Origin of the sequence: Cupriavidus pampae, from assembly GCF_914271485.1 — a bacterium.
In the GTDB taxonomy this organism is placed as follows: domain Bacteria; phylum Pseudomonadota; class Gammaproteobacteria; order Burkholderiales; family Burkholderiaceae; genus Cupriavidus; species Cupriavidus pampae.
Genome location: NZ_CAJZAG010000001.1, coordinates 112,241 through 226,127, shown reverse-complemented (window position 1 = coordinate 226,127; position 113,887 = coordinate 112,241). Strand labels below are relative to the sequence as shown.

Genomic DNA, 113,887 nt, shown 5'->3' with positions numbered 1-113,887 from the left:
AGCCCCGCCAGAATCTGGAACGCCTCCTGACTGTGCGCCACCTTGCAGTCAACCATCACCGCGCGCAGATCGCGTTTGTATTTGGCCAGCGCGGCGTAGAGCAGCAGCTTGCGCTCGTGCTCGGGCAGGTTCAGCACGTGGCTCAGCATGTCGATATTGCGGACCAGCAACACGCGCTCGCCCTGCAGCCGCCCGGCGATCGATGCCGCGGACGCGTCGAACACCGCGAACATGTCCTTCGCGTGGTGCTTCACGTATTCGTCGAGGTAGTAGAACAACGCGCTTTCGTCGAACGCGCTGTTCCATTGACCATGGCGGTCGAGGAATTCTTCGGGCGTCAGGCGCGACGCGCCCTTCCACGATGGCATGTCGGCGCAGCGCGCGGCCAGGAAGCGCTGGACGCGCAGGACCACGCCGTACGGCCACACCATTTCCTGCGCGCTCACGGTCAGCACGTCGTTGATGTTGCTGCGCAGGTTGAAGCGCGGGCCCAGTGTGCAGACCACGCGCAGCGCGAACTGCGCGCACATCCAGTCGAGCGCGGAACTCGACGCGCTCGTCCCGGGACGGAGCAGCGTGGAGCGATCGTCTTCGGCGAAGCGTGTGAAGTCCATGCCAGTTCCCTTCGCTCGGGGGCGGCCGGCGGACCACAGCGCAGCGCGCCTGCCCGCCCCGGTTACGTTCGCGGTGTTTTCTCGCAGTCTGTTAATCCTAGCGCGCTTTCCAGTTTGCGTGGCATTCGCGAGAACCCGTGCGAGGCGCGTCGCACGGACGTTTGCCGTCTACGGTACGTGGCTGGCCCTGAAGAATCGGCCACGCACGATGCTGTCGGAATGATGTGCCGGGTGCATTGCACAATGTGCAACAAATAAGAATCATTTGCGTTTATACTATCGCGCTGATAACGCCGCCCCAGAGTGGCTCTTCCCCTTGGGATTCCCGTTTTTTACGGAGTGTCTTTTCGAAGCGCCTCTCTGAAGTCTTTTTGGAGCGTTATCATGGAACTGCTGCTTAGCCTGCTGGTTGGTTGTGGCATCTCGCTGATCCTGTTCTATCGCAAGTAACACTGACGCGATGGATACACACGGCACCCCTGTGTTGCCCTTCACATGTTCGATCAACGTTTTCTCAAGATCACCGTTGCTGTTCTGCTATTCCACGCGGGGCTGCTGTATCTGATTCAGAGCGGTCTCGGCCGCAAACTGACAGAAGCGATCATCGCGCCGGAAATCATCGCGCATATCATCCCGATGGAGCCGCCGAAGGCGCCGCCCGCCCCGGAGCCGCCGAAGGCCAAGCCTGAAACGCCGCCGAAGCAGGTGAAGGTGGTGACGCCGCGCCCGACGCCGCAACCGCCAAAGCCGACGCTGGAGCCCGTGCCGTCGCTGCCCCCGTCGCCGAACGCGATCGAGGCACCGCCCGCACCGCCGGCCCCGCCCGCACCCGAGCCCGCCCCTGCGCCCGCGCCGGTCAGCGCCGCCCCGCGCGCGATCGGTATTGGCGAGGTGCAATGCTCGCAGCCGGCACCGACCTATCCGCGTCAGTCGATTCGCCTCAACGAAACCGGCACGACGATGATTCGCCTGACGATCGACGAAGGTGGCCGCATCTCCAAGTCGAACATCACGCAGTCGAGCGGTTCGTCGCGCCTGGACGAAGCGGCTCTCGAAGCGGTGCGGCGCATGCGCTGCCAGCCCTATATGGACAATGGCCGGCCGATCTCGGTCACCGCGGTCCAGCCGATCAATTTCGAATTGAAGTAAGTGTCGGATTGAAGCAAGTGCCCGGCACCCCCTGAACCTCAAACACAGACTTATCAGGATCAACCATGCAGGAAATCGGACTCTCTCACCTCTGGACGCAAGGCGATTTCGTCATGCGTGCAACCGCCCTCATTCTGCTCGTCATGTCCCTCTTGTCCTGGATCGTGATTCTCACGAAGGCGTGGGATCTGTTCCGCCTCAAGAAGATGGCGCACGGCGCCGAGAAGCACTTCTGGCACTCGGACGAATTCGATCACGCGCTGGAAACGCTCGGCTCGAACGACAGCAATCCGTTCCGCATGCTCGCGTTGACCGGCAAGGAAGCCGCGCAACATCACCGCGCCAGCCAGCCGCAGCTGCACGACGCCATGGACATCTCGGACTGGCTGACGCGCTCGCTCAAGAGCTCGATCGACGAGGCCGTGTCACGCATGCAGTCGGGCCTGGCCGTGCTGGCCTCGGTAGGCTCCACCGCACCGTTCGTCGGCCTGTTCGGCACGGTGTGGGGCATCTACCACGCGCTGATCAATATTGGCGCGTCGGGCGTGCCGACCATCGACAAGGTAGCCGGCCCGGTGGGCGAAGCGCTGATCATGACCGCGTTTGGTCTGGCCGTGGCGATTCCCGCCGTGCTCGGCTATAACGCGCTGTCGCGCGGCAACAAGTCGGTGATCTCGAAGCTCAACCGCTTCGCCCACGATCTGCACGCCTACTTCATCACCGGTGCTCGCCTGCGTCTGAACACGCGCGGTGCCACCGCTGACGACGCTGCGGTGCGCCTCGCGGTCAAGAACTGAGCCGCACGGCCAGCTACAAGGAATACATCATGGCATTCGGCACGCTCGACGGGGACGATGACGAAGTGATGAGCGAGATCAACATGACGCCGCTGGTCGACGTCATGCTGGTGCTGCTGATCATCTTCATCATCACGATTCCCGTGATCAACCACGCGGTGAAGATCGACCTCCCGCGCGCGACCAACCAGCCCAACGACACCAAGCCACAGAACATCAACGTGGTGGTCGATGCGGCCGGCAAGGTCTACTGGAACCAGCAGGAGGTGGATCAGCCCACGCTGGAAGCCAACATCGCGCAGGCTGCGCAAATGGAACCGCAGCCGGAACTGCATCTGCGCGCCGACCGCGACGTTCGCTACGAGGCGGTGGCGGAAGTCATGGCCGCCGCGCAGCACGGTGGCCTGGGCAAGATCGGCTTCATCACCGAACCCAAGCGCTGAGCACGCTCAGGCAGGTTTCGCACCCCGAAAAAGGGCATCCACATGGATGCCCTTTTTTGTTTCCTGGTGCGCGATCAAACAATCGTGTAAATGCATGTGAACACGCTTGTAATGATAACGGTTCTCATTTAAGATCCATTCCATCGCGCAACCATTCGCTGTCTGAGGCTTGCGCCCAACGACCCATTTCAATCGATCACTGGATCCATTCGGGGATCAATCTGCGGAGAAGAACATGAGCACTCTCAGCCTGCCAATGCAGCAACCGCGAGAAGTCTCGCGTCGCCGTCTGTCGCTTCGTCGCGTGGAGGTTGCCCCGCAGCAGCCCCGTCGCGAGGCACCGTCGGCCATGGCTTCGGTCCGCTCCGCGGTTGCCGCCCTGCCCGCCCGCCTGGAAGCGCTGATGCGCGCGGAGACCGTGGCCCCCGCCCCGCAAACGACGGCACCGGCCATGGCGCTGGAATCGCTGATGCAAGGCGCGACGACGCTGCCGATCCTGCATAACGGCGACACCTACACGCTGCGCATCACGCGCTATGGGAAGTTGATCCTGACGAAGTAAGGGCTCCGGATCCGAGCGACAACGACCCCGCGGACATTGCGTCCGCGGGGTTTTTCATTTCAGCTCAGACGCCGAGTGCGGCGATGCCGGCGCGCGCGATCTGCGCGTCTTCGGTCGACTTCACGCCCGACACGCCCACGGCACCGACGTACTGGCCATTGACGACGATAGGCACGCCGCCTTCCAGCATGCCTTGCAGGTTCGGCGCGGTCATAAACGAGTAGCGACCGTTGTTGATCATGTCTTCGTAGATCTTGGACTCGCGGCGACCCATTGCGGCCGTGCGTGCCTTCTCGGTGGCGATGTATGCCGAGATCGGTGCCACGCCGTCGAGTCGTTGCAGAGCCAGCGGATGGCCGCCATCGTCCACCACGGCGATCGTGACAGCCCAGCTATGAAGCTTGGCTTCCGCCTCCGCGGCCGCAACAATCTTCTTCACGTCATCAGCTGTCAGTACGGTCTTTTGCTGCATACCCTCTCCTAAGGTGTGTCATCAAGGTCGAGGCCGCAGTATATCGTGCAGTGTGCGGGGTACCCGTGGCAATGCGCCATCGATCGTGCCGCCGCTCGCGAACATCGCACAAAAAAAGCCCGCCAGATGGCGGGCTTTTCCGATCGGGATGAAACCGTGCTCAGGCGCCGTCGGTGAACGAGTCGCGACGATCGGTCACGCGCGAACCGTCGGTGAACGGATCGGCCTGGCCATGAGCGCCATCGGGAACGTAGCCATCGCGATTGCTGATACGAGCGCCGTCGGTGTACGGATCGGGTGCGGAGACACGCCCAGCGGCGGCAAACAGGTTGTCGGCATTCACAGGAGCGGCAAAGGCTGAAGCGGAGGCCGCACCCAGTGCGAGAAGCGCGACGGAAGCAGCTGCGGTAGCGATGCGTTTGATAGTCATTTGGGAATCCTCTTTGTGCTGTCGTTGGTGACACGGCATCGTTGCAGTGCAGCAGCGATGTCACGAAAGCAGTGTAGGTGGAAACCCTGACCGTCTCAGCCAGTGTGATTGATCGGTCTGATCAAATAAATTGAGCGACGAATTTTTCCCGGAACCGACACGCGCAATCTTCATTCATCGAATGTCAGAATTCACTGACGCGGTGCCGTAAGAAACCGTGCGCCCAAAACAAAAGAGCCCCCGCAGGGGCTCTTTGCACGATACCGATTTTTCAATCAGTGATGGTGGTGATGGCCACCGCCGTAACCGCCGTGGCCGCGATAGCCGTAGCCACCGCCATAGCCAGGGCCGTAGTAGTAACGGGGGCCCCGATAGTAGCCCGGGCCGTAGTAGACCGGAGCCGGACGCACCACCACAGGCGGCGGGCCGTAGTAGACGGGAGCAGGCGCCACCACGACCGGCGGAGGCGGGGCGTAGTAGACAGGCGCGGGCGGGTAGTAAGCGGGAGGGCCGCCAACGACGACACCGGGGACGCCGATCGCGAGATCCACGTTCACACGGGCCATTGCAGCGCCAGACGCCAGCGCGGCGGCCACACCAAATGCTGCAAGGAACCAGCGTTTCATGATCGTTGCCTCGTAAAGTGAGCTTTGATGAGGCGTATTTTAGCGCTCGGTAAACTTTCAGGTGCAACCGCACTCGCTACATTGTTACCGCCGGTAACAGCGACGTCACTTGCACGCGATGAACGTCCGGGAACCAGCGCGAGCTTGCAGAGTCGCGGCTAAGCCACCACAATGTCGGGCTTGCCATGCGGCCGTGGAGAAATTGGTAGACTCAGCAGACTTAAAATCTGCCGCTCTTACGGGCTTACGGGTTCGACCCCCGTCGGCCGCACCATCCTCGCACCAGCAACCTCCCTCGCCCCCTCGCCCCCTCGTCTTCAATCACCTGGTTCAGATCACGACGTAGCAAAGCAGCGCACCGCCCACCATCAGAAACAGGAACAGCACGGCAGCCAGGCCCAACGGCTTGCGGCCCGCGCGCAGCAGATCCCCGATACGCGTATGCAGGCCAATCGCGAGCATCGCGCACGCGAGCAGCCAGTTATCGAGCGCGATCAGCGGCGTCTTCCAGTCCTGCGGCACCAGCTGCGCCGAGTTCAGCGCCATTACGGCCACGAAGCCGAGCGCGAACCATGGCACCGCGCGCAGCAGCGCACGCCAGTCGCGTTGCGGTGCCTGCGCCTCGCACTTGCCACCCTCGGTGCCGCCCTCGCTGCGCTGCGGCCACAGCGCCATGATCAGCAGTAGTGGACCCAGTGCGAGCACGCGCACCATCTTGGCCACCACCGCCGCATCGGCGGTCGCATCGCTGACCATCTTGCCCGATGCGATGACCTGCGCCACCTCATGCAGCGTCGCGCCAGTGAAGATGCCAAAGGCACGTTCCGTGATGGCCAGATGCCAGTGTTGTGTCGCCAGTTCATACAACCACGGATACAGCAACATGCCGACCGTGCCGAACAACACCACGGTGGCAACCGCCACCGCCGTCTGACGATCATCGGTCCGCACCACGGACGACACGGCGATGGCCGCCGCCGCACCGCACACCGCGCTGCCCGCGCTCACGAGAATCGCTTCACGCCGCGACAGGCCGAACCACGTCGTCCCGACCCAGGTACCGAGCAGCAGAGTCGCTACCAGCATTGTCAGCGGCACCACGACGCCGGCGGCACCGAGCGCGGCGATGGCACCGAACGTCAGCCGCAGACCATACAGCGCCACACCAAGACGCAGCAGATGATGGCGCGCAAGCTGCATGCCCGGACCCAGCGGCGCCAGCCAATGGCGCGGCATCGTGTTGGCCGCCACCATGCCGGCGCACATGGCCAGCGTGAGCGCGCTCAGACCGTAGCGCGACACCGCCGGATGCTCTGCCAGCGTCATCATCAGCCACGCGATGCCGCCGAGTGGCAACAGCGCGATCAGACGCATCGCCCAGGTCGGCCCGACTGGCGCGGCGGGCGTGGCGGGGGACGTGGATTGGTGTGATGTGGCAGGAGCGGGAATCGGGTTCGAGGACATGGCAGGTGGGGGAAATCTGCATCGTTGCCCGTAAGCGTAGTGTTCGCCTCTCAATCAGTAAAACGGGTAATATCGTTATGTCTTAACTGATTTATCGATAGATCCCATGGAATACCGCCCACTTCGCCTGACGCTCCGCCAACTCTCCGTGTTCGTGGCCGTGGCCCAGCACGGCAGCACGATTGCCGCGGCGGAAGCGCTGTCGATGTCGCAATCGGCGGTCAGCGCCTCGCTCGCCGAACTCGAGCGCGCGCTCTACGGCCCCCTGTTCGATCGCGTGGCGCGGCGCCTCAGCATCAACGAGTCGGGCCGGCAGTTCTTTCCACGCGCACTCTCGCTGCTCGATCAGGCGCACGAACTCGAACGCTTCGCCGCGCAGAGCGGCGTGGCCTTGCGCATCGCCGCCAGCAACACCATCGGCAGCTATCTACTGCCCACGCTGCTGGCAGGCTTCCGCAACGCGCAGTCGGCGCCCTGCACGCTCGACCTGCGCATCGGCAATACACGCGACGTGCTGCAGTCCCTGTTGCAGTTCGAAGCCGATATCGGTCTGATCGAAGGCACAAGCCACGAGCGCGAACTGCGCAGCGTGCATTGGTGTGACGATGAAATGGTGGTGGTGGTGGGCCCATCGCATCCGCTCGCGATGGGTGCGGAGCAGCCGGAGACCCTGCACGACATGCTGCGGGAAGCCGACTGGATCGTGCGCGAACCGGGTTCGGGCACACGCGAGATCATCGAGTCACGACTGGTACCGGTGCTTGGCACCCTGCGTTATGCGCTCGAACTGGGCAATGCGGAAGCCATCAAGCGCGCGGTCATGAGCGGCTTCGGCGTGAGCTGCCTGTCATTGCACGTGGTGCGTGATGAGATCGAACGCGGTCTGCTGATGCCGCTGCGCGAAGGTTTGCCGAAAGTCATTCGGCCGCTGCAGTTGGTGGTCCATCAGGATAAATACCCGACGCAGGGATTGCTGGCGTTCAGCGAGTATCTGCGTGCCGCAGCGCCGGCGATCGGCACCTGAGCGAACACTGCGCAAACCCAGCGCAAACCCAGCGCAAATGTCGAGCGAATACGGAGCACCAATGCAAAACGGCGTCGCTTTCGCGACGCCGATCGGCAAACACTTGGAGGCGGAGGTCGGAATCGAACCGGCGTACACGGCTTTGCAGGCCGCTGCATAACCACTCTGCCACCCCGCCTTGGGGATTTGGAGCGGGAGACGAGGCTCGAACTCGCGACCTCAACCTTGGCAAGGTTGCGCTCTACCAACTGAGCTACTCCCGCATACGACTTGCTAACTACATGCCCGACAGCGTATGCCATCCGTCGAACAACTAAACCTGGAGCGGGAGACGAGGCTCGAACTCGCGACCTCAACCTTGGCAAGGTTGCGCTCTACCAACTGAGCTACTCCCGCAGGGTCCTGCATACTACCGAAAAGCAGACAATCGCGCAATACCTTTTAACTACGCATCATCTTGCTTCATTACGACACTAAAACCAGCTAATCTTGCGCGATTCGCTTTCGTCGTCAGCAGCGAGAACGAGATTATTGCAATATCGAATCGGCTCGTCAACAACTTTTTGCATCGAATTTACTTTTGCGTGCGTGCCCCACTCACGACATTGGCGCGCTCGCGAATCTGCGGCCAGGCGAGCTTCATGTAGTAGATCATCGACCACAGCGTGAGCACCGCGGCAACATAGATCATCCAGGCACCAAGCACCGATGCATCGAAGCCGAACAGCGAGTCATGGAACAGCAGCAGTGGAATCGCGATCATCTGCACCATGGTCTTCAGCTTGCCGAGGAAATTCACGGCCACGCTACGCGATGCGCCGATCTGCGCCATCCACTCGCGCAGCGCGGAGATCGTGATCTCGCGACCGATGATCACCAGCGCGATCAGATCGGCCACGCGGCCCAGCGCCAGCAGCGACAGCAACGCAGCGGTCACCATGAGCTTGTCCGCCACCGGATCGAGAAACGCACCGAATGCCGAAGTCTGATTCCAGCGTCGGGCCAGAAAGCCATCGAGCCAGTCGGTCACCGCCGCGATGATGAAGAACGTTGCCGCCGTGACATTCTTCATTGGCATCGGCATCCACGCCTCCGGCAGGTAATAGACGCCCACGACGAGAGGAATCATGGCCACGCGAAGCCAGGTCAGCAGAATGGGAATGTTCAGTGGCATGGAGCGGAGGGCGACGGCGTGTGCCGGTTCGGTCAAGGTGGAATGCCGCGATTGTCGCCGATTTCCGCCATCGCATGCCAATTCGCAACTTTCGGCACGCGATCTTCACACTTGTTCGCGTGCCGCACGGTAGCGATCAATGCAGCTGTCGATAGATCTCTTCGGCCAATCCGCGCGAAATACCTTCCACGCTCGCCAGCTCATCGATGCTGGCCGCGACCACGCCGCGCAGGCCGCCGAAGCGCGTGAGCAGCTTCTGCCGCCGGCGTGCGCCCACGCCTTCAATTTCCTCCAGCCGCGAGGTGGTGCGCGCCTTGGCGCGCTTGGCCCGCATGCCCGTAATGGCAAAGCGGTGGGCCTCGTCGCGGATCTGCGCCACCAGCATCAGTGCCGCGCTGCCCTGCCCGAGTTCGAGCGACGGCCGCCCGTCCGCGAACACCAGCGTCTCCAGCCCGACCTTGCGCCCCTCGCCCTTGGCCACACCGACCAGCAAGCCAATATCGAGGCCTAGTTCTTCAAACACCTGACGCGCCACCTCGACCTGCCCCTTGCCACCATCGATCAGCACGATGCGCGGCATACGCGAGCTTTTCTGGTCGGCCGCCTCCACCGCGTCCGCCGCGCCATCCCCTTCAGCGACTGCCACCGCAGGCTCGGCGCCCGCGTCCTCCTGCATCTGCTCCACGAGCTTTTGGTAGCGGCGCGTCAGCACCTGACGCATCGCCGCGTAGTCGTCGCCGGGCGTGATGTCATTGATGTTGTAGCGCCGGTACTCGCCGTTCTGCATCGCATGATGGTGAAACACCACGCACGATGCCTGTGTTGCCTCACCGGCGGTATGGCTGATGTCGAAGCATTCGACGCGCAGCGTGGCCAGGTCCTCGAGCTCGAGACCGATGGTCTCGGCAAGCGCACGCGTGCGCGCCTGCTGACTGCCCTGCTCCGCAAGCCGCCGCGATAACGCCAGTGCCGCGCCCTGCTGCGCCATTTCGAGCCACGCGCGCCGCTGGCCCTGCGGCTGACGGACGAGCGCGACCTTGCGGCCGGCCTGCATCGACAGCGCCTCCACCACCGCGCCATCGGCGGGCAGGTGGCTGACCACGACGATCGGCGGCGCGCCTTGATCCAGGTAGTGCTGAATCATGAATGCCGACAGCACGCGCGCGGCGATGCGGTCGACCGATAAGCGCACGCCGGACGCTGCGGCGCTGGCACCTGCCGGCCCAGCTTCGGCCTGACTTTCGACTGGCCCCTCAGCCACCCCTTCACCATCGGCGACGGCAGCGCCCTCGGGCGCGTCGGCAACTGCGAGCTCCAGCGCCTCCTCTCCGTCCTCGCCATCCTCGACGATCACGGCCGCCTCTTCGGCATGCGCGGGGAAGTAAGCCTTGTCTCCCAGATGCCGACCGCCGCGCACCATCGCCAGGTTCACGCATGCGCGTCCGCCTTCGACGGCTACCGCGAGAATATCGATATCGCGCGCCTGCCCCACTTCCTCCACGGCCTGCCGCTTGAGCACCGTCGACAGTGCGCCGATCTGATCGCGCACCGCGGCCGCCTGCTCGAACTCGAGCTGCATCGCATGCGCTTCCATCTTGCCCTGCAGCGCCGCCAGCACCTCGTTCTCGTGCCCTTGCAGAAAGCGCGCGGCATTACTCACATCGCGTGCGTAATCCTCTTCGCTGATCGCGTTCACGCACGGCGCGGTGCAGCGATGGATCTGATGCAGCAGGCACGGCCGCGTGCGGTTGTTGAACACGGTGTCTTCGCAGGTGCGCAGCTGGAACACCTTCTGCAGGATCTGCATGCTCTCGCGCACCGCATACGCGCTCGGAAACGGTCCGAAATACTGATGCTTGCGATCGGTCGCGCCGCGGTAGTACGCCATGCGCGGAAACTTGTGCGAGGTCAGCTTGAGCAGCGGATACGACTTGTCGTCGCGGAACAGGATGTTGTACCGCGGCGCCAGCGCCTTGATCAGGTTGTTCTCGAGCAGCAGCGCTTCAGCTTCCGTGCGCACCACGGTGGTCTCGATGCGCACGATCTTGCCGACCATCAACGCAATCCGCGGCGACAGCTGCGTCTTGTTGAAATAGCTCGAGACGCGCTTCTTCAGGTCACGCGCCTTGCCCACATAGAGCACGTTGCCGCCGGCATCAAAATAGCGATAGACCCCGGGCAAACCGGGCAGGCGCGCGATGATCGGCCGCGCATCGAACACGGCTGCCGGCTCCTCTGCCCCCTCGGCGGCATTGCTACCAGGCGCGGGGGGGTCTTGGATGGCGGCGGGTTCTGCTGGCGTGACGGGATCCTGCTCGGGCATCGGATTCGAATGAAGGTGGGGCTGGGGACGTTCTAGAATCGCAAGTTTAGAGCATTCTCCGCGCACCTCTGTCATGACCATCCGCTCCTGGGACATCTTCTGCACCGTCGTCGACAACTTCGGCGATATCGGCGTCTGCTGGCGCCTCGCGCGCCAGCTTGCGCAGGAACACGGCCACGCGGTGCGGCTCTGGGTCGATGACCTGCACAGCTTTGCGCGGCTGGCGCCCGAGATCAATCCCGCCTCGCCCCTGCAGCAGCTGGCGGGCGTGGAAGTCCGGCCATGGCAGCCGGGCACCGACAAGGACTTCCCGGTCGAAGCCGATTTCGCGCCCCACGACGTCGTGGTCGAAGCGTTCGCCTGCGACCTGCCATTCGCGCTGCTGCAACGCATGGCGGCCGCGCCGCGCAAGCCGGTGTGGCTCAATCTGGAATACCTGAGTGCCGAGGACTGGGTTGGCGAGCATCACCGCATGACGTCGCCGCATCCGCGCCTGCCGCTCGTCAAGCATTTCTTTTTCCCCGGCTTTGCGCACGACACGGGCGGGCTGCTGCGCGAAGCGTTGCTTGGCGCGCAGCGCGACGCGTTCGTCTCGAGCCCCGCCGCGCAGTCCGCGCTCTGGCATCGGCTCGGCGTTCAGCCGGTGGCCGGCGCGCTGCGCGTCAGCCTGTTCGCCTACGCCAATCCGATGCTGCCGGCGCTGCTGGCCCAGTGGCGCGATGGTGCAGAACCGGTGCAGTGCCTGGTGCCGCAGGGGCTGGCCGCGCAGCAGGTCGCGCAGTGGCTGGGCACGAGCATCACGGTTGGTGAGCCCGGGCAGCACGGCAACCTGACCCTGAACGTGATCCCGTTCGTGCGGCAGGAGCGCTTCGACGACCTGCTATGGGCGTGCGATGTCAATTTCGTGCGCGGCGAGGACTCGCTGGTCCGGGCCTTATGGGCCGCGCGGCCTCTGGTGTGGCACATCTACCCTCAGGACGACGAAGCCCATCGCGTGAAGCTCGATGCATGGCTGGCGCGCTTCTCGCGCATCGGCGTGGCGGGCGAGACCGCCGCCGCCATGACCGGGCTATGCCACGCATGGAACGGCTACGAAGACTACCGGGACCCTGCCCGACAGCAGGCGGCATGGGCGGCCTTCCGCGCACAATTGCCGGCGCTGGCTACCGGCGTCGATCACTGGCAGCGGCAACTCCAGCACTTGGGGGATCTGGCCGCCAACATGGTGTCGTTTTGCGAAGCTCAGTCGCGAAATTCGGGTACAATCCTCGGTTGATTTCAGTGGCGAGCCTCCCGAAGCTTTTCCGGGGATGCATCCACCCCCGGACAGACTTTTTCAGGAAATAGTTCAGATGAAGACCGCACAGGAACTCCGCGTCGGCAACGTGTTCATGATTGGCACGGACGCCATGGTCGTGCAGAAGGCCGAGTACAACAAGTCGGGCCGTAACTCCGCCGTCGTGAAGATGAAGTTCAAGAACCTGTTGACCGAGGCACCGGGCGAGTCGGTGTTCAAGGCCGACGACAAGTTCGAAGTGGTCATGCTGGAGCGCCGCGAGTGCACTTACTCGTACTTCGCTGACCCGATGTACGTGTTCATGGACACCGAGTACAACCAGTTCGAAGTCGAGAAGGACAGCATGGGTGACGCGCTGAACTACCTCGAAGACGGCATGCAGGTGGAAGTGGTGTTCTACAACGAGAAGGCCATCTCGGTGGATATGCCGACGACCCTCGTGCGCGAGATCATCTACACCGAACCCGCCGTCAAGGGCGACACGTCGTCGGGCAAGGTGCTCAAGGGCGCCAAGATCAATACCGGTTTCGAACTGCAGGTGCCGCTGTTCTGCAACATCGGCGACAAGATCGAAATCGACACGCGCACTGGCGAATACCGCAGCCGCGCGAACTAAGTTTCGCTTGCACACAAAAAAGGCAGCCTCGGCTGCCTTTTTTGTTGCACTTCGTCGGTGACGAAGCTCGCGTATTACGAGATCAGATCGTGACTCTTGAGCAGGGCCAGCGCCGAGCGGTATTCGGCCTCCTGCTGCAGACGATTCCAGTCGAGCGGCTTGCGGCGGCCAAACAGCTTGCGGATGCGGCGCTGCGAGGCCTTGCCGATGCGGGCATCGAGTTCCGCCAGCAACTGGTCCGCGCGTTCCGGATGATTGCAGATCAGCACCATGTCGCAACCGGCATCGATCGCCGCGCGCGCGGCCTGCGTGACCGTACCGGCCACACTGGCGCCTTCCATGCTCAGATCGTCGCTGAAGATCACGCCCTCGAAGCCGAGCTGCGAGCGCAGGATGTCCTGCAGCCAGAAGCGCGAAAAGCCCGCCGGATTCGCATCGACCGCGGGATAGATCACGTGCGCGGGCATCACCGACGCGAGCGCCGGGCCCATCCAGTCATAGGGCCGCGCATCCTGCTCCAGGATCTCGTCGAGCGGACGCTCGTCGATGGGCACCGCCACATGCGAGTCCGCCGCAACGAAACCATGCCCCGGGAAATGCTTGCCGCAGTTGCTCATGCCGGCCAGCAGCAGGCCATGCGTCAGATGATTGGCGAGCATCGTCACCACGCGCGGATCGGCATGGAACGCGCGATCGCCGATCACGCCGCTACGGCCATAGTCGAGGTCCAGCACCGGCGTGAAGCTGAGGTCGATATCGCACGCGCGCAACTCGGCCGCCAGCACATAACCGCAGGCGATGGCGACCTTGGTCGCGGCCAGCACGTCCTGGTCCCACAACGCGCCCAGCTTCGCCATAGCCGGCAGATGCGTAAAGCCATCGGTCTTGCAGCGCTGCACGCGTCCACCTTCGTGGTCGATGCAGATCAGTACATCCTGTCGCACCTCGCGGATCGCGCGCGTCAGCGCCTCAAGTTGCGCGCGCGATTCGAAGTTGCGCGCGAACAGGATCACACCACCTGTGAGCGGATGCTCGATGCGGCGAATATCGTCGGCATCGAGCTGCTTGCCCACCACGTCGAGCACTACCGGGCCCGGCCGCTTGCCGGAGGTCTTCTTGTTCATAGCGTCTGATTGGATTCGTTGGATGGCACGCCACGCTCGGCGACCGCAAAGGCGACCGCAAAGGCGTGTTCGTCGCTAACACTGACCCGAATGGTCAGGCCGCGTTCCCGTACCCACTCGGCCAGCTCGCCCGAGCAGACCGGCGTGGGCTCGCCGGACGGCAGGTTCACCAGTTCCATCGCGCGCCACGTCATCGGCCAGCGCATGCCCAGGCCGATGGCCTTGGAAAACGCTTCCTTGGCCGCGAAGCGCGTGCACAGGAACGCGAGCCCGCGCTTTTCCGAGCGTGCCTTGCGTGCGTGATAGATCTTGAGTTCGCGTGCGCCGAGAATCTTCTCGGCAAAGCGGCCGCGCGTGCGCTCCATCACGCCGCGCACGCGGTCGATTTCGATGATGTCGGTGCCGATGCCGGCGATCACGCGTTCTTTCCTGCGAACGCGGAGGCGGCGGCTTCCTTGACTGCATAGCGGGTGCCAAGGCGCGCGGCCACCATGATGGCCTTCATTTCGCGCACGGCGTTCTGCCAGCCCACGAACACCGCATGCGCAACCACCGCATGGCCGATATTGAGTTCCTTGATGCCGGGCAGCGCCGCAATCGGCTGCACGTTGGTGTAGTGCAGGCCGTGGCCCGCATTCACGATCAGCCCGTGGTTCTCGCCAACCACCACGCTCGCCGCCACGCGCTCGAGTTCCACCGCCTGCTCGGCCGCATCGTGCGCATCGGCATAGCGGCCGGTGTGCAGCTCGATGACCGGCGCGCCCACCGCTTTGGCCGCCGCAATCTGCTCGGCATCCGGATCGATGAACAGCGAGACGCGAATGCCCGCCGCCGCCAGCTGGCGGCAGGCGGCCTCCACCTGTGCGTAATGCCCCACCACATCGAGGCCGCCCTCGGTGGTGACCTCGGTGCGTTTCTCGGGCACCAGGCAGACATCCTGCGGCTGGATCTCGCAGGCGATGTCCAGCATCTCGGTGGTGATCGCGCATTCGAGGTTCATGCGCGTGGCCAGCTTCGGCCGCAATGCGCGCACATCCGCGTCACGGATATGACGGCGGTCCTCGCGCAGATGCAGCGTGATCAGGTCCGCGCCAGCCTCTTCGGCCTGCAGCGCGGCCTGAATCGGGTCGGGATAGACCGTGCCGCGCGCGTTGCGCAGCGTGGCCACGTGGTCGATATTGATGCCAAGGTCGATGACACCGGGATTCGCGTGGAAAATCATGCTGTCTTCAGGTTCAGGAGAACTGCAGGGATCAAAGATACTGCAGGTCGATCAGGATCTGCCGCGTTTTCAGCGGCGCGCCCTGCAAATGATAATGCAGCAGGAACCGCATCAGGCCACGACTCTGCGCCACAGTCTGCGCGCGCGTGTAATCGTCCTGCGCCATATCGAGCAGGGTCTGCCCCGCGATCACCGGCCAGCTCGACGGATCGCTCACCTGCGCGCGACGCACGCCGCGTTCCGGCTGGTACACGTAGTCGAGCCCCGGCTGCACGCGTTCGTCGGTGCCCGCGCAGCGATCGAACGCCACGGCAAAGCCGGTCTCCTGCAACAGCACGCGCTCGAAGCTGCGCAACACCAGCCCCGCCGCTTCGCCATGCGCCAGCCGCGTGAGCGTGATCATGTAGTGCTTGAACAGTGCCGGATGGGCATCCTCGCGCGGACAGAAGCGCAGCACCAGTTCGTTGAGGTAGAAGCCCGACAGCAGCGCATCGCCGGACATCGGCAGCATGCCGCCGACGTACTCGGCCTTGGTCAGGGTCTTGACCTCGCCGCGACCGCTCCACGACAGGGAGATCGGATGAAAATGCTGCAGCACCGCGCGCAGTGCCGAGTGAGGACGCTTGGCACCCTTCGCGACCATCGCCATGCGGCCATGGTCGCGCGTGAATACGTCGAGGATCAGGCTGGTCTCGCGATACGGATAGGCATGCAGCACAAAGCCCGTCTCGTTGGCGACGCGCAACTCGGTGCGGGCCGGCACGATGCGCATCGCGCGATCCATCATCTCGCGCCCGAGCGCCACGGAGGCACTCATCGATGGCACGCTCTGCGTCGTCTGCGTGGCAAGCAACTCGGCCGCATCCTCGGCAATCGGATCCGCGCGGCGCGCGCTCCCGCCGCCGCGGCGTGCATCAGCCATGCCGCTTACTCGTATCCGTAGGCACGCAGTCCCGCTTCGTTGTCGGCCCAGCCGCTCCTGACCTTGATAAACATCTCCAGGTAGACCTTGCCATCGAACAGTTTCTCCATATCGAGGCGCGCCTCGGTGGAGATCTGCTTGAGCTTGCTGCCCTTGTTGCCGATGATCATCGCCTTGTGCCCATCGCGTTCGACGAGGATCGTCGCAAACACGCGGCGCAGGCGGCCTTCGGTCTCGAACTTGTCGATGAGCACAGTGCTCGTGTACGGCAACTCGTCGCCGGTCCAGCGGAACACCTTTTCGCGGATGATCTCGGAGGCGAGGAAGCGCTCGCTGCGATCGGTCATCGCATCGGCGTCGTACATCGGCTCGCCTTCCGGCAGGTACGGACGAATGATCGCCATCAGCCGATCGATGTGATCGCGCGTCTTGGCCGACATCGGCACCACTTCCCGGAACTGGAACTGATGCCCCATCTTCTCCAGGAACGGCATCATGATCTCGGCGCGCCCTTCGCCGAGGCGATCGAGCTTGTTGGTCACCAGCAGCACCGGCGTGTTCTTCGGCAGCAGCGCCAGCACCTTTTCGTCGTCAGGACCGTAGTGACCGGCCTCGACCACGAACAGCACGATGTCCACCGACGACAGTGTGGAGGTCACCGCGCGGTTCAGCGAACGATTGAGCGCACTCGCGTGACGCGTCTGGAAGCCAGGGGTATCGACGAACACGAACTGCGCGTCGTCGGTGGTCTGAATACCGATGAGGCGATGGCGCGTGGTCTGCGCCTTGCGGGACGTGATGCTGATCTTCTGGCCGACCAATGCATTGATCAGCGTGGACTTGCCGACGTTCGGACGGCCAACGATGGCTACCGTGCCGCAGCGGAACGCCGGGGCATCGGGGTTGCCCGCCGCATTCTGCGACGGAGGCTGTAATTCGGTCATTCCTTCAACCTGAGAGACAACTGGGGATCGGGCGGCACCGGTTGCTTGCGTGTCTTGCCGGTACGCTCGGCGCGGCTGCGTTTGAGCAGCTGCGGCACGAGCTTCTGCACTTCATCGAGCGCAAGCTTGGCCGCTGCCTGTTCAGCCGCACGCCGCGAAGCGCCCGTACCGAACACGCTCACTTCCAGTTTAGGCACGGTGCATTCGACTTCAAACTGCTGACTGTGCGCGGCGCCATGGGTGGCAACGACGTTGTACTGCGGCAGCGCGATCTTGTGACCCTGGAGGTACTCCTGCAACAGCGTCTTGGCATCCTTGCCCAGCGTGCGCGGATCCACCTGCTCGAGGATCGGGATATACAGCTTGCGGATCAGCCCGCGCGCGGCGTCGAAGCCCGCATCGAGGAACACCGCACCCACGATGGCTTCAAGGGCATCGGCAAGAATCGACGGCCGGCGAAAGCCGCCGCTCTTGAGCTCGCCCTCGCCCAGACGCAGTGCTTCGGACAGCTGCAGCATCTGGGCGATCTCGTACAGCGCCTGCTGCTTGACGAGATTGGCGCGCACGCGCGACAGATCGCCTTCGTCGAGCTTGCCGAACATGCCGTAGAGCATGTCCGCCACGGCGCAGTTGAGCACCGAATCGCCCAGGAATTCAAGGCGTTCGTTGTGCTGTGCGCTGTGGCTGCGGTGCGTCAGCGCTTGTTGCAGCAATTCGGGCTTGCTGAATCGGTAGCCGAGTCGTTGCTGCAAGGCGTCGAGGTTCATGTCAGTGCTGCGTTCCCGAATAGGTAATCAATAGACTCACGGCGCCGTAGACGGGAATCTCGGTCCGGTACGAAAAATCGATCGCGCGCACGCGACCGGCTTCATCTTCCTGCACGTCCAGATCTTCGCCCTTGATGGAAGAGATCTGGTCGATCTGGGCCTGCTTGTCGAAGTACCCCGCCACTTCCTTGCGGTTTGCGGCGTGATCCTTCGCAAAGGTCACGGCTCGCCTCACCGAAAAGTACTCGAGCACACTCGGGATCGACTTCACCGCGGGCAAGATGCCGCAGATCAGCACGACGATCACGATAAGCAATGTCCACACCGAAAAGCCTCGTGACTTATACATCACACCACGAGACCGCTTGTTCCTGTTGATATTGACCCATTGACCCATATTGCGCTTCCCTCGTTTTATGTGAGTGTTTTGCGCGACGCGAAAGAACTGCTATTTGAACGTTCCCACGCGTCCGAAATTGCCCAGATTCATCCAGATCACAAATGCCCTGCCCACTACATTCTGATCCGGTACGAACCCCCAATACCGCGAATCGAGGCTGTTGTCACGGTTATCACCCATGACGAAATAATGACCTTGCGGAACCTTGCAAGTCAGCCCCTGCTGATTGTAAGTGCAGTTCTCGTGGAACGGAAAATCCGGATCGGCACCGGCCACGAACGCCGGGCGATCCGCGTCGTTGAGAATGCCGTGCGACGGACCACCGGGCAGCGTCTCGGTGAAATGCTTCGAATACGTCAGGCGCTCTTCGTCGAGGTAATCGGGCAGCGGCTGATACTCGGCCGGCTTGCCATTGATCGTCAGGCGCTTGTTTTCGTACTTGACCACGTCGCCAGGCACGCCGATCACGCGCTTGATGTAGTCGAGCGATTCATCTTTCGGGTAACGGAACACCATCACGTCGCCCCGTTGCGGATCGCCCACGTTCATGATCTTCTTGTTGATCACCGGCAGGCGAATGCCGTAGTCGTACTTGTTGACGAGGATGAAGTCACCGATCAGCAGCGTCGGGATCATCGAGCCCGACGGAATCTTGAAGGGCTCCACCACGAACGAGCGCAGCACGAATACCGCGAGGATCACCGGGAAGAAGCTCGCCGAATATTCGAGCCACCAGGGCTGGCGCATCTTCTCTTCGGCCAGCCGCGCCCGAGACGTATCGAGCTCCGCGCCACCGTGCGTGGTCGCCAGCTGACCGCGGTTCGCATCGAACTCGGCCAGCGCCAGCTGCGCCACGCTGCGGCGTTGCCGCTCGAAAACGAGCTTGTCGGCAACCCAGGCAATGCCCGTAATGACCACCAGCACAAAAAGGATCAAGGCGAAATTCATGACGGCGTTTTGATTTTCGGTTTCTTTGTGTTCTTACTTGTCGTCAACCTGCAGGATGGCAAGGAACGCCTCCTGCGGAATCTCGACCGTACCCACCTGCTTCATACGCTTCTTGCCGGCCTTCTGCTTCTCCAGCAGTTTCTTCTTACGCGAGATATCGCCGCCGTAGCACTTGGCCAGCACGTTCTTGCGCAATGCCTTCACGTTCTCGCGCGCGATGATGTTCGCGCCGATGGCCGCCTGAATGGCCACGTCGTACATCTGGCGCGGGATGATCTCGCGCATTTTCGCCGCCACTTCACGGCCGCGATACTGCGAGTTCGACCGGTGCACGATTACAGACAGCGCATCCACCTTGTCGCTGTTGATCAGGATGTCCACCTTGACGACATCCGACGCCCGATATTCCTTGAACTCGTAGTCCATCGACGCATAGCCGCGCGACACCGACTTCAATCGATCAAAGAAGTCGAGCACGATCTCGGCCATCGGGATTTCGTACGTGAGCTGTACCTGCTTGCCGTGGTAGCTCATGTTGATCTGCGTGCCGCGCTTCTGCGTGCACAGCGTGATCACCGACCCCACGTAGTCCTGCGGCATGTACAGGTTGACCGTGACGATCGGCTCCAGGATCGCCTCGATCCGGCTCGGATCGGGCATCTTGGCCGGGTTTTCCACGGTGACCATGCTGCCGTCACGCATCTGCACCTGATAGACCACGGTCGGCGCGGTCGTGATCAGGTCCATGTCGAATTCGCGCTCGAGCCGCTCCTGCACGATCTCCATATGCAGCAGCCCAAGGAAGCCGCAGCGGAAGCCGAAGCCGAGCGCCTGCGAGACTTCGGGCTCGAACTGCAGCGAGGCATCGTTGAGGCGCAGCTTCTCGAGCGATTCGCGCAACGCCTCGTACTGGTTCGATTCCACCGGATAGAGACCCGCGAACACCTGCGGCTTCACTTCCTTGAAACCCGGCAGTGGCGCCTCGGCCTTGCGTGCCATGGTGGTGATGGTGTCGCCCACCTTCGCGGATTTCAGCTCCTTGATACCCGCGATGACAAAGCCCACTTCGCCAGCCGACAGCGCGTCGCGCGGAATCGACTTCGGCGAGAACACACCGACCTGCTCCACCAGTTGCTGCGCGCCGGTGGCCATCAGCAAAATCTTGTCCTTGGGACGCAGCATGCCGTTGACCACGCGCACGAGCATCACCACGCCTACGTAGTTGTCGAACCACGAGTCGATGATCAGCGCCTGCAGCGGCGCGCTCGGATCGCCCTTGGGGGGCGGCACCTTGGCGATCATTGCCTCGATGACGTCTTCCACGCCCTGGCCAGTCTTGGCCGAGCACGGCGTCGCGTCGTGCGCGTCGATGCCGATAACTTCCTCGATCTCCTGGATCGCGTTATCGGGATCGGCCTGCGGCAGATCAATCTTGTTGAGCACGGGCACCACTTCCACGCCGAGTTCGATCGCCGTGTAGCAGTTGGCAACGGTCTGCGCTTCCACGCCCTGCGACGCATCGACCACGAGCAGCGCGCCTTCGCACGCGGACAGCGAGCGGCTGACCTCGTAGCTGAAGTCGACGTGCCCCGGCGTGTCGATCAGGTTCAGGTTGTACACCTTGCCGTCGCGCGCCTTGTAGCTCAGCGCGGCAGTCTGGGCCTTGATGGTGATGCCGCGCTCTTTCTCGATGTCCATCGAGTCCAGCACCTGCGCTTCCATCTCGCGATCGGAAAGGCCCCCGCATAGCTGAATAATCCGGTCGGCCAGGGTGGATTTCCCATGGTCGATGTGGGCAATGATCGAGAAATTACGGATATGGTCCATCTAAACAGTTCAGGGAAGCGTGGCGCGACCTGGCGGCCGGGATGCTGGGGTTTCGAGCGGGATCGCCCCGGGCCGGTGTCGCGCGGGTCCGGGCGGCGCAACCATCGCGCCAAAACGCGATTTTACCGTACTTTCAAAGGGTTCCGTGACATCAAATGGGTTCTGGCCCGCCACGGCGGGCGACGCACACCGCACCTGGCCACTGAAATAAAAAACGTCGCACCAGTCGGCGCGACGTTCTGAACGGGGCTCCAATCGATGTGCGGTCATTCACCCGCATTGCGCGCCATCGCCGGCCATCGCCAGCCATGGCGCCCACGGGTGCGCCCGCACCCGCCCGTACCCGATTTAACGGGCCTGACCGTTCGGGCGCAACGTCAGCACCTGCGTCGCGTCGCCGCGCCGCACGAATACCGCCGCGATTCGATTCTTGTCGAGTGACTTGACCAGATCGTTGAACTGGCGTGCGCCGGTCACATCGGAATCGCCCAGGCGCAGGATCACGTCGCCCGGACGAATCCCGGCACGCAATGCCGGACCATCCGCGGTTTCCACCTCCACACCCGACTTGATCTTCATTTCCTTGAGGCGTGCCTCGGGGATGTCGTTGACGACCAGGCCAAGCGCGTTGGGCTTGGCTGCCTGACCCGCGCCGTCCTCGCCGCCCTTCTTGTCGCCGCCGCGCGAGCGCGCCACCTTGGCGTTGTCGGGCTCGAGCTCGGCCACCGTGATCGAGACGTCGCGCGTCTGGCCCTTGCGCCAGAACTGCAGCGGCACACGCGTGCCGGGCTTGATATCGCCCACCATGCGCGGCAGATCCGACGCCTTCTCGATATCGCGGCCGTTGAACTTCAGGATGATGTCGCCGGCCTCGATACCGGCCTTCTCCGCAGGACCGCCCGGCTCGACGCTGCCGACCAGCGCGCCACGCGCACGGCCCAGCCCCAGCGAGTCGGCCACTTCCTTGGTCACGTCGCCAATCGCCACCGCGATGCGGCCACGCGTCACCTTGCCCGAGGTCTTGAGTTGCTCGACCACGCGCATCGCTTCGTCGATCGGAATCGCGAACGAGATACCCATGTAGCCACCACTGCGGCTGTAGATCTGCGAGTTGATGCCAATGACTTCGCCACGCAGGTTGATCAGCGGACCACCCGAATTACCCGGATTCACTGCCACGTCAGTCTGGATGAACGGCAGATAGTCGCCGGTGTCCCGGCCCTTGGCCGACACGATGCCCGCGGTCACGCTGTTGTCGAGCCCGAACGGCGAGCCAATGGCCAGTACCCACTCGCCCGGACGAATCTTGTCGGAATCGCCAAGATTCAGGCGCGGCAGGCCAGTGGCCTCCACCTTGATCAACGCCACGTCGGTGCGCTTGTCGGAGCCGATCAGCTTGGCCTTGAACTCGCGCTTGTCCGGCAGCGTCACGTAGATGGTTTCCGCATCGGCCACCACGTGGGCATTCGTCATCATGTAGCCATCCTGGCTGATGATAAAGCCCGAGCCAACACCTCGGCTCTGCTCTTCGCCCTGCGGCGGCTGCCCGCGGCGCGGCGTGTTGCCGCCACCGCCCGGCGGCGTCGGCGCGCCAGGCATCGGCACGCCGAAGAACCGGCGGAAGAACTCCGCCATCTCGTCATCGTCGGGCGTACCGCCGTTGCCACGCGCGCGCACGCGCTCGGTGGTGCGGATATTCACGACGGCGGGGCTGGCCTTTTCCACCAGGTCGGTAAAGTCCGGCAGGTTGTAGTTCGATGCCGCGGCCTGTGCATGGCCGGACATGGAAATAGCCGGGCCAAACACGAGCATGGCCACCATGACCATGGTTCGCACCACGGATGGAGATTTCATCATCATCGACAACTCCCGGGGACTCAACGAGAAAAACGCAGCGAGAAGAACGCGAGGGGCGTCGCTGGGACGCCCCAAAAACCGGCTCAGTGTACCGTCTTGGGCGGGCGGAATTCCACGGCCGCCGCGAATTGCTTCACGGTGGCGGCGGGCACCTCGCCGACGACGGTGATCCAGTAATCGTTCACGCGGCGCACGACCACCTGGGTCGCGCCAAGCGACGCCACGCCCTCGCGGCGCACGCGCTGCTCCGAGACCGGCTCGATAAAGATCGACAAACCGGTAAGGCCATCGCTATAGACGACCTGGAGCACCTCGAATACCTGACCGCGATTGCCGTCCTGCGACGGCGCGCGCAATTCGCCGAGTGGGCGACGCACTTCGCGAATCTTCTGGAAACCCTTGAGCGGCGGGTGGATGGTCCAACCTTCGTCAGCCAGATTGGCTGCCTGATAGTTGACCTCGTAGTGGTTCCAGGAACTGGAGTTCTTGATCGCCGTGACGATACGCTGCTTCTCGGAAGGCACACCGATATCGACCTGCGAGAACGCTACCTGCTCGAGCACCTTGCCGCTCTCGCCCAGCGTCTGTGCGCGCATCAGCAACCCCGAATTCTTGTCCGCCCATAAGCGCACCGCATAACGCGCGGTGTCATGAGGCTCAAGCGCAAACACCTCACACTCGACCCCAGCCACACGCTCCGCCGGCAGCTTGCGCATGTCGTACAGATCCAGCACGTCGGTCTTGTTCGTCGCAAGCAGCGCCGGGAAGCGGTCCTTCGCTTCCTGCTTCTCCACGACCACGAGCTTGGCTTCGGGAATCAGACTGTGCACCACGTCGTTCTGACGCAGCACTTCACGCGGCTTGCCGTCGAGCGTTTCCAGGCGCTCGTACTCGTTGTGCACGAGGTCGCTGTAGTGCTGGATGCGCGAGGCATGCATGACGCTGCCACGCTGATAAATCAGCGTGCCAACGTAGTTTTCGCGCTGCGCCGCACGGTGAATCTTGTTGAGCCACGCGGTGGCCTCACGGCGGTTCAGCGTACTGTCGGACGGCTGCGCAGTCGCTGCGGCAGCAGTCAGACACAAGGCCAGAAAAAAGGACCTGCGCAGGCCCTTCATTCCGTAACCGCCTGCTACGTTGGCAGGCGTGTGTCCTTTAAGCATGTCCGGCATTATTCCTGCGAGTTGTCCTGGGTGAAATTGGCGCCGTTCGCCACCGTGCGCATGGTGGGCACGAAGGCATCGGTCGCTACCGAGGTACGGTGCGCGCGCAGATACTCATCGAGACGCGGGTCGCGGATCATCTGCGAGCTGTCGGCCGCAACCGTCACCAGCGCGCCACCGGGGGCAGGCTTGGCAGCCACCGATGCGACCGTCGCAGCCGCCGGGGCGGGTTGCTCCGCACGCGCAATCACGGCATCCGGCGCACCGATATCGGCGGGGCCACGCATCTGCGGCACCACGACCCAGCTGACCGCCGCGACTGCGGCCGCGATCGCCGTTCCCGGCATCACGCGGCGCACCCACGACGGACGCACGAGCATACGCTGACGGCTGGCCGCGGCAACCGCGGGGACCAGCACGTGCGGCTCGGCTTCCAGCGTCGCGGAAAAGCGCGCGAGAAACGCATCGGTGGAACCGACATGCGTGAGTTCTTCGGAGCGCAGCGCGTCGCCGATGAGCTGATAGGTGGTCCAGTCCGCCATGCCACGCTCGCCCTTGGCGAGGTCGAGCACCGCGTTGACTTCATTCGGCGCCAGCTCGCCATCCATCAATACGGAGATTTGCTCCGATGCTTCCACTACATGAACCGACTGCTTATGAGCCTGACCCATTTCCAACCCCAAGAAATTCCATTGAACACCGATAAATCCCGTACTGCTGCTTGTCGTTTATCGATGCAGGAATAGGCTGCAACGCTGGCTGCACGACATTCTTCACTACCACCGCTTGCCCTCTGCCGTTCCCAGCAGCGGCCGCAATTTCTCGGCAATGGCTTCCCGCGCGCGAAAGATCCGCGAGCGCACCGTGCCGATCGGGCACGCCATCGCTTCGGAGATCTCTTCGTAACTCAGACCTTCGATCTCGCGCAGCGTGATGGCGGTACGCAATTCCTCCGGCAACGCCTCCATTGCGCGGTTGACCGTCTCGGCCACCTGCCGCGTATGGAGCATCGACTCCGGCGTATTGATATCCCTTAGTTGTTCACCGTCCGCAAAAGTTTCAGCCTCTTCGGCGTCAATATCGCTGGAGGCCTCCGGGCGGCGTCCCTGGGTCGCCAGATAGTTCTTGGCGGTATTGACCGCAATCCGGTACAGCCACGTGTAGAAAGCGGATTCGCCCCGGAATTGGGGCAAGGCGCGATATGCCTTGATAAAGGCATCCTGCGCCACATCCTCCACTTCGGCGGGGTCCCGTACGAGGCGCGAGATCAGGCGAATGATCTTGCGGTGATATTTCGTCACCAGCAATTCAAATGCCCGTTTGTCGCCCTGCTGGACGCGTTCAACAAGAAGCTGATCGGCTTCGCGTTCGCTCACGAATAGTTCACCTGCAGTGTATCTCTTGGTTTCGTCGTCACGACAAGCGTTGTATTTTACCTACGTTCGCGAAACTGCCGTGTATTGCGCAGTGCATCATGTGACCATCACTGCGCAAGAAACGTTCCTTGCACGTGACGCGCGCGTCGCGCGGGGGAAATGAATGGTGCATGCCGGAGCACGCGGCGCGCCCCCATACGAAGACGGAGGGCGCCGACGTGCACGCGGGAGCGGTGTCAGACGCGCTTGAAGACAAGCGTGCCGTTGGTGCCGCCAAAACCGAAGTTGTTCTTTACGGCAACATCGATCTTCATCTCGCGTGCCGTGTTGGCCACGTAGTCGAGATCGCACTCCGGATCCTGATTGACGAGGTTGATCGTCGGCGGCGAGATCTGGTTGTGGATCGCCAGCACCGTGAACACGGACTCCAGCCCGCCGGCACCGCCCAGCAGATGGCCCGTCATCGACTTGGTCGAATTGACAGCCAGCTTGTAGGCAGCGTCGCCGAACGCGAGCTTCACAGCTTCGGACTCGTTCTTGTCGCCAAGCGGCGTGGACGTGCCGTGCGCGTTCAGGTAATGCACCTCGTCCGGATTGACGCCGGCATCCTTGAGCGCATTGACCATGCAGCGGCGCGGACCGTCCGTGCTCGGGGCAGTCATGTGGAACGCGTCACCGCTCATGCCAAAGCCGGTCAGCTCCGCATAGATACGCGCGCCACGCGCCTTGGCATGCTCGTACTCCTCGAGCATCAGCACGCCTGCGCCCTCACCCAGCACGAAGCCGTCGCGGTCCTTGTCCCACGGACGCGAAGCGCTCGCCGGATCGTCGTTACGCGTTGACAGCGCGCGGGCCGCGGCAAAGCCGCCAATGCCCAGCGGCGATACGGTCGACTCGGCGCCACCCGCGAGCATCGCGTCCGCATCGCCGTACTGGATCAGGCGCGCGGCCAGTCCAATGCTGTGCAGGCCGGTCGTGCAGGCGGTAACGGCCGCGATGTTCGGGCCCTTGACGCCATGAATGATCGACAGGTGGCCCGAGATCATGTTGATGATCGAACCCGGCACGAAGAACGGCGAGATGCGACGCGGGCCACGATTGGCCAGCACCATCTGCGTATCCTCGATCATCGGCAGACCGCCGATGCCGGACCCAACCAGTACACCGATACGCTCGGCGTTGGCTTCCGTCACCTCCAGGCCACTGTCGCGCAGCGCCTGGGTTCCCGCGGCGATGCCGAAATGGATGAAGGTATCCATGTTCCGGGCTTCCTTCGCGGGGATGTAATCCTCCGCATTGAAGCCCTTCACTTCACCGGCAAACTGACAGGCGAACGGGGACGGATCGAATTTGGTAATGGTGGCGATGCCGGACTTGCCAGCAACCACATTGGCCCAGCCTTCGGCGACCGTGTTTCCAACCGGAGACACAAGGCCAAGCCCAGTGACGACGACGCGACGACGGCTCACTATCTTTTCCTACGAGTACGTGAAGCGGAACGGAAATACTGCGCGATCCCCTGCGGAGATCTTTCCGTTTCTGCTTCGTCGAACAGACGAAAGCCACAGAAAGCAGCTTGACGGACCGGACTGGCCGGCCGCCGTGCCTTCTGTGGCTCGAATGAATACCGAGACGGTAGCAGAGACGACAGGCTCAGGCCTTGACGTGTGCGGTAGCGTAATCGATCGCTTGCTGCACAGTCGTGATCTTCTCGGCTTCCTCATCGGGAATTTCCATGCCGAATTCATCTTCCAACGCCATCACGAGTTCAACCGTGTCCAGCGAGTCGGCGCCGAGATCGTTCACGAACGACGATTCGTTCTTGATGTCTGCCTCGGCCACGCCAAGCTGTTCAGCCACGATTTTCTTGACGCGTTGTTCGATATTGTCCATGTAACCCTCCAGGGAAGTTCGACAAAAAGTGGGCGCATTTTAGCAGGTTTGGACCGCAAAAAATTCGCTTGCTGCTCTTCGCAAGTCCTTTGCAAGAATCGCGCCCGTTTGGTTTAAAAAACGACTGCTACGCCCGGCTTCGTTCGGCTTCTCCCTCGAAGCCGCAGAAACCGGGTAATTCAATCAATTCATGTACATGCCGCCGTTCACGTGCAGCGTGGTGCCCGTGATGTACGCGGCCTGCGGACCTGCGAGAAACGCCACCGCCTGCGCGATATCCTCCGGCTGTCCCAGACGGCCAAGCGGAATCTGCGCCTTCAGCGCGGCGTGTTGCTCTTCCGACAGGACCTTGGTCATGTCGGTATCGATGAAGCCCGGTGCCACGCTGTTGACCGTGACATTGCGGCTGCCGATCTCGCGCGCGAGCGCGCGGGTCATGCCCTCCACGCCGGCCTTGGCCGCCGCGTAGTTCATCTGGCCAGGGTTGCCGGTCGAGCCGACCACCGAGGTGATATTGATGATACGACCGCCACGCGCCTTCATCATCGGGCGCAGCACGGCGCGCGACAGGCGGAACACGGCCGTCAGATTGGTGTCGATGACGTTGATCCAGTCCTCGTCCTTCATGCGCATGGCCAGCTGGTCCTGCGTAATGCCGGCGTTGTTGACCAGCACGTTCAGGCCACCATGGGTCTTCACGACCTCTTCGATCAGCGACTCGCAGCGCACGGCGTCGTTGACGTTGAGCACCGCGCCGGTGCCCTTCAGGCCATCGGCGGCCAGGTACGTGCCGATCGCGGCCGCACCCGCTTCGCTGGTGGCGGTACCGATCACGTACGCGCCCTGACGCGCCAGTTCCACCGCGATGGCGCGGCCGATGCCCCGCGAGGCGCCGGTGACCAGCGCAACCTGATTGTCGAGAAGCTTGCTCATCTTGCGTTGCTCGTTTGTTATTTGGCTTATTTCAGCAGGGCCAGCGTGTCCTGCAGCGACGCCGGATCAAAGATCGCGCCGCCGACGAGGTTACCGTCGATACGTTTGGTCATGCCGGCCAGCACCTTGCCGGGGCCGCATTCGATCACGTGCGTCACGCCTTCGGCGGCGATCTTCTGCACGCACTCGACCCAGCGCACAGGCGCCGCGGCCTGGCGTACCAGCGCATCCTTGATCTGCTCGGGATCATTGACGATGGCCACATCGACATTGTTCACCAGCGGGATCTGCGGCGCCGCGAACGTCAGGCTCGCCATGCGCTCCTTGAGACGATCGGACGCCGGCTTCAGCAGCGACGAATGGAACGGCGCGGACACCGGCAGCGACAGCGCGCGCTTGGCGCCCTTGGCCTTGGCGATCTCGCAGGCACGCTCCACGGCACCTTTGTGGCCCGCGATCACGACCTGCAACGGCGCATTGAAGTTGACGGCTTCGACCACGCCGACTGCCGCGGCTTCGGCACAGGCCGCGCGCACATCGTCGTCGGACAGGCCGAGAATCGCGGCCATGCCGCCCTCGCCCACCGGCACGGCTTCCTGCATCGCCTGCGCGCGAAAGCGCACCAGCGGCACGGCATCGGCGAACGGGATCACGCCCGCGGCCACCAGCGCCGAGTACTCGCCCAGGCTGTGGCCGGCGACCAGCGCCGGACGGGCGCCGCCCGCATCGAGCCACGCGCGGTACACCGCCACCGCGGCGGTCAGCATGACCGGCTGCGTGTTGGTGGTCAGGTTCAGTTCTTCGGCGGGACCTTCCGCGATCAGGCGGCCGATGTCCTGCCCGAGCGCGGTGGAAGCTTCTTCCAGCGTCGCGCGCACGACCGCATTGTCGGCAAAGGCATTGAGCATGCCGACCGCCTGCGAGCCCTGGCCGGGAAATACGAATGCGAATGTCATCGGTGATTCTTTCCTTGTGATCTCAGTGATCGGGATCCGTTGGCTGGCGCGCTGGTGCCCGCCCATCGAGGGCGCACAAACCAGCGCGCGGCCCGCATCTTACATGCGCAGCAAGACCGCACCCCACGTGAAGCCACCACCCACGCCTTCCATCAGCACGGTCTGACCCGGGCGAATGCGGCCATCGCGCACCGCGACGTCGAATGCCAGCGGGATCGACGCGGCCGAAGTATTGCCGTGCTCGTGCACCGTGGCAACCATGCGCTCGTTCGAGAGACCCAGCTTTTTCGTCGTGCTCTGCATGATGCGGATGTTGGCCTGATGCGGCACCACCCAGTCGATCTGATCCGCCTGCATCTCGGCTGCGGTGATCGCTTCGCGCGCCACCTTGTCGAGCACCGTCACCGCGAGCTTGAACACGGCCTGGCCATCCATATGCAGGAACGCGTTGCCCGTGATGTTGCCACCGGAGACATTGCCCGGCACGCAGAGGATATCGACGTGGCTGCCATCCGAATGCATCGCCGAGGACAGGATGCCCGGCTCGTCGGAGGCCGTCAGCACCACGGCGCCGGCGCCATCGCCGAACAACACGCACGTCGTGCGGTCATTGAAGTCGAGCAGGCGCGAGAACACTTCGGTACCGATCACCAGCACGTTGCGGTGCGAGCCGCTGCGGATGAATTTGTCCGCCGTGGCCAGCGCATACACGAAGCCCGAGCACACGGCCTGCATGTCGAAGGCCGCGCAGTTGTTGGTGATGCCGAGCTTCTTCTGCACGAGGCAGGCCGTGCTCGGGAACACGAAGTCGGGCGTGGACGTCGCCACCACGATCAGGTCGATGTCCTGACGGTCGATGCCGGCGGCTTCGATCGCGCGCTCGGCGGCCTTGACGGCGAGGTCGCTGCTCGTGACGTCGGGTTCGGCCCAGTGGCGCGCGGAGATGCCGCTACGCGTGACGATCCACTCGTCGCTGGTCTCCACACCTTTTTCCGCGAGCTGGGCAGCCAGTTCCTGATTGGTGACGCGCCGCGGAGGCAGATAGCTCCCCGTACCGATGATTTTTGCGTACTTGGTCATGTAGTGTCGGATCGTGAGGTCCGGGCCGCCGCCTAATGTCGGGACGGCCGCGTGCCTGGCCGGCGTCCGCGAACGTATTCCCTGGCCGGGCGTGCCGGCGCCATGTCGGAGGGCACGTCAGGCGGCATGCTTGCTGGAATGAGGATCGGGCGAGTCTGTCTCCGGGCCGCCGGCAGGGTTGCCAGCAGTGGTACTCGTGGCCCCGGCCTTATTGGCAAAAGCCTTGGCAATACGGTCGATGACGCCATTACTGGCGGCATCATACCCGCGTTTTATCGCCCATTCAAAAGACCGGGCATCGGCCGAGCCATGGCTCTTGATCACAAGACCACGCAGGCCAAGCAGCGATGCACCGTTGTGGCGCGCCGGGTCGAGCCGGCTTGACAGACGCTTGAGCACCGGCATCGCGATGGCGGCCAGCAGCTTGGTGAACCAGGAGCGTGTGAACTCTTCCTTGATCATGCTGCCGATCATCTTTGCCAGGCCCTCGCTGCTCTTGAGCGCGACGTTGCCGACAAAGCCGTCGCAGACGACGATGTCGGTGGTGCCCTTGAAGATGTCGTTGCCCTCGACGTTGCCGTAGAAGTTGAGCTCGGACGCGCGCAGCAGTTCGCCCGCGGCCTTGACCACTTCATTGCCCTTGATCACTTCCTCGCCGATATTGAGCAGGCCGACCGTGGGATGCGCCTTGTGATCGACCACCGCGACCATCGCCTCGGCCATGCGCGCGAACTGCAACAGATGCTGCGGTTCGCAATCGGCATTGGCGCCGAGATCGAGCACGGTAGTACCCCAACCCTGCTCGTTCGGAATAGTGGTGGCGATGGCGGGACGCTCGATGCCTTCGAGCGTCTTCAGCACGTAACGCGAGACGGCCATCAGCGCGCCGGTATTCCCCGCGGAAATGCATGCGCCCGCACGGCCTTCCTTGACCTGCGTCACGGCGACGCGCATCGAGGAATCCTTCTTTTTGCGCAACGCCACTTCCACGGGATCATCCATGGTGATGACCTCGGTCGCGCCCACGACAGTCACGCGCGGGTGATCGAGCGCATGCAGCTTCCTGAGCTGCGCTTCGATGGCGTCGGGCAAGCCGACCAGTACCATCTCGGCATCGTCGTGACGCGATAGAAAACTGATCGCTGCGGGTACGGTCACGGACACGCCGTGGTCGCCGCCCATGCAGTCGATGGCGAGCTTGATCGTCATTGTTTCCTGATAAGGAAAACGCGCCGGCATCCGCCGCACTGTACCACCAGCGGCCGTTGTGCAGCCTGGCGATTTGCGGGGACGCAACCAGCCGGACGCGCGGATACGTTGCGGCAGGGGCGCGCGCGGCGTGAAGCCCGAGCGCCCAACAAAAAAGCGGCAACGAGCTTGCCGCTTTCCTGTTTCATACCTGACAACGTGCGCAAGCGAGACTCAGGGTCACGCCAGACGACTTGGTCAGTCGTTCTTGGTCTTGATGACCTTGCGACCACGGTAGTAGCCGTTCGGGCTCACGTGGTGACGCAGATGCGCTTCGCCGGTGGTCGGCTCGACAGCCAGGGGCGCAGCCGACAGATGGTCGTGCGAACGATGCATGCCGCGCTTGGACGGCGACTTCTTGTTCTGTTGAACAGCCATGATGACTCCTTCGAGAATTTTGCGATATTAACACACGCACCCTGCACAAGGCGTAGCCGGGGCCCGGCCGGGTGCTGCAACTTACTACCCGTTGACTGACTGCAAGATCCCTCGATCAGTGCTTCGTCGTCTTCAGGCCAGCCAGCGCCGCGAAGGGCGATGGCCGCTTTTCCTCTTCCGGTGGCGCCTCAGGCTCCACCTCGCCGTCCGCACCGGTCACGAGCGCCTCGTGCACAGCCGGACAAACGTCATGCTTCGGCGCTACCGGCAACGCCAGCAACACCTCGTCCTCGATCAGTGCCAGCACCGAGAACCGGCGCGAACCGACGATGACATCCACCTCTTCATCTTCGTCGGGCACGGCGTCCGCCTCTTCCTCGCTGGCCATGACCTCAAAACGCATATCGGTGTCGATGGGCTCGGGAAACGCCGCCAGGCAACGCTGGCAGTCCTGCCACACGCGGCCCGTCGTCGTCACGTCGAGATACAGACGCTGGACTGCCGGCGCACCGGGCTCCCCTGCTTCCTCGCTGACGAAACCGTCGACCGTATAGTGGAAGATCTCGTCGGCTGCGGTCGCTGGCGCGTCCTTCGCGGTCTCGGCTAAGATGCGCGGCAAATCGCGCACCGCGATGTCGCCTTCGGCACTGCCACCTTTGCGGCAAAACGCAAAGATGTCGGTCTCGCGCAGATCGAATGCCACAGCAGTAACAGAAGTACTAGTGGGCGGGGTCGGCTGACTCATGATGCTGAATCCCTGTCTACGCGAGCAGCTAAACGCGCGATTATACGACGCTTTCTTCGTCACGGCAAAGTTAACCAACCAGGCGCGTCTACACGCGGACCTCGAATCACATCCGCATGCGACCGGCCTTTTTCTTTTGCTTCAAATAGTTACTGATATGTCACACCCCGCCCGGCCCCCACTTATCCTTGGCTCGAGCTCGCCGTACCGGCGCGAACTGCTGACGCGTCTGCGCATCCCCTTCGACGTGGCCGTTCCGGATATCGACGAAACGCCGCTCGCCGGAGAGTCGCCGGAAGCCACCGCACTGCGGCTGTCGCGCCGCAAGGCCGAAGCGATCGCGGCCCGCCATCCCGATGCGCTCGTCATTGGTTCGGATCAGGTCTGCACGCTCGATGGCGCGCAACTCGGCAAACCCGGCACCCATGAGCGCGCGCTTGCGCAGCTGCAGCACATGCGCGGACGCACGGTCACGTTCCATTCGGCACTGTGCCTGCTCGATGCCCGCACCGGCGCGGCGCAACTGGCCGACGTCCAGACGCTGGTCACGTTCCGCGATCTGCCCGACGCCGAGCTCGAGGCCTACCTGCGGCTGGAAACGCCGTACGACGTGGCCGGCAGCGCCAAGGTCGAGGGCCTGGGCATCGCCCTGCTGGCGCGCGTCGAGTCGGACGATCCCACCGCGCTGATTGGCCTGCCGCTGATCGCGCTGATCGATATGCTGCGCCAGGCGGGCTTTCCGCTGATCGGGAGCGTCGCATGAGCGGTACGTTATTTCTGGTGCCGAACACGCTCGGCAAGCGCGACGAATTCGACCCGCTGACGGCCGTGCTGCCCGCTGGCGTGCAGCAGATCGCCGCGCGCCTCGATTACCTCGTGGCCGAGAATGCCAAGACCGCGCGCGCGTTCCTGAAGAAGCTCGGCGAAACGTCGCCGCTGGCCCAGCCGATCCAGCAGATCGAGATTCGCGAGCTCAACGTCAATACGCCTGCCAAAGCGCTCGGTGCGTTGCTCGACCCGATTGCCGCCGGTCGCGATGGTGGCCTGTTATCGGAGGCCGGCGTGCCGGCCGTGGCCGACCCCGGCGCCGATCTGGTGAGGCTGGCGCACAGCCGCGGCGTAACGGTACGCCCGCTGGTCGGGCCGAGTTCGATCCTGCTCGCGGTGATGGGCTCCGGCCTCAATGGCCAGAGCTTTGCGTTCAATGGCTACCTGCCTGTGGATCCGAGTGATCGCGCGCGCCGCCTGCGCGAGCTGGAAGCGCGCTCGCGCAAGGACCGCCAAACCCAGGTGTGGATCGAAACCCCGTACCGCAACGGGGCGCTGCTGGAGGCGCTGCGCCAGCATTGCGCCGGCACCACGCTGCTATCGGTGGCGGTGGACCTGACGCTGCCGACCGAGTCGATCGTCACGCTGCCGCTCTCGGCGTGGACGCCGGAGCGGCTGGCGCTGCATAAGCGTCCGGCGATCTTCTCGTTACTGGCTGCTTGAGGCGTTAGCGCAGCGCGTCCACGCGGGCGCCGCCAAAGATCATCGCTTTCATCGCCGCGCTGCCCATGGCGGCGCCAAAGCGCTTGGCCACGCGCTCGGCGATGTTCTCCTTGACCGTGTAGTCGACGATGTCCTCGGCCTTGAACAGGTCGCGCGCCACATAGTCGGCGCTACCCACGCCATCGGCCAGGCCCAGTTCCACCGCGCGCTCGCCCGACCAGAAGAGCCCCGAGAACAGCTCGGGGTCGTCCTTGAGGCGATCGCCACGCCCTTCCTTCACCACGTTGATGAACTGCTGGTGAATCTCCTTGAGCATGGTCTCGGCGTACGCCTTCTGGCGCGGCACCTGCGGCGAGAACGGATCGAGCATGCCCTTGTTGGAGCCGGCCGTGTACAGACGCCGCTCGACGCCCAGCTTCTCCATCAGCCCCGTGAAGCCGAATCCGTCCATCAGCACGCCGATCGAACCGACGATGCTGGCCTTGTCCACATAGATCTTGTCAGCCGCGGCGGCCACGTAGTAGCCACCGGAAGCGCAGATCTCTTCCACCACGACGTAGAACGGCTTGCTCGGATAGAGCGTGCGCAGGCGATGGATCTCGTCGTTGATGATGCCGGCCTGCACCGGCGATCCGCCCGGCGAGTTGATCTTGAGGATCACGCCCGCCGCCGTGGAATCGGCGAACGCGGCCTGCAGCGAGGCATTGATCGACTCGGCACTGGCCGGCGTACCCGCCGCGATCTCGCCCTCGAGCGTGACCATCGCGGTGTGGCGGCCCGATGTGCTCAGCGCGCCATCGCCCTTGAAGTCGAACACCGCGAACAGGATCAGGGCCAGGATGCCGAGCCCGAGAAAACGGAAGAAGATGCGCCAGCGCCGGGCCGCGCGCTGCTCGCGCAGCGTGGCCATCAGCACGCGCTCCAGCACGTCGCGTTCCCAGCGCGTGCCGTCGCCACCGACCGGCGCCGTGCCGCCCTTGCCCGCCATACGGGCGCGGCGGGCGTCGGCCTCGCGGCGCGCGGCTTCGTCGCCTGCGCGCAGATCGTTATCAAGCGGATGCGCGGCCTCGGACGCCACGTCCAGCCGCTCCGCGTCGCCGGGCGTCGCGCGTTCAGACGAAGAAGGGGACGTAGACGAGGACGAGCCCGTCGAAAGCGGATCAACCGGCGGTTTTTGCTGTTCTGTCATGCAGTGGACTCGTTGAGTTCAATCTGGGTCGCCCGTCTTTCATTGACCTTCGGGCGGGAAAAAAGGCGGCTCCGGCAGCCAGTAGACAGCGCCGTCACGTTCCTCGATCCGGAGTTTGGCCAGCGCGGCGCCCCGGCAAGGGCCGCCCACGCATTGACCGGTGTCTGGCGCATAAACCGCGCCATGTGTCGCGCACATCAAGTATAGGCCCGCACTATCGAAAAACTGGCCTTCCTGCCAGTCCATCTCCATCGGGACGTGCGCGCATTGATTCAGATAGCCGTGCGCCACGCCGTCGTAGCGCACGACAAAGGCGCCGATCTCGCGTGCCGCCATGGCTACCGTGAAGCGCACACCGGTGCCGCCATCCACGAGGTCGCCTGACGCGCAGACCTGCCGCGCGCTGCTTGGATCAGGCATGGGCCAGCAGCCAGTCGTGCAGGTCCGCGATCGAGGTCGCGCAGTGCACCGGCGTCATCGCGCGCAGCGAATCCTCCGGGTGCGCGCCGTAGCACACGCCAAGGCCATGGGCGCCCGCGTTGGCGGCCATCTGGAGGTCGTGCGTGGTATCGCCGATCATGACCGTCCGCTCGACGTCCTGACCGAGTTCGCGCGTCAGTTCGTGCAGCATGGCCGGGTGCGGCTTGGAGAACGTCTCGTCGGCACAGCGCGTGGCGTCGAACAGCTTGCCGAGCCCGGTGGCCGCAAGCGCGCGCTCGAGCCCGACCCGTGTCTTGCCGGTGGCCACGCCCAGAAAGTAGTGCTCGGCACGCAATGCTTCCAGCATCTCGCGCACACCCTCGAACAGCACCAGGTCCGCGTCGCGCGTCAGAAAGTGATAGCGATAGCGGTCGGCGAGCTTCGGGTAGTCGGCCGGGTCGAGCGACGGCACGGCGTAGGACAGCGCGTCCTTCAGGCCCAGGCCGATCACGTGGCTGGCGGCGCTGTCGTCAGGCACCGGCAGGCCCAGATCGCGGCTGGCCAGTTGAATGCACTTGGCAATGGTGGGCGTGGAATCCATGAGGGTTCCATCCCAGTCGAACACGATCAGGTCGAAGCGCTGCCTGGCCATTGGGGTCCTTGTTCTGGAAGAGGCTGCCCGCGTCGCGGGCGTCAGGCCGCCGCGCCGGGCTCTCGCAATTGTTGCAGAAAATCGCCACACTCCCGCGGCAGTGGCGCGGAAACCGTCAGCGGTTCGCCCGTGACCGGATGCGTGAGCGTCAGCCGGTGCGCATGCAGGAACATGCGCTTGATACCCGGCCGCGCCCCGCTGCGGGCCAGCGCCTTGTTCAGCGCGAAGTCGCCGTACTTGTCGTCGCCGACGATCGGGAAACCGGAGTGAGACAGATGCACGCGAATCTGGTGCGTGCGCCCGGTCTTCAGTTCGGCTTCGAGAAGCGTAAAACCGGGCAGCACCTCCAGCCGGTTGAAGATCGTATGCGACGACAGACCGTCGTCCTGCACCCGCACGCGCCGCTCACCCTCCGCGGTGCTGTATTTGAACAGGGGCAGCTTGACGTGCTGGCGCTGATTATTGAACTCGCCGGCTACGCACGTGAAATAACGCTTATCCATGCCTTCCCCGCGCATCTGCTCGTGCAGATGAACCAGCGCCGAACGCTTCTTGGCCAGCACCAGCACACCGGAGGTTTCGCGGTCGAGCCGGTGTACGAGCTCGAGGAATTTGGCCTCGGGCCGCGCGCGTCGCAACTGCTCGATCACGCCGAAAGCGACGCCCGAACCACCGTGAACGGCGACGCCAGCCGGCTTGTCGAGCACCAGCAGGTGCGTATCCTCGAACAAAATCGGGAATTCGCTCGGCGGCGCTTCGGTCGTGGTGGCACGTTCCGCCACCCGCATTGGCGGGATCCGAATGATATCGCCAATCTTCAATCGATAGGTAGCGTCTATACGCCCCTTGTTCACACGCACCTCGCCCGAACGCAGGATGCGATAGATATGGCTCTTCGGCACCCCGCGTGACACCTTCAGCAGGAAGTTGTCGATACGCTGGCCTTCGCCACTTTCGTCGATCGTTACATACGCCACCTGGAGCGCGTTCGACGTAGAACGCGGTTCCTTTTCAATTTGATGGCGTAACTCATTCATTTTCAATATAATTTCCCCGCTGTTGCCGGCGAGACGCCAGCAACGCAAAAGCCAGTGTGACTTTGCGACATTCCGCATTTTACACTTCGGGTTGCCGCCAGCCCGGCCCGTCCCGCGCAAACTCGCATATATTCGCGCGCCCCGGATAGGTGAATGACGGCATCAGCAGCACGCACGCGCCACGCCGGCGCGCAGGAAGTCGCCCACAGGCGGCTTCGGTGAAGACGGCGGGCACGTGGGAACAGAGCTATCAGGTAGATCAGAATTTGGATGCGGATGCCCGGTGGCATCCGCAAATGGTGAGAGAAGACCGCCTGTATCGGGAATCCGATGCCGGCCGGCAGGTTGACCTGCCACCTGACTTGTCATGCCGGCGTCGCGTCGGCATGACACACTCCTGATGTACGGCGCCCGGTCGCAGAACTAGAAGAAGCAGCCAGCGCGCCCAGAAGGAGACAGAAGGAGGAGTCAGGTAGGCGAGGGTTTCATCTGCCGTGTCCGAAAAACTTGCTCTTTGACGCGTCTGGGCCGCCCGGCCAGCCGCGGTGCGAGGCACGCATGCCGAAGGCATGCAGTGCTGGCCGCGCCGCCGCTGGCATCCGGGAGTTCGCCGGAGTCGCTGCATGAGGAGCAGGACGTTCGGTGCCCCTCCCTGCCAGCGGACGACTGCCTCGACGTCATCGCCTCTCCACTCACCCGTGCCCTGCCGGCGCGCATGTCTTGCGCGTTGGTGCCCTGGCAATTCTCCCACCCTGCTCTCTTTCCTCGCGTGCTCCATGAATCGTTGCGCGTAGGGCCCCTTTTGCTTTTTTGGCCCCGCGCGACACAGGAGTGAGGTATTGCGATGAAACGCATGCTTTTTAACGCGACGCAGCAAGAGGAATTGCGCGTCGCGATCGTCGATGGTCAGAAGCTGATCGACATCGACATCGAAACTGCCGGGCGCGAACAGCGCAAGGGCAACATCTACAAGGGCGTCATCACGCGCATCGAGCCGTCGCTCGAGGCGTGCTTCGTGAACTACGGCGAAGAGCGTCACGGCTTCCTGCCTTTCAAGGAAGTCGCCCGTGCATTTTTCAAGGAAGGCGTGGACGTGCGCAATGCGCGCATTCAGGACGCGCTGCATGAAGGCCAGGAACTGATCGTCCAGGTGGAAAAGGAAGAGCGCGGCAACAAGGGCGCTGCCCTGACCACGTTCATCTCGCTGGCCGGCCGCTACCTCGTGCTGATGCCGAACAACCCGCGTGGCGGTGGCGTGTCGCGCCGCATCGAGGGTGAAGACCGTCAGGAACTGCGCGAAACGATGGGTCAACTGTCCGTACCGGACGGCATGAGCATCATCGCCCGGACCGCTGGCATCGGCCGCGCGGCCGAGGAACTGCAGTGGGACCTGAACTACCTGCTGCAACTGTGGAAGGCCATCGACGGCGCCGCCGGCGACAACAAGGCCCCGCTGCTGATCTATCTGGAATCGAGCCTCGTGATCCGCGCGATCCGTGACTACTTCCAGCCCGATATCGGCGAAATCCTGATCGATACCGACGAGATCTACGAACAGGCGCGCGCTTTCATGAGCGTGGTGATGCCGGACAACATGAGTCGCGTGAAGAAGTACCGCGACGACGTCCCCCTGTTCTCGCGCTTCCAGATCGAACACCAGATCGAATCGGCATACTCCCGCATGGTGATGCTGCCGTCGGGCGGTGCCATCGTGATCGACCACACCGAGGCGCTGGTCTCGGTGGACGTGAACTCGGCCCGCGCTACCAAGGGTGCGGACATCGAGGAAACGGCACTGCGCACGAACCTCGAGGCTGCCGACGAAATCGCCCGCCAGTTGCGTCTGCGCGATCTGGGCGGCCTGATCGTGATCGACTTCATCGACATGGAGTCCGGCAAGGCCCAGAAGGACGTGGAAACGCGCCTGAAGGATGCGCTGCGCCATGACCGCGCACGCGTGCAAATGGGCAAGATCAGCCGTTTCGGCCTGATGGAGCTGTCGCGCCAGCGCCTGCGTCCGTCGCTGTCCGAGGGTTCGCACATCACGTGCCCGCGCTGCAACGGTACCGGCCATATCCGCGATACCGAATCGTCCGCGCTGCAGGTGCTCCGCATCATCCAGGAAGAGGCGATGAAGGAGAACACCGCGGCAATCCACTGCCAGGTGCCGGTGGAAGTGGCGGCCTTCCTGCTCAACGAGAAGCGTCAGGAAATCAACCTGATCGAGCTGCGGTTCAAGGTCAACGTGCTGTTGATCCCGAACAAGCACCTCGAGACCCCGCATTACAAGCTCGAACGCCTGCGTCACGACGACCCGCGCCTCGAGGACGCCACGGCCAGCTATCGCATGGCGGAAGCCGCGGCCAAGGAGCTGGAAGCCGACACGAGCTACAGCAGCCGCAAGAAGGAAGATGCGCGTCCGCGTCAGGAAGCGGCCGTCAAGGGCATCACGCCCGACGCACCGGCGCCCGTCTCGGTGCCCCGCGCCGAACGCGCCCCGCGTCCGGACGCGTCGGCCGCCGCACGTCCGGTGCCGGCCACGCAGCCGGTGGCCAGCGGTGGCTTCATCGCCTGGCTCAAGGGTCTGTTTGGCGCCCGCCCGGCCGCTCCCGCAGCGGAACCGGTGAAGGCCGCCAGCTCGGCGCAGGCACGCGGCGAAGGCCGTGAAGCGCGTGAGGGCCGTGAAGGTCGCGAAGGTCGTGGTGAAGGTCGCCGTGAACGCGGTGAGCGTGGCGAGCGCGGTGAACGTGGCCAGCGCGGCGAAGGCCGTGGCCAGGGTCGTAGCGGCGAAGCCCGTGGTGAACGTGGCGAGCGCGGTGAACGCGGCCAACGTGGCGAGGGCCGTGGCCAGCGTCCCGAGAAGGAGCAACGCGAACCGCGCGAGGCGCGTGGCGAGCAACGAGGCGACCAGCGCGCCGAGCAGGGTGCGGAGAAGCGCGGTGAACGTGGCGAACGCCCGGCCCGTGCGCCGCGCGATGCGCAGGCCACCCCGGCTATCGCGCGTCAGGCAGACGCCGCCCAAGGTACCGACGGCCGTCAGGACGGCAGCCGCCGCGAACGCAATCAGGAACGTCGTGAGCGCCAGCGCGAACGCCAACGCGAGCGTGGCGAGAACACCGAGGAACTGAACGCCGACGTGGCAGCTCCGCAAACCGCGTTCGAGGCCATTCAGTCGGCCCCGACGACGATTGCCCACACTGCGCAGGATGCTGACGCGGCAGAAGCCACCGATGCGCTCGAGCGCGCCGAAGGTGCGGACGGTGTTGCAACGGAAGGTGGCGAGGGCGAAGAGCGCCGCCGCCGCAACCGTCGCGGCCGTAACCGCTATCGTCGCGAGCGTGACGAGTCGCAAGGTGCCGATGGCGAGAATGTCGGCAACCTGGCCGAAGTGGCCGCTGGCGTCACCGAGACCGAGTCCGAGTACTTCGAGACCGCCACCCCCGTGGCGCCGCAACCCGCGGCACAACCGGTGTCGCAGCCAGTGGCACAACCGGTCGTGGCAGCGCAACCTGTGGCAGAGCCGGCACCGGCTACCGCAGTGGCCTTGCCGTCGGCCCCGGTGGCCCCAGTGGCACCGGAACCCGTGTTTGCCCCGGTCACGCCGGAAGTGGAGCCTGTAACCGCTAGCTACTCGGCTCCGGCCGCCGCCCCGGTCGCTGCTCCCGCCGCACCGGTAGAGGCTCCGGCCCCTGCCCCCGTGGCAGCGGTCGTTACGCCGGAACCGGTCGTCGCGTCGCCTGAAGTGACCGCCGCTCCTGTGGCTGCACCGATCGAGGCACCGATCGCTGCTCCGGTTGCGGCTCCGGCCGTTACCCCGGTTGCCACGCCTGTGGCGGCTCCCGCAGCCGCGACTGGCCGCGCAACCGCGGAAACGCTCGAGCCGATGCTGTCCGCAGCCGGCCTGCAGTGGGTGCAGACTGACGACAGCAAGCATCGCGCCGCGCAGGAAGCCGCTGCCCGCGTCGCGCCGGCACCGCGCGCGCCGCGCGAGCGCAAGCCGCTGCCGCCGCTACCCCAGGGTCCGATGGTCATGGTTGAAACCGGCGGCCGTCAGCAGGAATCGACGCAGCAGCAGCAACAACAGCAACAGTAACGCGCCACCGCGGCCGCCCGATTCGCCCCATGCGGGCGGTCGTGCGGCACGGACGAACCGGCAGCGCCGCAAGGCCTGCCGGTTTTTCTTTTGGCGCCGCAACATCTGTACTCCTGATCTGTAACCTCAGGTGTACGCCCGCCCCGGCACGGTAGTTGGACGGTGTCGGCTAGAATGGCACCATAGCTGCGGCCTGTGTCGCGGCAAGCGCCCCCGCCCATGACCGACACCGTCATTCCGATCTTCGACCTGCGCGACCATCGATACCGTTCGATGACGCCTGCCATTCCGGCGCGGCTCACCCCGCCCACCGGGCTGGTGACGGACACGCGTGGCCGCATGCTGCACGACCTGCGCATCTCGGTGACCGATCGCTGCAACTTCCGCTGCGTCTATTGCATGCCGAAGGAGGTGTTCGACAAGGACTACACCTTCCTGCCGCATTCGGCGCTGCTGAGCTTCGAGGAAATCGAGCGCGCCGCGCGGCTGTTCGTCGCGCATGGCGTGGAAAAGATTCGCCTGACCGGCGGCGAGCCGTTGCTGCGCAAGAACATCGAACGGCTGGTGGAGATGCTCGCGCGCATCGAGACCGTGTCCGGCAAGCCGCTCGATCTGACCCTGACAACCAACGCCTCCCTCCTCGCCCGCAAGGCGCGCGCGCTGCGCGACGCGGGTCTGACGCGGGTAAGCGTCAGCCTCGACGCGATCGACGATGCGACCTTCCGGCGCATGAACGATGTCGATTTCGCGGTGCGCGATGTGCTCGACGGCATCGAGACCGCACAGTCGGTGGGCCTCGCGCCGATCAAGGTCAACATGGTCGTCAAGCGTGGCACGAACGACGCCGAGGTGGTGCCCATGGCGCGCCATTTCCGCAATACCGGCATCATCGTGCGGTTTATCGAATTCATGGACGTCGGGGCGAGCAATCATTGGCAGATGGACGAGGTGCTGCCATCGAACGAGGTTGTACGTCGCATCGACGACGCGTTCCCGCTCGAGATGATTACCGCCAACTACACTGGCGAAACCGCGGAACGCTGGCGTTACCGCGACGGCGGCGGCGAGATCGGCGTGATCTCGAGTGTCTCGCATGCATTCTGCGGCGACTGCAGCCGCACCCGCCTGTCCACCGAAGGCAAGCTCTACCAGTGCCTGTTCGCGACCGAGGGCTACGACCTGCGCGCGCTGCTGCGCGGCGGCCATAGCGACCTCGAGATCTCCAACGCGATCGCGCAGATCTGGCGCGACCGTACCGACAACTATTCGGAGCAGCGCGGTGATCCCGCCGTGCGGCTGGCGCGCGCCGAACAGAAGATCGAGATGTCTTATATCGGTGGCTGACTAATGGCCACGTCATGATCGAACGCTCGCACATCACGGGACTGATCCTCGCCGGCGGCCGCGGCAGCCGCATGGGCGGCATCGACAAGGGCCTGCAACCGCTTAACGGCGTACCCATGGCGCTGCATACGCTGCACCGGCTCGCGCCTCAGACCGGTGCCCAGCTCATCAATGCCAATCGCAATCTCGACACGTATGCGGCGTTCGGCGTGCCCGTGGTGAGTGACGACACGGGTGGCGGCGAGGCCGGTACCGAAGTGCGTTTCGATGGCCCACTGGCTGGACTGCTGGCCGGGCTTGCGCGCTGCGAAACCGCATGGCTGGTCATGTCGCCGTGCGACACGCCATTCCTGCCAGTCGATCTTGTCGCGCGACTCGCGCAGGCGGTGGATGCCGCGCAGGCCGAGATCGCCATGCCAGTCACCATCCGCGACGACGGTCGTCGCCAGCCGCAGCCGACGTTCTGCCTGGTGCCCGCCAGCGCGCGCGGTAGTCTGTGCGACTATCTGGATCGCGGTGGCCGCAAGGTCGAGACCTGGATGGCAAGCCATCGGCTCGTCGAGGTGCCGTTCGACGACGCCGCCGCCTTCGCCAACATCAACACACTGGACGAACTGCGCGCGCACGAAGCGCGCTGACACCACACATGCCTTCCCTGCAATCCGTCATCTCTTGCCTGTCCGATTACGATCCCGCCGCGCTGACCGTCGATCAGGTGAGCGCGATCATCGCCGACGTGATCGAGCCGATCCGCGGCGTCGAGCAGGTCGCGATCCGGTCCGCACTCGATCGCGTGCTCGCTGAGGATGTGGTCTCGCCGATCGATGTGCCCGCGCATGACAATTCGGCGATGGACGGCTACGCGTTTGCAGGTGCCGCACTGGCCAGCGCTGGCACGAATGGTGTGATGCTCGAAGTGGTAGGCACGTCGTATGCGGGTGATGCCACCGAGCTGGCGCCGTCCGCCACGCAGGCCGTGCGCATCATGACCGGCGCGGTGATGCCGGCCGGCTGCGATACCGTGATTCCGCAGGAGTTCGTGGAAGTGCTCGGCGACGGCCAGCGCATCCGGTTTGCCGCCGATGTAGTGCGCGCCGGTGACAACCGCCGCTGCCGCGGCGAGGATCTCGCGCGCGGCCAGGCCGCCCTGCAGAACGGCCGCATCCTGCGCCCGGCCGATATCGGCATGCTCGCGTCGCTCGGCATCCCCGAAGTCAAGGTCCGGCGCCGGCTGCGCGTGGCGTTCTTCTCCACGGGCGACGAACTGCGCTCGGTCGGCGAACCGCTCGATCCGGGCTGCGTCTACGATTCCAATCGATACACGCTGCACGGCATGTTGAGCCGCCTGCATGTGGATCTGATCGACATGGGTGTCGTACGCGACGATCCGGCCGCGCTCGAACAGGCGTTTCGCAGCGCGTGCGAGAACGCGGATGCAATCATTACGTCGGGCGGCGTCTCCGTCGGCGAAGCGGACTACACCAAGCAGACCATGGCGCGGCTCGGCGAGGTCACGTTCTGGAAGATCGCGATGCGTCCGGGACGGCCGATGGCGTTCGGCCGTATCACGTCCGATGGTCGCGATGCGCTGCTGTTCGGGCTGCCCGGCAATCCGGTGGCGGTCATGGTCACGTTCTACCATTTCGTGCGCGCGGCACTGCATCGCCAGATGGGTGCCGAGGTGCCGCCGCTGCCGCTGTTTCGCGTGCGCAGCGCGGGGTCGATCCGCAAACGGCCTGGACGCACCGAATATCAGCGCGGTCTCCTTGTGCGCGGCGCCGATGGCGAGTGGGAGGTTCGCATCACCGGACAGCAGGGTTCCGGCGTGCTCCGCTCGATGAGCGAAGCCAATTGCTTTATCGTGCTGGGCCACGATGAGGAGACGATCGCGGCCGGCGGCGCCGTCAACGTGATGCCGTTCGATGGCCTCGTCTGACATGGATCCGTCATATTGATCACCAAAATCGATGATCGATAGCGGCGCACGACAATCTGTCGTTTTTGTGCAGCATTCGCTGGCGGGGTTACGACATCAAACCTTTGAATTACGCATGCCGCCCATTAGCGGGCTATGCGGCCATAATCTCAGTCGCTACACTTGCAGCACGAAAATATGTACTCACCGTACTCCTCTCTTCACCCCCATATCGCCGCTATATCGCCGTCATGAATCAGGAGATTGCATACCTCCACCCCGTGAAGACCGCCCGCGCGCTGGTGCTGGTCTATCTGTGCTTCTCGGTGCCGATCGTGGCGATGGGGCTGTTCGTCGCCTTCATCCGCTATGGCGACCTGCCGGGCATCACCGTATTCACGGCTCTCATCCTCAACGCGCTGATCGGCTTCGGCCTGCTGTGGCTGGGCTGCAAGGCCTACAACTGGGTTGCCGCCCGTTTCGGTGGTATCGAAGTTCACGTGCGTGAACTAACGCGGCAGGATTGATTACTCCGCTGAGGGCGTAGTGGAGGTACTGGGTAACTCCGCAGCGCCCCCTGCGGACTCCATAGCGGGCCCGCCCGCTTCCGGCTGCGTCGTTCCCAGTAGCTGTTCCGCCAATTCTCCGGGCAGCGCCTCGACATTGCGCAGCTTGCGCTCCATCTGCCGCGTGCGCACTTCCGCCTGTTCGATATTGCGCGCCGCGCGCACGAGTGTGTCGCGCGTCTTGGCCAATACCTCGCCAAACTTGCCGAACTCGGTCTTGACCGCACCAAGCACTTCCCAGACTTCGCTCGAACGCTTCTCCAGCGCCAGTGTGCGAAACCCCATCTGCAAGCTGTTGAGCAACGCGGTCAGCGTCGTCGGCCCTGCTACGGTCACGCGATAGTTTCGCTGCAGCAGATCGGTCAACCCCGGCCGTCGCAACACTTCCGCATAAAGCCCCTCGGTCGGCAAGAACAGGATGGCGAAGTCGGTCGTGGCCGGCGGCGACAGATATTTCTCCGCGATCTTTTGCGCCTCGCCGCGTAACGCCACCTCGAGTTCGCGCCCCGCCACCGTCACGCCATCCACATCGCCGCGCTCCTGCGCATCGACCAGTCGCTCGTACTGCTCCTTCGGAAACTTTGCATCGACGGGCAACCACACCGGCTCGCCATGTACGTCCCTGCCGGGCAGACGAATCGCGAATTCAACGCGCGCGCCCGAATTGCGCACGGTCTCGACATTCTTGCCGTACTGCTCGGCCGTCAGCATTTGCTCGAGCAACATCTCCAGCTGCACTTCGCCCCACGTGCCGCGCGTCTTTACGTTGGTCAGCACGCGCTTGAGGTCGCCGACGCCCTGCGCCAGCATCTGCATTTCGCCAAGCCCGCGATGAACCTGTTCGAGCCGATCGGACACCAGCTTGAACGATTCGCCAAGGCGCTGCTCGAGCGTCGCGTGCAGCTTCTCGTCCACCGTGCGCCGCATCTCCTCGAGCTTGGTGGCATTGTTGGTCTCGATATCGCGCAGCTTCTGTTCGATGGTCGCGCGCACCTCGATCAACCGTCGTTCGTTCGATTCGGTCAGTCGACCAAGCTGCTGCGCGAATGTGTCGATCTGGTTGTTCTGCAGCCGCGCGATCTCGGTCAGTTGCGATAGCAACGCCTGCTGCAACCGCATCATCTGCTGGCCGGCTTCGCCCCGACTTGCACGCGCGGTTTCGTCGATCTCGTGGCGCAGCTCGCGCTCCACGCGCTCGAAGCCGCGCGAGGCATCGTCACGCACCTGGCCGCGCAGTTCTGCCAGGTGCGCGGCAAGCAGGCGCGCAAGCTCGGCGTCTGGCGACGAGGCACGCGTGCGTGCCAGCAACACGACGAGCAACGCCACGCCGATCAACGCGACGAAGAACGTCAGGATTTGCAGCCAGTCCATAAATTCCTTGAGCAGCGCTTAGCGGCGACGTGGCAGTACGTCGGGGTTGATGACCGAAGGCGGATGCCCGGCGTTTGGGCCCGCATCGAGCGCGGCGATCAGGTTGTCAGCAGCGAGGTTCGCCATCGCGCGCCGCGTCTTCTCGGAGGCACTCGCGATGTGCGGCGTCAACACGACGTTGGGCACCGTCAGCAGGTCCGGATGCACACTCGGCTCACCCTCGAACACGTCGAGCCCCGCCGCGAAGATCGTGCGCGCGCGCAGCGCACTGGCGAGCGCGGCGTCGTCGACGATGCCACCGCGCGCGAGGTTGATCAGCGTGGCCGTCGGCTTCATCTTCGCCAGCTCCGCCGCGCCGATCGCATGATGGCTCTCGGGGCTGTACGGCAGCACCAGAATCAGATGATCGGCCTGCGCCAGCAGCTCGTCCTTGCCGACGTAACGCGCATTGAGCGCTTGCTCGGTATCTGCCGGCAGACGGCTGCGATTGTGATAGATCACCGGCATGCCGAAACCCGCCGCGCGCCGCGCGATAGCCTGCCCGATCCGGCCCATGCCGAGAATGCCGAGCGTCGCGCCGAAGATATCCATGCCCACCAGCATGTCGTAGCTCCAGCGCTCCCACTTGCCCGCGCGCAGATAGTGCTCGGACTCCGTTACGCGCCGTGCGGTGGACATCAGCAAGGCCCAGCCGAAATCGGCCGTGGTTTCGGTCAGCACGTCGGGCGTATTGGTGGCCACCACACCGGCCGCGGTCAGTGCGGGCACATCGAGGTTGTTGTAGCCGACTGCCATGTTGCATACCGCGCGGAGCTGCGGCAACGCAGCCGCCAGTGCGCCATCGATACGGTCCGCCGCGTTGGCGAGCACGCCCGCCTTCCCGGTCAGCCGGTCATGCAGCGCGGCGGCGTCGAGCACCGCGTCTTCCTGGTTGCTGTCGACATCGAAATACTGCGCCAGGCGATCGATCACATCGGGATAGATCGCGCGCGTCACGAGGATGGATGGCTTCATAGCGCTCACACGTGGAAGAAAAGGAATGTCATCACGAAAAAGATCGGCAGCAGAATTGCCCCGGACCATGCCATGTAGCCGAAGAAACTCGGCATACGCACGCCGCGGCTTTCCGCAATCGCCTTGACCATGAGGTTGGGCGCGTTGCCGATATAGGTGTTGGCGCCCATGAATACCGCACCCGCGGAAATCGCGGCGAGCGTCGACGCATCGCGCGTCATCAGCGTGGCCGGGTCGCCGCCCGCGGTATTGAAGAACACCAGATACGTCGGGGCATTATCCAGGAACGACGACAGGATACCCGTCGCCCAGAAGTACATGCCATCGATTGGCTGCCCATTGGCATCGCTGACCAGGCGAATCACGCCAGCGAACGCGCCGTCGGTGCCGGCCCGCAACATCGCGATGACCGGGATGATCGTCAGGAAGATACCCGCGAACAGCTTGCCGACCTCGAGCATCGGCTCCCAGTTGAATTCGTTGCCGACGCGCGCACTGCGTGGCGTCACCGCAAGCGATACCAGCGTCACCACGATCAGCATGCCATCGCGTATCGCGGCCTGCAGCGGCACCTCGGTCCCCATGAGGTCGAACACGACGCCCGGCTGCCACAGCCCGCTCATCAGCACCAGCCCCACCACCGCCACCAGCAACGCGAAGTTCGCCTTGCCTTCCAGGCGGATGCCGGCCGTGTCAGGCGTCGGATCGCGCGGCAATTGCTCTTCGCGGTTGCGCCAATAATGGCGGTCGACGACGTAGAACAGCGCCAGCAGCACGACCCACAGCAGCAGCGTCTCGGGCAGGATATGGCGCAGCGTCCAGAAGAAATCGACGCCCTTCAGAAAGCCCAGGAACAGCGGCGGATCGCCGAGCGGCGTCAGCGCGCCACCCGCATTGGCCACCAGGAAGATAAAGAACACCACCACGTGCGCGACGTGACGGCGATTGTCGTTGGCACGCAGCAGCGGGCGAATCAGCAGCATCGCCGCGCCCGTGGTGCCCATCACGCTGGCCAGTACGGTGCCGAGCCCGAGCAGGAACGTATTGAGCTTCGGCGAGCCATGCAGATTGCCGCGCACGCAGATGCCACCCGCCACCACATAGAGCGCGGTCAGCAGCACGATGAACGGCAGGTACTCCGCGAACAACGCATGCACGACGTTGGCGACGGCCGCGTGCGCGCCGAATGCAACCGCGAACGGCACGAGGAACAGCGCGCCCCACCCCGCCGCGATCTTGCCGTAGTGGTGGTGCCATACCGATGGCATCACGAGCGGGCACAGCGCAATGGAGAGTAGGATGCCTGCGAACGGGAGTCCCCACAGCGGGGACAGCGTGGCGCCATCGACGTCCGCCGCGAGCGCGAGCGACGGCATTCCGAGCGCGAGCGAAAAAAGAAGCGAGAAAATCAGCCGCATTGGCAGGCCTTCCCTGTGACGTAAGGAAGGCCCAGTGTAAAGCAAACCCCTATGAGACAGGTCTCAAAATGGAGTCGCAATAACTTCAATTCGAGCGTTCAAGTCGAAGACCTACGGCGCGTCACACGTCGTCAACGAGAATCACATGCACGCGGTACGGTCCATGCGCGCCAAGCACCAGCGACTGCTCGATATCAGCGGTACGCGACGGCCCGCTGATGACATTGGTCGCGCGCGGCAGCTGGCCACGCTCGGTACGCATCAGCGTAAATGCCGCCTCGAGATTGGCGACGATGCGCGACACGGGCACCACCGCGATATGCGTCTCCGGCAGCAGTGCCGCGGAGGCATAGGTCTGCGGGCCCGACAACAGCATCAGCGAGCCCGTCTCGGCAATCGCGCAGAAGCAGCCGGTGATGCCGACCAGGTCGCCATGATCGAGATCTCCCTGCGCATCGCGCAGGGGCGGACGCACCTCGACGTCCAGACCGTGCGCCTGCCACGGCAGCTCGCCAAGCGTCTCCCACGCGATCGCCCGGCGCGACAAGCTCAGTCCTTCGAGATAATGCGCGGCCGCGGCGGGCACGTCGGCCAGCGTGGCGACGCGATCGACGGTCGAGGCCATCTTCTGCGCCTGCTCGACGAACACTTGCGTGATGTCATCGCCCAGCGCGGGCTGCGGGCCGCGCGGATGACGCTCGAGGTAATCGGCCACGGCCTCGCGCTCGCCCGGCCCCACCTGGGGCGAACGGCCCTGGGCGGCGCGGATGCGGGCAAGAATTCGGTCGCGGGCGGCAGTGGTGTCCATGGTCGTCGGGAGAAGAGTCGGGCATCAGGAAAAATCGTTCGGCCGATTATAGGCCTGCCCGGCCCATCACAAACGCGCCGCTTGCGCGGTCCGTCGTGAATATTCCTAAGCCGTGCGCTGAACCGCGAACACCTGTCGCAGATAGGCCAGATAGCCAGGGTCGTCGCACATCGTCTTCTCGGGCGTGTCCGACAGCTTGGCCACGGGCTGGCCATTGCAGCGCACCATCTTGATGACGATCTGCAGCGGCGTGTAGCCTAGGTCGTTGGTCAGATTGGTGCCCACGCCGAAGGCGAGCCGGCAGCGGCCGCGAAAGCGGTCGTACAGTTCGATCACCTTCGGAATGTTCAGGCTGTCGCTGAAGATCAGCGTCTTGCCGCGCGGATCGACGCGGTTGTCCGCATAGTGCGCGAGCATGCGTTCGCCCCATTCGAGCGGATCGCCCGAGTCGTGGCGCACGCCATCGAACAGTTTGCAGAAGTACAGATCGAAGTCGCGCAGGAACGCGTCGAAGCCGTACGTATCCGAGAGTGCGATGCCGAGATCGCCGCGATATTCGCGCGCCCAGTTCTCGAGCGCGAACACCTGCGAGTCCCGCAGCCGCGGCCCGAGGGCCTGGCACGCCTGCAGGTATTCATGCGCCATGGTGCCAAGCGGCGTCATGTTGTGCAGCCGCGCGAAATGCACGTTGCTCGTGCCCGCCAGTTGGGCCCCAAGCATATCCCGCGCGGTCAGCAGCACCTCTTCCTGCCAGTCGCCCGAGAAACGCCGGCGCGTGCCGTAGTCCGCGATCACGCAATCCGCATACGGCGCGGCCTGCAGCAGCGTGAGCTTGGCCTCCAGCCGGCGACGACCTTCGGCCAGATCGGGCTCGGGTTGCGTGCGGCGGAAATACACCTCGTTGACGATCGCGAGCAGCGGCACCTCGAACAGAATCGTATGCAGCCACGGGCCGCGGATCGTGATGTCGATCTCGCCATTGCCGGCGGCCGAGGGTTCCACGGTCACGTACTTCTGATTGAGATGGAACAGCGCGAGGAAGTCGACGAAGTCGCTCTTGATAAAGCGCATCCCGCGCAGATACTCGAGCTCTTCCTCCGTGAAGCGCAGCTCGCACAGTTGCGCGAGTTCGTCGCGGATGTCATCGACATACGGCGTCAGATCGACCTTGTTGCGGCACTTGAACCGGTACTCGACCTGCGCTTGCGGGAAGTGGTGCAGCACCACCTGCATCATCGTGAATTTGTACAGGTCGGTGTCGAGCAGCGAGCGAATGATCATAACGAACGGGGCGTGGCGGGAGCAATGCGCGAGGCAGACATCCTAACCGATGTCCCCGCGGAGGACGCCCCTCAGCCGCCATCCAGAAAGCGCTGCGCCGGGCGCGGACCGTGTGGCTGCAGACACCACAACGGTTGCCTGCCCTGCCCCGGGCACGACACCAGAGTGGCCTGCGGACGCGGCACCGCGGTCGGCAGCGGTTCGGCAAAGCGTCCCGACGCGGCCATGATGCGCTCCTCGTACACGAACTCTCCATTGCGCTCGAAGCGCAGCACCTGAATCACGCTGTCCGGGGCGGGCCGCAACTCGGGCCCGCACGGCAGGAAACCCTGCCGCCCGCAGTTGGCCATGCTCTCGCCGGCCGGCGCGCGAATCACGCTGAAGCTATCCCATTCGAACGACGTCAGCGTGGACAGCGCGACGGGCTGATCGCTGCGGGCACGCTGCGCGACCAGACGCGCGACCACACTGTCGTTGGTGTTCGACACGGCCAGCGATTGCCCCGAGGCTGTCGCCACATTCAGGGCGGGCAGGGCAAGCAGCATGGCGGTGGACAGCAGGACCGGCCACCGGTGACGGCGCCCGCAGGCGGAAAACGGCATCGAACTGAACTCCAGAGCGGGGCAAAAGACCCGGGAAATATAAGGGAATAGTAGGCTGGAATCACTCTCCAAATTTCCGGAATGCACGATCTGGCGCGGGTTTCAGGCTCTTTTGGGACACTTTTGCGCTCGGTTCACATAAAGAAATAAGAAAACTGTCTTACCTGGCTATATAGAGTGGCTATCCTTGCCGGATGGCTCAGCTACAATAGCGGTCTTTGAAAGGCCACGGCCGGCGCTCGTCCGGCGATAAGTGGCCATATTGCTTCCCATCGAAGACCGACCCGTTTTTCTGGAACCGAAATGACTCACGTTGTCACCGACTCCTGCATCCGTTGCCGCTACACCGACTGCGTTGATGTGTGTCCGGTCGATTGTTTCCGCGAAGGCCCGAACTTTCTGACCATCGACCCCGACGAATGCATCGATTGCGCAGTGTGCGTGGCCGAATGCCCGGTGAACGCGATTTACGCCGAGGAAGACGTGCCTGGCGATCAACAGCACTTCATCGCCCTGAACGCCGACCTCGCGCGCTTCTGGCCGTCCATCACCAAGACCAAGGCCCCGCTGGCCGAAGCCGAAGAGTGGAAGGACGTCACCGACAAGCTGCAATACCTGCAGCGGTAATTTCTAACACGATAGACGAAAGCCGTCCCCACGCGCTTTCCCGCAATGCCGGGCACTTCGGTGCCCACAACGTATCAGGACGAATATGGACTTGAGCATTCCCAATCCCGTGGCCGACGCGACCCAGCAAGGCAACGGTGGCAACACCGGCGGCCATCCGCTGGAAATCGACGCGCTGATCGTGGGTGCCGGCCCGGTCGGTCTCTTCCAGGTCTTCGAACTCGGCCTGCTCGAGATCAAGGCGCACGTGATCGACTCGCTCAAGGTAGTCGGCGGCCAGTGCGTCGAGCTCTACCCCGACAAGCCGATCTATGACATTCCCGCCGTGCCCATCTGCACAGGCCAGGAACTGACCGACAGCCTGCTCAAGCAGATCGAGCCGTTCGAGCCGACTTTCCACCTCGGCCAGGAAGTCGCGATCGTCGAGCGCCAGGAAGACGGCCGCTTCTTCGTCGAGACCTCGCTCGGCACCCGCTTCCTGACCAAGACCATCTTTATCGCCGCGGGCGTGGGTTCGTTCCAGCCGCGTACGGTCAAGGTTGAAGGCATCGACAAGTTCGACGGCAAGCAACTGTTCTACCGCGTGAAGGAACCGGGTCGCTTCCATGGTCGCAACCTCGTGATCGTCGGCGGTGGGGACTCCGCGCTCGACTGGGCACTGGATCTGCACGGCAAGGCCGAGTCGATCGTGGTGCTGCACCGTCGCGATGGTTTCCGCGCCGCGCCGGCCTCGGTGGCCAAGATGAAGGATCTGTGCGAACAGATGGAGATGCAGTTCCTGGTCGGCCAGATCACCGGCTACGAAGAGAAGGACGGCGTGCTCACCGAGGTCAAGGTGGCCGGCGCCGACGGCGTGACGCGCCGCCTGCCGCTCGACGATCTGCTGGTGTTCTTCGGCCTGTCGCCGAAGCTCGGCCCGATCGCCGAATGGGGCCTGGACCTCGAACGCAAGCAGATCAAGGTGGATACCGAGAAGTTCGAGACGAACATCCCGGGCATCTTCGCTGTGGGCGACATCAACACGTATCCGGGCAAGAAGAAGCTGATCCTGTCGGGCTTCCATGAAGCCGCGCTGGCAGCGTTCGGCGCCGCGCCGTACATCTTCCCCGAGAAGAAGATCCACATGCAGTACACGACGACTTCGCCGAAGCTGCATAAGATCCTCGGCGTCGATTCGCCGGTGTTTGATTGATCCTTCGATCGATCGCAAAAAAAACCGCCTCCGGGCGGTTTTTTTGTCGCACAAATCAAAAAGCGTCGCTATAATGCGGCCTCGCTGTTGAGCAGGACTGGCAGCGAACCAGAGTTTCACCCGCGGCTTCCGACGGAAATCAAAACGTCAAAAAGTTGTTGACGAAACGAAGAGAAGCTGGTTATAATTTCTTTCTCAGCTGTTCCCCGATAGCTCAGTTGGTAGAGCGCCGGACTGTTAATCCGTAGGTCCCTGGTTCGAGCCCAGGTCGGGGAGCCACCCAATACAGAACGAAGGCCGATGCAAGCGCATCGGCCTTTTTTCTTTTCTGCTTTTTCTTTTCTGCCTTGCTCATCGATCCCCACCCCGTCATCAGGGTGCGATGTCGAGAAACACGGCATCGGGCGCACCCCGTACGCCACCCCATCCCACCCCTTGTACGAACACGAGATGCCGCCCTGCCGGCAGATGCGTGGTATCCAGCGTGCCGGATACTTCCGCCGCCGCGCCCCGTCGTTCGATCACACGTAGCGCGATCGGTCGGACGCTGGCGTCATCCGGCATGACGCGCACCGAAGCATGCGCGGTGAGCACGCGCCGCGGCAGATTGCGCGGCACGGCGGGCTGGCCGCGCAAGCCGCGATCGTATCGATAACGATCGCCGTCGAGAGTGGCCGCAATCGTCACGACCTCGCCCTGCCGCACGCGCGCCGCCGAAAGCCGCACACTGGTCACGTCGGGGCCGCGCGCCAGCATGCGGGGCGCGCGCAGCGTCCGGGCGGCATAGCGCAGGGCATCGAGCGCGGGCGGCAGCGTCGTACGTTGGAATTCGTAGCAGGGCTCGTAAAACGACTTCGCGAGCTCCACCACCAGCGCAGGCACGCCGAGCGCGGCGCGAAACATCGCGGTCGACTCGCCCTCCACCGGATAGTGGAGACGCTGCGTTGCACGATAGCGCGTGTGCCACGCCATGCGCTGCGCGAGCGCGGAAACCCCTCCACCGCCATCGGGCCAGAGGATCCATCCGCCAAAACTGTGCAGATCCACGTAGAGCCCGGGGTAGTCGGCCGGCCCGGGGTAGTCGGCCCGCATTACGTTGCTGCCATCTCCATCGTTCCGTTCAGCACGCAGATCGCGAAGGACGCCTCCGTGGTATTCGCCATCGTCGCCGCGAATTCCGGCGATGTATTGGGTAAGCGCCTGCGACTCGGGCTCCGATAGCGGCGCTGGCCCGCGATACGTCTCGTCGCACGGATCGTTTGAAGACGCGTGCGGGCTATTGCCGCCCCATCCGTGCACGAAATTGCGATTGAGATCGACACCCGAGTCGACGGGCGAAGTACTGCAGTGTCCGTCCACGACGTTGAGATTCTTGCGCCAGCCGCCGCCACGCGCCAACACGCCCTGCTCCGCCATTGCACGTCCATCGGGGTTGGCGTGCACGACGAAGTGGAACTCGTTGTGGTCGAGCAGCCAGGTCGCGGTGGCATCCTGACCGTAACCCCGCACCAACCATTCGGCGAACCGCATCGCCGCCTCCGACGACGCGAGTTCGCGCGCGTGCAGTCCCGCGGTGATGACCATGCGCGGCATGGCCCTGCGCCGTAGCGCCATGCGATTGCCGAGCACCAGCGCCACGATGCCATAGCGGCGCCCACGACCGAAGCGATCTGGCAATGCCGCCGCCCAGCGCGCCGGCAGGACCCGCGTCGCGAGATCGCGCAGTGTGGTGGCTTGCCGTTGGCTCCAGGTCTGACCAACGAGCGTGACGCGCGCCAGTTGCGGATAGTGCCGCTCGAGTTCTTCCATGTCCGTCTGGATGCGAGACACGCCGCGGTAACAGGCCGACACGCTATGGAAGGCATTGGGCACCGCGCTGCGCTGGCTGCGCGACGGCGTAGATGGCGACGCATGGGATGGCCCTTGCTGCGCCTGAAAGCGCGCGATGCGCGCGGTCTCCATTTCGTCCACCTCGACCGCGACACCGGCATTGCGCAGCGCCGTCAGCGCATGCGCACCCAGCTCGACCACTGCCACCTCGTGCCGGTCGCCAGATTCTGACCCGGCCGCGAGCCCATAATGGCCCGCCACGCGCGCGAGCATCGCCGCGTCGTGCGCACTGTTCAGCACAACGCGCGCTGACCACGTTGCAGGCACCTCGTGCATGCTGGTGGGCAGGCCCGCCATGGCCACGCCACACAGCGTGCTTCGCATTCCCGATCTACCCATGACTTCCTCGCGCGTCGTCCGTCATGAACTGAAAGCTAGACGTGCCCGCTCCGACCGTCCATCGTCGGCCGCCGAAACATGTGGAATGCGCCGAAGGCAGACTTCGACACTTGTAGCCTGCGGGAAGGCGTTGAAAGGCGCTTTCACTTGACGCTTGACCCGTAAACCTGTAAAAGCTTACCGGCGTATTACTTGCGCAATATCCAAGGAAACAGGTAGGCCGCCAAGTTTTTACCTACGTAGGAAAATTTGGCTCGAACACCCCGATTACTCTCTTGCAGGTCCTCGGGGGGCACCGCGACTTTGTCGCAGCGTGCATACCTCAGTCGCCGATGGCTCCGGAGCCGGACAGCGACGACGTTTCCCCCCGCATGAACCGCCGCTGCTGCGGCATTTCCTGAAGGACTGAGTTGACTAAGATCGTTCTGAAACCGGGTGAGCCCGTTGAAGTTGCAATGCGTCGTTTCCGTCGCGCCATTCTGCAGACTGGCCTGATCGTGGAACTGAAGAGCCGTACGGCCTACGAAAAGCCGACGACCGAGCGCAAGCGCAAGAAGAAGGCTGCTGAATCGCGCCTGCGCAAGCGTCTCCGCATGCAAATGCTGCCGAAGAAGCTGTACTGATTCGCGTCAGCAAAAAGAAAAACCGCCAGGCTTCTGGCGGTTTTTTTTCGCCTCGATTTTCGTGTGATGACGACTAGCTCCTGGCTGCGATCAGCGCACCCGCGCCGATCAGCGTGATGCCGCCCGCGCGCTGCACATTCGACTGCGCGCGGCGTGTGGTCAGTCGCGTGGCCAGCGAACGCGCCAGCAGCGCGTAGACCATGGCATTGGCACTCGCCATCACGACGAACGTCGGGATCAGCACCACCGCCTGCTGCCAGAACCCGAGATGCGGATCGAGAAACTGCGGCACGAACGCCACGAAGAACACGATGCTCTTCGGATTCAGCGCGGTCACGAGCCACGCCTTGGCAAAGCGCTGGCGCCCGCTGCCGGCCTGCGACGACACCTGCATCGCGTGGGCCTTGCCTGCCGTGCGTAGCGCCTGGACGCCGAGATACACGAGATAGGCCGCGCCTGCCCACTTGAGGGCCGTGAACAGCGTTGCGGACGCCGCCAGCACGGCGCCGAGGCCGGCCATGGACAGCGTGAACGCTGTGAGGTCCCCTGCGGCCACGCCCGCCACGGTGGCGAAGGCGCTGCGGCCACGATGGGCCAGCGCATCGCCGATCACGAGCAGGATCGTCGGCCCCGGAATGATCAGGATCACGATGCTCGTGAGCACGAAGGCGAGCCAGTGTTCGAATGACATGCGTCTGCCCCTGTATGGATCGTTGTCGTCGCCACAGCGTAGTACAAAGTCCGGTCGATGTCTGCATGTCCCCTGCCAATGTTATTGGTGCTGCATTGCGTCACGGGACGATCGGCATAATGGCGGGTATTGCATTCCAACGAGGCCAGCCTTGACCGCCATCCTTCAACTGCGCAAGGTGCGCAAACTCTACGGCGACACCGTCGTGGTCGACGACCTTGACCTCGAAGTCCAGCGAGGCCAGTGCTTTGGCCTGCTCGGGCCCAATGGCGCGGGCAAGACCACCACGCTGCGCATGCTGCTGGGGCTCACCACCCCTGCATCCGGCACACTCACGCTATGCGGCGAGCCGATTCCGCAGCGCGCGCCGCAGGCACGCATGCGCGTGGGCGTGGTGCCCCAGTTCGACAATCTCGATCCCGATTTCTCGGTGATCGAGAATCTGCGCATCTTCGGCCGCTATTTCGGGCTGTCGTCCGCGGTGATCGAAGAACGTGTACCGAAGCTCCTCGAGTTCGCGCGGCTCGAGAATCGCGCCAAGGCGCAGGTGCGCGATCTGTCCGGCGGCATGCGCCGGCGCCTGACCGTGGCGCGCGCGCTGATCAACGATCCCGATCTGCTGGTGTTGGACGAACCCACCACGGGCCTCGATCCGCAGGCGCGCCATCTGATCTGGGAGCGCCTGAAGTCATTGATCGCCGCGGGCAAAACCATTCTGCTCACCACGCACTTCATGGAAGAGGCCGAACGGCTGTGCGACCACCTGTGCGTGATCGACAACGGCCGCAAGATTGCCGAAGGCAAGCCGCATGAATTGATCGACAGCGAGATCGGGTGCGATGTCGTGGAGATCTATGGCGATGAGCTCGAGCCGATCCACGAAGTGGTCCGCCCGCTCGGCCAGCGCTGCGAGATGCGAGGCGAGACGCTGTACTGTTACGTGCGCGAGCCCGCGCCGCTGCTGGCCGCCTTGCACGGCCGCGCGGGCATCCGCTACCTGCACCGGCCCGCGAATCTCGAGGACGTGTTCCTCAAGCTGACCGGCCGCGACATGAGAGATTGAGATGAGCGAACAGGATCCCCAAAATACTGGCGTGGCCGCGGTAGCCCGCCCCGCCGCCATCCACACGCACTACCCTCAGCCGCTGCTGCCGCGTAACGCGCGCAACTGGATGATGGTGTGGTATCGCAACTTCATGGTGTGGAAGAAGCTTGCGATTCCGTCGATGATCGGCAATCTTGCCGACCCGATGATCTATCTGTTCGGGCTTGGGCTCGGGCTGGGTCTGCTGGTGGGCCAGGTCAACGGCGTGTCGTATATCGCGTTTCTTGCCGCGGGTACCACGGCCTCCAGCGTGATGATGTCGGCGAGCTTCGAGGCGATGTACTCGGCGTTCTCGCGCATGCATGTCCAGCGCACGTGGGAGGCGATCATGCACGCGCCGCTGACGCTGGGCGACGTCGTGCTGGGCGAGATCGTATGGGCCGCCAGCAAGGCCGTGCTGTCGGGTGCCGCCATCATGCTGGTGGCGAGCGCGCTCGGTTACGCGCAGATGCCGGGCGCGCTGATGGCATTGCCGGTGATCGTGCTGGCCGGCATCACGTTCGCCAGCCTGGCGATGATCGTCACCGCGTTTGCACCGGGCTATGACTTCTTCATGTTCTACCAGACGCTGGTGATTACGCCGATGCTGTTGCTGTCCGGCGTGTTCTTTCCGCTCGAGCAGTTGCCGGAAGGCGTGCGTACGGCCACGGGCTTTCTGCCGCTATCGCATGCGGTGGCGTTGATCCGGCCGCTGATGCTGGGCACGCCGGTGCAGCATGCGGCGTTGCATGTGGGGGTGCTGGTGGCTTATGCGGTGGTGGCGCTGATCGTGGCGCTGGTGATGTTGCGGCGGCGCATGCTGAAGTGAGAAAAGCGAGCCCTCTCTCCCGGCCCCTCTCCCCCAAGAGGGAGAGGGGAGCAAACCCAAGGACTTAGTTACCCAGTCCGCGCAGCAGGTCTGCCTTCAGGTCCTCGATCGACTCCAGGCCCACCGACAGACGGATCAGGCCTTCGCCGATGCCCGCCGCGGCCTTCGCTTCGGGGGCGACGCGCAGGTGGGTGGTGGTGTACGGGTGCGTGATGGTCGTGCGCGTGTCACCGAGGTTGCCGGTGATCGAGCACAGCTTCGTGTTGTCGATCACACGCCAGGCGTTGGCACGCTGCTGCTCGGGCGTGGCGCCCTTGAGCTCGAACGACACGATCGCGCCACCGCCGCTCTGCTGACGCTTCGCGGTCTCGTACTGCGGATGCGACTTCAGCGCCGGGTGGTACACACGCGCCACGGCCGGATGCGATTCGAGGAACTCGGCCAGCGTGAGCGCGTTCGACGAATGACGCTCCATGCGGATCGCCAGCGTTTCCATGCCCTTGAGCATGACCCACGCATTGAACGCCGACAGCGTCGGGCCCGCGGTCCGCACGAACGGGAACACCTTGCCCATGATGAAGTCGCGCGTGCCGACGATCGCGCCGCCAAGTACGCGGCCCTGGCCATCGATATGCTTGGTGGCCGAATGCACCACGACATCCGCGCCGAACTTCAGCGGCTGCTGCAGTGCCGGCGAGCAGAAGCAGTTATCGACCACGAACAACGCGCCCGCGTTGTGCGCGATATCGGCCACCGCGGCGATATCCGCCACTTCGGTCAGCGGGTTCGACGGCGTCTCGAGGAAGAACAGCTTGGTGTTGGGACGCACGGCCGCACGCCATGACGCCAGATCGCCGCCATCGACATAGGTGGTCTCCACGCCGAACTTGCCCAGCACCGTGTTGAACAGCGTCATCGTCGACCCGAAGATCGAGCGCGAGCTCACGATATGGTCGCCGGACTGCAGCGTGGCCAGTGCCACCGACAGAATCGCGCTCATGCCCGAGGCCGTGGCCTGGCACGCCTCCGCGCCCTCGAGCGCGGCCAGCCGTGACTGGAACATCGCCACGGTGGGATTGGTGAAGCGCGAGTACGTGTAGCCTTCTTCCGAGTTGGCAAAGCGCTCGGCGGCTTCCGCCGCGGTCCCGAAGCAGAAGCTGGAGGTCAGGTACATCGCCTCCGAGTGCTCGTGGAATTCGCTGCGCAGCGTGCCGGCGCGCACGCCCAGCGTGTCGATGCCAAGGCCATTGAGGTCGAACGGTTCGCTCATCGTCTTATCGGTATCGATTACTCGTGGGCGCCCGAACGCTGCAGATGCAGCTGCGAACGCTCGGTGTCGCCGCTCGCGTTCGCACCTTCGCGATCCGCTTCGCTGCGCGCGGTTTCGAGGCGCTCGAGGTAGGCTTCATCGATATCGCCGGTGATGTAGCGGCCATCGAAGCACGAGGCATCGAAGTCACGCAGCGCGGGATTGATGTCGCGCACGGCCTGCTTCATCGCTTCCACGTCCTGGTACACGAGCTTGTCGGCGCCGATCATCTGCGCGACTTCTTCGTCGGTACGGCCGTGGGCCACGAGTTCGCTGCGCGTGGGCATGTCGATGCCGTACACGTTCGGGAACTTCACGGGCGGCGCCGCCGACGCGAAGATCACCTTGTTGGCGCCGGCGTCGCGCGCCATCTGCACGATCTCGAACGACGTGGTGCCACGCACGATCGAGTCATCGACGATCAGCACGTTCTTGCCCTTGAACTCCACGCCCATGGCGTTGAGCTTCTGACGCACCGACTTCTTGCGCACCGCCTGGCCCGGCATGATGAAGGTGCGGCCCACGTAGCGGTTCTTGAAGAAGCCTTCGCGATAATCCACGCCGAGGCTGTTGGCCACCTGCATCGCGGCCGGACGGCTCGAGTCGGGAATCGGCATCACCACGTCGATGTCACCGGTCGAGATCTCCTTCCGGATCTTCTCGGCCAGGTAGTCACCCATGCGCAGACGCGCGTCGTACACGGGCACGCCATCCAGGCACGAATCAGGACGCGCGAGGTACACGTATTCGAAGATGCACGGCGTCAGGATCGGATTGTCGGCGCACTGCTTGTTGTACATCTTGCCGTCGAGGTCGATGAAGATCGCCTCGCCAGGCGCCACGTCGCGCTCCATCGTGTAGCCGATGCCTTCAAGCGCCACCGACTCCGATGCGACCATGTATTCCTTGCCGGTCGGCGTATCGACGCTGCCGAGGCACAGCGGACGGATGCCGAACGGATCGCGCACGGCGAGCATGCCGTAGCCCGCGATCTGCGCGGTAATCGCGTACGCGCCCTTGACGCGGCGATGCATGCCGGCCACCGCGCGGAAGATCAGCTCGGGGTCCAGCGAATTGCCGTTGCTCGCGCGCTGCAGTTCGTCGGCCAGCACGTTGAGCAGCACTTCCGAGTCGGAATGCGTGTTGATGTGGCGACGGTCGCGGCGGAACATTTCCTCGCGCAGCTGCCGCCAGTTGGTCAGGTTGCCGTTGTGCGCCAGCATGATGCCGTACGGGGCATTCACGTAGAACGGCTGCGCCTCTTCCTCGCTGGAAGCGGAACCCGCGGTCGGATAACGTACCTGGCCGATACCGGCCGCGCCGGGCAGGCCGCGCATGTTGCGGGTACGGAAGACATCGCGCACGAGACCGTTGGCCTTGTGCATGTGGAAGGTGCTGCCGTTGGCGGTGGCGATGCCAGCTGCATCTTGCCCGCGATGTTGCAACAGCAGCAGGCTGTCATAAATCAATTGGTTGACAGGCGAAGTAGAGACAACGCCGACGATACCGCACATGCCAAGCTCCCAACGGAATGCAAAAAATCGCAAAAATTCAGGGGCGCGGCCCGCCCTGAGAGCGAACCCGCGTTGTTCGGAACCCAACCGTGATGCGGGTTCCGGAAATCGATGATCAGGTCTTCACGTACCTGGCCAGCTCCGGTGGCAGCCACTGCCGCGCGGCCTGCATGGCCTGCGTCACGTAGGGCCGCGACACCGCGTCTCGCCAGAACGGTTCCTCGGGCAGTTTGGTCAGGCTCGCCACCGTGACGATCACCATGATCAATAACGCGCCGCGCGCCAGCCCGAAGATCAGTCCCAGGCCGCGATCGGCGGGCTTGAGCCCGGTCGTTTCGAGCAACTGGCCCAGCACCGTGCCCGCGAGCGCAGCACCGATCCATACCGCGAGAAACACCGCCACATAGCCCAGCGCCGTGCGCGTCAACTGTCCACCCGGCAGCGACTCGGGCATCCAGCCCGCCACCGTCGCACCAAAGTGATACGCGACCACCAGCGCCGCTATCCAGCCCACCAGGGCCAGCAGCTCCCGCACCAGCCCACGCAGGATGCCGATCAATGCCGACGCCACCAGAATGAAGGCCACGCCGTAGTCAAAAAAGGTCAATGCCATGCCTGTCATGCGGACAACCGCGCGTTACTCGAAGATGGGGCCGGTCGGTCGGCTTGCAATGATTGCTGCAACCGGCGCTTACTGTTCCACCAGCTTCGACGTCAGGCCAATGGCCCGCACGCGCTTTTCAGCCGCCTCGGCGGCTTCGCGGTCACTGAACGGTCCCGCGCGCAACAGGTTGCGCTCGCCATCGGCGAGCGTCTTCTTTTCCACATAGGCCGGCACCTTGCTCTCCTTGAGCTTGGCCAGCCAGTTCTTCGCGCGCTCTTCCGAAGCGAACGCGCCAATCAGAATCAGGTATTTGCCACTGCCGCTTGCCTTGTCCGCCGGTTTGGCGGCGGCCTTCACCTCAGCCGGCTTGTCGGCGACCTTCACCTCGGCCGGCTTCGCGTCGGCAGGTTTGGCGGCGCTGCTCGAAGGACTGGCAACGGCGGCATTGACGATTTCTTCCCCGGCATCGAGCGCGGCGTCATTGCGTGCCGCGGCGGGCGCCGGTGGCAGCGGGTCGGCCTTGCGTGGCTCGACCTTCGGCTTCTGGCTCTGCGCCTGGCCGTTGGCCACCTTCACGCCAATGTCTTCCGACACCGGGCGCGGCTTGTGTTCGAAGATGATGGGCAGCACGATGATCGCCACGGCGAGCAGCACCACCGCGCCGATCAGACGCCGGCGCGCGCGTTGCTTCTGCGGGAAATCGGGATCGAGGGTGTCGTCGGCGTACTCACTCGACGCACTCGACGCGCGGCCACGTGAGGCCGTGGAAGAATCGGTGCGCGAACGCCGCCCGCGCTCGGAAGATGCGTCTCTTCCTGTCGAGTTGCCCGTCGACTCTTTGCCCGACTTGCGGGACGAGAACAGCGAAAGCAGGCCCATGGATGCCCAGAGAAATGGTTCGAGGTCGATCAGTTAATTTGCCTGCGTGGCCCGATATGCCAATACGCCTGCAACCGTGTAGAACGATCCGAAGACCAGAATTCTATCATCCTCAGTGGCTCTGCTCAGGGCGTCCCGATACGCGAGTTCCGGACTTGCGAAACACGTGGCCGAATTATCCGGTCCGGTGTGAAAGCCTGTACCCTCGAGCGTCTCGAGCAGCTCAGCCGCACTGGCCGCGCGTTCGGTGGGCAGGTCGCACAGGCACCAGTGGTCGACCTTGTCGCCCAGGTGCTGCAGTACGCCGGCGATGTCCTTGTCGTGCATCGCGCCGAACACCGCATAGGTGTAGCGAAAGAACCCCATGTTCTCGAGGTTCTGGCCCAGCGTGGCCGCCGCATGCGGATTATGCGCCACATCCAGAATTACGGTCGGACGCCCTGCCATGACCTGGAAGCGGCCCGGCAACTCGACGAACGCCAGCCCATTGCGCACTTCCTGCGCGCTGACCGGCAACCGCGGCCGCATGGCCTGCAGCGCCGCCAGCGCGGCCGAGGCATTCAGCAACTGGTTGGCCCCGCGCAGCGCCGGGTAGCCAAGCCCGTTGAGCTTGCGCTCGCGGCTACTCCAGTCCCATTGCTGGCGCTCCTGTCCCTTGGACGCCTGATGCTGGAAATCGCGGCCGACCAGCCACAGGTCGGCACCGATCTCTTCAGCGTGCGCGATCATCGACTGAGGCGGCAGCGGATCGCCGCAGATCGCGGGGACGTGCGGACGGAAGATGCCGGCCTTCTCGAAGCCGATCTTCTCGCGTGTGTCGCCAAGGTACTGTGTGTGATCGATATCGACGCTCGTGATGACCGCGCAGTCGGTGTCGATCACGTTGACGGCATCGAGGCGCCCGCCCAGCCCGACCTCGAGCACCATTGCATCGAGCCCCGCGTGCGCGAACAGATGGATGATCGCGAGCGTGGTGAACTCGAAGTACGTCAGGCTGACCGGATCGGCAAAGCTCGTGCGCGCGCGCTCCACCGCCTCGAAATGCGGCAGCAGTTGCGCGTCGGTGGCGAACTCGCCGTTCACCCGCGCGCGCTCGTTGAACGAGATCAGATGCGGCGAGGTATGGCAGCCCACCTTGTAGCCCGCCTCGAGCAGAATACGCTCGAGCATCGCGCAGGTCGAACCCTTGCCGTTGGTGCCGCCCACCGTGAAGACCACGGCGTCGATGCGCAGGCCGAGGGCTTCCTTGACGCGCGTGATGCGGGTCAGGCCCATGTCGATACCGACCGGGTGCGCGGTTTCCAGATGGGCCAGCCAGTCGGGGAGGTTATGAAAGATGGGCATTTCAGCGGGTCAGCGGACTGCGGAGGATAAGTACAAGCATTGGACCGGCGGAAACGTGTCGAGTGCCGGCGCACGCGGACCCGTATTGTCGCGCCAAATGAAAAACGGCGCGTCAACTGCCCGCGCCATTCCGTATTGCCGGCGGCGGCTGTCAGGCCACCGCGTCTGCCGGCTGCTTCTGCAGCAACGCGAGCAGTTGCGCGATCTCGGCGCGCAGCTTGCGGCGATCGACGATCATGTCGATCGCGCCCTTCTGCAGCAGGAACTCGGCGCGCTGGAAGCCTTCCGGCAGCTTCTCGCGCACGGTCTGCTCGATCACGCGCGGACCGGCAAAGCCGATCAGAGCCTTGGGCTCGGCGATGACGACATCGCCCAGGAACGCGAAGCTCGCCGACACACCGCCCATCGTGGGGTCGGTCAGCACGCTGATAAACGGCAGCTTGGCTTTCGACAACTCGTTCAGCATGGCCGTGGTCTTGGCCATCTGCATCAGCGACAGCAGGCTTTCCTGCATGCGCGCGCCACCGGTGGCGGTAATGCAGATAAACGGCACCTTCTGCTCGAGCGCCGCCTGGGCGCCACGCGCAAAGCGCTCGCCCACCACGGAGCCCATCGAACCGCCCATGAACTCGAACTCGAAGCACGACACGACCACGGGGATCGTATGGATGGCGCCGCCCAGCACGACCATCGCATCGGTCTCGCCAGTCTCGTCCATCGCGGCCTTGATACGGTCCGGATACTTCTTGGTGTCCTTGAACTTCAGCGCATCGACCGGCACGATTTCCTGGCCGATCTCGTAGCGGCCTTCGGCGTCGAGCAGCGCATCGAGGCGCTCGCGCGAACGAATGCGCATGTGGTGATCGCACTTCGGACAAACATGCAGATTGGCCTCGACGTCGGTCCGATACAGAACGGCTTCGCACGCGGGGCACTTGACCCAGAGACCTTCCGGAATGCCCTTGCGGGTGGAGGGGTCGGTCTGTTGAATCTTGGGAGGTAGGAGTTTATCCAACCAGCTCATGAAAGCTCCTTACGGAATTCAGGCCGCGAATTTACCACGGCGGGGGTCCCCCGCCGAAGCGATTCGAAGCTTTTGCGACGCATGAAGCACAATTAGTGGCTTCACGCGTCGTCGTGCCGTCACATACGCTCAGCGATCGAGGGCGACGCGGATGTCGGCGATGAATGCGCGCAACGCTTCGGCAGCTTGCGCGCGCGGGGTATCTTCGAGCAATTGCACCAGGCGGCTGCCGATCACCACCGCATCGGCCATCTCGCCGATCGCGCGCGCGCTCTCCGCGTCGCGAATGCCGAAGCCCACGCCCACCGGCAGGTTCGCATGACGCTTGATCAGCGGAATGCGCTGCGCCACGCTGTCCAGGTCGAGCGCGGCCGAGCCGGTCACGCCACGCAGCGACACGTAGTACAGGTAGCCGCTGGCCACGCGCGCCACGGCCTCGATGCGGGCATCGGTGCTGGTCGGCGCGAGCAGGAAAATCGGGTCGATGCCATTGGCGCGCATCAGCGCGGCAAACGCTTCGCACTCCTCGGGCGGATAGTCGACGATCAGCACGCCGTCGACGCCGGCTGCCTTGGCGGCGGCGGCAAAGGCCTCGATCCCCATGCGCTCGACCGGATTGGCGTAGCCCATCAGCACCACCGGCGTGTCGCCGTCGGTCTTGCGGAACTCGGCCACCCACTCGAGCACATGCGCGAGCGTGACGCCCTGCGCGAGCGCGCGCTCGGAAGCACGCTGGATCACGGGGCCATCGGCCATCGGATCGGAGAACGGCACGCCGAGCTCGATCACATTGGCGCCACCGGCCACGAGCGCGTGCATGAGATCCACGGTCAGCGCCGGGGCGGGATCGCCGGCCGTGATAAACGGTACCAGGCCCTTCTTGTTCTGCGCGGCCAAGGCCGCGAACGTTTTCTGAATGCGGGACATGTCGGTCCTCAGATTAGGGTGCCGCTCGCGGACGCAACGTCGTCGTTGGCCGCGTCGGTAGTATTGGATGCCTCGGCCTGTGCGCCCTCTTCCTTCGCATCAACCGCTGCCTCATCGGCAACCGCGTCATCGGCGACAGGCATCAGCGCGGGCTGCGTCGCGGTCACGCGCTGGCGGGCCACCTCGATGTAGGTCTCGTTGATCTCGAACCCGACAAAGCGCCGGCCGTGGCGCAGACATGCGACGGCCGTGGTGCCGCTGCCCGAGAACGGATCGAGCACGAGGCCACCCGGCGGGCAGCTGGCCAGCACCATGCGCTCGACGATCTCGAGCGGCTTCTGCGTGGGATGGTCGGCGCGCTCGGGGTCCTGGCGATGGATCCGCGGCACGCTCCACAGGTCTTTGGGGTTGTAGCCGACCTCGAGCCACTTCTTGCCCTCGAAACGCGGGCGGCTGCGCGCCTTCTTGGTCTCGGCATCGTACGGAATGCGCACGGGGTCGAGATCAAAGTAGTAGTCGCGCTGGCGTGCGAAGAAGCCGATGTTGTCGTGCACCGAGGAATACTTGCGCGTGGTGCCGCCCATGCTCGGCACGCGGCGATCCCAGATGATCTCGTTGATCATCGTCATGCGCTGCTTGAGCATGACGAACAACTCCGGGGAATACTGCCACGTGCAGAACAGGTACAGCGAACCGCGCGGCGCGATCTTCGGAATCAGCGCGTCCATCCAGCGCACGGACCAGTCGAGGTAGGCCTGCCCGGAAAGCAGGTCCGAATCGTTGCCGTAGTCCTTGCCCAGTCCGTAAGGCGGGTCGGCGACGACGAGATCGATCGAACCGTCCGGAATCCGGGCGAGCCCTTCGATCATGTCTTCCTGGTGCAGGCGCAGGTTGGGCGTGTCGAGCACGTCAACAGTCGGGTCGGCAGCTTGCATCAGAACTGGATTCCAGAGCGTTCGGCCACGGTGTGCATGTCCTTGTCGCCACGGCCCGAGAGGTTCACGAGCAGTAGCTTGTCCTTGGGCAGCGTCTGCGCGAGCTTGCACGCGTAAGCGATAGCATGGCTCGACTCCAGCGCCGGGATGATGCCTTCGATACGGCAGCAGTCGTGGAACGCCTTGAGCGCTTCGTCGTCGGTAACGTTCACGTACTGCGCGCGCTGGCTGTCCTTGAGCCATGCATGCTCGGGACCGACGCCCGGATAGTCGAGGCCCGCCGAGACCGAATGCGTCTCGATGATCTGGCCGTTGGCATCCTGCAGCAGGTACGTGCGGTTGCCGTGCAGTACGCCTGGCACGCCGGCCGTGAGCGACGCCGCATGACGGCCGGTCTCGATACCATCGCCAGCCGGCTCCACGCCGATCAGCTGCACGTCCTTGTGCTCGATGTACGGATAGAAGATGCCCATCGCATTGGAGCCGCCGCCCACGCATGCGATCACCGCGTCGGGCTGACGGCCGGTCAGCTCGGGCATCTGCACCTTGGCTTCCTCGCCGATCACGCACTGGAAGTCGCGCACCATCATCGGATACGGATGCGGACCCGCCACCGTGCCGATGATGTAGAACGTGGACTCGACGTTGGTCACCCAGTCGCGCATCGCTTCATTGAGCGCATCCTTGAGCGTGCGCGAGCCGCTTTCGACGGGCACCACGGTGGCGCCCAGCAGCTTCATGCGATACATGTTGGCGGCCTGACGCTTGACGTCTTCCGCGCCCATGTACACCACGCACTCCATGCCGAAGCGCGCCGCGATGGTGGCCGTGGCCACACCATGCTGGCCCGCGCCGGTCTCGGCAATCACGCGCTTCTTGCCCATGCGGCGCGCAAGCAGCGCCTGCCCAATCACGTTGTTGATCTTGTGCGCACCGGTGTGGTTCAGATCCTCGCGCTTGAGGAAGATCTGCGCGCCGCCGAGCATCTCGCTCCAGCGCTCCGCGTGATAGATCGGCGACGGGCGGCCGACGAAGTGCTTGAGCTCGCGGCGATACTCGGCGTCGAACTCGGGATCTTTCTGGTAATGCGCATAGGCCTGACGCAGTTCGTCGAGCGCATGCATCAGCGTCTCGGAAACAAAAACACCGCCATAGGGGCCGAAGTGGCCGCGGGAATCGGGCAGATCGTACATGTCCAGTCTCTTTAGAGAGGGTCCCGGCGCGGCGCGCGGGGACTTGATGACTTGGGCGGAGGTGTGGGGATGTGAGTGCAGGCCATCGGCCTGATCACCCAGCCTCCGCGGAGCGGACCGCGCGCACGAACGCGGCAATACGGGCGGCATCCTTGACGCCCTTGGCAACTTCCACGCCGCTGCTGACATCGACGGCGTAGGGTCGCACGCGTGCGACCGCCTCAGTGACGTTTTGCGCGTTCAACCCACCACTCAAAACGATGCGAGGAGCGTCGTTTGCGGCCGGGCTGACCGGAGACCCGGTCGGTGCAGGCGGGAGCCATTGGGGGGGAATCAGGGTCCAGTCGAAGACGTGGCCGCCGCCGCCGTACCCTTCCACGAAGGCATCGAGCAACAGACCGGCAGCATCGGCGTATTGATGGCCGAATTCTACCAAATCGAGGCCCGGACGGACACGGGCGGCACGCATGAATGGCAGCCGGCAGCGCCGCGCGATGTCCGTGCATTGCTGTGGCGTCTCGTCCCCATGGAACTGCAGTAGCGTCAGCGGCACACGCTCGGTCACATGCGCCACTTCCTCGGCGTCCGCGTTGACGAACAGACCCACCACCGACACGAACGGGGGCACGCGCTCGGCCAGCGCCGCCGCGCGCGCCACCTCGACGTAGCGCGGGCTGCCCGGATAGAAGACCAGGCCGATGGCATCGGCGCCGGCGTCCACCGCGGCGGCAACGTCCTGCTCGCGCGTGAGCCCGCAGATCTTGATGCGCGTGCGGTAGGGCATCGCCACGGGCGTGGGGGCGTTCGAACTGTCAGACGCCGTCATCGGCAAATACTCCATGGAAGAGGCTGGCGGACGTATCTACCGCCGGAAGCTCGTAAGGCTCAGGATACTTTACGCCGACCAGGTACAGGCCATCGGGCATGAAGGTCGGTGCCGCGCGGCTACGATCGCGCGCGGCCAGCAGTTCAGCCATCCAGCTCGCCGGATAGCGCCCGCGCCCCACCGCAACGAGGCTGCCCATCAGGTTGCGCACCATGTGATGCAGGAACGCGCTGGCGCGGAAGCGCACGAACAGCCAGGCGCCGTCCGCCTCGATGGTCACGTCGTACATCGTTTTGACCGGCGATTTCGCCTGGCACTCGGCCGCACGGAAGGACGAGAAATCGTGCTCGCCGGGCAGACAGGCTGCGGCCTCGCGCATGGCGTCGACGTCGAGCCCCCGACCCGGCGGCAGCATCAGGTAGCCGGCGCGGCCATGCACCAGCGGCACGCGATTGGGCCCCGTGTAGAGCGCGTAGTAATACGTGCGCTCGTATGCCAGAAAACGTGCATGAAAGCCATCGTCTACGGGCAGCGCCCATTGCAGCGCAATGGATGGCGGCAGGAACGCGTTGACGCCGCGCACCCACGAGAAGCGGTCGCGCGACAGTTCGGTATCGAAGTGGATCACCTGCCCGAGCGCATGCACGCCGGCATCGGTGCGGCCGGCCACCGTGGTCGGCAGGCGCACGCCGGCAAAACGCTCGATCGCGTCCTCGAGGTGGTCCTGTACGGTATTGCGATGCGGCTGGGACTGCCAGCCCGAAAAAGCGGCTCCGTCGTAGTGGAGACCGATGGCGATGCGGTTCATGAGGTTCGATCAGGGCGCTAAAAACAAATGCGCCGGAAGGAACGCTTCCGGCGCATCGTTCGCGGACCTCAATGATAACGCAGCGCGTAGTGCGCTCGCGACTCAGGCGCTCAAGACTCTGCGCCCAGCCTTCTGTTGCTTACCTTCAGGCCACGTCGCGCAGCAGCGTGCGAGCTTCGGCCTGCAGCGGATCCTGCGACTGGTCCACGACTTCCTGCAGCAGTTCGCGGGCACCTTCCTTGTCGCCGATCTCGATGTAGGCGCGTGCCAGATCGAGCTTGATCTGCATGTCGCGGCCACCATCCATGCCCACCGACGAGAGCGTACTCGGCGCAACGCCGTTGGTATCCTCGCTGCGGTGTTCGGACGTGACGCGCGACAGGTCGATCGGCTCCACGAGCCTGCCGTCCTGCAGCATCGTCGGCGCGGGCAGCGGAATCGTCGCTTCGTCGAGTTGCGGCACGCGCACCGGTGCGGGCGCGTCCTCGCGGACCGTGTCCTTCGCCAGCGCATCGCCACCCGCGTTCAGGTCGAGCGAAAGGCCCGACATGTCGAACTCGAGCGGACGCGAACGCGTCGGGGTATCCAGCGCGGGCGCGTCGAACGAGGCCGTCAGGCGTTGGCCTGCGTCCGATTCGGGCAGATCGAGGCTCTCATCGAGCATATCGATCGACGCCGGCTGCGGCGTATTCAGCTCGGCGCCGAATTGAGCACCCGAAGCACCACCGAACGCCAGTGCGGCCGACTGCGGCGCCACGATGGGCTCCCCTGCCGCCGGTGCCGGAAAGCCGTCCAGCGGCAGCGCGATATCGCTGAGCGTGGCCACCGGGGGCGGCTGCTGCAGGTTCGACGCGGGGTCCTGCGTGCGCCACTGGTCCGCAGCGGGCGTCCGGGTGTCCTGATCGCCAGCCGTGTCCGGCGCTACCGTCAAATACAACGCATTGCTCGGATCGAGCTTGCGGCCCATCTCCACGGCCTGTTGCCAGTCCGCGCCGTGTCCGCCAGTCTGGGCGAACATTTCTTCTGCGATCACTCGGAAACCTTCCACATCCTGACGAGTGCTGTAAATCTCCATGAGCTTCAGGCGAATGGCCTGGCGCTCAGGATTCTGCTGAAGCGCTTCGCGCAGGATTTCCTCTGCCTGCACGTCGCGCCCGTAGGCGATATAAACCTCGGCCTCGGCGATCGGATCCACCTCGGTCGCATCAGCCGAATTGCTGCCGATGCGGAAGTCCGCACCGAACACGCTGTGCTGCGAGGTGTCCACGCTCTGGCCACCGGCCGCACCGAACAGCGAATGGCCACCGGCCATCACCGTGCTTTCCTGCGACAGGATGCTGTCACCGAAGCCATGCCCTTCCGTGGCCTTCTGCTTCTGGCGGCGGCGATAGATGGCGTAGCCACCCAGCAGCGCGATCAGCAGACCGGCGCCCGGCAGCAGCATCGGATTCTCGAGCAGATCGTCGAGGAACGACTTCTCGGGCGGCAGCGGTTGCGGCGGCCGCACGGCTGGCTTGGGTGCGGCGGTCGCAGCAGGGCTCGACGCGGCAGCCTGCGGCGCCGAAGCCGCGGCGGCCGTCACGGTCGCCACCGTCGCCCCGGGAGCGGCCGCATCGGAAGCGGCGGCTGCCACTGCCGGTGCGACTGCCGGAGCCGCTGGCGCGGCAACACCGGTCGCGGCGCCCGTCGCGGCCACATCGGCCTTCGGCGGTTCCGTCGGCACCACGGTCGGTGCCGGCGCGGGCGTGGCCGCGGCGGTCGCCGTAGCAGCCGCAGTTGCCTTGGCGGCATCCTTGGCCGCGTCGTTCGCCTGCGCGAGCTTCGAAATCTCCGCGTTCTTCAGCTCCATCAGGCGCTGCATGTCGCTGACATTCTTCTCGAGCTGCGCGAGCTTCGATTCGGCGTCCTTGAGCTTGCGGTCGCTGGCGATCTTGGCCTCGGCCTGGGCATTCGCCTTGGCCTGCGCGCCCTGATCGCCCTTGCTGAGCTTGAGCTCGTCGCGCGGGCCAGCGGCGGGCGCGGCCTGCTCCTGCACACGCGCGGTCACCGCGCCGGACTGCTCGCGACCCGTGCCACCTTCCACGGACTTGGCGGCAGCGGCGGCGGCCAGACGCGCACGATAGCTGTCGAAGCCTTGCGTGCGTGCGATCACTTCGCGGCGCGCCTCGCGCGGGCTCACGGACTGCGCCTGTTCAGGCGACGGCACCTTGAGCACCGCACCCGACTTGATGCGATTGATATTGCCGCCGATGAACGCGTTCGGATTATTGCGGTACAGCGCCAGCAGCATCTGCTCCAGCGAGACCGACTCGGCCCCCTGCGTTGCGTCACCGGCGATGGTGTACAGCGTGTCGCCACGCTGGACCGTGTAGCTGCCCGGCGCGGCATTGTCGGCCGGCGCCGCCTGCGGCGCGGGTTGCTGTGCACGACGCTGGGGTTGCGGCCGAGCCGGCTGGCGCGCAGGCGCGGACTCCGCACCGGCGATCGGTGCGGCCGACGGCGTCGGCGTAGCCAGCGGAGCGGGAGCATTCTCGGCCGGCGAGGCGTCCGGCGTCGCCGCCTGCACGACCGTAGTCGGCGCGAACGACTGCGGCGCGGGCTTGCTGCCGGCCGGATCGAGCAGGAATGTGTAGGCGCGCGTCACCTTGCCGCTGGCCCACGTCATGTCGACGAGGATGTCGACAAACGGCTCGCTGATCGGTTGATTCGAGCGCACGAAGGCCACATAGCTGCCATTCGGACGACGCTCGACATTGACGCGCACGCTGCCGACGGACGGCAGGTACGTAAGGCCGGCCCGCGCGTACGCGGCCGGCGATGCCAGCTTGATGACGAGGCTCTCGGCCTCTTCAGGCGCAACGCCACTGATATCGATTTCAGCCTGGAGCGGTTGCCCCAGACTCGACTGGACCCGTAGTTGTCCAAACCCTGCGGCATACGCGGCCGGCTGCGCGAGCAGCAGACCGAGAGCCGTCACGGCCAGCGTTGACCAGCGCTGACGGACAGTAGGCGCATCTTTCCGGCGATGTAGGTTCACACTCACCCCGTGCTCCGTTTGTTTTCTAATGAACAGAATTAACCCGACCCCAAAAAGCCTGGCGCGGTAAGCGACGTAGACCCCCGCTGCCAAGCGAATGCCGGCTGTATTGTGACGCAAGCCTGCGAAAAAAACGCACCGGAACGTAACAACGCCGCGCACGGGCGCGGCGTTGCTCGGAAAGCGGCCGATTCTGTTGCCTGGCCGCAACGAAAGCGGCCCAGGCAGTCAGAAGGTCAGGCTTCGATCAGAATGCGCAGCATACGACGCAGCGGTTCGGCCGCGCCCCACAGCAGTTGATCGCCCACCGTGAAGGCAGACAAGTACTCGCCGCCCATCTGCATCTTGCGCAGGCGACCCACCGGAATCGTCAGCGTGCCAGTGACAGCGGCCGGCGTCAGGTCGGTCATGCTGGCCTCACGCGTATTCGGCACCACCTTCGCCCACTGATTGTTGGCGGCCAACATGCCTTCGATCTCGTCGAGCGGCACATCCTTACGCAGCTTGATAGTGAGCGCTTGCGAATGGCAACGCATTGCGCCGATTCGCACGCACAGACCATCGACGGCGATCGGCGTGGCGCCGGTCGCGCCCAGGAAGCCTTCGCCGCGACCCAGGATCTTGTTGGTCTCGGCGCCGCCCTTCCACTCCTCGCGCGACACGCCGTTGCCCAGGTCCTTGTCGATCCAGGGAATCAGGTTGCCGGCCAGCGGCACGCCAAACTGCTTGGTCTCTTCGCCGGACAGGCCGTGCTGGGTCGCCAGAATCTGGCGGTCGATCTCGAGAATCGCCGAGGCCGGATTGTCGAGCAGCGGCTTGACCGCGGCGTTCAGCGTGCCGAACTGGGTCAGCAGCTCGCGCATGTGCTGGGCACCGCCGCCGGACGCGGCCTGATACGTCATCGAGGTCATCCACTCGATCAGGTCGTGCTGGAACAGACCGCCAAGGCCCATCATCATGCAGCTGACCGTGCAGTTGCCGCCGATGAAGTTCTTGACGCCCTTCTTCAGCGCATCCTTGATCACGCCGAGGTTCACCGGATCGAGCACGATAATCGCGTCGTCCTTCATGCGCAGCGACGAGGCCGCGTCAATCCAGTAGCCGTTCCAACCGGCCGCGCGCAGACGCGGGAACACATCGTTGGTGTAGTCGCCACCCTGGGCGGTCAGCACCACGTCGCACTTCTTCAGCGCTTCGATGTCGTTCGCGTCCTTGAGCGTGGTTTCATTTTTGGCCATGGCCGGGGCCTTGCCACCAGCGTTGGACGTGCTGAAGAAAATGGGCTCGATATGGTCGAAATCGCGCTCTTCCTGCATGCGTTGCATCAGGACGCTACCGACCATTCCTCGCCAACCGACGAGACCTACAATCATGACTAACCTCGGATGTGATTTGAACTTCCCCGCCATTTTCCTCGCCCGGCGTGGCTGCGCGGGGAAGACGGGCAGGCACGACGAACGATCTAGGGGATCGCTTTGGTAATGCTTTTAATCGTCGTTGCGGTAATCGCCGGGCCATGCGACTCCACGCCAGTCGATCCGCGGGTGGCGGAGACAGCGATAGAGAGTGCAGTCGGGGTGGACTGGAAGATGGCCATGCGGGCGAGTCTACACGATATTTTGCGGCGATGCCGCAGGGAAATACTGCGGGGGCGGGCCATTTGACCCACTCCCGCTACAACCCGCGGCGAACTTACAGCGCCGCCAGAACGGCTTCGCCCATCTCGCGCGTACCCACCTGCTTGCAGCCCGGCGTCAGGATATCGGCCGTGCGGAAGCCTTGTGCCAGCACCTTCTTGACCGCGTTTTCGATGCGGTCCGCCTGCTCGGCCTTGTTCAGCGAGTAGCGCAGCATCATGGCCGCCGACAGGATAGTCGCCAGCGGATTGGCGATGCCCTTGCCCGCGATATCCGGCGCGGAGCCGTGCGACGGTTCGTACAAGCCTTTGTTGTTCGCGTCGAGCGACGCCGACGGCAGCATGCCGATCGAGCCGGTCAGCATCGCCGCCTCGTCCGACAGGATGTCGCCGAACATGTTGCCGGTGACGATCACGTCGAAGCTCTTCGGCGCCTTCACCAGTTGCATGGCCGCGTTGTCCACGTACATGTGCGACAGCTCGACGTCCGGATATTCCTTGCTGACATCGATCACGATGTCCTTCCAGAACTGGAACGTCTCCAGCACGTTGGCCTTGTCCACGCTGCACAGCTTCTTGCCGCGCTTGGCCGCGGCCTGGAACGCCACGTGGGCGATGCGGCGGATCTCGGGCTCGCTGTAGCGCATCGTGTCGAACGCCTCGCGCGCACCCTTGAACAGACCGTCCGGCGCCTCGCGCAGACCGCGCGGCTGACCGAAGTAGATGTCGCCATTGAGTTCGCGCACGATCAGGATATCCAGACCGGCGACGAGCTCGGGCTTCAGGCTCGAGGCGCCGGTCAGTTCCGGATAGCAGATCGCCGGGCGGAAGTTCGCGAACAGCTGCAGGTGCTTGCGCAGGCCGAGAATGGCCTGCTCGGGACGCAGCGCGCGCTCGAGCTTGTCGTACTTCCAGTCGCCCACCGCGCCGAACAGGATGGCGTCCGCCTCCTGCGCGAGCTTGAGCGTGTTGTCCGGCAGCGGATGGCCTTCGGCCTCGTAGCCGGCACCGCCCACAGGCGCGGTTTCCAGTTCGAACTTTTCGTCGAGCGCGCCAAGTACCTTGACCGCTTCCGCGACGATTTCGGGGCCGATGCCGTCGCCCGGCAGGACTGCAATCTTCATCTTTCTGATTCCTGTACGTATGCGTTGAGAGGTCAGCCGACCACGCGATTGCCCAGCCACGGCATGCGGGTCAGACGCTCGGCTTCATAGGTCTTGATCTTGTCCGACTGGCGCAGCGTCAGGCCGATATCGTCGAAGCCGTTCAGCATGCAGTACTTGCGGAACGGCGTGATGTCGAACGGGTAGCTCGTGCCATCCGGCGTCATGACCAGTTGCTTGTCGAGATCGATCGTCAGCTTGTAGCCGTTGAACGCGTTGGTCTCGTTGAACAGGTGGTCCACCTGCAGCGCGGTCAGCACCACCGGCAGCAGCCCGTTCTTGTAGCAGTTGTTGAAGAAGATATCGGCAAAGCTCGGCGCGATGATCGCGCGGAAGCCGTATTGCGCCAGCGCCCACGGCGCGTGCTCGCGCGAGCTGCCGCAGCCGAAGTTGTCGCGTGCCAGCAGGACCGACGCGCCCTGGTAGCGCGGCTGGTTCAGCACGAAGTCCGGATTCAGCGGACGGTTGGTGCTGTCCTGGCCGGGCTGGCCGACATCAAGATAGCGCCATTCGTCGAACAGGTTCGGACCAAAGCCCGTGCGCTTGATCGACTTGAGAAACTGCTTCGGGATGATCGCGTCCGTATCGACGTTCTCGCGATCGAGCGGCGCAACCAGGCCGCTGTGAACCGTAAATTTATCCATGATGCGGAATGCCTCGCTTGATGGCTACGCGTTACTTGTTGGCGGCGCGCTCGAGCGCGTGACCAGCAGCCTGGGTGTCCTTGCCGAAACCGGCGACCGTATTGCAGCCTGCCAGCTGCAGGATGCCGACGAATGCCAGCAGCGCGATCAGGATCTTTTTCATCTTCAAGCCTTTCGAAATAACCGTAGACAGTGATGGGATGGGAGCGCCCGGGGTCAGCCGAGCTTACGGATATCGACGAAATGGCCCTCGATCGCCGCGGCAGCGGCCATCGCGGGACTCACCAGATGGGTGCGGCCACCGGCGCCCTGCCGGCCCTCGAAATTGCGGTTCGAGGTGGAGGCGCAGCGCTCGCCCGGTTCCAGACGGTCGGCGTTCATCGCCAGGCACATCGAGCAACCCGGCTCGCGCCATTCGAAACCAGCGGCCTTGAACACCTTGTCCAGCCCTTCGCGCTCGGCCTGCGCCTTGACCAGGCCCGAGCCCGGCACGACCATGGCCAGCTTGACGTTGTTCGCCACGCGGCGGCCGAGCTTCTGCACCACCCACGCGGCGGCGCGCATATCTTCGATGCGGCTGTTGGTGCACGAACCGATAAAGACCTTGTCGATCTTGATCGCGTCCATCGGCACGTTCGGCTCGAGGTTCATGTACTCGAGCGCGCGTTCCATCGCGCCGCGCTTGACCGGATCCTTTTCCTTCTCGGGATCGGGCACGCGGTCCTCGATGCTGACCACCATCTCGGGCGACGTGCCCCATGTGACCTGCGGACGAATGTCCTCGGCACGCAGTTGCACCACCTTGTCGAAATGCGCGCCCGCGTCGGTATGCAGCGTGCTCCAGTAGCGCACCGCCTGATCCCATTCGACGCCCTGCGGCGCGAACGGGCGATTCTTCACGTATTCGAGCGTGACGTCGTCCACCGCGACCAGGCCCGCGCGCGCGCCGGCTTCGATCGCCATGTTGCACACGGTCATGCGGCCTTCCATCGTCAGGTCGCGAATCGCCGAGCCCGCGAATTCCATGGTGTAGCCGGTGCCGCCCGCGGTACCGATCTTGCCGATGATTGCCAGCACGATGTCCTTGGCCGTGCAGCCGCGCGGCAGTTTGCCTTCCACGCTGACCAGCATATTCTTGGCCTTCTTGCCCAGCAGCGTCTGCGTGGCCAGCACGTGCTCCACTTCGGAGGTGCCGATGCCGTGCGCCAGTGCGCCGAACGCACCGTGCGTGCTGGTGTGCGAGTCGCCGCAGACCACGGTCATGCCGGGCAGCGTGGCGCCCTGCTCGGGGCCGATCACGTGCACGATGCCCTGACGGTGGTCGTTCATCTTGAACTGCGTGATGCCGAACGCGTCGCAGTTGGCGTCGAGCGTATCCACCTGCAGGCGCGACACGGGGTCGGCGATGCCTTCGGTGCGATCGGTGGTCGGCACGTTGTGGTCCGACACGGCCAGGTTGGCGCTGATGCGCCAGACCGGACGCGACGCGATCTTCAGTCCCTCGAACGCCTGCGGGCTCGTCACTTCATGCAGCAGGTGTCGGTCGATGTAGAGCAGCGTGGTGCCGTCTTCCTCGACGTGGACGGTGTGGTCATCCCAGAGTTTGTCGTAGAGCGTCTTGGCCATGATGCGGGGGGCGAACCGCCACCGTCCGGGCAAGGGACGGCACCGATCCGCAATGTGGTTTGCAGGGGATTGTTTTTTACGGCGATGTCACCGCGATTGTGCAGCCATTTAGGTGGCAACGGCGATTGCTTGACATCGCAATGGATTATGCCACGTACCGTGAAAAGGCAGCGGCCAGCCGGGGCCCATTGGGCACTCCGGCTGTAATGTGATTGGCGAAAGGGGGATTTCGCGGTTGGCGAAAAGATGGCGCCTGGCCACCCACTCAGCCACCCACTCAGCCACCTAGATAGGCGGCGCGGATGCGGTCGTTGGCCAGCAGATTGGCACCGGTGTCGGCCAGGACCACGCGGCCGGTCTCCAGCACGTAGCCGCGATCGGCCACCTGCAGCGCCTTGTTGGCGTTCTGTTCGACCAGAAAGACTGTGACGCCCTCCGCGCGGATCGTGCGAATGATGTCAAAAATCTGCGCAATGACAAGCGGCGCCAGCCCGAGCGTCGGCTCGTCGAGCAAAAGCAGGCGCGGCCGGCTCATCAGCGCGCGGCCGATCGCCAGCATCTGCTGCTCGCCACCCGACATCGTGCCCGCCCGCTGCCCCGCGCGCTGCTCCAGACGCGGAAACAGCTTGAACACGTGGGCGATGCCCGCCTCGATCTCATGACGATTGGCAAAGAAGCCGCCCATCTTGAGGTTGTCGAGCACGGTCAGGCTCGGAAACACCCGGCGGCCTTCGGGCGAGATCGCCATGCCCAGCCGCATGATGCGATGCGTGTCCAGGCCCGTGATGTCCTGCCCTTCGAACAGCACACGGCCGCTCGACGCGCGCGGCGAGCCGCACACGGTCATCATCAGCGTGGTCTTGCCGGCGCCGTTGCTGCCGATCAGCGTGACGATCTCGCCCTTGTTGACTTCGATCGACACCCCCGACAGCGCCTCCACGGCGCCGTAGTGGGTATGGACTTGTTCCAGCTTCAGCATCAGTCCTCTCCCAGGTAGGCCTTGATCACGCGCGGGTCGTTGCGCACCGCTTCCGGCTTGCCGATCACGATCGGCCGGCCGTGTTCCATTACGAGGATGCGGTCGGACACCCCCATCACGAGGCTCATGTCATGCTCGATCAGCAGCACCGAGATATTGAACTCGTGGCGCAGCGCGTCGATCAGCTGCTGCAGCTCCACCTTCTCCTGCGGATTGAGACCGGCCGCGGGTTCGTCGAGCATTAGCAGGCGTGGCTGCGTGATCATGCAGCGCGCGATCTCGAGCCGGCGCTGATGGCCATATGACAGCGTGCCCGCCTCGCGGTTGGCCACCGCCGTCAGGTTCATGCGTTCGAGCCAGACCGCGGCACGCTCGAGCGCCTCGCGTTCGGCGCGACGATATGCGGGCGTGGCAAACAGGCCGCGCAGAATGCCGGATTTCACCTGCAGGTGTTGCGCCACCAGCAGGTTCTCCACCACCGTCAGCGACTTGAACAACCGGATGTTCTGGAACGTGCGCACCAGTCCGCGCCGCGCCACCTGATGGCTCGACAGGCCCGCGATCGGCGCGCCCTCGAGCGACACGTCGCCGGCCGTGGGCTTGTAGAAGCCGCCGACGCAGTTGAACACCGTGGTCTTGCCCGCGCCATTGGGGCCGATGATCGCGAAGACCTCGTCGCGACGCACATCGAAGTCGATGCCATCCACGGCCAGCAGACCGCCGAAGCGCATCTGCAGACCCGATACTTTCAGCAGTTCGGCGCTCATCGCGGCAACTCCACGTGCGGACGGCTCGCGGGCAGCAGGCCCTGCGGACGCCACATCATCATCAATACCATCACCAGACCGAAGATCAGCATGCGGTATTCGGCAAACCCGCGCGCCATCTCGGGCAGCGCCGTCAGCAGGAGCGCGGCGAGGATCACGCCGAGCTGCGAGCCCATGCCACCGAGCACCACTACGGCCAGGATCAGCGCCGATTCGATAAACGTGAACGACTCCGGATTGACCAGCCCCTGCCGCGCCGCGAAGAACGCGCCCGCCAGGCCGGCAAACGAAGCGCCGAGCGTAAATGCAGACAGCTTGATGCGCGTCGGATTGAGGCCGAGCGAGCGGCACGCGATCTCGTCGTCGCGCAACGCTTCCCATGCGCGGCCCATCGGCATGCGCACGAGGCGGCTGGTCACGAACAGCGTAAAGCCCACCAGCAGCAGTGCCAGCAGGTACAGGAAGATCACCATGTGCTGGCCGCTGTAGTCGAGGCCGATCAGCTCATGAAACGTCCTGGTGCCCTCCACGCTTGCACTGCGCGCCATCTCGATGCCGAACACGCTCGGCTTCGGAATGCCCGACACGCCGTCCGGACCGCCGGTCAGGCTGGTCAGGTTGTTCAGCAGCAGGCGGATGATCTCGCCAAAGCCGAGCGTGACGATGGCCAGGTAGTCGCCACGCAGGCGCAGCACCGGGAATCCGAGCGCGAAGCCGAACGTCGCCGACAGCGCGGCCGCGAGCGGCAGGCACTCCCAGAACGTCAGGCCAAAGTACTGGTTCAGCAGCGCGTAGGTGTACCCGCCCACCGCGTAGAAGCCCACGTAGCCAAGATCGAGCAGGCCCGCATAGCCGACCACGATATTGAGCCCGAGGCCGAGGATCACGTAGATCAGCGCCAGCGTTGCCACATCGACCGCGCCGCGCGAGCCGAAGAACGGAAACACGAGGCCGACCGCGAGCAGCACCCAGATCACCACGCGTTGCTCGCGCGTGCCGAGCTGCATACGCGACGAGAGTGACGAGAGCGCGGGCACCTTGATCGCGCGCCCGGCCCGGGCAAAAAACGGACGGAACAGCTGGAACAGGAAGACCGCGCCTACCGCGAGCCACACCGGCTGCCAGTGCGGCTCGAGCACGACCTTGTAGCCCTCGAGCTTCAACTGCAGGCCGAGGATCGGAATCGTGAGGATGGCCGTCATCACTGCAGCGGTGACGGCATTCTTGAGGGAATGAGTCATCGGATTACACCTTCTCGATATCAGGCTTGCCGAGCAGGCCGGTGGGACGGAACAGCAGCACGAGGATCAGCAGGCCGAACGCGACCACATCCTTGTACTCGGCGGGCATATACCCCGTGGCGAAGGTTTCGGCGAGACCCAGCAGCACGCCACCGAGCATCGCGCCCGGAATGCTGCCGATGCCGCCGAGCACGGCCGCGGTGAACGCCTTGATGCCGGCGATAAAGCCGATATACGGGTTGAGCTTGCCGATGGTCAGGCCGATCAGCACGCCACCCACCGCGGCAAGCATCGCGCCCAGCACGAACGTGAACGAGATCACGCGATTGGTATCGATGCCGAGCAGGTTGGCCATGCGCATATCTTCCGCGCACGCGCGGCAGGCACGGCCCATGCGCGAGCGGCCGATAAACAGCGTCAGCGCGATCATCAGCACCAGCGTCACGCCAACGATCAGCAGGCGCGAATACGGCACCGTGACGACGAAGTCGCCGCCCATCTGAAATTCGATGGCGCCCGAGATCAGCTGCGGCACCGACACGTCGCGCGCGCCCTGCCCGATCTGCACATAGTTCTGCAGGAAGATCGACATGCCGATGGCCGAGATCAGCGGCACCAGCCGTGGTCCGCCGCGTAAGGGGCGGTACGCCACGCGCTCGACCGCAAAGCCGTACAGGCCGGTGACCGCCACCGAGACGATCAGTGCCGCGCCGAGCACGAGAGGCAGCGGGTAGCCCGCCTGCGCGCCAATCGCGGTCAGCGTGACCAGGCCCACATAGGCCCCGATCATGTAGATCTCGCCGTGGGCGAAATTGATCATGCCGATGATGCCGTAGACCATCGTGTAGCCGATGGCGATCAACGCATAGATCGCACCCAGCGTCAGGCCGTTGACCAGCTGCTGGGTGAACTGTGGGAGGAATTCATTCATGGTGCGCGTGTGTCGTGCATCGAAGGATGCATCGCACGCGCGCCCGATGGGGAGCCGGCGATGCGACGACACCCCGCCCGCCCCAGTCGTACAGACGGGCGGATGGGGTGTCTTCCGTGCGAAGGATCAAGCCACGGCGCTTAGTTCGCGGCCGTCTTGGTGGCGTCCTTGTGCCACGTGTACACGACGAACTTGAACGCCTTCAGGTCGCCCTTCTCGTCGTACTCGACCTTGCCGATCGGGGTCTGGAACGCGTTCTTGTGCATATACGCGGCCACCTTCGTCGGGTCGGTGCTCTTGGCCCCGGCGATCGCGTCGCCGATGATCTGCACCGCGGCGTACGACGGCATCTGGAACGCGCCGTTGGCATCGCGCTTCTTGTCGGCAAAGGCCTTGACCAGCGCCGCGTTGGCCGGATCGGCCGAGAAGTCGGCCGGCAGCGTCACGAGCATGCCTTCGGAAGCCGGACCGGCGATCGCGGTCACGTCCTTGTTGCCCACGCCTTCGGGACCCATGAACGTGGCCTTGACGCCCTGCTCGCGCGCCTGGCGCAGCAGCAGACCCATTTCCGGGTGGTAGCCGCCGAAGTACACGAAGTCCACGCCCTGCGACTTCAGCTTGGTGATGACGGCCGAGTAGTCGGAGTCGCCGGCGTTGATGCCTTCGAACACCGCCACCGGAATCTTGGCGGCTTCCAGGTCCTTGCGCACCGAGCTGGCGATGCCCTGACCGTACGACTGCTTGTCGTGCAGGATCGCGACCTTCTTCGGCTTGACCTTGCCGATGATGTACTGCGCGGCGGCCGGGCCTTGCTGGTCATCGCGACCGATCGTGCGAAAGATGAACTTGCGCTTCTTGTTCTCGGTCAGCTGCGGCGCGGTGGCCGACGGCGTCACCATCACGATGCCTTCGTTCTCGTAGATGTCCGAGGCCGGAATCGTCGAGCCCGAGCACACATGGCCGATCACGTAACGGATGTTCTGGCTGACGATCTTGTTGGCAACGGCCACGGCCTGCTTCGGCTCGCAGGCATCGTCCATCAGCACGGCTTCGAGCTTGTTGCCACCGGCGCCGCCAGCCGCGTTGATCTGTTCGATGGCGGTCAGCGCGCCGGCCTTCACCATATCGCCGTACTGGGCGACCGCGCCGCTCATCGGACCGGCGATGGCAATCTTGACGGTTTCCGCGCTGGCCTGGGTCGCAGCGAAAAGGCCGGCCGTCGCCATGGCAGCGGCGACGGAAATGGACGTAAGACGGGAAGTCGTCATCAGGAGCTCCTCTGTTCTGGGTATGTATGGGTCTACCGGGCAGAGTCGGCCTGACTCGCGCAAGCGAACGGAGGGATGCGGGCCAGCGAAGGAATGGAGAGGTGCGGGGCCCGGCATTGCTGACACCCGGGGTGCCCGGGTGTCCTTCATGTCTCTTGCGCAAGCGCGTCGCCTGCCCCGCCTGGCCGGCACGGCGCAACCGGAAGGGTGGCCCGGGTGCCGTCGGCAAAGCAGTCGCCATTATAGGGAGAAGTTGCACCAGCTTGAAGCAAAGATTCCTGATAATGCGGAAATTTGCACAATAAATGCTGAGTTTTGCAACCCTTCAACAGCAGAATAAGGCTCAAATTGGCGTTATCACGATTGTGGTGCGCATTAAATTGCGTTAGCCAACAAACGCAGGAAAACCAACAAGCCAAAAAAAAGCCCCCGACCGAGGTCGGGGGCTTTTGGTACGACAGCGGATGCGATCAGCGCTTGGCCATATCCGGCACGTCGCGGCTCGAGGCGCCGTTGAACAGCTGGCGCGGACGGCCGATCTTGTACTCGGGATCGGTAATCATTTCTTCCCACTGCGAGATCCAGCCTGGCGTACGTGCCAGCGCGAAGATGCAGGTGAACAGCGAAGTCGGGATGCCCAGTGCGCGCTGCACGATACCCGAGTAGAAGTCCACGTTCGGGTACAGCTTGCGGCTCACGAAGTATTCGTCCTCGAGCGCGATCTTCTCGAGCTCCATGGCCAGCTTGAACAGCGGGTCGTTGTGCAGGCCCAGTTCGTTCAGCACTTCGTGGCAGGTTTCGCGCATCAGCTTGGCGCGCGGATCGTAGTTCTTGTACACGCGGTGGCCAAAGCCCATCAGGCGCACGCCCGAGTTCTTGTCCTTGACCTGCTTGATGAACTCGTTGATGTGGTCAACGCTGCCGATCTCTTCCAGCATCTTGAGCGCGGCTTCGTTCGCGCCGCCGTGGGCCGGGCCCCAGAGGCAGGCCACGCCAGCGGCGATGGCGGCAAACGGGTTCGTGCCCGACGAACCGGCCAGACGCACGGTCGAGGTCGATGCGTTCTGCTCGTGGTCGGCGTGCAGGATGAAGATGCGGTCGAGCGCGCGCTCGAGCACCGGGTTCACGTGATACGGCGCGCACGGCGTGCCGAACATCATGCGCAGGAAGTTGCCCGAGTACGACAGGTCGTTCTGCGGATAGATGTAGGGCTGGCCGATGTTGTACTTGTACGCCATGGCGACCAGGGTCGGCATCTTGGCGATCAGGCGGATGGCCGAGATCTCGCGCTGTTGCGGATCGTCGATGTCCATCGCGTCGTGGTAGAACGCGCTCATGCCGCCAACCAGGCCCGTCAGCACGGCCATCGGGTGGGCGTCACGGCGGAAACCGCGCATGAAGAACTGCAGTTGCTCGTGAACCATCGTGTGATTCATCACCGTGTTCACGAAATCTTCCTTCTGCTTGGCGTTCGGCAGCTCGCCCTTCAGCAGCAGGTAGCAGGTCTCGAGGTGGTCGCACTTCCCGGCCAGTTGCTCGATCGGGTAGCCGCGGTACAGCAGCTCACCCTTGTCACCGTCGATGTAGGTGATCTTCGAGTTGCAGGAGGCGGTCGACATGAACCCCGGGTCGTACGTGAACTTGCCGGTCTGACCGTACAGTTTGCGAATGTCGATCACGTCCGGGCCAACAGTGCCCTTGTAGATCGGCAGCTCAACGCTGGGGGAACCATCGGAAAACGATAGCGTGGCTTTCACATCGGACGGCGTCATGTCGGTTCCTTCAAATGCTTGTGAATAATATGTTGACCAAACTCAGACCGTTCGCAACAGGCCAATCACCCGTTGCATCGGGGGCGTGTCGAGCTCACCGTCAAGCTCCTTGCGGGCAAGCAGCAGGTCCATCAAATCGTTGTCGCTGAGCTCGAAGAGCTCGGAGAGTGCGGCCACATCCTCGTCGGACAGGCTTTCCTCGTAACGGTTGAAGAATCGTTCGACGATGATGTCGTTCTCCAGGAGGCCGCGGCGGGCACGCCAGCGAAGCCGCGCGCGCTTGTGCGGATCAGCCTGATGGGAGAAAGTGGTGGTAAGACTCATGGTCAGCCTTCATGCTGCGGCGCGCGAGCCTCGACGATAACCGTCAAGCCTTGCATGTCGCTTACTACTTCGCTTACTACTTACATCGACCGCGGGACATCGATACCGCCAGACGTCACACAGCGAAACACAGTGTAGACCGCTTCCGCCAGGCCCGCTCACGAGCGGGCCTGGCGGCCTTCAGGGTCGCCTTATACCGAACGGCGAACCATCAGTTCCTTGATCTTGCCGATGGCCTTGGTCGGGTTCAGACCCTTCGGGCACACATCGACGCAGTTCATGATGCTGTGGCAGCGGAACAGGCGATACGGGTCGTTCAGGTTGTCCAGACGCTCGCCGGTAGCCTGGTCGCGGCTGTCCGCGATAAAGCGGTAGGCTTGCAGCAGGCCGGCCGGGCCGACGAACTTGTCCGGATTCCACCAGAACGACGGGCACGACGTCGAGCAGCTCGCGCACAGAATGCACTCGTACAGGCCGTCCAGCTCGTCACGTTCCTGCGGCGACTGCAGACGCTCCTTCTCGGGAGGCGGCTCGTCGTTGATCAGGAACGGCTTGATCGAGTTGTACTGCTTGAAGAACTGCGTCATGTCGACGATCAGGTCACGCACCACCGGCAGGCCGGGCAGCGGACGCAGCACGATGCGATCCGGCAACTCGCGCAGGTTGGTCAGGCAGGCCAGACCGTTCTTGCCGTTGATGTTCATCGCGTCCGAGCCGCACACGCCTTCGCGGCACGAACGACGGAACGAGATGGTCTCGTCCAGCTTCTTCAGCTTGACCAGCGCGTCCAGCAGCATGCGCTCGTGACCGTCCAGCTCGACCTCGTAGGTCTGCATGCGCGGCGCGGCATCCTTGTCCGGATCGTAGCGGTAGACTTCGAAGATACGCTTCATTTCTGTGGGTCCTGTTTTCTCTACGATGCGATGGTCAGAAGGTACGAGCCTTCGGGGGAACGGATTCCACCGTCAGCGGTTCCATCTTCACCGGCTTGTAGTCGAGGCGGTTGCCTTCGCTGTAGAACAGCGTGTGCTTGAGCCAGTTCTGGTCGTCACGGTTCGGGAAGTCGCTGTGTGCGTGTGCACCGCGCGATTCCTTGCGCGCCGCGGCCGAGATCATCGTGGCCTTGGCCACTTCCACGAGGTTGGCCACTTCGAGCGACTCCACCAGCGCGGTGTTGAACACCTTCGACTTGTCCTTCAGGTGGATGTTGTCGGCACGCTCCGCCACTTCGAGGATGCGCTCGACGCCTTCGTCCATCAGCTTCTGCGTACGGAACACGCCCGCATGCGACTGCATGTTGCGGCGGATGTCGTTGGCCACGTCCTGCGTGTACTCGCCCGAGGACGAGGCCTGCAGTTTGGCCAGGCGCGACATCGCGCGGTCGGCGGCATCGGCCGGCAGCGGCTTGTGTTCCTTCTGCTTGAGCGCGCTCGCGGCAATGTGATTGCCGGCGGCACGACCGAACACCACCAGATCCAGCAGCGAGTTGGTGCCCAGGCGGTTGGCGCCGTGCACCGACACGCACGAGCATTCGCCGATCGCGTAGAAACCGTTGACGACGTCGTTGGGGTTACCGTTCTTCGGCGCCACCACCTGACCGTGGATGTTCGTCGGAATGCCGCCCATCTGGTAGTGGATGGTCGGCACGACCGGGATCGGTTCCTTGATCGCGTCGACGTTGGCGAACTTCACGCCGATTTCGCGGATCGACGGCAGACGCTTCATGATGGTCTCGGCGCCGACGTGCGTCAGGTCGAGCAACACGTAGTCGCCGTTCGGGCCGCAGCCACGGCCTTCCTTGATTTCCTGGTCCATCGAGCGCGACACGAAGTCACGCGGCGCCAGATCCTTCAGCGTCGGGGCATAGCGCTCCATGAAGCGCTCGCCATCCTTGTTACGCAGAATACCGCCTTCGCCGCGTACGCCTTCGGTGATCAGCACGCCCGCGCCGGCCACGCCGGTCGGGTGGAACTGCCAGAACTCCATGTCCTCGAGCGGCACACCCGCGCGAGCGGCCATGCCCAGACCGTCACCGGTGTTGATGAACGCGTTGGTCGAGGCGGCGTAGATACGGCCGGCACCGCCCGTGGCGAACAGCGTGGTCTTGGCTTCGAGGATGTAGACCTCGCCAGTTTCCATTTCCAGCGCGGTCACGCCCAGCACATCGCCGTCTTCGTCGCGGATCAGGTCCAGCGCCATCCATTCGACGAAGAAGTGGGTCTTGGCGCGGACGTTACGCTGATACAGCGTGTGCAGCAGCGCGTGGCCGGTACGGTCGGCCGCGGCGCAGGCGCGCTGCACCGGCTTCTCGCCGTAGTTCGCCGTGTGGCCGCCGAACGGACGCTGGTAGATCGTGCCATCGGCATTGCGGTCGAACGGCATGCCGAAGTGCTCGAGCTCGTACACGACCTTCGGCGCTTCCCGGCACATGAACTCGATCGCATCCTGGTCGCCGAGCCAGTCGGAACCCTTGATGGTGTCGTAGAAGTGATAGTGCCAGTTGTCCTCGCTCATGTTGCCGAGCGAGGCGCCAATGCCGCCCTGGGCGGCCACGGTGTGCGAACGCGTGGGGAAAACTTTGGACAGCACGGCCACGTTGAGGCCGGCTTCCGCGAGCTGGAGGGATGCGCGCATCCCAGCGCCGCCCGCCCCGACGATGACCACGTCAAATCGACGACGCGGCAATCCAGTCTTGACTGCGACCATTTATTACACCCTCCAGAGAATCTGAGCAGCGTAGCCCGCGCAACCGACGAGCCACAGAATCGTTAGTACTTGCAGCACGAGGCGCACGGCCATCGGCTTGACGTAGTCCATCCAGATATCGCGCACGCCAATCCAGGCGTGATACAGCAGCGAGAGGATGGTCAGGAAAGTCAGGATCTTCATCCACTGATTGGCGAAGAGACCTGCCCAGCCTTCATACGTGGGGTTGCCAAAGGCGAGAAAGGCGATGGCCAGGACCACGGTGAACACCACCATGATCACCGCAGTCACGCGCTGCGCAAGCCAGTCCTTGATACCGTAGTGCGCGCCGACGACGAGGCGCTTGGGACCGATATTGTTATTTGCCACTTTGAGTACTCTCCTCAGAACAGGCCGAAAAGCTTCAGCCCGAAAATCAGGGTAAGCAGCAGGCTGACGACGAGCACGGTAATGGCAGACTTGCCAGAAGCGGGCTTGGACACGCCCACGTGCAGATCGAGCAGCAGGAAGCGGATACCGGCACAGAAGTGATGCAGGTAACCCCAGATCAGGGCCAGCACGACCAGCTTCACGAAGCCGTTGGACATCAGGCTCGAGAATCGGGCGAAGCTGAGTTCGGACGTCACGCTCTGTTCAAACAGGAACAGAACGAACGGAAGGAGGAGGAACATCAATGCACCGCTTGCGCGATGCAGGATGGATACCTTGCCGGCCCAGGGCAACCTGTATCGCGCGAGCTGCGAGACATGGATGTTCCGGTACTCCGGCCTGGCTTGTTTGACGGCTTCAGCCATGCGAGACCCCATTTGCGGAAAGAAAAGAACTGCCAAAGAACAAAACTGCCATTACCCCTTGCCAGGCGCCGGTCACCGCGTCACGATGATTCATGCGTTTCAGCACTGCATACAGAGGAATGCACTGGGGCAAATCCACATGATTTTAGCGCCTTTGTTGCGCAGCGCACCAATAATTTTCACCTATCACGCACCAACCCGGGGTGCGCGACAATCGCACGAAACCTCCGCGCGCACCATCCCTGAGCAGGGTAATCCCACCCTTCAGCTCAGGTCATTCTGATAATAGTGGCGCGTTGTGACATACAGCGCGCGGCGAACTTCCACCGGGCGGTCGCCGTACGTGAACGACACCCGTTCCACGGACAGCAGCGGCGAGCCGGCCGGCACGGACAGCAGCGTGGCCGCCGTCTCGTCGGCAGCCACCGCGCGAATCTTCTCGGTCGCCCGGATCATGCGCGTGCCGAATTCGGCCTCGAACAACGCATACATCGGGCCCTTCCATTCCGTGAGCTTCTCAGCCGTCAGGCCCTTGAAGCTAGCACCCACTAACCAAATCTCGTCCAGCACGGTGGCCTCGCCCGAGAACGTCAGCACGCGGCGGATCTGCACCACGCTGTCGCCGGTGCGCAGGTCCAGCAGCCGCGCAATCTCCGCGGGAGCGCGCAGGCGCTTGCATTCGAGCACCCGGCTGGCGCCATAGTGCGGCTCCCCTTCGTCCGGCACCAGCCGCAGAAAGCGGAACTTGACCACATCCTCATGGTGGGTCGTGACGAACGTGCCCTTGCCCTGACGGCGCGCCACCAGGTTATCGGCGGCCAGCTCGTCGATGGCCTTGCGGACCGTGCCCTGGCTGACCTTGTAGCGGGCGGCCAGCTCCATCTCGCTCGGAATCATGTCGCCCGGCTTCCAGTCGCCGGATTGCAGGCTCTGCATGATCAGGGCCTTGATCTGCTGGTACAGCGGGCTGAACGTGGGAGACGGCTGAGTGGGAGGCGAGGCGGACGCCGCGGGCGCAGGCGACTGCGCCCCACTTCCGGACGAACCAGCGGACGAACCAGCGGACGAACCGGTGGACGGAGCGGCGCCGGAATCCGGCGCGCCATTTGCGGTCGCGGCGGCCAGGGGCGTGGGCAGGGTTGACATAGCCCGGATTTCACCACAAAAGCGCGAAACGCGTCCAGCGAACTATGAAATGTCTTATGTCTTATATAAGACATATTATTGACAGGGTCGGGCGGCCCGTCCTACACTCGCGCAGCCCCGCGCCGTCGCTTTTGACCTGCACTTACGACTAATTCGGATGCAGTAGTCTGATGCGGCGCGCCACATAGCAGTAGTAGACTTACGCCTTGTCGGCGGATGGCCGCCTGCCCCGTGGCGACACCCCTTTGTGGTGATACCCGTTTGTGGTGATACCCCTTTCATCGTTTGGAGACTTTCTCATGGCTAAAGCCCCTTTGCGCGTCGCAGTAACCGGCGCCGCTGGCCAGATCGGCTATTCCCTGCTGTTCCGCATCGCCAATGGCGACATGCTCGGCAAAGACCAGCCCGTCATCCTCCAACTGCTCGACCTTCCGCAAGCGCAAGCCGCCGTCAAGGGCGTGGTGATGGAACTGGAAGATTGCGCGTTCCCGCTGCTGGCCGGTGTGGTGATCACCGATGATCCCAAGGTCGCCTTCAAGGACGCCGACGTGGCACTGCTCGTGGGCGCCCGTCCGCGCAGCAAGGGCATGGAGCGCAAGGACCTGCTCGAAGCCAACGCCCAGATCTTCACCGTGCAGGGCAAGGCCCTGGACGAAGTGGCGAGCCGCGACGTCAAGGTGCTGGTGGTCGGCAACCCGGCCAACACCAACGCCTACATCGCCATGAAGTCGGCACCGAACCTGAAGCGCGAGAACTTCACCGCGATGCTGCGTCTGGACCACAACCGCGCGCTGTCGCAGATCGCCGCCAAGGCCGGCAAGCCGGTGTCGTCGATCGAGAAGCTGTTCGTGTGGGGCAACCACAGCCCGACCATGTACGCGGACTACCGCTACGCCACCGTTGACGGCAAGAACGTCAAGGATCTGATCAACGACCACGCCTGGAACAACGACGTGTTCCTGCCGACCGTCGGCAAGCGTGGCGCGGCGATCATCGAGGCCCGTGGCCTGTCGTCGGCAGCTTCGGCCGCCAACGCCGCCATCGACCACGTGCGCGACTGGGTGCTTGGTTCGAACGGCAAGTGGGTGACCATGGGTATCCCGTCGAACGGTGACTACGGCATTCCGCAGGACACGATGTTCGGCTTCCCGGTGACCACGGCCAACGGCAAGTACGAACTGGTGAAGGGCCTCGAAGTCGACGCCTACAGCCAGGAGAAGATCAACATCACGCTCAAGGAACTCGAAGAAGAGCGTGCCGGCGTGCAGCATCTGCTGGGCTGATCGCCAGTCGTCTCCGATGACGAACCGGGGCTCCGCATCGATTCACAGGTTTCACGAATCGACGCGGGCCCCGGTTTTTTTCATTTGACCTTTTTTTCATTCATTCAACGTGCATCCATCCGAGGTCTTGTTCCAGGGCGAAGCGATACCGGTCCAGTTGCCGGTATGTGACCACTATGCCGGCAGCGAGAAGCTCATGCGCAAGTCGCTGGGCCTGCAACAAGAGCTTGGCCCGGTGTTCGACATCACGTTCGACTGCGAGGACGGCGCCGCCGTCGGCCAGGAACGCGAACATGCGGCGCTCTGCGCGCAGCTGATCAACAGTCCCGAAAACGCGTTCAACCGCGTCGGCGTACGCATTCACGACCCCGCCCACGCGTCGTGGCGCGACGACATCGACCTACTGGTGGCCGCCGCTGGCGCGCGGCTGGCCTATGTGGTGGTGCCGAAGGTGACGGACGTGGTGGAAGTCGCCCGCGTGACCGATCACGTCAACCATGCCGCGCGCACTGCCGGCATCGCGCGCCATATCCCGATTCACGTCCTGATTGAAACGCATGCCGCGCTCGAGCAGGCGTTCGACATCGCCGCGCTGGTGCAGGTGGAGTGTTTATCGTTCGGCCTCATGGATTTTGTTTCTGCGCATCATGGGGCAATCCCCGGCGAGGCCATGCGCTCGCCGCAGCAATTCGAGCAGCCACTGATCCGCCGCGCGATGCTCGAGATTTCCGCGGCCTGTCATCGTCACGGCAAAGTGCCCTCGCACAATGTGAGCACCGACGTGCAGATGCCGCAGCGCGCCGGCGACGATGCGCTGCGGGCGCGCACGGAGTTCGGGTACCTGCGCAAATGGAGCATCCATCCGGGCCAGATCGCGCCGATCGTCGCGGCCTTCCGGCCCAGCGATGCGGAGATCGGCGTGGCCAGCGAGATCCTGCTGGCCGCGCACCGGAACAACTGGGCGCCGATCCGCCACGACGGCCAGCTCCATGACCGCGCGAGCTATCGCTACTACTGGTCTCTGCTGCAGCGCGCGCAGGCTACCGGCACCGCGTTGCCTGGGGCCGCGGCCGAATTGTTTTTCGCCTGAAAACGGGGCGGAAATGCCGGTGTCGCGCACATGGAAACACCGAAGTGATTCGTAACCGCGCTGATTCTGTGCAATTGTGTAACCAACCTGTGATGTAGTACGCCGGCCTGTGCAAATCGTAGAGAATAGCGGCGGAATGTAACTGCCCCTCCCCGCGCCCCATCGATTAGCGGTCCACTATTTTGATATCCGAAAAGGAACAGCAATGAAACACCTCGTGCTCGCAGCCTGCATTGGCGCCATGACCTTGACCGCCGGCGTCGCGCTGGCCCAGGACCCCGCCAACAAACCGGCCGCGACCAAGAAGGCGCCCGCCAAGAAGTCCACGTCCAAGAAGGCCACCCCGGTTGCCGCCGCACCCGTGACGCCGAACGGTGAAAAGTGGCAATGCGAGCTGGGCAACGTGCTCTATATCGGCGGCGACATGCGCCGTGACGAAATCATCGTCGTCAACTGGGAAGCCAAGGAATACCGCCTGCCGCGTCAGGCCACCGTGACTGGTGCCGACCGCTACTTCGATGCCCGCAGCGGCCTCGACCTCGTGGTGATCCCGAGCAAGGCGATGCTGTTCAACAAGAACCTGGGTCAGCGCCTGGCCGACGAATGCCAGAACGCCGACATGCAGGCTGGCGGCGCCGCCCCGACGGTGGCTGGCGCGCTGCGCGCCCCGGTGGCCACGCCGCTGCTGGCCGCGCCGCCCGCGGCGCCCGCACCGGAAGCCCAGGCACAACCGGCAGCACTGGTCGCACCGAAGCAGTAAAAACGCAATTACCGTAGTTCCGCCATCGTGAGCAGCTGTCACGATGGCGTGCCGCATGGCGGAGTTTCTTCGCCTCGCGCACAATGAGTGTCTGCAGTAACGGTGCGCGCCCGATGACGAACCTCCGGCGCGCATCGGGGTCTTTCAAGAACAAGAAGCCGAATTAGCCGTAAGTCAAAGCAAGCGCGTCATTCCTTCATTGGAGTCAGGCAATGCCCCACAATCTCAAAAATACCCTGAAGTCGTTCAAGATTGGCCGCAACAGTAGCGGCCAGTTCTACTCCCTGCCCCAGCTGGGCAAGGAGCTCGGCGTCGCCATAGAGCGCCTGCCCGTTTCGATCCGACTGGTCCTCGAATCGGTGCTGCGCAACTGCGACGGCAAGAAGGTTACCGAGGAACACGTGCGGCAGCTGGCTCACTGGAAGCCGAACGCCGATCGCGTGGACGAGATCCCGTTTGTGGTGGCACGCGTGGTGCTGCAGGATTTCACGGGCGTGCCGCTGCTTGCCGACCTCGCCGCCATGCGCAACGTGGCCGAGAAGATGGGCAAGAACCCCAAGCAGATCGAGCCGCTGGTGCCGGTTGACCTCGTGGTCGACCACTCGGTGCAGATCGACCACTTCCGCGAGAAGAAGGCGCTCGATCTGAACATGGAGCTCGAGTTCCAGCGCAACAACGAGCGCTATCAATTCATGAAGTGGGGCATGCAGGCGTTCGACACGTTCGGCGTGGTGCAACCCGGCTTCGGCATCGTCCACCAGGTCAACCTCGAGTACCTCGCGCGCGGCGTGCACAAGAAGGGCGATGTCTATTATCCGGACACGCTGGTCGGTACCGATTCGCACACCACGATGATCAACGGCATCGGCGTGGTGGGCTGGGGCGTGGGCGGCATCGAGGCCGAGGCCGGCATGTTGGGCCAGCCGGTGTACTTCCTGACGCCGGACGTGGTGGGTGTGGAGCTCAAGGGCCGCCTGCGCGAAGGCGTGACCGCCACCGACCTCGTGCTGACGATTACCGAGATGCTGCGCCGCGAGAAGGTGGTGGGCAAGTTCGTCGAGTTCTACGGCGAAGGCACCGCGAACATCGCCGTGCCGGATCGCGCCACCATCGGCAATATGGCGCCCGAGTATGGCGCGACCATGGGCTTCTTCCCGGTCGATGGCAAGACCATCGACTACTTCAAGGGCACGGGCCGCACCGACGAGGAAATCTCCGCGTTCGAAGGCTATTTCCGCGCGCAGGAACTGTTCGGCGTGGCGGGTCCCGGCGACATCGACTACAGCGTGAACCTCTCGCTCGATCTCGGCACCGTGGCACCGTCGCTGGCGGGTCCGAAGCGTCCGCAGGATCGCATCGAGATCGGTCACGTCAAGAGCCAGTTCGCATCGCTGTTCGTCAAGCCCGTGGCGGAGAATGGCTTCAACAAGAAGACCGAGGAACTCACCAAGCAGTACGAGACCTCGGATGGCGTCAAGGTGAAGAACGGCGACGTGCTGATTGCCGCGATCACCTCGTGCACGAACACGTCGAACCCGAGCGTGCTGCTGGCCGCCGGCCTGCTGGCCAAGAAGGCGGTGGAAGCCGGCCTGACCGTGGCGCCGCACATCAAGACCTCGCTCGCCCCGGGCAGCCGCGTGGTGACCGAGTACCTGACCAAGACGAAGCTGCTGCCGTACCTCGAGAAGCTCGGCTTCGGCGTGACGGCTTATGGTTGCACGACCTGCATCGGCAACGCGGGCGATCTGACCGCCCCGCTCAACGAGGCCATCGTCAAGAACGACCTCGTGGCCGCGGCCGTGCTGTCCGGCAACCGTAACTTCGAGGCACGTATCCACCCGAACATCCGCGCCAACTTCCTGGCCTCCCCGCCGCTGGTGGTGGCGTACGCGATTGCCGGCACGATGACGCGCGACCTGATGACCGAGCCCGTGGGCAAGGGCAAGGATGGCAAGGACGTGTGGCTCGGCGACATCTGGCCGACTTCCGAGGAAGTTCATGCGCTGCTGAAGTTCGCGCTCGACGCCAAGGTCTTCAAGAACAATTACGACAAGGTCAAGGATCCGAGCCCGCTGTGGGCCGCGATCAAGGGCACGACCGGTCAGGTCTACGACTGGCCGACCTCGACCTACATCGCCGAACCGCCGTTCTTCCAGGACTTTGCGATCGAGCCGAAGGCCGCCAGCGCCAGCGTGCGCGGCGCGCGCGCGCTGGGCGTGTTCGGGGACTCCGTGACCACCGACCATATCTCGCCGGCTGGCTCGATCAAGGACACTTCGCCCGCGGGCAAGTACCTGCTGTCGCACGGCGTGCTCAAGGCTGACTTCAACAGCTACGGCTCGCGCCGCGGCAATCACGAGGTAATGATGCGCGGCACGTTCGCCAATGTGCGTATCAAGAATCTGATGATTGCACCGAAGGCCGACGGCTCGCGCGTGGAAGGCGGCATTACGCTGCACCAGCCGACCGGCGATGAAATGTCGATCTACGACGCCGCGATGAAATACGTCGCCGAGGGCACGCCCACGGTGGTGTTCGGTGGCGAGGAATACGGCACGGGTTCGTCGCGCGACTGGGCGGCCAAGGGTACGCAGCTGCTGGGCGTAAAGGCCGTGATCGCGCGCAGCTTCGAGCGGATCCACCGTTCGAACCTGGTGGGCATGGGCGTGCTGCCGCTGCAGTTCAAGGGCGACGACAGCGTGCAGTCGCTCGGCATCATCGGCACCGAGACGTTCGACGTCGAGGGGATCGAGGGCGAACTGAAGCCGCAGCAGGATGTGGTGCTGGTGATCCATCGCGCCAACGGCGATGTGCAGCGTGTGCCGGTGCTGCTGCGCATCGATACGCCGATCGAGGTGGACTACTACAACCACGGCGGCATTCTGCCATTCGTGCTGCGCCAGTTGCTGGCCGCCTGATCTTCACGATCCGGGCAGTAAAGCCCCTCTCCCTGTTCCGGGGAGAGGGGCTTTTTTCCTCAGGGATTTCCCCGATCCGCCGCGTAAGTTCCACGCAAGCCCGCACTGCCAGACTGCCTCCTGCCAATATAACGATTAGCCAGGAGACAGCAGCATGGTCAAGATTGTCATCGCATTCGTCGTCGTCGCGGGCGCCGCGCTCTATTTGCTCACCAAGGGTGGTGACGACGTTTCCATCGCCGGCGAGCAGCACGGCATTGAAACGCATGCACCGGCCGCACCGGCGCCGCAGAAGTAACCAAACGCCGCCGGGCGTGAATGAGGCGGGAACCCTCACCTAACCCCTTCTTTTGCCAACGCAGCGAGTAGAATACCGTTTTACGCAAAAACAGACGGTTTCTATCTATGGCAGGTTTTCGTCCCAAGGCTTCCCCCCGACTCTCGCCCGATGCCGAACGGCTCGTGGCCGATGCACTGGCGCTCGACGCCTCGGGCAGCCGCATGGAGGACGGCTATTGGGAGCGCCGTCTCTCTCAGCGCCTCGGACGGCTGTTGAAGAATGGCAGCCAGACCGCGCTGGACGCGGCGCTCGAACACCTGTTCAAGCACAATGCCGACGCCTCCGACGTGCTGGCGGAACAGGCCGAGACGCTCGCCGAGTCGGCGACCATCGAGGTGGACGGCGTGCGCTACGACGCGCTGCTGGTCGCCGCGCCGATCCTGGCCCATACGCGCTACGCGATTCCGTCGGGCGCGCTCAAGGCCGATGTGGCCCAGACCCTGACTGTCCATATGCAGGCCCATGTGCTGGCCAATGGCACCAAGGTCGCCCTGTCGCCGTATCTCTACAGCATCGACCAGTTGCCGCGCACGCACAGCGATACATTCGCGCTGACGCACAAGCTGGCGGCCGCCGCGCTGGCCGGCGCGGTGCCGAAGGTCGATCTGCGCGACCTGCCCGAGACCGCGCCGATTCTGGCCGATCCGCGCTACATGCTGGCCGTGGTGGTGGCGCCGCACGAAGGCGCGCTGTTCCGCTGGCAGGAAGATGCCAAGGAGCACCATGCCGAGCGTTCGGTGTGCCTCGAACAGTGGCGCACCCAGGTCCAGCCTTCGGTGGCGATGATGCTGCCCGGTTGCGAATTCGAACTGTTGTTGCCGGATGCGTTCTTCCTGTCCTGCCGCGAGTCCGACAAGAGCATTCGTCCGCTGACCGTGCGCGCGGCCGTCAATTACCTGAGCGGCACGCTCGATATGCCGGCCGGGCAACTGGCCGCGGTGGTGGCATCGTTCGGTGAGGAAGTGGTCGAGGAATACCGCGTCGGCTTTACGATCCGTGGCGAGAAGGACGTGATCTACGGCATCGTGTGGCCAGTGTATGGCCGCGAGGCGGGCGAGGTGGATGCCGAGGAAAAGGGCAATCCGCTCGAGCAGATCTGCGAGGAACTGCGCAACGTTGGCGTGGAAGACATCTTCCGCCATGCCGCGCTGTTCGACCCCGAGTATTGCGAGGATTGCGGCACGCCGCTGTACGCCGATCGCTCTGGCGAGATCGTGCATGCGGAGTTGCCGGAAGACGCGCCGACGCAGCAGCCGTTATTTCATTAAACGGAAGGGGGATGCCCCCCTTTCCGCCCTCCCCCGCTCCCCCGCTTTCCGCTTATCGTTCGCTCACACAACGCCACAGGTCGTGGCCTGACGCGCCGTACTTGCGTTCGAACGGTGTCATCGCGACCTCTGGCTGCCACGCGGTAGTCACCGCCGGACGGCCCACGATCGCCAGCGCGGCCGCGAATTCGTCGATATAGATCTTCCAGTTGCTGCGGCATTCGAGATAATCGCCGCAGGCCGCCAGCGCGGGGAAGACCGCGTGCCCCTGCCAGCGCCGCCCGAGGTGCCCGATCTTTGGCCACGGGTTCGGATACAGCACGTAATGGCGCGCCACCGGCACGCCCTCGGCCGCAAGCATGCGCCAGACATCGACCAGATCCGCGCGCGCCCAGTGGTAGTTGCCGGGCAGATCCCCTTCCCACCAGTCCTTGCCCGCGGTCAGCCGCTTCTCCGACTGATCGACGCCGATCACGAAATGGTCCGGATACGCCTGCGCGAGCCGCAGCGTGCTCTCGCCAACGCCGCATCCGGCGTCGAGTATCAGCGGCACGTCACCCGCACGACGCCATGCGGATAGCGCTTCGTCCAAGGCGAGACGACTCGCCTCTCCGATCGGTTTGCGGAACGGCTCGGCGAGATGACGTGCCACGCGCGCGGCCAGGTGGTCGTGGATACCGGTTTGCGCGGAGGCGATGGTGCGGGAATTGGCGAACATGGGCGCCGATTTTACTGGCATCCGGTCAACAAACGGGCGGCAATCAAGCGGCGATCGCACAACCACCGCGCTCGCATCGATGTAAGTTTGGCGGCACAATGCCGAGTTGACGACCGCAGAGGAGCTTGCCATGAAGATCTACGACCAAGTCCGCCAACGGTTTGCGCGCGCCGCCGCGGCGATCGCACTCGGCACTGCCGCGCTGGTACCGCTCCACGCGGCACATGCCGAAGACTTGCGCGTCGGCCTCGCCGCCGATGTCACGTCGATGGATCCGCAATGGAACAACGCGGGGCCAAACAACGCCATCGCGCTGCACGTGTTCGAGTCGCTCGTGTTCCTGGACAAGAACGCGCGCTACATCCCGGGTCTCGCGCTGTCGTGGAAGCCACTGAATCCCACCACGTGGGAGATCAAGCTGCGGCCGAATGTGAAATGGCACGATGGCTCGCCGTTCACGAGCGCCGACGTCAAGGCCTCGCTCGAGCGCCCGGCCAAACTGGTCAACAGCCCCGGCACCTTCACGAGCTACACCAAGCCGATCGCACGCATCGACACCCCCGATGCGCTCACGGTGCGGCTGACCATGAACGTGTCGAACTACGCGAACCTCGCCAACGATCTGAACAGCGTGCCAATCATGCCGAAGGCGGCTGCCGCCACGCTGACGCAGACGGAGTTCGACTCGGGCAAGCTGATGGTCGGCACCGGCCCGTTCAAGTTCGTGCGCTTTGCGCGCGGGCAGGAAATCGTGATGGCGCGCAATCCCGACTACTGGGGACCGAAGGTCGATTGGGATCGCGTGACGTTCCGCATCCTGACCGACAACGGCGCGCGCACGGCGGCGCTGTTGTCGGGCGATGTGGATGTGATCGAATCGGTGCCGGCCGCCGATGTGGCACGCCTCAAACAGAACACCAAGTACCGCATCGAGCAGCAGGTGTCGTGGCGCACGATCTTCTGGCAGATGGACCAGTCGCGCGACGATTCGCCGTTTGTCACGGACAAGGCCGGCAAGCCCCTCGGCAAGAATCCGTTCAAGGATCCGCGCGTGCGGGCCGCGATCAGCAAGGCGTTGAACCGCGACGCGATTGTCAGCCGCATCATGGAGGGGCTGGCGGTGCCGGCTTCGTCGATCGTGTCGCCGCAGATCTTTGGGCATCCGGGCACCAAGCCCGATGGCTACGACCCCGAGGGCGCGAAGAAGCTGCTGGCCGCCGCGGGCTATCCGAACGGTTTTGGGTTGACGCTGCATGCTACCAACAACCGCTATCTGAACGACAACGCGGTGGCCCAGGCGACCGCCGCGATGCTTACGCGTATCGGCATTCAAACCAAGGTGGAAACGATGCCGGTGGCGGCCTACTTCACGCGCGCGCGTCAGGGCGAGTTCTCGTTCCAGATGCTGGGCTGGGGCTCCGCGGCCGCGGACGTGGCGTTGCGCTCGATTACCGGCACGCCGAATCCGCAGACCGGCTACGGCACATGGAACTGGGGCAAGTACAGCAATCCGCAGCTGGACAAGCTGATCGAGACTTCACTGACCACGGTCAGCAGCGACAAGGCGCGCGAGGATAACGCGCGCGCGGCCGCCAGGTTCGCGCTCGACGACCACGCGATTATTCCTTCGCACAGTCAGCTGGCCATGTGGGCCATGCGCAAGGGCGTCCGCTACGAAGCCCGCACGGACGAATGGTCCCTCGCGCAGTTCTTCCACAAGGAATGATGGTCGGTCAGATCACCAGCCGATCTTCCTGACCCGCATTCGCCGCGCGCAACTTCTTTACCCAGTCCTTCGCCGGCAGCTTGGTGGTCGCCTCGACCACTTCGGCTCGCGCCTCGATGGTTTCCCATGACACATCGATGCGCGGGCCGTTGAAAGCCATCGCGATGATGTTGCCGTCGTGGACTTCCGGAAACACCAGCACCCGATTGTCGAACGCATCGCAAATGCGCACGATGTTCTTCGGGAAGCTATCGTGATCGCCGAACAGGTTGATCGTCATCACGCCCGGCGCCTTCAGCACGCGCCGGCACGCGTTGTAGAACGCGGTGGTGTCGAGCACGGGGCCGCGCGCGGTGGCGTCATACAGATCCACCTGCAGCGCATCGATGCTCGCGGTGTTCTCGCGATCCATCACATAGTCCCAGGCATCCTGCTCGCGCACCGTCAGCCGCGCATCGTCCTCACGCAGGCCGAACATGCTGCGCCCGGCGATGATCACGGCCGGATTGAGCTCGACCGCCGTCACCTTCGCACGCGCGAACTGTCGATACGCAAACTTGGTCAGCGCCGCGGCGCCCAGGCCAAGCTGCGCCACGTGGAAGCCTTCCACGGATGGCGACTGGAACAGCAGCCAGGCCATCATCTGCTGTGCGTACTCGAGCTCGATCGCATCGGGCTTGCGCAGGCGCATTGCACCCTGCACCCACTCGGTGCCGAAATGGAGATAGCGCACGCCATCCATCTCGGAGAACGTCACCGGCGCGAAGCGCGGCGTCATGCGTGTTTCATCGTGGAAGTCGTGGCGCGAAGCACGCGGTTCGCGGGTGGTGCGAGTGCCATGTGTGTCGCGTGTGCCATGGGTGTCGCGGGTGCCCCGCGCGGGGCGGCGGGAGGCCACAGCCTCGATCGATTTGCGTTTCAGAAGCGTCATATTGCGGAAGAATGCGCCAAGGGCGCGTGAAAACATTCAGCCCAGCGCCGCTTGCGCGCGCTGCAGCCATTCGCGATTGTGCTCGCGGGCATGACGCGGCCAATGGCGCGCGTCGTGGACGATCTCGGCGTATAGCGCCTTCGCGCGTTCGCGATCGGCCGCATCGGGTTGCTTCATCAGCCAGTCCGCGAACAGGCAGCGCGCCGCGACATCGCTGGCATTGGTCAACGCCTGCTCGAATGCGGCACGAGTGCTCTCGCTGCCCAGTGCGGCCAATGTGCGTGCATACAGCAGCGTGGAATCGGATTGCTCGCGCGAGATCGGATTCACGTCGAACAACCGCTCGAGTGTTTGCCGCGCGTCCGTGTACTGGCCCGTAGCGAATTGCGCGCGGCCGAGCCCGAGTAACAACGCGGGATCTGAAGCGAACGGACCATTGGCGGCCGCCTGATAGTGCCCGAGCGCCTCGGCCGGGTTATCGGCATCGAGCAACGCGGCGCCCAGGCGCATGCGGGCATCGACGGTGGGCGCGCGATCGAAGGCGTCGCGCGCTTCGCGCACTGCGCGGTTCGGATCGACGATCTGCCGGATGGCCCGCCCGGCGGCACGCGCGCCGCGGGTCTGCCGCAGGCTCGGCAGGTAGATCGCAAAGAAATAGACGATGCTGCCGAGGCCCGGGAAGATGAACAGCAGCAACAGCCAGTACATGTTCTGGTGGGTACGCACCGCATGGACGGCGAAGAAAATCGCGACGATGACGTGCAGACCGATGCCACCGAATCCAAGGTATGAGGACATGGGTTAAATCCGATCGGGTTAGCGCGCGGCGCGAAAATCGGCGCCACGGACGGGATTGTGACAGATGCCGGGGCCAAGGGACTTCGGAGGCGCCGCCGCACCCTCGCGCTGTATTGCTGCCACATTGCAACGATATGACAGCAATATGTCAGCACTGGACCCGTGATTGGAGCGTGAGGTGGTCACTAAAGTTTTGGCAATTTCCTGCCGTTCTCCATGACAGGCACCTCTCCCGACAGGATGACAATAAAATGACCAGCATCTCCGGCGCCAGCCTCAGCAACATCACGCCGCAACTCATCACGCCGCGCGACACGATCGCCGCGCAGCAGGCCGCCAGGCAGCCAGCAACCACCGTCGACACCGAGAAAGTGGCCGGCGTGGATGACGCCGGCGCGGGCACCGGCTCCTCCACCGGCAGCACCACGGGCACCACCACGCGCGAAACCGACCACAGCCCCCGTATCCAGGGCCCGAAGCTGTCCGCCGGCGCAGCAGGCGCCGACGGTGCCGCGCAAGGCAGCGACGACAGCAACGATTCGGTGGTCCTCAAGACCATCAAGGAACAGATCGCGCAGATCCAGAAACAGCTGGCCGTGGTGATGCAGCAGATCCAGAGCATCCAGGCGGGCAATATGGACGAACGCAGCAAGGCCAACGCGCTCGGCGGCCTGCAGGCGCAGGCCAATATGCTGAACGGCGCCCTGCAACAGGCCATGGGCAAGCTGGCAGAGGCGATTCAGCAGCAAGGCGCCAGCGCGGTAGGGAACAACGTCGATACGACGGCCTGAGGTCGGCTCCAGTTACTTCCGATTCACGCGCGGCGGTTCGCTGAACCCCGCGCGCTACGCCCCTGCCCCGCCCCCAACGTATCAGATAAAGCTAGTCAAGCGCTTCGAGCGCCTCACGAAGGCTCTCGCCAAACCGTGAACCGGCGCCATGAGTCATGACTAGTTGCCGCGTGGCACGAGTCATGGCCACATAGAGCAAGCGCGCCTCCGCTTCCGGCGACTCTTCCTTCTTGTGGGGCATGCCCGTACCCGGGATGCAAACGAGTGGGAATTCCAGCCCCTTGCTGCTATGCATGGTCACAACTTTCACGCTGTCCGCGCCGGGCGTGAACCGTTTGCTCATCTGAGGGCATTCGAACGGAATGTCCCATCGCTGCAGAACACCAACCACCTCGGCTGCCATATCCCAATGGCGATACAGGACGGCCATTTGCGACCACGGTGTTCCGGTCCTGTTCTCGTCACGAAGAACCTCGGCGATGCGTTCGACTTCGGCCTTGAACGACGGCAACTCGAGCAGGAGAGGCTTGGGCCCTCTTCTCCCCGCACCCACCGGCGGAACAGTCGGCGCTTCGTCCTCGCCGGCTTCGTGCGACTTCAGCAACTCGCCTGCCACAGCGCGAGCCACAGACAGAATTTCCTGCGTGTTCCGGTAGTTGAGCTTGAGGATGGTGGTACGGCCTGAGGCTTTCACACCCACGCTCGCGAAGCTGAATTTTGGCTTCTTCGCGCCACCATAAATCGACTGCGCGTCGTCATACATGACGAGCAGGGAATTACTCTCCGGATTGACCATCTGGACGACCAGCTTGAACCACTCCGGCCTGAAGTCATGGCCTTCATCGATGAGCACAGCGTCGTACTGGCCCGATGGAATCATCTTCCCATCTACGCCTTCAATGACGCGGGTCACCATCGCCTCGAACAACGCATCCGTGGCCGGACCCTTTGGCCGCTCAACATGGTACGCATCCAGTTGCCGCGAGCACCATGCATGGAAATTGTTGACATGCACCTTGTCGTCGATGCCCTTCTCTACCATCGTCGCGCTCAGCTTGGCCGCAAGCGTCTTGTTATAACAAAGCACCAGCACCGGGCGCGTCACGATCTTTGCAAGATGCTCGGCGCGGTATCCGAGTATCAACGTCTTGCCCGACCCCGCCACACCATGGATGACGCGATGCCCTTCGCCAAGGCTGCGCGCCAGCTGCTCTTGCTGCAGGTCCATCACACCAAGAATGTCTGGAATATCCTGCGGCGCCGTGTCGCTATCGGAGAACAATGCGCGCTGCTCGGGTAATCGCACTTGCGGAAACAGATGCCAGCGGATGCGGTCGATCTGCGGCAGCGAAAGCTTGTGCGTGAACTTGTGGGGAAACATGTCCCACAGACGCTGCTGGAACGCCTCGGCTTCCACCTTCGGATACATCTCGTCCTGGCAGATCACGAGATGCGACGGGATGACATCGCCGAGGTTGGTCTTATCGAAGTCAGCACGTGAGATGTTGGCCAACACAACGCCATGCCCGTACGGAAAAAATGGCTTGCCCTTCAAAGACCCCGATGGCCATACCAGCGTGGGGTCTCGCTGCAACAGGCCGGTCAGATAGAACATGAACTGCCGCGCCTGCTCGAGCGGGTTCATCGCCGCCACCAACCCTTGATTCGTCAGCAGCATGACATCACGCTGATTGATCTCGCGGATGCTATCGAGCTTCCAATCCTTGACCTCCAGGACAAGCATGCCCCGGCTCGGGTGAAACACGATGAAGTCGGGGTTCCGTGTTTTCTCACCGATCGTGACGTCGTACCAGCAGAGGTAATCGTCCTCGAGCTTGATCTCCAGGCGCTCGGCAAAACGCCGCTCGCCGCCGGTCATACGCGACGTGACTGACCCAAGGGAAGGAATAAGTGTCGCCATATTCTTCTATGTTCTGACTTCGGTAACGCAACCCTGCGCGCATCGTACGCGGGGGACCGAAGGGCGACAATCCCTACTCTGGGCGTACGGCGCCCGTGCTCAAACGAGGCTTACCTCCAGATGCCGACCTAGTGTGCCAAGCGCTGTTTCAAGTGATTCAACGCGCGTCGCATGCTTCATCTTCAGCATTCGATCCACCTGAACTTGATTGATCCCCATCCGGCGTGCCAGGTCCGACTTGCGTACCTTCTGCGCCAACATTTCGTTGGCGAGTAGCACCTTGGCGGCTGTCAGCACCGGCAATTGGACAACGCTTTGACCGCGCTTGGGCTTGGAGGGCATAGGGATCGGCCGCTTCCCTGCGAAGTAGATTTCGAACGCCGCTTCGAGCGCGTCCAAGGCTTGTGTCAGGGCATCGTCTTCCGATTCACCCACCGTGATGGCCTCCGGTACGTCCTTGAACGTAACCAGCAGGGTGCCATTGTCATCGGGCTTCAGCGTCACAGGATATGCAAACATAGGAACTCCTGTCATAGGTGGCAGGCAACTGGGTCGAGGGGGCCTCATTTGATACCGAGTTGCTTCTTGATGGCTTCGACGAGGCCGGTACCGATTTCCTTCGCTCCGTGATCGGGGAAGATCGTTGTCTTGCCATTGAGGGTGACTCGGTAGTGGCTGGAACCGGCTTTGTGCTTCTCGAACGTTGCGCCCTGCCTGATAAGCCAGCGTCGGAACTCGCTGTACTTCATGCATCCCCCTTTTTGGTTTGGGGGCAAGCCGATAATACAACACGTTTGTTGTATCTCGCAATGACCACATACACAACATCTGTGCTGCAAACGAGCCAGCACGAGGCGCGGCTCGGGCGTTAGCTTTCGTCGGATCTCGCGATAGCTAACGAATCACCGATGTGCCCGATGCGCCCGATCGCCCCGCGCCCCTAGCGACGCCTACCACTGATACCCAGCCCCCACCGCCGCACCATATGTCCCGCGCGACGATCCGTTTGCTGCGCCTTTGACCACCCAGCGGCCGCTCTCCGATGCGTGCGAGATGCCCAGTGCGTAGCCCGATTCGCCGCCCCACGTGCCGCTGGCCATCGAGACCATGCTGCGGCCCGGTACATAGGATTGCGGCAATGCTGCCGTGGCCATGGCCGCGGCCACGCCGGCGCGGAGTTCGCCCCTTAGCGCGTTGATGCTCGTATTGAGCTTGGCCATGCCTTGCTCGACATTGGCCACCTGACCGGTGACTTCACGCAACTGCTGCACGTTCACGGCATCGCTGTCGGCGCTGCCCGCGGCAATGCCCGTGATCTGGCGGTTGCCGACGTTGACTTCGCCACTCGAGTTCTGCGGCGCGGCCATGCCGTAGGCGGCATAACCGGTTTGCGCGCCGCGCGTGGCGGTTGCGCCTGCGCCCAGCGCGACGCTGTTGCCTGCCGTTGCGGTTGCGCCGGCGCCCATGGCCACGCTGTTGCCTGCCGCCGCCGACGCGCCAGCGCCCATTGCAACGCTGCTGGCGGCCGACGCGGTCGCGCCCGTTCCCATTGCGACGCTGTGGGTCGCCGCCGCCGAGTTCGATCCGATAGACACACTGTTGTCAGCCACCACGCCACGGCCGGCGTTGGAGCCGATCGAGACATTGTCATTGCCCTGCACGCCGATGCCCGCGCCCACACCCGTGGCAACGTTGTTGTCACCGACCACAAAGCGACCCGCACCCAGGCCGCTCGCCGTGTTGGCGTTGCCCTTGGTCCCGCTACCGGCATATGCGCCAGCCGAGAGGTTGTTGTCGCCACTGACGGATTGCCCCGCGTCCTGCCCCTGCGCAAGATTCGCGTTACCGACCACGCCCTGCCCCGAGTTCATACCTTGCGCGAGGTTGCCGTTGCCCGTGACATTGCGGCCCGCCTCCGCGCCAAACGCGGAGTTGTTGCTGCCGGTCACATTGCGGCCAGTGTTCGTGCCAAACGCAGCGTTGCTGCTGCCCTTGGTGTCGGTGCCCGCCCAGAAACCCATCGAATCGTTGTAGTCACCGGTGACGTTCTCACCGGCGCTGCGGCCGATCGACTGATTCCAGCCACCGTTGACGTTGGTACCCGCGTAATAACCGATCGCCTGATTGGCGTTCTTGCCGCTGACGTTGGAGCCCGCGCCTTCCCCGATGCCAAGGTTCCAGTTGGTGCTGACGTTGTTGCCGGTGCCTGCGCCGTTGGCGATATTGTTGCTGCCGGTAACATTGAGGCCGGCGTTGGTGCCCGTGGCCATATTGCCGGTGCCGGCCTGCGCGCTCATGCCGAAGCCAGCCAGCAGCGCGGTAAGCAACGCGCGCCCGGAGGCGGTTGCGAGGGATATTTTTTTCATACCTTGCTCGAGGATCGAGGGGGTCGAGGGAGTCGACGAGAGAGACCGGCGCGACCCGTTCGCGCCGGTCAGGAAGAAACCGACGTTCAGACGAGATGCGCCGCCATGGCCGGATCGCTCACGCTGTGCGCACCCGTTTCCATGCGCCCCGAGAAGCGGCGCGAGAAGTTGGTAGCGGTCACCGTGAAGTCGTACCAATTGCTATTCGGCTCGATCGACCACACCTGCTGCGCCACGCCGCCCGCCGGCACGCTCAGCGGCCACGGGCCGTCGGTGCGATAGGCATTGGTGGTGATGTTCGCGTCCACGGCGACCGCGCTGGTATTCGACACCTTCACATACAGGTTGCCGGCGCTGGGCTCGTAGCAGACCTGCACTTCGAGCGATGGGCCACCCGTGGTATTACCCGCGAACGTGCGCACAAAGCCGTTGGTGCTATAGACCCACAGGTCATAGACGCCCGCATCGGCCGATGCCTTCCATACGTCGGACAGCATCTTGCCGGGCTCCACGGTGTAGCGACGCGGAATCAGGTCGAGGTGCTTCTTGTCGTAGACGTGGAACACCGCGCCCACCTTGCCGGTATTGCTGAACAGCAACGTGACGTTGCCATCCGCACCCACGCGCGCGCTAGTGTGCAGCTCGTAGGGCAACGCACGCGAATACCGCACGCCAGGCTCCTGAAACAGCTTCTGCGGCGTGGCCGGCGGGTTCGCTGTCGGCAACGTCTTCTGCTGGGCTTCGAGCGCAGCGTAGCCACTCATATCCGGGAGTGTCGGCAGCGACGGGTCGTTCGGGTTCACGAAGTCGAACACCGTCGTCAGGTCGCCGCAGACCGCGCGGTGCCACGGGCTAATCGCCTTGACGTCGACGCCGAAGCGCTTCTCCAGAAACTGGCCGACCGAGGTGTGATCGAACACCTGCGAGTTGACCCAGCCGCCGCGACTCCACGGCGAAATCACGTAGAGCGGCACACGCGGACCAAGGCCCCACGGACGCAGCGTGCCGCTGATCGTGTCCGCCGCATTCAGGTACTTGCGCGTCGGGTCCGAAAAATACTCGCCGTCGAGCGTTACCGTGGACTTGCCCATCAGCTGGCCGCTCGCGTTGTACGACGGCACGGCTGGCGGCGGCAGATGGTCGAACATGCCGTCGTTCTCATCGAACGAGATAAAGAACACGGTCTTGCTCCACACTTCGGGATTCGACGTCAGTGCGTCGAGCACCTGCGAAATATAGTTGGCGCCCTGCGCGGGGCTTCCGCCACCGCCGGGATGCTCGGACACCGCCGGCCAGGGCAGTACCCACGATACCTCGGGGAGCTGGTCGTTCATCACGTCCTGCTCGAGATCCGCGAGCGTGAATTTCTTCATGCCCTTTTCGTACAGCGGGGATCCGGGCGCGCATTCGCGGAAGGACTTGAACGCCAGGCCGCCGTGCATCGCACCGGTCCAGTTGTTGTTCGGGTCCTGATAGATGCGCCAGCTCACGCTGGCCTTTTCGAGGACGTCGGGCAGCGTGTCCCACGTGAACGACGAGCCGGCGTACGTGTAGCCCGGCGTCGGCAGTGCGCCCGTGATCCAGCAGCGTTGGTTGACGGGCTCGGAGTTCGCGTCGGTGCAGTTGATGCCCAGACGACCGAGGTTCGGATCGTAGTTGGAGCCCGACCAGAACATGATGCGGTTGGGATCGGTACCGGTGGCCACCGAGCAGAAATGCGCGTCGCAGATCGTGAAGGCTTCGGCCAGCGCGTACTGGAACGGAATGTCGTCACGACGGTAGTAGCCCATCGACGAACCGCCCTTGTACTTCGGCCACAGGCCCATCTTGCCCTGCCCCCATGCGGCCTGTGCGTCCGGCATGCTGTGCGGCGTGCCGGGGACGAACATCGCGTTCATGATGTTCTTGTCGAGGTGGTACGGCAGGACTTCCTTGGTGCCGTCGGACTCGTTGAACACCGCCTTGCCGCTCGCGAGCGGAATCGGGAAGCGGTCACCGTAGCCGCGAACGCCACGCATCGTGCCGAAGTAGTGATCGAATGCGCGGTTCTCCTGCATCAGGATCACGACGTGCTTCACATCCTGAATGGTGCCGGTGTCGACCGCAGCGGGCACGGCCAGTGCGCGCTGAATCGAAGCGGGCAGCATGGCCATGGCGGAGACCGCGCCGGCGGTCTGGGCGGCAACGCGCAGGAACTTGCGGCGTGCGAGTTGTTCGGGCGAGCCGAAGCTGTCGTCGGGTAGGTTCGATCGAGTCATGGTGCGGTCCAGGCGATGTCAGGGTTGTGGGTTCACGGCGCGCAGTGCAACTGCGGCGTGGCGGCCGGCGGCTGTGCGGGCGCTTGCGGTGTGGTTGGCGGCGCGGCGGGCTGGCTGCTGTCTTCGCCACCGCCACCACAGGCGGCCAGCGCGATACTCAATACGACAGACGTGACGAGGCCACGCGCCTGCAAGAGGTGCTGTTTCATGAGGACTCCTGAATAGGGTTCAGAGCGCGGCGATGGTCTTGCCGCTTTGACAGACGAGAGCGTAGGGAGCAACGATGACAGGAGAATGAATATTTCTCACTGAATCATGTTTGCAAATTGAAGTTAGCTCAGATAGGATTCGGGCACCAACATTGGGCCGCTGGCCCCGCCACGCCGTTCGATGACCGCTTCCATTCAGACCGCCATGAGCCGGTCCGCGCTTGCCGCGGAACCGCCCGCATCCAACCCCCACGGCTGGCAAGCCACGAGCCAGGGCCTGATGCTCGATCTCGATGGCACGCTGATACGCGGCAGCGAGATCGTCCCCGGTGCACAGACGTTGCTACGGCAGTGGAAGTCGCGCTACGTGATCGTCTCCAACAACTCGACCGATACGCCGCAGACGCTGGCGCGCCGACTACAGGCGATGGATCTGCCCGTGGAGCCGCAGGAGATCATTCTCGCGGGCGTCTTGGCCGTGGACCATATCGTCTCCCGCTATCTGGGGATGCGCGTGTTGATGTGCGCCTCGGCGGCGCTGCTGGACTATGCCGCCGGATGTGGCGTCCGGCTGGTCGATCACGACGCGCAGGTCGTGCTGCTAGCGCGCGATATCGGCTTTGGCTACAAGACTCTGAGCCGTATCAGCGAGGAACTTCATCGCGGCGCGAAGCTGGTGGTCAGCAATGGCGACCTCACACATCCCGGACCGGGCGGTGTGCCAGTGCCGGAAACGGGGGCGTTGCTGCGCGCCGTGCTGGCGTGCAATACACACGCCTTGCCACAGATCATCGGCAAGCCTGAATCGCAGCTGTACCTGCACGGCTTGCGACAACTGTCGCTGGCACCGCATCAGGTAACCATGATCGGCGACAACCTCGCCACCGACGCGCTCGGCGCGTGCCGCCTCGGTATGCCTTATCTACTAGTGGGAAGCGCACCGGACGCCGATGCCTGCGATATCGCGCATTTGCTCGAACGCGATTGCGCCGTGCGGCGGACCTTGCCGCACGACGTGCAGGAGCGCGATTGAAGCGTCAGTAGCGCTTGGTGGACAACACGTCGAAGGTGCTGCGCAAGGTCGCCACCGAGGTTTCGTAGTCGCTCAGCGCGAGGCACGCGATCAGCGTGTCGATGATTGCCAGCTGCGCCAGCCGGCTGGTCATGGCCTCGGTGCGAAAACGCGTTTCGCGCGCCATGGTGTGCAGCATCACGTCCGCGTATTCCTGAATCGGCGACTTGCCGAAGTTGGTGATGCACACGGTGCGCGCGCCAGCCTCCTTGGCGAGTCGCGTCGCCAGCACGGTTTCATGCGTACTGCCTGAATGGGAGATCGTCAACACCGCCACATCGGGCCCGGTCAGTGAGGCGCTGATCGCCTGCACGTGCGAGTCGGTCACCGCGGTCGCATGCAGCCCGATGCGCAGCATGCGGTAGTGCGCATCGTCGGCGATGACCGCCGAGCTGCCAATGCCGTAGATCTCCACGCGCTTGGCACGTCGGATCAATTTCACCGCCTGCTTGAGCGCGGCCACGTCGAGGATGGACTCCGTATCCTTCAGCGTCTGGATGTTGCTGTGGAAGATCTTGCTGACGACGACGTCCTCGTTGTCGTCCTCGGAAAGGTCCTCGTGAATGTACTGCACCGGATGCACGATTTCCTGCGCCAGCGAGATCTTGAGCTGCTGGAAACCGGTGGCGCCGAGCAGCTTGCAGAAACCAACCACGCTCCCTTCGCTGGAATCAGTCTTCTCGGCCACCTCGCTGACGGACATATGCACGACGTCGCCGGGATGGCGGATCACGAACTCACCGATGCGCTGCGCCACAGCGCCCATCGTGGGCAACAGACTCTGAATCCGGCCAAGCGTTGCCTGCAACGCGGCGCGATCGGCAACGGGTTCCGATGCCGAAGCGCGGTGCGGTGCTTTTACCGATTTTCTGGAGGTGGCCATAGTGTGTTCGGAATGGGGCGAGCGGATGGGGCGAACGAACGGGGACGGAGCGGTGCAGCGCGATTGTGCCAGCCTGACGTGACACCCGCGCGCTCACCCCCGTCAGGTCGCTCGTAGGGCAGCCCTACCCGGCTGTCGCCGCCGCTTTTGCCCGCGCCGTATGCAGCTTCTTGTAGCTGTCGAGCACGCGCTGGTGTCTGTCGAGACCCTCCAACTTCATGCTGGTTGGCGTCAAGCCATAGAAACGCACGCTGCCGTCCACCGAACCCAGCACCGCGTCCATCCGCGCATTGCCATACATGCGACGGAAGTTGACCACGTAGTCATCCAGTTCCAGGTCGTCATCCAGCAGCACTTCCAGCACCACATTCATGGCCTGATAAAACAGCCCGCGCTCGACCGAGTTGTCGTTGTACTGCAGGAAGGCGCCAACCAGTTCCTGCGCCGCCTCAAACTGCTTCAAGGCGAGATGAATGAGCAGCTTCAACTCCAGAACTGTCAGCTGCCCCCAATCTGTATTCTCGTCAAACTCGATGCCGATCAGCGTGGCGATATCGGAGTATTCATCGAGCTCACTGTTGTCCAGACGTTCAAGCAGGGCTTCCAGGGCCGCGTCGTCCAGGCGATGCAAGTTCAGGATATCGGCGCGGAACGACAGGGCCTTGTTGGTGTTATCCCAGATCAAATCTTCTACCGGATAAACTTCCGAATAGCCCGGAACCAGAATTCGGCAAGCGGTGGCGCCTAGCTGGTCATACACCGCCGTGTACACCTCTTTACCCATGCCTTCGAGAATGCCGAGCAACGTCGCGGCTTCCTCCGCATTGGAGTTCTCGCCCTGACCGGAGAAATCCCACTCGACGAAATCGAAATCTGCCTTGGCGCTGAAAAAGCGCCACGACACGACACCGCTGGAATCGATGAAGTGCTCAACAAAATTGTTGGGCTCAGTCACCGCGTTACTGACAAAGGTGGGCTGGGGCAGATCGTTCAGGCCTTCAAAACTGCGGCCTTGCAGCAATTCCGTCAGACTGCGCTCCAGCGCCACCTCAAAGCTTGGGTGCGCACCGAACGAAGCAAAGACACCCCCTGTTTTGGGATTCATCAAGGTCACGCACATCACCGGATACATTCCACCCAGTGAGGCATCCTTCACCAGGATCGGAAAGCCTTGCTCCTCCAGCACCTGAATGCCAGCCAGAATCCCCGGATATTTTGCCAGCACTTCCTGAGGCACATCAGGCAGTGCCATCTCGCCCTCCAGAATTTCGCGCTTTACCGCCCGCTCGAAAATTTCCGACAGACATTGCACTTGCGCTTCGGCCAGCGTATTGCCGGCACTCATGCCATTGCTGGCATAGAGGTTTTCGATCAAATTGGAGGGGAAATACACCACCTCCCCGTCCGACTGCCGTACAAACGGGAGCGAACAGATACCGCGACTCACATTCCCCGAGTTTGTCTCGTACAGGTGCGAGCCACGCAACTCGCCATCGGGGTTGTAGATAGACCGGGTGTAATCATCGAGGATCTCGGCCGGTAGCGCATCTTTGCGCCCAGGCTTGAACCAGCGCTCGTTCGGATAGTGTACAAAATCCGCATTAGCGAGCTCTTCGCCCCAATAGGTACCGGCATAGAAATGGTTGCAGTTCAGCCGCTCGATGAACTCTCCCAACGCCGACGCCAACGCGCTTTCCTTGGTCGCGCCCTTGCCATTGGTAAAACACATTGGCGAGTGGGCGTCACGGATATGCAGCGACCAGACATTGGGAACGATATTACGCCACGAAGCAATTTCAATCTTCATCCCCAAGCCGGCCAAGATGGCCGACATATTGGCGATCGTTTGCTCCAACGGCAAATCCTTGCCCGCGATATAGGTGCTGGCGTCAGCCGCCGGCTTCAACG

108 protein-coding genes and 5 tRNA genes (2 of these 113 cut by a window edge) are annotated in these 113,887 nt (G+C 63.9%); 30 read left to right on the top strand and 83 right to left on the bottom strand.

What is annotated here, in order from left to right; all coding sequences use genetic code 11:
• Window positions 1–614: the start of an AAA family ATPase gene (locus LDO41_RS01135; protein WP_223980790.1), read on the bottom strand. It extends 1,684 nt beyond the left edge of the window; the window shows 614 of its 2,298 coding nt (coding positions 1–614); it begins with the start codon at window positions 612–614; its stop codon lies beyond the left edge, outside the window.
• Between the two features lie 495 nt (window positions 615–1,109).
• Between LDO41_RS01135 and LDO41_RS01130 the strand changes: the two genes are divergently transcribed.
• The 4 genes from LDO41_RS01130 to LDO41_RS01115 all read left to right on the top strand — a co-directional run bounded on the left by LDO41_RS01130 (window position 1,110) and on the right by LDO41_RS01115 (window position 3,565).
• Complete coding sequence (locus LDO41_RS01130; RefSeq protein WP_223980787.1) at window positions 1,110–1,763, top strand: energy transducer TonB; 654 nt, start codon at window positions 1,110–1,112, stop codon at window positions 1,761–1,763.
• 65 nt (window positions 1,764–1,828) lie between these two features.
• The gene (locus tag LDO41_RS01125) at window positions 1,829–2,560 is read left to right on the top strand and encodes a MotA/TolQ/ExbB proton channel family protein (protein ID WP_223980786.1); all 732 of its coding nucleotides are present in this window, start codon (window positions 1,829–1,831) and stop codon (window positions 2,558–2,560) included.
• Between the two features lie 29 nt (window positions 2,561–2,589).
• Window positions 2,590–3,003 (top strand): ExbD/TolR family protein, encoded by a 414-nt coding sequence (locus tag LDO41_RS01120; protein WP_223980783.1) that lies wholly within the window; start codon window positions 2,590–2,592, stop codon window positions 3,001–3,003.
• Window positions 3,004–3,238: 235 nt separating this feature from the next.
• Window positions 3,239–3,565 (top strand): hemin uptake protein HemP, encoded by a 327-nt coding sequence (locus LDO41_RS01115; protein WP_223980778.1) that lies wholly within the window; start codon window positions 3,239–3,241, stop codon window positions 3,563–3,565.
• Between the two features lie 64 nt (window positions 3,566–3,629).
• Here the strand turns inward: LDO41_RS01115 and LDO41_RS01110 are convergent, their stop codons facing one another.
• The 3 genes from LDO41_RS01110 to LDO41_RS01100 all read right to left on the bottom strand — a co-directional run bounded on the left by LDO41_RS01110 (window position 3,630) and on the right by LDO41_RS01100 (window position 5,093).
• Window positions 3,630–4,037: a GlcG/HbpS family heme-binding protein gene (locus tag LDO41_RS01110; protein WP_223980777.1), complete on the bottom strand. Its 408-nt coding sequence runs from the start codon at window positions 4,035–4,037 to the stop codon at window positions 3,630–3,632.
• Between the two features lie 160 nt (window positions 4,038–4,197).
• The gene (locus LDO41_RS01105) at window positions 4,198–4,467 is read right to left on the bottom strand and encodes a hypothetical protein (protein ID WP_223980775.1); all 270 of its coding nucleotides are present in this window, start codon (window positions 4,465–4,467) and stop codon (window positions 4,198–4,200) included.
• Between the two features lie 275 nt (window positions 4,468–4,742).
• The gene (locus LDO41_RS01100) at window positions 4,743–5,093 is read right to left on the bottom strand and encodes a hypothetical protein (protein ID WP_223980773.1); all 351 of its coding nucleotides are present in this window, start codon (window positions 5,091–5,093) and stop codon (window positions 4,743–4,745) included.
• Between the two features lie 187 nt (window positions 5,094–5,280).
• On the opposite strand from LDO41_RS01100, the gene LDO41_RS01095 reads away from it, so the two are divergent.
• Window positions 5,281–5,367, top strand: a tRNA-Leu gene (locus LDO41_RS01095).
• A gap of 56 nt (window positions 5,368–5,423) precedes the next feature.
• Here the strand turns inward: LDO41_RS01095 and LDO41_RS01090 are convergent.
• Window positions 5,424–6,557, bottom strand: a complete 1,134-nt coding sequence (locus LDO41_RS01090; RefSeq protein ID WP_223980772.1) for a YeiH family protein — start codon at window positions 6,555–6,557, stop codon at window positions 5,424–5,426.
• Window positions 6,558–6,663: 106 nt separating this feature from the next.
• Here LDO41_RS01090 and LDO41_RS01085 point away from each other — a divergent pair, with 106 nt between their 5' ends.
• On the top strand, window positions 6,664–7,581 hold the full coding sequence (locus tag LDO41_RS01085) for a LysR family transcriptional regulator (RefSeq protein WP_223980770.1): 918 nt from the start codon (window positions 6,664–6,666) through the stop codon (window positions 7,579–7,581).
• A 104-nt stretch (window positions 7,582–7,685) separates the two neighbouring features.
• On the opposite strand, the gene LDO41_RS01080 is transcribed toward LDO41_RS01085, so the two are convergent.
• The 5 genes from LDO41_RS01080 to uvrC form a co-directional block, all read right to left on the bottom strand.
• Window positions 7,686–7,759 (bottom strand) — tRNA-Cys (locus LDO41_RS01080).
• Between the two features lie 9 nt (window positions 7,760–7,768).
• Window positions 7,769–7,844, bottom strand: a tRNA-Gly gene (locus LDO41_RS01075).
• Window positions 7,845–7,901: 57 nt separating this feature from the next.
• Window positions 7,902–7,977, bottom strand: a tRNA-Gly gene (locus tag LDO41_RS01070).
• A gap of 178 nt (window positions 7,978–8,155) precedes the next feature.
• Window positions 8,156–8,755 carry a CDP-diacylglycerol--glycerol-3-phosphate 3-phosphatidyltransferase gene (gene pgsA, locus LDO41_RS01065; protein WP_223980769.1) on the bottom strand — a complete coding sequence of 200 codons (600 nt, stop codon included), beginning with the start codon at window positions 8,753–8,755 and terminating at the stop codon, window positions 8,156–8,158.
• Between the two features lie 136 nt (window positions 8,756–8,891).
• On the bottom strand, window positions 8,892–11,078 hold the full coding sequence (gene uvrC / locus LDO41_RS01060; protein WP_223980766.1) for an excinuclease ABC subunit UvrC: 2,187 nt from the start codon (window positions 11,076–11,078) through the stop codon (window positions 8,892–8,894).
• Between the two features lie 73 nt (window positions 11,079–11,151).
• On the opposite strand from uvrC, the gene earP reads away from it, so the two are divergent.
• Both earP and efp read left to right on the top strand, forming a co-directional pair.
• Window positions 11,152–12,354, top strand: coding sequence for an elongation factor P maturation arginine rhamnosyltransferase EarP (gene earP / locus LDO41_RS01055; RefSeq protein ID WP_223980764.1), 1,203 nt, complete (start codon window positions 11,152–11,154; stop codon window positions 12,352–12,354).
• A gap of 76 nt (window positions 12,355–12,430) precedes the next feature.
• On the top strand, window positions 12,431–12,991 hold the full coding sequence (gene efp, locus LDO41_RS01050; RefSeq protein WP_223980762.1) for an elongation factor P: 561 nt from the start codon (window positions 12,431–12,433) through the stop codon (window positions 12,989–12,991).
• Window positions 12,992–13,065: 74 nt separating this feature from the next.
• Here the strand turns inward: efp and nagZ are convergent, their stop codons facing one another.
• The 21 genes from nagZ to LDO41_RS00945 form a co-directional block, all read right to left on the bottom strand.
• On the bottom strand, window positions 13,066–14,115 hold the full coding sequence (gene nagZ / locus LDO41_RS01045; protein ID WP_223980760.1) for a beta-N-acetylhexosaminidase: 1,050 nt from the start codon (window positions 14,113–14,115) through the stop codon (window positions 13,066–13,068).
• Window positions 14,112–14,534: a holo-ACP synthase gene (acpS, locus tag LDO41_RS01040; RefSeq protein ID WP_223980758.1), complete on the bottom strand. Its 423-nt coding sequence runs from the start codon at window positions 14,532–14,534 to the stop codon at window positions 14,112–14,114. The genes nagZ and acpS overlap by 4 nt, the downstream gene beginning before the upstream one ends.
• Entirely contained in the window at window positions 14,531–15,337 is an 807-nt protein-coding gene (gene pdxJ, locus LDO41_RS01035; protein ID WP_223980756.1) for a pyridoxine 5'-phosphate synthase, read from the bottom strand. Before pdxJ ends, acpS begins: the two co-directional genes overlap by 4 nt.
• A gap of 31 nt (window positions 15,338–15,368) precedes the next feature.
• Window positions 15,369–16,259, bottom strand: a complete 891-nt coding sequence (gene recO / locus LDO41_RS01030; RefSeq protein WP_223980754.1) for a DNA repair protein RecO — start codon at window positions 16,257–16,259, stop codon at window positions 15,369–15,371.
• A 5-nt stretch (window positions 16,260–16,264) separates the two neighbouring features.
• Complete coding sequence (gene era, locus LDO41_RS01025; protein ID WP_223980751.1) at window positions 16,265–17,203, bottom strand: GTPase Era; 939 nt, start codon at window positions 17,201–17,203, stop codon at window positions 16,265–16,267.
• The gene (gene rnc / locus LDO41_RS01020; RefSeq protein ID WP_223980748.1) at window positions 17,200–17,970 is read right to left on the bottom strand and encodes a ribonuclease III; all 771 of its coding nucleotides are present in this window, start codon (window positions 17,968–17,970) and stop codon (window positions 17,200–17,202) included. The genes era and rnc overlap by 4 nt, the downstream gene beginning before the upstream one ends.
• A 1-nt stretch (window position 17,971) precedes the next feature.
• Window positions 17,972–18,319, bottom strand: a complete 348-nt coding sequence (locus LDO41_RS01015; protein WP_377740890.1) for a DUF4845 domain-containing protein — start codon at window positions 18,317–18,319, stop codon at window positions 17,972–17,974.
• A gap of 99 nt (window positions 18,320–18,418) precedes the next feature.
• The gene (gene lepB, locus LDO41_RS01010) at window positions 18,419–19,318 is read right to left on the bottom strand and encodes a signal peptidase I (RefSeq protein WP_223980743.1); all 900 of its coding nucleotides are present in this window, start codon (window positions 19,316–19,318) and stop codon (window positions 18,419–18,421) included.
• Between the two features lie 33 nt (window positions 19,319–19,351).
• On the bottom strand, window positions 19,352–21,145 hold the full coding sequence (gene lepA, locus LDO41_RS01005; protein ID WP_223980741.1) for a translation elongation factor 4: 1,794 nt from the start codon (window positions 21,143–21,145) through the stop codon (window positions 19,352–19,354).
• 348 nt (window positions 21,146–21,493) lie between these two features.
• Window positions 21,494–23,005 carry a DegQ family serine endoprotease gene (locus tag LDO41_RS01000; protein WP_223980739.1) on the bottom strand — a complete coding sequence of 504 codons (1,512 nt, stop codon included), beginning with the start codon at window positions 23,003–23,005 and terminating at the stop codon, window positions 21,494–21,496.
• Window positions 23,006–23,085: 80 nt separating this feature from the next.
• Window positions 23,086–24,165 (bottom strand): MucB/RseB C-terminal domain-containing protein, encoded by a 1,080-nt coding sequence (locus LDO41_RS00995; protein WP_223980737.1) that lies wholly within the window; start codon window positions 24,163–24,165, stop codon window positions 23,086–23,088.
• 8 nt (window positions 24,166–24,173) lie between these two features.
• Window positions 24,174–24,836 (bottom strand): sigma-E factor negative regulatory protein, encoded by a 663-nt coding sequence (locus LDO41_RS00990; RefSeq protein WP_223980735.1) that lies wholly within the window; start codon window positions 24,834–24,836, stop codon window positions 24,174–24,176.
• 105 nt (window positions 24,837–24,941) lie between these two features.
• Complete coding sequence (gene rpoE, locus LDO41_RS00985; protein ID WP_223980733.1) at window positions 24,942–25,541, bottom strand: RNA polymerase sigma factor RpoE; 600 nt, start codon at window positions 25,539–25,541, stop codon at window positions 24,942–24,944.
• 236 nt (window positions 25,542–25,777) lie between these two features.
• Window positions 25,778–27,010 carry a beta-ketoacyl-ACP synthase II gene (gene fabF / locus LDO41_RS00980; protein WP_223980731.1) on the bottom strand — a complete coding sequence of 411 codons (1,233 nt, stop codon included), beginning with the start codon at window positions 27,008–27,010 and terminating at the stop codon, window positions 25,778–25,780.
• Between the two features lie 184 nt (window positions 27,011–27,194).
• Entirely contained in the window at window positions 27,195–27,434 is a 240-nt protein-coding gene (gene acpP / locus LDO41_RS00975; protein ID WP_008644813.1) for an acyl carrier protein, read from the bottom strand.
• A gap of 183 nt (window positions 27,435–27,617) precedes the next feature.
• On the bottom strand, window positions 27,618–28,367 hold the full coding sequence (gene fabG / locus LDO41_RS00970) for a 3-oxoacyl-ACP reductase FabG (RefSeq protein WP_223980729.1): 750 nt from the start codon (window positions 28,365–28,367) through the stop codon (window positions 27,618–27,620).
• A gap of 26 nt (window positions 28,368–28,393) precedes the next feature.
• Complete coding sequence (gene fabD, locus LDO41_RS00965) at window positions 28,394–29,323, bottom strand: ACP S-malonyltransferase (RefSeq protein WP_223980727.1); 930 nt, start codon at window positions 29,321–29,323, stop codon at window positions 28,394–28,396.
• 99 nt (window positions 29,324–29,422) lie between these two features.
• On the bottom strand, window positions 29,423–30,403 hold the full coding sequence (locus LDO41_RS00960) for a beta-ketoacyl-ACP synthase III (protein ID WP_223980725.1): 981 nt from the start codon (window positions 30,401–30,403) through the stop codon (window positions 29,423–29,425).
• Window positions 30,404–30,520: 117 nt separating this feature from the next.
• Window positions 30,521–31,612, bottom strand: coding sequence for a phosphate acyltransferase PlsX (gene plsX, locus LDO41_RS00955; RefSeq protein ID WP_223980723.1), 1,092 nt, complete (start codon window positions 31,610–31,612; stop codon window positions 30,521–30,523).
• Window positions 31,613–31,849: 237 nt separating this feature from the next.
• Complete coding sequence (gene rpmF / locus LDO41_RS00950) at window positions 31,850–32,029, bottom strand: 50S ribosomal protein L32 (RefSeq protein ID WP_017229329.1); 180 nt, start codon at window positions 32,027–32,029, stop codon at window positions 31,850–31,852.
• Between the two features lie 115 nt (window positions 32,030–32,144).
• The gene (locus LDO41_RS00945; protein ID WP_223980721.1) at window positions 32,145–32,774 is read right to left on the bottom strand and encodes a DUF177 domain-containing protein; all 630 of its coding nucleotides are present in this window, start codon (window positions 32,772–32,774) and stop codon (window positions 32,145–32,147) included.
• 157 nt (window positions 32,775–32,931) lie between these two features.
• On the opposite strand from LDO41_RS00945, the gene LDO41_RS00940 reads away from it, so the two are divergent.
• Entirely contained in the window at window positions 32,932–33,537 is a 606-nt protein-coding gene (locus LDO41_RS00940) for a Maf-like protein (protein WP_223980718.1), read from the top strand.
• On the top strand, window positions 33,534–34,265 hold the full coding sequence (locus tag LDO41_RS00935) for an SAM-dependent methyltransferase (protein ID WP_223980716.1): 732 nt from the start codon (window positions 33,534–33,536) through the stop codon (window positions 34,263–34,265). Before LDO41_RS00940 ends, LDO41_RS00935 begins: the two co-directional genes overlap by 4 nt.
• A 4-nt stretch (window positions 34,266–34,269) precedes the next feature.
• On the opposite strand, the gene LDO41_RS00930 is transcribed toward LDO41_RS00935, so the two are convergent.
• The 4 genes from LDO41_RS00930 to LDO41_RS00915 are packed head-to-tail and all read right to left on the bottom strand — an operon-like array spanning window position 34,270 to window position 37,563.
• Complete coding sequence (locus tag LDO41_RS00930) at window positions 34,270–35,454, bottom strand: S49 family peptidase (protein ID WP_223980714.1); 1,185 nt, start codon at window positions 35,452–35,454, stop codon at window positions 34,270–34,272.
• Between the two features lie 39 nt (window positions 35,455–35,493).
• Complete coding sequence (locus LDO41_RS00925; protein WP_223980712.1) at window positions 35,494–35,874, bottom strand: Rieske (2Fe-2S) protein; 381 nt, start codon at window positions 35,872–35,874, stop codon at window positions 35,494–35,496.
• The gene (locus LDO41_RS00920) at window positions 35,867–36,526 is read right to left on the bottom strand and encodes an HAD-IA family hydrolase (protein ID WP_223980710.1); all 660 of its coding nucleotides are present in this window, start codon (window positions 36,524–36,526) and stop codon (window positions 35,867–35,869) included. Before LDO41_RS00920 ends, LDO41_RS00925 begins: the two co-directional genes overlap by 8 nt.
• Before the next feature lie 41 nt (window positions 36,527–36,567).
• A complete protein-coding gene (locus LDO41_RS00915) occupies window positions 36,568–37,563 on the bottom strand; it encodes an RluA family pseudouridine synthase (RefSeq protein ID WP_223980708.1) in 996 nt (331 codons plus the stop codon).
• Between the two features lie 844 nt (window positions 37,564–38,407).
• Here LDO41_RS00915 and LDO41_RS00910 point away from each other — a divergent pair.
• From LDO41_RS00910 to LDO41_RS00890, 5 genes are all read left to right on the top strand, one after another.
• A complete protein-coding gene (locus LDO41_RS00910; protein WP_223980706.1) occupies window positions 38,408–41,656 on the top strand; it encodes an Rne/Rng family ribonuclease in 3,249 nt (1,082 codons plus the stop codon).
• Between the two features lie 219 nt (window positions 41,657–41,875).
• Entirely contained in the window at window positions 41,876–43,000 is a 1,125-nt protein-coding gene (moaA, locus tag LDO41_RS00905; protein ID WP_223980701.1) for a GTP 3',8-cyclase MoaA, read from the top strand.
• Window positions 43,001–43,014: 14 nt separating this feature from the next.
• On the top strand, window positions 43,015–43,638 hold the full coding sequence (mobA, locus tag LDO41_RS00900) for a molybdenum cofactor guanylyltransferase MobA (protein WP_223980698.1): 624 nt from the start codon (window positions 43,015–43,017) through the stop codon (window positions 43,636–43,638).
• 8 nt (window positions 43,639–43,646) lie between these two features.
• The gene (gene moeA / locus LDO41_RS00895) at window positions 43,647–44,936 is read left to right on the top strand and encodes a molybdopterin molybdotransferase MoeA (RefSeq protein WP_223980695.1); all 1,290 of its coding nucleotides are present in this window, start codon (window positions 43,647–43,649) and stop codon (window positions 44,934–44,936) included.
• 230 nt (window positions 44,937–45,166) lie between these two features.
• Complete coding sequence (locus LDO41_RS00890) at window positions 45,167–45,442, top strand: hypothetical protein (RefSeq protein WP_223980692.1); 276 nt, start codon at window positions 45,167–45,169, stop codon at window positions 45,440–45,442.
• On the opposite strand, the gene LDO41_RS00885 is transcribed toward LDO41_RS00890, so the two are convergent.
• The 6 genes from LDO41_RS00885 to LDO41_RS00860 all read right to left on the bottom strand — a co-directional run bounded on the left by LDO41_RS00885 (window position 45,443) and on the right by LDO41_RS00860 (window position 51,975).
• The gene (locus tag LDO41_RS00885; protein ID WP_223980688.1) at window positions 45,443–46,852 is read right to left on the bottom strand and encodes a DNA recombination protein RmuC; all 1,410 of its coding nucleotides are present in this window, start codon (window positions 46,850–46,852) and stop codon (window positions 45,443–45,445) included.
• An 18-nt stretch (window positions 46,853–46,870) separates the two neighbouring features.
• The gene (locus LDO41_RS00880) at window positions 46,871–47,866 is read right to left on the bottom strand and encodes a 2-hydroxyacid dehydrogenase (protein ID WP_223980685.1); all 996 of its coding nucleotides are present in this window, start codon (window positions 47,864–47,866) and stop codon (window positions 46,871–46,873) included.
• 5 nt (window positions 47,867–47,871) lie between these two features.
• Window positions 47,872–49,284, bottom strand: coding sequence for a sodium:proton antiporter (locus tag LDO41_RS00875; protein WP_223980683.1), 1,413 nt, complete (start codon window positions 49,282–49,284; stop codon window positions 47,872–47,874).
• 121 nt (window positions 49,285–49,405) lie between these two features.
• Entirely contained in the window at window positions 49,406–50,092 is a 687-nt protein-coding gene (locus LDO41_RS00870; protein WP_223980680.1) for a LutC/YkgG family protein, read from the bottom strand.
• Window positions 50,093–50,197: 105 nt separating this feature from the next.
• The gene (gene pncB, locus LDO41_RS00865) at window positions 50,198–51,373 is read right to left on the bottom strand and encodes a nicotinate phosphoribosyltransferase (protein ID WP_223980677.1); all 1,176 of its coding nucleotides are present in this window, start codon (window positions 51,371–51,373) and stop codon (window positions 50,198–50,200) included.
• Between the two features lie 71 nt (window positions 51,374–51,444).
• The gene (locus LDO41_RS00860; protein WP_223980674.1) at window positions 51,445–51,975 is read right to left on the bottom strand and encodes a hypothetical protein; all 531 of its coding nucleotides are present in this window, start codon (window positions 51,973–51,975) and stop codon (window positions 51,445–51,447) included.
• A gap of 303 nt (window positions 51,976–52,278) precedes the next feature.
• On the opposite strand from LDO41_RS00860, the gene fdxA reads away from it, so the two are divergent.
• The 3 genes from fdxA (at window position 52,279) to LDO41_RS00845 (ending at window position 54,073) form a co-directional block, all read left to right on the top strand.
• Window positions 52,279–52,602 carry a ferredoxin FdxA gene (gene fdxA, locus LDO41_RS00855; protein WP_223980671.1) on the top strand — a complete coding sequence of 108 codons (324 nt, stop codon included), beginning with the start codon at window positions 52,279–52,281 and terminating at the stop codon, window positions 52,600–52,602.
• An 85-nt stretch (window positions 52,603–52,687) separates the two neighbouring features.
• Window positions 52,688–53,794, top strand: a complete 1,107-nt coding sequence (locus tag LDO41_RS00850) for an NAD(P)/FAD-dependent oxidoreductase (RefSeq protein WP_223980668.1) — start codon at window positions 52,688–52,690, stop codon at window positions 53,792–53,794.
• Between the two features lie 203 nt (window positions 53,795–53,997).
• Window positions 53,998–54,073, top strand: a tRNA-Asn gene (locus LDO41_RS00845).
• Window positions 54,074–54,166: 93 nt separating this feature from the next.
• On the opposite strand, the gene LDO41_RS00840 is transcribed toward LDO41_RS00845, so the two are convergent.
• Window positions 54,167–56,008: a M14 family zinc carboxypeptidase gene (locus tag LDO41_RS00840; protein ID WP_223980666.1), complete on the bottom strand. Its 1,842-nt coding sequence runs from the start codon at window positions 56,006–56,008 to the stop codon at window positions 54,167–54,169.
• Window positions 56,009–56,433: 425 nt separating this feature from the next.
• On the opposite strand from LDO41_RS00840, the gene rpsU reads away from it, so the two are divergent.
• Window positions 56,434–56,646 (top strand): 30S ribosomal protein S21, encoded by a 213-nt coding sequence (gene rpsU / locus LDO41_RS00835; RefSeq protein WP_029044331.1) that lies wholly within the window; start codon window positions 56,434–56,436, stop codon window positions 56,644–56,646.
• Window positions 56,647–56,719: 73 nt separating this feature from the next.
• Here rpsU and LDO41_RS00830 read toward each other — a convergent pair whose 3' ends face one another.
• Window positions 56,720–57,337, bottom strand: coding sequence for a LysE family translocator (locus tag LDO41_RS00830; protein ID WP_223980663.1), 618 nt, complete (start codon window positions 57,335–57,337; stop codon window positions 56,720–56,722).
• A gap of 151 nt (window positions 57,338–57,488) precedes the next feature.
• Here LDO41_RS00830 and nodI point away from each other — a divergent pair, with 151 nt between their 5' ends.
• Both nodI and LDO41_RS00820 read left to right on the top strand, forming a co-directional pair.
• Window positions 57,489–58,400, top strand: coding sequence for a nodulation factor ABC transporter ATP-binding protein NodI (nodI, locus tag LDO41_RS00825; RefSeq protein ID WP_223980660.1), 912 nt, complete (start codon window positions 57,489–57,491; stop codon window positions 58,398–58,400).
• Window position 58,401: 1 nt separating this feature from the next.
• Entirely contained in the window at window positions 58,402–59,250 is an 849-nt protein-coding gene (locus tag LDO41_RS00820) for an ABC transporter permease (RefSeq protein ID WP_223980657.1), read from the top strand.
• 64 nt (window positions 59,251–59,314) lie between these two features.
• On the opposite strand, the gene LDO41_RS00815 is transcribed toward LDO41_RS00820, so the two are convergent.
• From LDO41_RS00815 to LDO41_RS00675, 29 genes are all read right to left on the bottom strand, one after another.
• Window positions 59,315–60,520, bottom strand: a complete 1,206-nt coding sequence (locus LDO41_RS00815) for an O-succinylhomoserine sulfhydrylase (protein WP_223980654.1) — start codon at window positions 60,518–60,520, stop codon at window positions 59,315–59,317.
• 17 nt (window positions 60,521–60,537) lie between these two features.
• Complete coding sequence (gene purF / locus LDO41_RS00810) at window positions 60,538–62,073, bottom strand: amidophosphoribosyltransferase (RefSeq protein WP_223980651.1); 1,536 nt, start codon at window positions 62,071–62,073, stop codon at window positions 60,538–60,540.
• Window positions 62,074–62,188: 115 nt separating this feature from the next.
• Complete coding sequence (locus LDO41_RS00805; protein ID WP_223980648.1) at window positions 62,189–62,686, bottom strand: CvpA family protein; 498 nt, start codon at window positions 62,684–62,686, stop codon at window positions 62,189–62,191.
• Between the two features lie 78 nt (window positions 62,687–62,764).
• Window positions 62,765–63,556: an SPOR domain-containing protein gene (locus LDO41_RS00800; protein WP_223980646.1), complete on the bottom strand. Its 792-nt coding sequence runs from the start codon at window positions 63,554–63,556 to the stop codon at window positions 62,765–62,767.
• A gap of 33 nt (window positions 63,557–63,589) precedes the next feature.
• On the bottom strand, window positions 63,590–64,900 hold the full coding sequence (folC, locus tag LDO41_RS00795; RefSeq protein ID WP_223980644.1) for a bifunctional tetrahydrofolate synthase/dihydrofolate synthase: 1,311 nt from the start codon (window positions 64,898–64,900) through the stop codon (window positions 63,590–63,592).
• Window positions 64,901–65,051: 151 nt separating this feature from the next.
• A complete protein-coding gene (gene accD, locus LDO41_RS00790; RefSeq protein WP_223980642.1) occupies window positions 65,052–65,924 on the bottom strand; it encodes an acetyl-CoA carboxylase, carboxyltransferase subunit beta in 873 nt (290 codons plus the stop codon).
• A gap of 129 nt (window positions 65,925–66,053) precedes the next feature.
• Window positions 66,054–66,851, bottom strand: coding sequence for a tryptophan synthase subunit alpha (gene trpA, locus LDO41_RS00785; protein WP_223980640.1), 798 nt, complete (start codon window positions 66,849–66,851; stop codon window positions 66,054–66,056).
• An 8-nt stretch (window positions 66,852–66,859) separates the two neighbouring features.
• Window positions 66,860–67,786 carry a DNA-methyltransferase gene (locus tag LDO41_RS00780; RefSeq protein WP_223980638.1) on the bottom strand — a complete coding sequence of 309 codons (927 nt, stop codon included), beginning with the start codon at window positions 67,784–67,786 and terminating at the stop codon, window positions 66,860–66,862.
• Window positions 67,786–68,979, bottom strand: a complete 1,194-nt coding sequence (trpB, locus tag LDO41_RS00775; RefSeq protein ID WP_223980636.1) for a tryptophan synthase subunit beta — start codon at window positions 68,977–68,979, stop codon at window positions 67,786–67,788. Before trpB ends, LDO41_RS00780 begins: the two co-directional genes overlap by 1 nt.
• A gap of 94 nt (window positions 68,980–69,073) precedes the next feature.
• Entirely contained in the window at window positions 69,074–69,805 is a 732-nt protein-coding gene (locus LDO41_RS00770; protein WP_223980633.1) for a phosphoribosylanthranilate isomerase, read from the bottom strand.
• A complete protein-coding gene (truA, locus tag LDO41_RS00765; protein ID WP_223980629.1) occupies window positions 69,792–70,613 on the bottom strand; it encodes a tRNA pseudouridine(38-40) synthase TruA in 822 nt (273 codons plus the stop codon). Before truA ends, LDO41_RS00770 begins: the two co-directional genes overlap by 14 nt.
• A gap of 145 nt (window positions 70,614–70,758) precedes the next feature.
• Window positions 70,759–73,656 (bottom strand): FimV/HubP family polar landmark protein, encoded by a 2,898-nt coding sequence (locus LDO41_RS00760; RefSeq protein WP_223980625.1) that lies wholly within the window; start codon window positions 73,654–73,656, stop codon window positions 70,759–70,761.
• Window positions 73,657–73,886: 230 nt separating this feature from the next.
• Window positions 73,887–75,023 carry an aspartate-semialdehyde dehydrogenase gene (asd, locus tag LDO41_RS00755; protein WP_223980622.1) on the bottom strand — a complete coding sequence of 379 codons (1,137 nt, stop codon included), beginning with the start codon at window positions 75,021–75,023 and terminating at the stop codon, window positions 73,887–73,889.
• Window positions 75,024–75,342: 319 nt separating this feature from the next.
• Window positions 75,343–76,410 carry a 3-isopropylmalate dehydrogenase gene (gene leuB, locus LDO41_RS00750; RefSeq protein ID WP_223980619.1) on the bottom strand — a complete coding sequence of 356 codons (1,068 nt, stop codon included), beginning with the start codon at window positions 76,408–76,410 and terminating at the stop codon, window positions 75,343–75,345.
• 32 nt (window positions 76,411–76,442) lie between these two features.
• Window positions 76,443–77,093, bottom strand: a complete 651-nt coding sequence (gene leuD / locus LDO41_RS00745) for a 3-isopropylmalate dehydratase small subunit (protein WP_223980616.1) — start codon at window positions 77,091–77,093, stop codon at window positions 76,443–76,445.
• Between the two features lie 31 nt (window positions 77,094–77,124).
• Window positions 77,125–77,256: an entericidin A/B family lipoprotein gene (locus LDO41_RS00740; protein WP_223980613.1), complete on the bottom strand. Its 132-nt coding sequence runs from the start codon at window positions 77,254–77,256 to the stop codon at window positions 77,125–77,127.
• Between the two features lie 53 nt (window positions 77,257–77,309).
• Complete coding sequence (gene leuC / locus LDO41_RS00735; RefSeq protein WP_223980610.1) at window positions 77,310–78,719, bottom strand: 3-isopropylmalate dehydratase large subunit; 1,410 nt, start codon at window positions 78,717–78,719, stop codon at window positions 77,310–77,312.
• Between the two features lie 277 nt (window positions 78,720–78,996).
• Complete coding sequence (locus LDO41_RS00730; RefSeq protein WP_223980608.1) at window positions 78,997–79,698, bottom strand: ABC transporter ATP-binding protein; 702 nt, start codon at window positions 79,696–79,698, stop codon at window positions 78,997–78,999.
• A complete protein-coding gene (livG, locus tag LDO41_RS00725; RefSeq protein ID WP_223980606.1) occupies window positions 79,698–80,465 on the bottom strand; it encodes a high-affinity branched-chain amino acid ABC transporter ATP-binding protein LivG in 768 nt (255 codons plus the stop codon). The genes LDO41_RS00730 and livG overlap by 1 nt, the downstream gene beginning before the upstream one ends.
• A complete protein-coding gene (locus LDO41_RS00720) occupies window positions 80,462–81,706 on the bottom strand; it encodes a high-affinity branched-chain amino acid ABC transporter permease LivM (protein ID WP_223980604.1) in 1,245 nt (414 codons plus the stop codon). The genes livG and LDO41_RS00720 overlap by 4 nt, the downstream gene beginning before the upstream one ends.
• 4 nt (window positions 81,707–81,710) lie before the next feature.
• Window positions 81,711–82,637, bottom strand: a complete 927-nt coding sequence (gene livH / locus LDO41_RS00715; protein WP_223980602.1) for a high-affinity branched-chain amino acid ABC transporter permease LivH — start codon at window positions 82,635–82,637, stop codon at window positions 81,711–81,713.
• Window positions 82,638–82,777: 140 nt separating this feature from the next.
• Window positions 82,778–83,905, bottom strand: coding sequence for a branched-chain amino acid ABC transporter substrate-binding protein (locus LDO41_RS00710; protein ID WP_223980599.1), 1,128 nt, complete (start codon window positions 83,903–83,905; stop codon window positions 82,778–82,780).
• A gap of 470 nt (window positions 83,906–84,375) precedes the next feature.
• Window positions 84,376–85,677, bottom strand: coding sequence for a citrate synthase (gene gltA, locus LDO41_RS00705; RefSeq protein WP_223980597.1), 1,302 nt, complete (start codon window positions 85,675–85,677; stop codon window positions 84,376–84,378).
• 42 nt (window positions 85,678–85,719) lie between these two features.
• Complete coding sequence (locus LDO41_RS00700) at window positions 85,720–86,001, bottom strand: FAD assembly factor SdhE (protein WP_377740913.1); 282 nt, start codon at window positions 85,999–86,001, stop codon at window positions 85,720–85,722.
• Between the two features lie 191 nt (window positions 86,002–86,192).
• Window positions 86,193–86,894 carry a succinate dehydrogenase iron-sulfur subunit gene (locus tag LDO41_RS00695; RefSeq protein WP_223980595.1) on the bottom strand — a complete coding sequence of 234 codons (702 nt, stop codon included), beginning with the start codon at window positions 86,892–86,894 and terminating at the stop codon, window positions 86,193–86,195.
• 34 nt (window positions 86,895–86,928) lie between these two features.
• Window positions 86,929–88,707: a succinate dehydrogenase flavoprotein subunit gene (gene sdhA / locus LDO41_RS00690; protein ID WP_223980593.1), complete on the bottom strand. Its 1,779-nt coding sequence runs from the start codon at window positions 88,705–88,707 to the stop codon at window positions 86,929–86,931.
• Window positions 88,708–88,710: 3 nt separating this feature from the next.
• Window positions 88,711–89,076 (bottom strand): succinate dehydrogenase, hydrophobic membrane anchor protein, encoded by a 366-nt coding sequence (sdhD, locus tag LDO41_RS00685; protein ID WP_109580507.1) that lies wholly within the window; start codon window positions 89,074–89,076, stop codon window positions 88,711–88,713.
• A gap of 14 nt (window positions 89,077–89,090) precedes the next feature.
• On the bottom strand, window positions 89,091–89,501 hold the full coding sequence (sdhC, locus tag LDO41_RS00680; RefSeq protein WP_223980590.1) for a succinate dehydrogenase, cytochrome b556 subunit: 411 nt from the start codon (window positions 89,499–89,501) through the stop codon (window positions 89,091–89,093).
• A gap of 264 nt (window positions 89,502–89,765) precedes the next feature.
• A complete protein-coding gene (locus LDO41_RS00675) occupies window positions 89,766–90,647 on the bottom strand; it encodes a GntR family transcriptional regulator (protein WP_223980587.1) in 882 nt (293 codons plus the stop codon).
• 299 nt (window positions 90,648–90,946) lie between these two features.
• Here LDO41_RS00675 and LDO41_RS00670 point away from each other — a divergent pair, with 299 nt between their 5' ends.
• The 6 genes from LDO41_RS00670 to LDO41_RS00645 all read left to right on the top strand — a co-directional run bounded on the left by LDO41_RS00670 (window position 90,947) and on the right by LDO41_RS00645 (window position 98,306).
• The gene (locus tag LDO41_RS00670) at window positions 90,947–91,930 is read left to right on the top strand and encodes a malate dehydrogenase (RefSeq protein WP_223980585.1); all 984 of its coding nucleotides are present in this window, start codon (window positions 90,947–90,949) and stop codon (window positions 91,928–91,930) included.
• 109 nt (window positions 91,931–92,039) lie between these two features.
• The gene (locus LDO41_RS00665; RefSeq protein ID WP_223980582.1) at window positions 92,040–93,020 is read left to right on the top strand and encodes an HpcH/HpaI aldolase/citrate lyase family protein; all 981 of its coding nucleotides are present in this window, start codon (window positions 92,040–92,042) and stop codon (window positions 93,018–93,020) included.
• 205 nt (window positions 93,021–93,225) lie between these two features.
• Window positions 93,226–93,780 (top strand): hypothetical protein, encoded by a 555-nt coding sequence (locus tag LDO41_RS00660; protein ID WP_223980579.1) that lies wholly within the window; start codon window positions 93,226–93,228, stop codon window positions 93,778–93,780.
• Between the two features lie 212 nt (window positions 93,781–93,992).
• Complete coding sequence (acnA, locus tag LDO41_RS00655; RefSeq protein ID WP_223980575.1) at window positions 93,993–96,698, top strand: aconitate hydratase AcnA; 2,706 nt, start codon at window positions 93,993–93,995, stop codon at window positions 96,696–96,698.
• A 154-nt stretch (window positions 96,699–96,852) separates the two neighbouring features.
• Window positions 96,853–96,996 (top strand): hypothetical protein, encoded by a 144-nt coding sequence (locus LDO41_RS00650; RefSeq protein ID WP_223980572.1) that lies wholly within the window; start codon window positions 96,853–96,855, stop codon window positions 96,994–96,996.
• Window positions 96,997–97,103: 107 nt separating this feature from the next.
• On the top strand, window positions 97,104–98,306 hold the full coding sequence (locus LDO41_RS00645; RefSeq protein ID WP_223980569.1) for a DUF2863 family protein: 1,203 nt from the start codon (window positions 97,104–97,106) through the stop codon (window positions 98,304–98,306).
• A gap of 52 nt (window positions 98,307–98,358) precedes the next feature.
• Here LDO41_RS00645 and trmB read toward each other — a convergent pair whose 3' ends face one another.
• Window positions 98,359–99,024, bottom strand: a complete 666-nt coding sequence (gene trmB, locus LDO41_RS00640; RefSeq protein ID WP_223980566.1) for a tRNA (guanine(46)-N(7))-methyltransferase TrmB — start codon at window positions 99,022–99,024, stop codon at window positions 98,359–98,361.
• Window positions 99,025–99,154: 130 nt separating this feature from the next.
• Between trmB and LDO41_RS00635 the strand changes: the two genes are divergently transcribed.
• On the top strand, window positions 99,155–100,750 hold the full coding sequence (locus LDO41_RS00635) for an ABC transporter substrate-binding protein (protein ID WP_223980563.1): 1,596 nt from the start codon (window positions 99,155–99,157) through the stop codon (window positions 100,748–100,750).
• Between the two features lie 7 nt (window positions 100,751–100,757).
• Here the strand turns inward: LDO41_RS00635 and LDO41_RS00630 are convergent, their stop codons facing one another.
• Together LDO41_RS00630 and LDO41_RS00625 are read right to left on the bottom strand one after the other, a co-directional pair.
• A complete protein-coding gene (locus LDO41_RS00630; RefSeq protein WP_223982303.1) occupies window positions 100,758–101,681 on the bottom strand; it encodes a class I SAM-dependent methyltransferase in 924 nt (307 codons plus the stop codon).
• 36 nt (window positions 101,682–101,717) lie between these two features.
• Window positions 101,718–102,479: a tetratricopeptide repeat protein gene (locus LDO41_RS00625; protein WP_223980560.1), complete on the bottom strand. Its 762-nt coding sequence runs from the start codon at window positions 102,477–102,479 to the stop codon at window positions 101,718–101,720.
• A gap of 251 nt (window positions 102,480–102,730) precedes the next feature.
• Between LDO41_RS00625 and LDO41_RS00620 the strand changes: the two genes are divergently transcribed.
• Window positions 102,731–103,270 carry a hypothetical protein gene (locus LDO41_RS00620; protein ID WP_223980557.1) on the top strand — a complete coding sequence of 180 codons (540 nt, stop codon included), beginning with the start codon at window positions 102,731–102,733 and terminating at the stop codon, window positions 103,268–103,270.
• A gap of 91 nt (window positions 103,271–103,361) precedes the next feature.
• Here the strand turns inward: LDO41_RS00620 and LDO41_RS00615 are convergent, their stop codons facing one another.
• The 6 genes from LDO41_RS00615 to LDO41_RS00590 form a co-directional block, all read right to left on the bottom strand.
• Window positions 103,362–105,191, bottom strand: coding sequence for a 3'-5' exonuclease (locus LDO41_RS00615; protein WP_223980554.1), 1,830 nt, complete (start codon window positions 105,189–105,191; stop codon window positions 103,362–103,364).
• A gap of 99 nt (window positions 105,192–105,290) precedes the next feature.
• The gene (locus LDO41_RS00610) at window positions 105,291–105,710 is read right to left on the bottom strand and encodes a type II toxin-antitoxin system HicB family antitoxin (RefSeq protein WP_223980551.1); all 420 of its coding nucleotides are present in this window, start codon (window positions 105,708–105,710) and stop codon (window positions 105,291–105,293) included.
• Window positions 105,711–105,754: 44 nt separating this feature from the next.
• Window positions 105,755–105,940 carry a type II toxin-antitoxin system HicA family toxin gene (locus LDO41_RS00605; protein WP_223980548.1) on the bottom strand — a complete coding sequence of 62 codons (186 nt, stop codon included), beginning with the start codon at window positions 105,938–105,940 and terminating at the stop codon, window positions 105,755–105,757.
• A gap of 201 nt (window positions 105,941–106,141) precedes the next feature.
• Complete coding sequence (locus LDO41_RS00600) at window positions 106,142–107,557, bottom strand: YadA family autotransporter adhesin (RefSeq protein WP_223980545.1); 1,416 nt, start codon at window positions 107,555–107,557, stop codon at window positions 106,142–106,144.
• Window positions 107,558–107,643: 86 nt separating this feature from the next.
• Window positions 107,644–109,815, bottom strand: a complete 2,172-nt coding sequence (locus tag LDO41_RS00595) for a phosphocholine-specific phospholipase C (protein ID WP_223980542.1) — start codon at window positions 109,813–109,815, stop codon at window positions 107,644–107,646.
• A gap of 32 nt (window positions 109,816–109,847) precedes the next feature.
• Entirely contained in the window at window positions 109,848–110,024 is a 177-nt protein-coding gene (locus tag LDO41_RS00590; protein ID WP_223980540.1) for a hypothetical protein, read from the bottom strand.
• A gap of 181 nt (window positions 110,025–110,205) precedes the next feature.
• On the opposite strand from LDO41_RS00590, the gene LDO41_RS00585 reads away from it, so the two are divergent.
• Window positions 110,206–111,057: an HAD-IIA family hydrolase gene (locus LDO41_RS00585; protein WP_223980537.1), complete on the top strand. Its 852-nt coding sequence runs from the start codon at window positions 110,206–110,208 to the stop codon at window positions 111,055–111,057.
• 4 nt (window positions 111,058–111,061) lie between these two features.
• Here LDO41_RS00585 and LDO41_RS00580 read toward each other — a convergent pair whose 3' ends face one another.
• Together LDO41_RS00580 and LDO41_RS00575 are read right to left on the bottom strand one after the other, a co-directional pair.
• A complete protein-coding gene (locus LDO41_RS00580; protein WP_223980534.1) occupies window positions 111,062–111,979 on the bottom strand; it encodes a MurR/RpiR family transcriptional regulator in 918 nt (305 codons plus the stop codon).
• Window positions 111,980–112,103: 124 nt separating this feature from the next.
• A protein-coding gene (locus LDO41_RS00575) for an OsmC domain/YcaO domain-containing protein (RefSeq protein WP_223980531.1) crosses the window boundary here: on the bottom strand, window positions 112,104–113,887 show its 3' portion. The gene runs 421 nt beyond the window's last position; 1,784 of the gene's 2,205 nt are visible here — the last part of the coding sequence; its start codon lies off the right edge, out of view; its stop codon occupies window positions 112,104–112,106.

Bases quoted from the DNA above. Each gene is read 5' to 3' on its own strand.
- earP (WP_223980764.1), top strand. From the start codon at position 11,152: ATGACCATCCGCTCCTGGGACATCTTCTGCACCGTCGTCGACAACTTC.
- LDO41_RS00860 (WP_223980674.1), bottom strand. From the start codon at position 51,975: ATGCCGTTTTCCGCCTGCGGGCGCCGTCACCGGTGGCCGGTCCTGCTG.
- LDO41_RS00945 (WP_223980721.1), bottom strand. From the start codon at position 32,774: ATGAGTCAGCCGACCCCGCCCACTAGTACTTCTGTTACTGCTGTGGCA.
- pncB (WP_223980677.1), bottom strand. From the start codon at position 51,373: ATGATCATTCGCTCGCTGCTCGACACCGACCTGTACAAATTCACGATG.
- accD (WP_223980642.1), bottom strand. From the start codon at position 65,924: ATGAGCTGGTTGGATAAACTCCTACCTCCCAAGATTCAACAGACCGAC.
- LDO41_RS01000 (WP_223980739.1), bottom strand. From the start codon at position 23,005: ATGATGATGAAATCTCCATCCGTGGTGCGAACCATGGTCATGGTGGCC.
- LDO41_RS00580 (WP_223980534.1), bottom strand. From the start codon at position 111,979: ATGGCCACCTCCAGAAAATCGGTAAAAGCACCGCACCGCGCTTCGGCA.
- folC (WP_223980644.1), bottom strand. From the start codon at position 64,900: ATGCCCATCTTTCATAACCTCCCCGACTGGCTGGCCCATCTGGAAACC.
- LDO41_RS00880 (WP_223980685.1), bottom strand. From the start codon at position 47,866: ATGAAGCCATCCATCCTCGTGACGCGCGCGATCTATCCCGATGTGATC.
- LDO41_RS00850 (WP_223980668.1), top strand. From the start codon at position 52,688: ATGGACTTGAGCATTCCCAATCCCGTGGCCGACGCGACCCAGCAAGGC.
- mobA (WP_223980698.1), top strand. From the start codon at position 43,015: ATGATCGAACGCTCGCACATCACGGGACTGATCCTCGCCGGCGGCCGC.
- LDO41_RS00800 (WP_223980646.1), bottom strand. From the start codon at position 63,556: ATGGGCCTGCTTTCGCTGTTCTCGTCCCGCAAGTCGGGCAAAGAGTCG.
- uvrC (WP_223980766.1), bottom strand. From the start codon at position 11,078: ATGCCCGAGCAGGATCCCGTCACGCCAGCAGAACCCGCCGCCATCCAA.
- trpA (WP_223980640.1), bottom strand. From the start codon at position 66,851: ATGTCCCGCATTCAGAAAACGTTCGCGGCCTTGGCCGCGCAGAACAAG.
- LDO41_RS00630 (WP_223982303.1), bottom strand. From the start codon at position 101,681: ATGACGCTTCTGAAACGCAAATCGATCGAGGCTGTGGCCTCCCGCCGC.
- LDO41_RS00930 (WP_223980714.1), bottom strand. From the start codon at position 35,454: ATGACAGAACAGCAAAAACCGCCGGTTGATCCGCTTTCGACGGGCTCG.
- LDO41_RS00805 (WP_223980648.1), bottom strand. From the start codon at position 62,686: ATGGCATTGACCTTTTTTGACTACGGCGTGGCCTTCATTCTGGTGGCG.
- era (WP_223980751.1), bottom strand. From the start codon at position 17,203: ATGACCGAATTACAGCCTCCGTCGCAGAATGCGGCGGGCAACCCCGAT.
- LDO41_RS00780 (WP_223980638.1), bottom strand. From the start codon at position 67,786: ATGCAAGCTGCCGACCCGACTGTTGACGTGCTCGACACGCCCAACCTG.
- LDO41_RS00625 (WP_223980560.1), bottom strand. From the start codon at position 102,479: ATGTCCTCATACCTTGGATTCGGTGGCATCGGTCTGCACGTCATCGTC.
- LDO41_RS00590 (WP_223980540.1), bottom strand. From the start codon at position 110,024: ATGAAACAGCACCTCTTGCAGGCGCGTGGCCTCGTCACGTCTGTCGTA.
- LDO41_RS00870 (WP_223980680.1), bottom strand. From the start codon at position 50,092: ATGGACACCACTGCCGCCCGCGACCGAATTCTTGCCCGCATCCGCGCC.
- rpmF (WP_017229329.1), bottom strand. From the start codon at position 32,029: ATGGCTGTTCAACAGAACAAGAAGTCGCCGTCCAAGCGCGGCATGCAT.
- LDO41_RS00710 (WP_223980599.1), bottom strand. From the start codon at position 83,905: ATGACGACTTCCCGTCTTACGTCCATTTCCGTCGCCGCTGCCATGGCG.
- LDO41_RS00830 (WP_223980663.1), bottom strand. From the start codon at position 57,337: ATGTCATTCGAACACTGGCTCGCCTTCGTGCTCACGAGCATCGTGATC.
- LDO41_RS00820 (WP_223980657.1), top strand. From the start codon at position 58,402: ATGAGCGAACAGGATCCCCAAAATACTGGCGTGGCCGCGGTAGCCCGC.
- LDO41_RS00595 (WP_223980542.1), bottom strand. From the start codon at position 109,815: ATGACTCGATCGAACCTACCCGACGACAGCTTCGGCTCGCCCGAACAA.
- LDO41_RS00840 (WP_223980666.1), bottom strand. From the start codon at position 56,008: ATGCGAAGCACGCTGTGTGGCGTGGCCATGGCGGGCCTGCCCACCAGC.
- lepA (WP_223980741.1), bottom strand. From the start codon at position 21,145: ATGGACCATATCCGTAATTTCTCGATCATTGCCCACATCGACCATGGG.
- LDO41_RS00645 (WP_223980569.1), top strand. From the start codon at position 97,104: ATGGCAGGTTTTCGTCCCAAGGCTTCCCCCCGACTCTCGCCCGATGCC.
- LDO41_RS01100 (WP_223980773.1), bottom strand. From the start codon at position 5,093: ATGAAACGCTGGTTCCTTGCAGCATTTGGTGTGGCCGCCGCGCTGGCG.
- LDO41_RS00695 (WP_223980595.1), bottom strand. From the start codon at position 86,894: ATGAAGCGTATCTTCGAAGTCTACCGCTACGATCCGGACAAGGATGCC.
- LDO41_RS00885 (WP_223980688.1), bottom strand. From the start codon at position 46,852: ATGGACTGGCTGCAAATCCTGACGTTCTTCGTCGCGTTGATCGGCGTG.
- leuC (WP_223980610.1), bottom strand. From the start codon at position 78,719: ATGGCCAAGACGCTCTACGACAAACTCTGGGATGACCACACCGTCCAC.
- LDO41_RS00770 (WP_223980633.1), bottom strand. From the start codon at position 69,805: ATGACGGCGTCTGACAGTTCGAACGCCCCCACGCCCGTGGCGATGCCC.
- LDO41_RS01125 (WP_223980786.1), top strand. From the start codon at position 1,829: ATGCAGGAAATCGGACTCTCTCACCTCTGGACGCAAGGCGATTTCGTC.
- LDO41_RS00815 (WP_223980654.1), bottom strand. From the start codon at position 60,520: ATGAGCGAACCGTTCGACCTCAATGGCCTTGGCATCGACACGCTGGGC.
- LDO41_RS00635 (WP_223980563.1), top strand. From the start codon at position 99,155: ATGAAGATCTACGACCAAGTCCGCCAACGGTTTGCGCGCGCCGCCGCG.
- fabD (WP_223980727.1), bottom strand. From the start codon at position 29,323: ATGACATTCGCATTCGTATTTCCCGGCCAGGGCTCGCAGGCGGTCGGC.
- moaA (WP_223980701.1), top strand. From the start codon at position 41,876: ATGACCGACACCGTCATTCCGATCTTCGACCTGCGCGACCATCGATAC.
- LDO41_RS00670 (WP_223980585.1), top strand. From the start codon at position 90,947: ATGGCTAAAGCCCCTTTGCGCGTCGCAGTAACCGGCGCCGCTGGCCAG.
- trmB (WP_223980566.1), bottom strand. From the start codon at position 99,024: ATGTTCGCCAATTCCCGCACCATCGCCTCCGCGCAAACCGGTATCCAC.
- LDO41_RS00700 (WP_377740913.1), bottom strand. From the start codon at position 86,001: ATGAGTCTTACCACCACTTTCTCCCATCAGGCTGATCCGCACAAGCGC.
- LDO41_RS00650 (WP_223980572.1), top strand. From the start codon at position 96,853: ATGGTCAAGATTGTCATCGCATTCGTCGTCGTCGCGGGCGCCGCGCTC.
- acnA (WP_223980575.1), top strand. From the start codon at position 93,993: ATGCCCCACAATCTCAAAAATACCCTGAAGTCGTTCAAGATTGGCCGC.
- rnc (WP_223980748.1), bottom strand. From the start codon at position 17,970: ATGAACCTCGACGCCTTGCAGCAACGACTCGGCTACCGATTCAGCAAG.
- LDO41_RS01085 (WP_223980770.1), top strand. From the start codon at position 6,664: ATGGAATACCGCCCACTTCGCCTGACGCTCCGCCAACTCTCCGTGTTC.
- LDO41_RS01130 (WP_223980787.1), top strand. From the start codon at position 1,110: ATGTTCGATCAACGTTTTCTCAAGATCACCGTTGCTGTTCTGCTATTC.
- LDO41_RS00730 (WP_223980608.1), bottom strand. From the start codon at position 79,698: ATGCTGAAGCTGGAACAAGTCCATACCCACTACGGCGCCGTGGAGGCG.
- LDO41_RS00875 (WP_223980683.1), bottom strand. From the start codon at position 49,284: ATGCGGCTGATTTTCTCGCTTCTTTTTTCGCTCGCGCTCGGAATGCCG.
- plsX (WP_223980723.1), bottom strand. From the start codon at position 31,612: ATGACGATCAAGCTCGCCATCGACTGCATGGGCGGCGACCACGGCGTG.
- pgsA (WP_223980769.1), bottom strand. From the start codon at position 8,755: ATGCCACTGAACATTCCCATTCTGCTGACCTGGCTTCGCGTGGCCATG.
- LDO41_RS00960 (WP_223980725.1), bottom strand. From the start codon at position 30,403: ATGACCAAGTACGCAAAAATCATCGGTACGGGGAGCTATCTGCCTCCG.
- LDO41_RS00600 (WP_223980545.1), bottom strand. From the start codon at position 107,557: ATGAAAAAAATATCCCTCGCAACCGCCTCCGGGCGCGCGTTGCTTACC.
- acpP (WP_008644813.1), bottom strand. From the start codon at position 27,434: ATGGACAATATCGAACAACGCGTCAAGAAAATCGTGGCTGAACAGCTT.
- LDO41_RS00935 (WP_223980716.1), top strand. From the start codon at position 33,534: ATGAGCGGTACGTTATTTCTGGTGCCGAACACGCTCGGCAAGCGCGAC.
- leuD (WP_223980616.1), bottom strand. From the start codon at position 77,093: ATGGATAAATTTACGGTTCACAGCGGCCTGGTTGCGCCGCTCGATCGC.
- truA (WP_223980629.1), bottom strand. From the start codon at position 70,613: ATGAACCGCATCGCCATCGGTCTCCACTACGACGGAGCCGCTTTTTCG.
- moeA (WP_223980695.1), top strand. From the start codon at position 43,647: ATGCCTTCCCTGCAATCCGTCATCTCTTGCCTGTCCGATTACGATCCC.
- sdhA (WP_223980593.1), bottom strand. From the start codon at position 88,707: ATGGTCGCAGTCAAGACTGGATTGCCGCGTCGTCGATTTGACGTGGTC.
- LDO41_RS00990 (WP_223980735.1), bottom strand. From the start codon at position 24,836: ATGGGTCAGGCTCATAAGCAGTCGGTTCATGTAGTGGAAGCATCGGAG.
- LDO41_RS00920 (WP_223980710.1), bottom strand. From the start codon at position 36,526: ATGGCCAGGCAGCGCTTCGACCTGATCGTGTTCGACTGGGATGGAACC.
- lepB (WP_223980743.1), bottom strand. From the start codon at position 19,318: ATGAATTTCGCCTTGATCCTTTTTGTGCTGGTGGTCATTACGGGCATT.
- LDO41_RS00585 (WP_223980537.1), top strand. From the start codon at position 110,206: ATGACCGCTTCCATTCAGACCGCCATGAGCCGGTCCGCGCTTGCCGCG.
- LDO41_RS00610 (WP_223980551.1), bottom strand. From the start codon at position 105,710: ATGTTTGCATATCCTGTGACGCTGAAGCCCGATGACAATGGCACCCTG.
- LDO41_RS00925 (WP_223980712.1), bottom strand. From the start codon at position 35,874: ATGCCTGATCCAAGCAGCGCGCGGCAGGTCTGCGCGTCAGGCGACCTC.
- fdxA (WP_223980671.1), top strand. From the start codon at position 52,279: ATGACTCACGTTGTCACCGACTCCTGCATCCGTTGCCGCTACACCGAC.
- LDO41_RS01105 (WP_223980775.1), bottom strand. From the start codon at position 4,467: ATGACTATCAAACGCATCGCTACCGCAGCTGCTTCCGTCGCGCTTCTC.
- nagZ (WP_223980760.1), bottom strand. From the start codon at position 14,115: ATGAACAAGAAGACCTCCGGCAAGCGGCCGGGCCCGGTAGTGCTCGAC.
- LDO41_RS01015 (WP_377740890.1), bottom strand. From the start codon at position 18,319: ATGTATAAGTCACGAGGCTTTTCGGTGTGGACATTGCTTATCGTGATC.
- livG (WP_223980606.1), bottom strand. From the start codon at position 80,465: ATGAGCGCCGAACTGCTGAAAGTATCGGGTCTGCAGATGCGCTTCGGC.
- pdxJ (WP_223980756.1), bottom strand. From the start codon at position 15,337: ATGATTTTCCACGCGAATCCCGGTGTCATCGACCTTGGCATCAATATC.
- gltA (WP_223980597.1), bottom strand. From the start codon at position 85,677: ATGACGCCGTCCGATGTGAAAGCCACGCTATCGTTTTCCGATGGTTCC.
- purF (WP_223980651.1), bottom strand. From the start codon at position 62,073: ATGTGCGGTATCGTCGGCGTTGTCTCTACTTCGCCTGTCAACCAATTG.
- LDO41_RS00995 (WP_223980737.1), bottom strand. From the start codon at position 24,165: ATGCTTAAAGGACACACGCCTGCCAACGTAGCAGGCGGTTACGGAATG.
- leuB (WP_223980619.1), bottom strand. From the start codon at position 76,410: ATGAAGATTGCAGTCCTGCCGGGCGACGGCATCGGCCCCGAAATCGTC.
- recO (WP_223980754.1), bottom strand. From the start codon at position 16,259: ATGGCTGATGCACGCCGCGGCGGCGGGAGCGCGCGCCGCGCGGATCCG.
- LDO41_RS00675 (WP_223980587.1), bottom strand. From the start codon at position 90,647: ATGTCAACCCTGCCCACGCCCCTGGCCGCCGCGACCGCAAATGGCGCG.
- LDO41_RS00890 (WP_223980692.1), top strand. From the start codon at position 45,167: ATGAATCAGGAGATTGCATACCTCCACCCCGTGAAGACCGCCCGCGCG.
- LDO41_RS00620 (WP_223980557.1), top strand. From the start codon at position 102,731: ATGACCAGCATCTCCGGCGCCAGCCTCAGCAACATCACGCCGCAACTC.
- LDO41_RS01115 (WP_223980778.1), top strand. From the start codon at position 3,239: ATGAGCACTCTCAGCCTGCCAATGCAGCAACCGCGAGAAGTCTCGCGT.
- sdhC (WP_223980590.1), bottom strand. From the start codon at position 89,501: ATGGCTGAAGCCGTCAAACAAGCCAGGCCGGAGTACCGGAACATCCAT.
- LDO41_RS01090 (WP_223980772.1), bottom strand. From the start codon at position 6,557: ATGTCCTCGAACCCGATTCCCGCTCCTGCCACATCACACCAATCCACG.
- LDO41_RS01110 (WP_223980777.1), bottom strand. From the start codon at position 4,037: ATGCAGCAAAAGACCGTACTGACAGCTGATGACGTGAAGAAGATTGTT.
- LDO41_RS00605 (WP_223980548.1), bottom strand. From the start codon at position 105,940: ATGAAGTACAGCGAGTTCCGACGCTGGCTTATCAGGCAGGGCGCAACG.
- trpB (WP_223980636.1), bottom strand. From the start codon at position 68,979: ATGTACGATCTGCCCGATTCCCGCGGCCACTTCGGCCCCTATGGCGGT.
- LDO41_RS00940 (WP_223980718.1), top strand. From the start codon at position 32,932: ATGTCACACCCCGCCCGGCCCCCACTTATCCTTGGCTCGAGCTCGCCG.
- LDO41_RS00915 (WP_223980708.1), bottom strand. From the start codon at position 37,563: ATGAATGAGTTACGCCATCAAATTGAAAAGGAACCGCGTTCTACGTCG.
- efp (WP_223980762.1), top strand. From the start codon at position 12,431: ATGAAGACCGCACAGGAACTCCGCGTCGGCAACGTGTTCATGATTGGC.
- LDO41_RS00740 (WP_223980613.1), bottom strand. From the start codon at position 77,256: ATGAAAAAGATCCTGATCGCGCTGCTGGCATTCGTCGGCATCCTGCAG.
- fabG (WP_223980729.1), bottom strand. From the start codon at position 28,367: ATGAGCAAGCTTCTCGACAATCAGGTTGCGCTGGTCACCGGCGCCTCG.
- asd (WP_223980622.1), bottom strand. From the start codon at position 75,023: ATGATTGTAGGTCTCGTCGGTTGGCGAGGAATGGTCGGTAGCGTCCTG.
- livH (WP_223980602.1), bottom strand. From the start codon at position 82,637: ATGAATGAATTCCTCCCACAGTTCACCCAGCAGCTGGTCAACGGCCTG.
- LDO41_RS00910 (WP_223980706.1), top strand. From the start codon at position 38,408: ATGAAACGCATGCTTTTTAACGCGACGCAGCAAGAGGAATTGCGCGTC.
- LDO41_RS00660 (WP_223980579.1), top strand. From the start codon at position 93,226: ATGAAACACCTCGTGCTCGCAGCCTGCATTGGCGCCATGACCTTGACC.
- LDO41_RS00615 (WP_223980554.1), bottom strand. From the start codon at position 105,191: ATGGCGACACTTATTCCTTCCCTTGGGTCAGTCACGTCGCGTATGACC.
- LDO41_RS01120 (WP_223980783.1), top strand. From the start codon at position 2,590: ATGGCATTCGGCACGCTCGACGGGGACGATGACGAAGTGATGAGCGAG.
- LDO41_RS00720 (WP_223980604.1), bottom strand. From the start codon at position 81,706: ATGACTCATTCCCTCAAGAATGCCGTCACCGCTGCAGTGATGACGGCC.